The organism is Pseudomonas sp. Irchel 3A18 (assembly GCF_900187465.1).
GTDB lineage: Bacteria > Pseudomonadota > Gammaproteobacteria > Pseudomonadales > Pseudomonadaceae > Aquipseudomonas > Aquipseudomonas cichorii.
The window spans coordinates 343,465-438,340 of record NZ_FYDI01000002.1 but is presented as its reverse complement, the minus strand read 5'-3'; the positions used below and the strand labels follow the sequence as shown (position 1 = coordinate 438,340).

The following is a 94,876-nucleotide window of genomic DNA, read 5'->3' as shown; positions in this document are numbered from 1 at the left end:
TTGGCGACGGTCAATCACGGCCCCGTCTTTGCAGATTTTCAGAGCCCAGCGGACCCCGCACAACTGGCCAATTACACGCAGACCTACGATTACGATGCGGGTGGCAATCTGAAGCAGTTGACTCATGTCGGGTCGCAAAGTCATTCCAGAACGCTGGTTACAGCCAGGCTCAGCAACCGAAGTCTACCGGTGATCAACAACCAGCCACCCGACGAAGACACCATTGCTGCCGCCTTCGATGCCAATGGCAACTTGCTGCAACTTCAGGCTGGGCAAACCCTGATCTGGGACCTTCGTAACCAGTTGCAGGAGGTAAGGCCGGTTGCGCGCGAGTCCGGCGTCGACGACAGCGAGCGCTATATCTACGACGCCAGTGGCCAACGCCTACGCAAAGTGCGCACGACCCAGGCCAAGGCCGTCGCCCATATCGCAGAAGTGCGCTACCTGCCGGGTCTGGAAATCCGCACCGATACTGCGACCGGCGAAACCTTGCAGGTGATCACGGCTCAGGCCGGCCGCAACAATGTCCGGGTACTGCACTGGCAGGCCGGAAAACCGGCTGAATTAACCAACGATCAATATCGCTACAGCCTGGCCGATCATCTGGGTTCAAGCGCCCTTGAACTGGATGCTCAAGAACAGATCATCAGTCAGGAAAGCTATTACCCATTTGGTGGGACTTCATGGTGGGCTGGCCGCAATGCTATTGAAGCCAACTACAAGACGGTGCGTTATTCCGGCAAAGAACGGGATGCGACCGGGTTGTATTACTACGGCCTGCGGTATTACGCGCCGTGGTTGCAGCGTTGGATCAATCCGGACCCGGCGGGAACTGTGGATGGGTTGAATCTGTTCTGTTTTGTCAGGAATAACCCATGCAGTGGTTTTGATAGTGACGGCAGGGGGTATAAAGGTATTAACGATGAATTTGAGAAAGGAACAGAGCAACGTCGAAAGATTATATACCGGGGTTTGAAGGAGATGAAAAAAGCGGGCGAGAAGGGGTTGGTAGCGGATATTGATCTTGCTATCGAGAAAAGCGTGTTCCTGATGACTCGTGAAATGAATCGCTTGAAGAAAAATGATCCGTCCTCCCTTTTCGAATTCATTGGTATGCGACCTCCTGAGGACTTGAGTGCTTCAAAAGGCTATATAGGGCATGTGATTGCCAGTTACGAAAAACTCATCAAAGCTATGTCTCGCTATCAGAAAGGTGGGGACTTGCGTGAGCAGTTTGTTTTTGTGAAAGACGTCGAGAATGAGCGGCGCTTAGCGCATGTGGGCAAGGATGATCCACACAAACGTATATTTTTTACAGGAAACTTTCGGGTGCAAGATCCCGTGTCAAAAATCGGATCTCTCATACATGAGATATCGCATCTTGAGTTGCAGACCAGTGATGATTTTTATTACGACAAAGACGCGGTGTCTGTATCTATGAAGCCCGATACCGCGACCAACGCTTTGAAAAATACAATTAAGAATGCCATTGCGAAAAATATTCGCTTACGAGAAGAGTACAAACCCAAGGGGCCTGGCGCTCCATCATTCAGAGCATGGTTGACCACTGTCGCGGATTTCTGGGGTGTTTATACCATGGCGCAAATAACGCCTGAAGAAAGTGCGAAGTTTCACAGCTTATCCAAAGACCGCTTCGTTCAGGTCCGGAGTAGAAGCAGTGACCATCCTCCGCGTAGAGAGGTGTTGTGGCGGTGAGTCAAAAAAACCAACAACACCCTGCGGATGGGGATACGCAGGGTGTTGCCAGGGGGCTGACGCACTTTCTGGCTACAAGCTACTTGAGGCTTATAAATAAAAGCTGCAGCTTAGAGCCCCCAAGGACAAAACATGAATAGTCGATCTGCCGCATTATACCGGCATACGCCAGAACTACAGAGGATGGACCCTCGCGGCCTTCCTCTGGCCGCGGTTGCTTTTTGTCGTAGGGATGCAGCCGAGGAGCCTCAGGTTCGTGTCCATCGAAACTCTTTCAATGCTGCGGGGCGTGCCGCTCTTCAGTGGGACCCGAGGTTATGGGCCGACCAGGCGCCTGCCAATCTCGCGATGACTTACTCTTTGAGCGGTCGGATGCTGGCCTGTGACAGCGTCGATGCCGGCTGGCGCTTGGTGCTGCCGGGGGACGCAGGCCAGGCGGTTGAAAGTTGGGATGGGCGAGGAACCGTGAGTCGTATTGTTCACGATTTGTTGCTTCGGCCGATTGCCGTGTCTGAAGGTTCTCTGTGCGTGCAGCGGTTTTCCTATGGGGGGCCGGATTCGGCTGATCAGAATCTGTGCGGTCAATTGATTCGCCATGACGATCCGGCGGGCACGTGGCTGAATAGCGAGTTCGGTTTGAATGGTGCAGTCATTGAGCAGACGCAGCATTTTCTCAAGGACTTCACCGGTCCCGACTGGCCCGAATCACTGACAGAGCGCGACGCCTTGCTGGAGCCCGGTAGCGGTGCGACCACGGGCTGGTCATATAACCCGCTTGGCGAGGTCATTCGGCAAACCGATGCGCAGGGGAATGTTTATGCGTTGGCGCATTCTGTTGCTGGTCAGTTGAAAGAGAGCCGCTTACAACTCAAGGGCAAGTCGTCGCAGGTTATCGTCAGCGATATTCACTACGACGCTCAGGACCGGGTCGAATCTGAAGTGGCTGGCAATGGTGTGATCAGTACGGCGCAGTACCAGAACGAAGACGGCCGTCTGGTGCAACTCAGTTCCAGGCGCAGTAACGGGCAGGTCTTGCAGGAGCTGACTTACAACTACGACCCGGTCGGCAACGTGATTCATATCGAAGACCGTGCCCAACCTATCCGGTACTTCGCCAATCAGCGCATCGAGCCGGTTTCAACGTATCAATACGACACGCTGTATCAACTGACAGAAGCCACGGGTCGAGAGATGGCGACGGTCAATCACGGCCCCGTCTTTGCAGATTTTCAGAGCCCAGCGGACCCCGCACAACTGGCCAATTACACGCAGACCTACGATTACGATGCGGGTGGCAATCTGAAGCAGTTGACTCATGTCGGGTCGCAAAATCATTCCCGGACTCTGGTGACCGCTTTGCATAGCAATCGCAGCCTGCCAGTGATCAATAACCAACCGCCCAGCGAAGAAGACATCGCCGCAGCTTTTGATGACAACGGCAACCTGCTGGCATTGCAAGCGGGGCAAACCCTGAGCTGGGACCTTCGTAACCAGTTGCAGGAGGTAAAGCCGGTTGTGCGCGAGTCCGGCGTCGACGACAGCGAGCGCTATATCTACGACGCCAGCGGCCAACGCCTACGCAAAGTGCGCACGACCCAGGCCAAGGCCGTCACCCATATCGCAGAAGTGCGCTACCTGCCGGGTCTGGAAATCCGCACCGATACCGCCACCGGTGAAACCTTGCAGGTCATCACGGCTCAGGCCGGGCGCAACGGCGTGCGTGTTCTGCACTGGCAGGTCGGAAAACCGCCCGAACTGACCAATGATCAATACCGTTACAGACTGACCGATCATCTGGGGTCAAGCACCCTGGAGCTGGACAAGGATGCTCAGATCATCAGCCAGGAAAGTTATTACCCATTTGGTGGGACTTCATGGTGGGCTGGCCGCGATTCTATTGAAGCCAACTACAAGACGGTGCGTTATTCAGGCAAGGAGCGAGACGCAACCGGGTTGTATTACTACGGCCTGCGGTATTACGCGCCGTGGTTGCAGCGCTGGATCAATCCTGATCCGGCGGGAGTGGTGGATGGTTTGAATATGTTCCGCTTCGTTCGCAATTCACCTCTGCGGTATACCGATAGTGAAGGCGCTGATCCCCGCGATGTCATTGTTGCGACGGGGTTTTCCAATTTTACCCCCCTGCAGCAAGCCAAGCTGAAAGATGCTCTTGATGTGTCTGCCAAGCTATTGCGACGCACCATCGCTGAGCTGGGCAAAAGTCGCCCTGAGCATGGTGTTTCAAAAGCCTTTGCTGCAACCTATGGCCGGGATCTGCCTCCGGAGTTGAAGAAGTCTACTGTTGCTGGAGTACGAAAAGAGCTAATCGAACAGCAAAATTTTTTGTCATCCCTCCTTAAGCCGGAAATGGCTGAATCCCTTGAGCTTTTCGATACCGATACTGATGTATTGGCCAAAACGTATGTGAGTGATGAAATGCTCAGGGAGTTTGTCCGTATGCAAATATCCAGAACGTTTCTTGAGTCATATCATGCGCTGAACATTGCCCAAACATTGATTCATGAAGCGTCTCATGCGGTTAGTGCCACCGTGGATGCTTTTTACAATGGGAAGAGTTTTCTTCCAGCCAAAGTCAGCCCGGTAGTGGTTAAACAGTGGTCAAAAGAAATCAGAAAGACCCTGAAGTACATCGTGCTGAATGGACCGGAGGCACATGAGTTTGCTCCGTCCGCTTATCGAGATGCCATGCTGGCTCTCGATGATAATGCGGACATAAGGGCGCGTCGAACAGAAGCATTTGGTGATCCCAAAATCCGGGCTTCGTTATTAAGAATGAATGCCGACCATTACGCTGGACTTGTCATGGCTTCAAGACTGCCGGCAAGGCTGATGGCCAAGCGAGTGCGAAGAGAGAGACGTCGAGAGGCTAAACGTCAGAGAGTGGCATGACTGGCATCGGATTGAACCAATAAAAAACCCCCAGTAACACCCTGCGGATGGGGATACGCAGGGTGTTGCCGAGGGCCTGTTGCTCTGTAAGCGACAAGTTGCAAGCTACAAGCCTCAAGTTACTTGAAGCTTCCAGCTTGAAGCTTGCCGCTATCTTTTAACGTGCAATCGTCTGCGTTTTCACGCCCGCTTCCAGCGCACCGGAACGGCCATACACATCTTCGTAGCGTTCGATGTCGTCTTCGCCCAGGTAGCTGCCGGATTGGACTTCGATGATTTCCAACGGGATCTTGCCCGGGTTTTTCAGGCGATGGACCGACGCGATCGGGATGTAGGTGGACTGGTTTTCAGTCAGCAGGAACACGTTCTCGTCGCAGGTTACCTGAGCCGTACCGGATACCACGATCCAGTGTTCGGCGCGGTGGTGGTGCATTTGCAGCGAGAGGCTGGCGCCCGGTTTGACCGAGATGCGCTTGACCTGGAAGCGGCCGCCCATGTCCACCGAGTCGTAGGAGCCCCACGGACGATAGACTTCCAGGTGGTTCTGGGTTTCGCTGCGGCCCTGCTCGTTGAGGGTGTTGACCATCTGCTTGACGCCCTGGACCTTGTCCTTGTGGGCAATCATCATGGCGTCCTTGGTTTCGACAACTACGATGTTGTCCAGACCGATCACCGAAACCAGTTTGCCGTTGCCATGGATCATGCAGTTGCGGCTGTCCTGGATGACGACGTCGCCTTTGGTGACGTTGCCGTTGGTGTCTTTTTCATGCACTTCCCACAGCGACGACCAGCAGCCGACATCGCTCCAGCCAGCCGACAACGGCACGACGCAAGCGCGTTGGGTTTTTTCCATGACGGCGTAGTCGATGGAGTTGTCCGGGCAGCAGGCGAAGGTCGCGGCATCGATTTCTACTGCACCGGCGTCTTCCTGGCTGCGCTCGAGGGTCAGCAGGCAGGTGTCGTAGATGTCCGGATCGTGCTTTTTCAGCTCTTCCAGGAAGCGGCTGGCGCGGAACAGGAACATGCCGCTGTTCCAGTAGTAACCGCCTGCTTCGACGAATTCGGCAGCGCGTTTTTCGTCTGGCTTCTCAACGAAGTGCGATACGCGGCTCACGCCTTCAGGCAGCAGGGCATCGGCGGTGGACTTGATATAGCCGTAGCCGGTTTCAGGCTTGTTGGCCGGTACGCCGAACAGAACCATTTCGCCGCGCTCGGCTGCGACGGTGGCCAGGGCCAGTGCGCGCTGAAGGGCTTTCTGGTCTTCGATCACGTGATCGGCCGGCATGACCAGCATCAGTTCGTCGTTGCCTTCATTGACCAGCATCATCGCAGTCAGGGCCACGGCGGGTGCGGTATTGCGCCCGAACGGCTCCATCAGGATGGCCTGGGTGTTGAGGTCCAGTGCTGCCAACTGCTCGTTTACGATGAAACGATGCTCCTTGTTGCAGACCACGATGGGCTCTTGCATACCCTCGAACACCAGACGCTCCAGAGTTTGCTGGAACAGAGTATGTTCGCCTGTCAGTGCCAGGAATTGTTTAGGGAATTGTTTACGCGAAAGCGGCCAGAGTCGTGAACCGCTACCGCCTGACAAGATCACTGGAATCATTTTGTTTCTCCAATAGCATTCAATAAGTCAATAAGGGCTGTACGTGGTTTCTGTCGTTTCTGTCTTGTTCTTGTACTGCGTCGGCGGGTCCGTGGCTGACAGAGGCCATGAACCCGCCAACTTGATCTTTAGCGAGTCGCTACTGGTGGCTTGACCCACACTGGCGAGAGGTTGCTGCCGCTGCCGGTGATGTACAGCACGGCGGCTTCGCCACGCTCCAGGGCCACAGGCTTCACGTCAGTAACTTTCTTGTCGCCGTCGTACAGCGCCAGGCTGACTTTGACCGGGTTGATTTCACGCTCGCCGGTGCTTTTGGCTCCTACGGTCTTGACCACTTCGGTCTTGCCGTCGGCAGTCTTCAGGGTCAGCGACTTGTCGCTGAGGTTCTGTACGCGAACCAGGGACTTCTGCTTGTTCTTGAACGGAGCTTCTTCAACCAGTTGCGGCTTGCCGCTGGCGTTGTTGACGATGGTGTAATAGTGATCACCCGCCAGTTTCACCGGCAGGGTCTGGCTGCCCAGTTTGGCGGTGTAGTCGCCCTGTGGCATGAAGCTGAACGCGGTGCTGCCCAGTGGCGCGACTTCGTTCAGGTTGGTGTTGCCGACGCTGGCGCTGATCTCGGCGTTGCTGGCGTTGTAGACGCGCACGAAAGTCGAGCCTTTCGGTGCGGTCGGGCCGTAGAGGGCGGAGTCACCGGCAAAGGCTTGCAGGGACATCAGGCCCAGGGTTGCAGCCAGCGCGCAGGTTTTGAACAGGCTTTTCTTGGCCGAACGATTTGGAGTGTGCTGTAGGGTCATAATTGAGTCCTCTCAGTTTTGCGCCTGGTCAGGCGACTCGGATTGTTTGGTGTTAAGGGCCAGGTTCTCTTGGCTATCACGTGACTTCTTCAACTCGGCGATCCACTTTTGATCGAACTCGCCCAAGTCGTTATGAGCAGGCAGATAACGCTCCGGGAACTCCCAGATAACCACTTGTGGTGGAGTGGTCTTGAACGCATCGGTTTGCAGATATTTGAGCATCGGCAGAATCGGTCCGTGACCGTCTTCTGCATAGTTGACGACGTCGCTGCGTAGTGCCTGCTTCAGTGCGCCGACGAAGTTCCAGTTGGGGTTGGCGCTGTAACTGGTGCCAACCAGGCCAACAGGAATTTCGGTGTCTGCAAACAAGGCATCATCACCGGCAGCAGTTCCTTCGACAGGATTTGTGCTGCGTTGTTGCAAATCATCTGGCTTTGGAAGCAAATTACTGAACAACGGATCCAGTGGCAGGAAGTTGGTCAGGTCGCCTTTGTAGGGCGTTGCTTCCTTGGCCTGGGTAACGAATTGCTCGGGTTCGCCGTTCAACGGAGTCTTGCTGGAAATCGCGACACCCAGTTGCTGCGCGGCCACTTCTGCACCCATCGGGGTCCAGTGAGTGTCGGTGCGCAGGAACACCTGGCCTTTCTGCTTGGCGGCCTGCAACGGCGCCAGCAGATCAGGGGCGAAGATGCCGGCTTGCGCGACCTGCGCATGGAATTGCTGGTACAGGTCGGTGTGCAAGGTGGCCGGTTTTTTATCGCCCATGTGCTCGGGATACAGACGGGTCTTGGCTGGAACAATCGCCAGTACCAGCTCCGTACCCTGCTTTTTCAGCTCGTCGCGCACGCCCTGGATCAGTGCCAGGTTGTCCGCTTCGTTTTTCTCGCTATTGGCAATGGCATCGAACTCTTCGTCGGTGTAGAGCCACTGGTCCTTGCCGACCACGACGCCTGGACGGCCTTCGTTGAACAGCTTGAAGTCCAGGGCAGCCCAGAGGTTGGTGCCCAGGCGCTTGATCGGGAACTCATCGTCGTAATGAGTTTCCGCCGCCTTGGTCCACTTGCCGTCGAGCACTGTGGTTTCAGCCGAGGTCGAGAAGTTGCTGAAGCTGCGCAACGACCAGGCACCTAGAACCACCAGCAGGGTCATGAACAGTGTGACGTAGAGGATTCGTAATGAACGGGTCATGTCAGGCTCCTCAGAACTGGAAGTAAAGGAACGGCGAGAAGCTCTGCGCCGAAAGTTTGAGAATCGAAGCGATGAACAGCAGCAGGATCAGCGCACGCATGGCGTAGCGAGACCAGTCGGCAGTCCAGTAGGCCGGTTGCACTTGGGCGTTGGTACCGACGGTGTAGCCAGGCAGGTTGATGCTGCCAGGTGCGTCGCCAGGTACAGCCTTGATGGTGCCGGGCTCTGCGGTCGCCGGGCCGTCGGCCTTGGGCTTGTCGCTTTCCGAGCGGCCCTGGTAGAAGTCGCGCAGACCGAAGAACGCCAGAGTTGCGTAGGCCAGGATCAGCGTCGCCACTTGCAGGCCGGTCAGGCTTGCACGGTTGAGTTCCGACAGGTTCCAGTCGCCGAAGCTGAACATGGCGCTGTACATGCGGCCTGCAACGTGCAGGTTTTCAGCGCGGAAGATGACCCAGCCGATAACCACCAGCAGGAAGGTCAGCGCCCAGCGGATCGGGTTGAAGCTGTAAGGCTTGGTGTTGATGCCTACTGCTTTTTCGATCGCCAGCCACATGCCGTGCCACGCACCCCAGATCACGTAGGTGATGTTCGCGCCGTGCCACAGACCACCCAGCAGCATGGTCAGGAACAGGTTGCGATAGGTCGCGATTTTGCCGCCACGGTTGCCGCCCAGCGTGATGTACAGGTAGTCACGCAGCCAGGTGGAGAGGCTGATGTGCCAGCGACGCCAGAACTCGGTGATCGATTGGCTGATGTAAGGTTGTTTGAAGTTTTCCATGAAGCGGAAACCCATCATCAGACCCAGACCGATTGCCATGTCGCTGTAACCGGAGAAGTCGAAGTACAGCTGTGCGGTGTAGGCCAGCGCACCCAGCCAGGCATCGCCTGTGGTCGGGTTTTCCAGCGCGAAGCAATGGTCGGCGACAATGGCCAGGGTGTCGGCGATGAACACTTTCTTGATGAAGCCCTGCATGAAGCGCGTGCAGCCTTCGGAGAACTTGTCCAGCGTGTGCGTACGGTTGTTGAACTGGTCAGCCAGGTCACGGAAACGCAGTACGGGGCCTGCGATCAGGTGCGGGAAGATCGCGACGAATGCAGCGAAGTCGATCAGGTTGCGCGTGGCTGGTGTATCACCGCGGTAGACGTCGATGATGTAGCTGATGGACTCGAAGATGTAGAACGAGATACCGATCGGCAACAGCACGTGGGTCAGGATGAAAGGTTCCAGGCCCATCGAGGTCATGGCAGCGTTGATGCTGTCCACACCGAAGTTGGCGTACTTGAAGTAGCCCAGGATACACAGGTCTACGCCCACGCCGAGCAGCAGCCAGCGCTGCGCCGGTTTGGTCCTGACTCCGCTGGCCCCGATCTGCAGGCCGATCCAGTAGTTCCAGACAGTGACGGCGATAAACAGCGCCAGGAAGTCTATACGCCACCAGGCGTAGAAGATGTAGCTGGCGATCAGCAACAGCAGGTTGCGGTAGCGTTGCCCGCTTATGTAGTACAAGCCGAAGAAAATCGGCAAGAACAGAAACAGGAACACGTTGGATGAGAAAACCATCCTTATCTCTCCGTTTGTCCAACATTCAAGGGCTCAAAGCCCCCCCAAACCCCCCATGAAATTCGGGGGGGTAAAACACTAACGCTACCTATCCTGTAGGAGCGGATTCATCCGTGAAGAGGTCAGTATCTTCGCGAATGAATTCGCTCCTACGTGTTCGTCACGAACCGCCTTTGTCACCTTTTTCATGGGACGGGTCGTAGACTTTGGTCAGGTCGCCGCCCAGACGGAACGTCTTGAACGGTTGCATCTCATGCTTGTGTTCGATCACATCCGGGCTGCAGTTGTAGAGTGAGCAGAACGGCTCGAGCCAGGCGAATTTCGGATCTTTTTTCAGCTCGCTCATGTCCTGCTTCACGCCACCGCGGGAAGAGAAGTTGTCAGGGTTCTTGACGCCGGCGAGTACCAGGTCACCCAGACGTTTGAGCGCGCCGTTGTTTTCATTACGCAAATCGATGCCATTGGCCAGGGAGAAGCTTGCGATCATGGCCAGTGGTGGCAGGGCGTAGTTGTGATACGCGAGTGCGCGCTGACGACGCTTGACTTCGTTGGGCAGGAAACCGTCCTTGTCGATCTGGAAGGCAGCGATCTTGTATTCCTTGACGGCCCAGTCGAACAGGTCGCGGCGGTTGGTGGCGACAGCGGTCGCCATCACCGACCAGGCGGCCCAGTACGAGTGGTTGTTGATCTTCTCCATGGGCAGGTTGCTCCAGTCACTGACCACTTGGTCGGCCAGCTTGCTGAACCAGGCCTCGATGACTTGAGTCTGCTGCTGACGGTTGGCCAGAGGGCGCGACTCGGAGAACTTCAGGTGCAGATAGGACGAGGCCATGCTGCCCAGTGCCCATTTGCGCATGGACTTGCCGGTGTGGTTGAACTCACGGGACTCCAGCGCATCGGCCTGGGCCCAGGTGGTGAGCATGTTCAACGCACAGTCGAGTTGTTCCGGGCGGCCGTCACGCATGTACTGCATGACGACTTTGCTGATACCGCGCTCAAGTGTCGTGATGTCTTTGGTTGCATCGCGAAATGCTTCTTCGGACTCTTCATTGAGCGTGGCCCGAGCCTTGTCGGAGCCTTCGTACTTGCTGCGAAACACCAGCTTGTCGGTGTAAGGCTTTGGCACGACATCACACTGGAAATCGTGGCTGCCGGTTTTCATTTTCTCGATAGGCGCCAGGTAACCCTGGGGGGGAACCAGCGCTGTGTTGGCGGATGCGCCCGATACCCATGCCATCGATGACAGGATTGCCATCGACAGCAGGGTAGGGCGTATCAGTTTCGGAGTCTGCATAAGTCACCTCATAGTCCGGCTTGAGCGGTGTGTTGCGCGCTGCCAGGGAACGCATTGCGCTTGCATACTTTTGCTTCGACTTTCAGTGGTTCTGTTCCGGCTTCCGGGCCCTGGATTTCAAGAGCGAGCAATTGTTGGTTTGCCCAGTCTTCGTCCTCACGCAATTCAAAGGCGAAACGTCCGTCGGTATCGGCGGTGTCCGGCTTCTCGATTTTCAGGTCCTCGTGACGACCGTTCATGTACCAGAGTCTGGCCTGAAGGGTTTTCACCGAGGTGTCGTCGAACTTGATATCGATCTGGTTCTGACTGTTGCGGATGTCCTTGATGCCATTCTTGCCGTTGACCAACACTTCGTTGTTGCCCGGCTTGAGAGTGGTGCTGGCGCTCATCACCGCAGGCTTGCCTTCGCAGCCGTTATCCAGCAGTGCCATCATCTGGCGGTAGATGGTTTCCTGGTCCAGGCGATACAGCGGCGAGAATTCCCAGATCAGGATCTTCGGTGGACGCTGCTGGAAGTCTTCGCTGCCCAGGTACTGCAGCATTGCGCCTTCCAGACCGCCACCAGGGAACGCCACGTTCAGCACATCGGCACCGATGTATTCCTGGAGGAATCCACCGAAGTTGTAGTTCTTGCCGCTGTGACTGGTACCGACTAGGGTGATTTCCGGGTTACCGGAATCGCCGAACAGATCGCCGTCACCTGCTTCGCCCTTGGGCTCGGTGGTGAACTGATCCATGTACTGAATCGCGTAGCTGGTGCCGCACAATTGACCAGCCATGTTGTGCAGGGTTCCGGTCTTGCCCATGCGTCCGGACTTGTGACTCTCGAATTCACGCTTTGGAATGTCGGCGTAGCCCGGGACTTTCTTCACGGTTTCGGCAACGATTTTCGCGGTGCGTTGTGCGCCGTACGGTGTCCAGTGCTGGTCGCCGCGGAAGTAGAAATCATGGGCCTGTTGCTCGTTGGTTAACGGCGACAGGTCGGGCACCCAGTAGCCCATCTTGCTGAATCGACCGAGCATGGCCTGATAGTTTTTCAGGGCCTTGTCGTAGTCGAATTTGTCGCGATCGGCAGGAAACAATTTGTTGCGATCTACCAGGCCGCGAGTCGGTTGATAGACCATCACCAGCTCCACGCCTTTGCTCTTGAAAGCCTCGTGCAGTTCTTTCAGGCGACGATAGCCGGCGGGCGTCGTGTCGAATTCGGTACGCAGGTCTTCCTGGGTACGGAACAGCCAGTCGCCCTCGGCCTGGATCAGGGTGGTGAAGTTCTGCTGATAGCGCGTGGTGTAGTTCTTCGCGTCATGGGCAGCAGGGCACAGGCTGCAGCAAGGCTCGGCCGTAAAGGTCGGCGCTTGCGAGTCATCTGCGCGAGCCGCACCAGCGGCGGCCATCAAGGCGGCGGTCAGGCTGGAGAGGCTCAATAGCTTGATCAGTTTGGCGTGCATAAAAATACCTTTCCTCATTCCCGCAGTTCGGTCTGGCTTTCAACGGGGTCGATCAATACGGCTTTCTTCTGACGTATCAGCAGGTCAAGGATCTCGTCCTGACGTTCACCCAGGATGCCATTGAGGCTGATGCCTACTTGTTTGGTCGGGGCGAGCATCGATACGCGATAAAGCTCCACGCTCAGGGGCGAGTCGATGGACAGCGGGCCGGAGCCGTTGCTGGTCAGCTCGCCACCTACCAGGATCAGCGACACTTCGGCGTCGAAGGGGTCCAGGGCGATGTCGCGGTCGGTATTGGTCAGGTCCTTGATGTGTCCGTAGACGCCCATCAGGCCGTTGGCCATGGCAACGTTTTCATAGAGCTTGATGTTCACGCTGTTACGCACGCGGATACCGTGACGGCGGTTGGCGATGACGCGGTTGCCCCACAGCAGGTTGTTGCCGCTTTCGTACAGGGTGATGCCGTCGGTGTGGTTCTGGTAGATCTCGTTGTAGGCGACGATGTTGTTGACGCTGTTACGGTCCAGTACCACGCCTGAGAGTTTGTTGTTGTGGCTCTTGTTGCGGAAGATGAAGCTGTTGTCCACTTCCCGGGAAATGATGATCCCGTGCTTTTTGCGGGTCCCGTAGACTTCGTTCTCGGCAATGATCAGGTTGTGCGAGCGGTCATGGGGGTCAATGCCATAGACGATGTTGTCTTTGTAGGTATTGCCCTTGACCACGAAGTCGCGGGTCTCGTAGCAGTAGAAGCCGTACCACAGGTCAAAGAACTCCGAGTCGACAATCCAGCCGGTCGGCTCGGGGCGCTTGAGGATCTTCGCGGTGTTGGGTGTGTACTGGGAAATACTGATGCCGTAGGACTTGCTCTGGTCATAGCCCATGCTCGACATCTTGGTATTGGCGATCCAGGTTTCGGAACCGCCCCAGGTCAGCAGGAATGGCCGGAACTCGTCAGGCTTGCGATACAGCGCCAGACCGTTGCGCTCCTCACTCCAGGCGTCGACCCTGGTGTGAGTGATGAGCAACTTGCCTTCGCTGACCAGGAACGAACCTTTCTCCTGAGACAGGCGCAGTTCCCTGGTTCTCTTGTCGATCTCGAAGATGCCGGTTTCCTTGACCAGGATCGGCAGGCGAGCGATGTACACGCCTGGCGATACTTCGCTCAGAAACTGCTTCGGCACTTTCCTGGCCAGGTCCTGCAGGCTCACATAACCGTCGGAAATCATGATGGCCTGCGGGATGCCGCGTTGGCGCACAACCCATTCGGCCATCTTGTTATCGCCGCCGATGAACTCCTTCAGGCCCGTTTCTTCCATCATGCGCGCCACGGTGACTTTACCCGGCTTGCTACGATCGATCTTTTTCAGGGCCGCTTCAGCGGTGTAGCCGCTGATGTCCGGCAGTACAGGCTTTTCCATCGCCAGCGGCTCGATGGGCGCGCTGCTGACGGTGTAGCTCTTGGCCTGTTGCAGCTCCTTGACGATCGCCTGGGAGGCGACCGGCGCAGTGTTGGCCAGCGCAGCAGTGCTGGCCATCAGCAGCGCGCTGCTCAGCACTGCGCTTTCGAGCAGGGCGTGAGGCCAGGTGCGGTTACGCACATTGCTTGCTTGACTGTTCATCTCATCGCACTCCTTTGGCGGTTCGCATCAGAAGCGCCAGATGACGTCGACAATGGCGCGGTGCATGTATTCATCCACGCCGTTGTGGTAAGCGTCGCCGGGCTTGAAGACACCTGCACGCAAGCGCACCAGTGCCGAAGGTTCGTCGATCGACTGGCTGACCGACGCAGGCAGCAGGCCCTGTTTGAAATACTTGGTGACGACCAGATCCATTTCCTGACCCAGATCCTTGCGGCCGTCTTCCAGCGGCAGGGAACTGAAGGTGTTGGTCGGTATGCCGTTGGCATCGACGATTTCGCGATTCGGGTTGATGCCCGCGCCGCCGATACCCGAGTTGCCGTCCACGCGACGGAACTTGTGGTAGATCAGGGAAGCGTCGTATTCGTCGTTCATGCGCCACGATGCGAACAGCGAGCCGGTTTCCACGTTGGCCATTTCGCCCTGGAAGGCTTCACCGAAGCGGTGAATCCGCGAGCGGGTGCCTGTCCAGTTGGAGCGGTTACTTTCCAGACCGTTCTGGACGTAGTCCTTGCTGGCGCGCGAGTAGGCGGCACCGACTTGCCATTGCGGATCGAGACGCAAACGAATGCCCAGGTCCGTGGCCCAGCCGTTGAGGTCATTGCTGGTTTTCTGGCCGGCAAGGTACTGGTCGGTGGCCGGGTTGTAGATGGCACCGATTTCGTCGCGATTACCGGTCATCGCGGTCAGGCTGCCCCAGTAGTTGACGGTGTTGGTATTGCGATGGTTGTAGGCATCGCTGTCAGCCGTCAGACCCAGCCAGGTCAGGTCGCCATTGGACGTCTTGTCCAGGTCGTCCAGGACTTCGTTCTGGTTCTTGAGCTTGCCGTCGTCCTGGCTGTGGTGTGCACGGATACCCACCCATTGGCCAGGTGTCCACTGGTAGCTGGCCGAGCCGAACAGGTGCAGGCGGTCTTCATCGTCCGGAGCCAGTTCGGTCAGATCGGTGCGGTATTCGCTGAAGCGTTGTGCAGCGCCCAGTTCGGCACGCAGCAAGGTGGTGTCGAAGGTCCAGTTGATGGCTTCGATGTTGGTGTCGTGCCACTGACCATCATCGTTGCGCAGACGCTGGCGACCTACCTTGAGGATTTCGCCAGGGTAGGGCGTGAAGCCGCTGTAGCCGATCCAGAATTCACGCAGTGCCGCGTAGCTCTTTTCGACTTCGCGCTCGCTGGAGTTGCCACGGGAGCGCTGGGTGCCGGTTTCGCCATTGTTGGAAGTGGTGGTCTGTTCCAGCGGGTCAGTCTGGATGGTGTCGGTGGCGGTCACCACCTGGCCCATGGCGTAAGCGCTCCAGTTGCCGCTCTGGCCGTAGACCCATGGACGCAGGTCCAGGCCCAGGCCCTGTACGTCACCGCCGGAGCGGGTGCCCAGGTCGCGGTCGTCTTCGGACTGAGCGCTGACCTTTACTTCGATACCGAAATTCTGTTCTTCAGTCAGCGCAGCCAGTGTCGGGCAGGCCCACAGCAGAGTAAAACCTAGGCCCATGCCGGCGGCCATCAGGGCATTCAACTTCATAGCGCTTCCTCACCGTCTTTTTCTTCTGTCAGGGTCTGAACCAGTACGTTCTGTCTGGCTGTTACGCCCCGAACCTTTTGTTCGCGTTGCAGCAACCCTTGGGCGGCGGCGCGTTTTTCAGGCGGTAGTTGAGCATCCAGTACCTGGGCAAGCTCGGTGGCTTGCGGTGTGCCTTGAGCCAGTGCCAGCTGGCCGAAGACCCAGGCGTTGACCGGGTCGGGCTTGGTGCCCTTGCCTTGTGAGAACAGTTGCGCGATGGCGAAATCGGCGCTGTTCTGGCCGCCACGGGCGGCGGTCAACAATTCATCCAGAGCCTTCTGTGGGTAGACTTCACCCAGATAGCCGCGACGGTAGATCTGACCCAGGTAGTAGTGGGCGGAGAGTTCGGTCGCTGCGGCTTTCTGCAGGTGCTCTTCGGCTTTCTTGGCGTCGGCCGGAACCCACTTGCCTTCGTAGTAGAGACGGCCCAGCAGCAGTTCGGCGCGGGGTTGGTCCGCAGCACGACCGTTGTCCAGGTATTCCATCATCTTGTTCACGTCACCCAGTTCAGGGAAGTCGTAAAGCAGTTTGGCCAGGGTGACCCACGAAATCGGGTAGCCGGGTGCGATATCTTCCAGCAGTTGCTGGGCAGTCTTCTCGTCCGGAGTACCGATCTGGCTGTCACCCAGCACACGGGCTACGCCGTCCACTCGCTGAGCACCGACGCGACCCGAGGCATGTGCGCTCTTGAGTTGCTCGATCAGTGCTGCCTGCTGCTCGGTCTGGCCGCGTTTCTGGTAAACGGTGGCCAGTTCGACGTAGCAGATATCGGTGCTGTTGAGTGCCTGCTTGCAGATGCTTTCGACTTCATCCAGGTGCTGGTCATAAGTGCCCTGGGTGCGATACAGCAGCACCTGGGCCAGACCGGCTTCCGGATAACCCGTGGCGCGCCACTGGTTGATCTTCTGCTGGGCATTCACGTTCGGGAAGCTTTGCGGGTATTGCAGGTAAAGCATGGCCAGCGGCAGCAGGGTGCCCGACTCACCATTGGCAAATGCCTTGGTGAGCAGCGCTTCTGCTTCGTGGTGCTCGGCCACTGTGGCATCGGGCTTCACGGCCAGCAGACGCCCCAGACGCGATTGCGCCCGAGGAGACGTTTCGGCAGCGGCACGATAGGTGGCCTCTGCCTCTTTGAGCTGAGCCGGATCTCCGGTGCTGACCTGGATGTCGGCCAGGCCGACTTGTGCATCGCTGTAGCCCAGGTCCGCCAATTGCCGATAGTTCTGCTGCGCCAGTGCGGTGTCGCCGTTTTTAAGGGCTTCATTGGCGAGGCGTTGATCGGGCAGGCCGGCGCAGCCGCTCAGGCCGATCGCGACGGCGAGGCTCAATAGCGTGGGGGTCGACAGGCGTCGTAGTGGGCTGTTCATGATTACAGACCCGCAGCCATGGCTTTATCGATCAGCCAGTTAACGGACGGGCCACGGTCGCTGACGACTTCGACAGGACGGCCAGCCAGGCTGCTGCTCAGGCTTTCGTCAGGCTGGATCTGTACACGGATGTCAGTGGACAGGTCGGTGTTGCTCAGGTTGCTGCTGCTGATGATCTTGCCGGTACGCAGTTGATCTTCGCCAGCGATCTGGAAGCTCACAGGAGTACCAGGCTTGACGTCGTTGAACTGGCGATAGGTGAAGCGTGCTTCGACAGTGGCAGGTGCGTTACGTGGCACCAACTGGAAGATCACCTGGCCTTTGGAGGCGAACTGGCCATCGGCAACCAGTTGACGAACCACAACGCAATCGCAAGGGCTGGTCATGGTGCCGCTCATTTGCTTGCCATACAGCTCTTCGATCTTGGCCGGTTGCAGGTCTTCACCGGTCAGGCTGCCCTTCAGCATTTCCAGCATGCTGGTGTTGAAGGTTGCCAGCGGTGCGCCTTTGGCGGCATCGCCATTGACCTGAACCAGGCTTTGCACAGTACCTTCGCGAGGCATGGTCACGTCCATGCTCGGCACCGATACCAGACCGGCCGAAGCGTGGCTGACGAAGTACAGGCCGTAGACGGTCTTGAAGATGAAGCCGAAGGCCGCCAGACCGACGATGAAAATACCCAGGCTGAAGGTCACTGCACGCAGACGACCCAGGGCGCTCATGCCTGTGGTTTCTTTCTTGTTCTTGCGAGCCTTGGTGAAGTTGTCACGCTGCAGGGTAGCCAGTACTTCACCCATGCTGACGATGTCGCCGCTCAGGTGGGAAGTGATGATGTGGCGCAGTGTGGCGATGTCTTGTGCTTCAAGGTTCTGGAACTGGCAGCCGATGCGCCCGCTGGAGCTGATGGAGCGCACTTGCATTTCGACGTCCATGGCCAGGCCGAGGTTGTCGATGAGGAACTGCAGGCGACCCTTGATGACTTCGCCTTCGGTGATTTTGACGTTGCTTGGGGCAACGAAGCTGAGACCACCGGCCGACAGGTCTTCGACCCGGACCAGAGGAGCATTCTGCTCACCGTTGAGCAGGCGCAGCTTGGCTGGAACCTTGACCCGTGCGTGTTGGCGCTGGGCTTCGGATTCATGTACGACGTTCGCATTCACGGCTGTATTCATGGCTAATTTTCCTACTTGAGCAATTGATTCATTGGCCCGGTCACACCATCGTCAGCAGTACTGCGACGAAGATGGTGCCAGCTGAAAAAGTCATGGTTCGGGACGACCAGGTGTTGAACCAGCCCTGAAAGCTGGCCATGTCGCGGCTTAGTTTCGTGTCCTGACGGGTCCAGGACTGTCGATCCAGGCGGAAGAAAACGTAGATCTTCATCAGGGCGCCGACGATCTGGTTGTAATAGAGAATGATGGGGTAGGCAGGCCCTATCCTGTGTCCCGAGCAGGACAGCAGCAGTGTCAGGATCAGGCGGGTCATGCCGATCCACAGCAGGTACATCAGGATGAATGCGCCGCCATACTTGAAGCTGGCGATGATGGCGACGGTCAGGCCCAGGATGGATGTCCACATCGACACACGCTGGTCGAACAACACAACGCTGGTGAACAGACCCAGGCGACGAACGCCCAGACCCAGTGCGCGGGAGTTCTGACGCAGGTTGTTGCCGTACCAGCGGTACATCAATTTGCGACTGGCCTTGAGGAAGCTTTTCTCTGGCGGGTGTTCAACGGTGTTGATGGCGGCATCGGGTACGTAGAACGTGTCGTAGCCCAGACGCATCAGGCTGAACCAGCTCGACTTGTCGTCACCGGTCAGGAACTTGAAGGTCCCCAGACGCCAGTGATTGAGCGAGTCGCTCTCCACGTCGGCAATGAACTCCGGGTCGGTTACCACGGTGGCGCGGAATACCGACATGCGACCGGTCATGGTCAGGACGCGCTTGGACAGGGCCATGGAGCACATGTTGATGTGGCGCTGGGCGAAACGCAGCTTGTGCCATTCGCTCATGATGTAACCGCCACGAACTTCACAGAACTCGTTGGTGGTCAGGCCGCCGACGTTATCGAACAGGTGGAACCACGGAACGGTCTTGCTGACGACGCCTTCATTGAGCACGGTGTCGCCGTCGATCACTGCGACCACTGCACGATCATCGGGCAGGTGACGCGAGATGGCGCGGAAGCCATAAGCCAGGCCGTCGCGCTTGCCGGTGCCAGGGATACGCACGAAGTCCAGCTTCACGCGCTCAGGCGGGTTCATCTTTGTCCAGAGACTCTTGACCAGCAGCTCATCCGACATTTCCACCAGCGAGCAAACGATGGTGGTCGGCAGACCGCAGTTGATGGCTTCACGAATGACCGAGCTGTACACCTGGGCGGTGGTCAGGGCTTCGATACGAAAGCTGGTGACCATCAGAAACACATGGGATGGATCTGCAGCCTTGCCCAGCTTTTTCAGCTTGCGGCGCAAGTGTGGGTAGACCACATACAGAAACAGCATCCCCCGCACAAAGTGCGTGATGCCCATGGAGTAGCGCCAGATGCCGACGGCGCCAATCAGGAAAATAAAGTTCCTCGACTGTGAGTCGAAGATACTTGTAGGCAGTGCAGTTGCGATGCCCATTAATAAACTGAGGTAAAACAGCCAGCCCGCGGCCTCTAGTAGGCCGTGCTTTAGCCTGTCCATATCCATGATCTGTATCCCAAAGTCAGTTGCAAGCACCAAGCCCCAGGCTGCAAGCGGTAACGCTTGAGCTTGTGGCTTGGTGCCTGGCGCTTGCGGCTGATTTACCAGCAGATACCTTCAGCGCGACCGTCTTCGCTGGTCGGCTTGGACATGAAGCCCACCAGGTCTACAACGTGCTTGCCGTGTGGAGTCTGGTCGGCCAGGGCGCGGAAGCGCTCGTCACCGTTACCCAGGATGATCACGTCGGAGTTGTTGATGACCTCATCGAAGTCCGAGTTCAGCAGGGACGACACGTGAGGGATCTTCGACTCGATGTAGTCTTTGTTGGCGCCGTGTACGCGAGCGTATTCGACGTTGCTGTCGAAGATGCTCAGGTCGAAACCTTTACCGATCAGCATTTCGGCCAGTTCGACCAGCGGGCTTTCGCGCAGGTCGTCGGTGCCGGCCTTGAAGCTCAGACCCAGCAGGGCGACTTTGCGGGTGTCGTGGCTGGCCACGATGTCGAAAGCGTTCTGTACCTGGGAGACGTTGCTGCGCATCAGGGAGTTGAGCAGCGGTGCTTCCACGTCCAGGCTGCCTGCACGGTAGGTCAGGGCGCGAACGTCTTTCGGCAGGCAGGAACCGCCGAAGGCGAAGCCTGGGCGCATGTAGTACTGGGACAGGTTCAGTTGCTTGTCCTGGCAGACCACTTCCATCACTTCACGACCGTCGACGCCGACTGCCTTGGCGATGTTGCCGATTTCGTTTGCGAAAGTGACCTTGGTGGCGTGCCACACGTTGCAGGTGTACTTGATCATTTCGGCAACGGCGATGTCCTTGCGGATGATCGGTGCGTCGAGTTCTTCGTACAGCGATTGCAGAACGTCACCGGAAGCCTTGTCGAACTCGCCGATAACGGTCATTGGTGGGTGATCGTAGTCTTTGATCGCGGTGCTTTCGCGCAGGAACTCAGGGTTCACTGCAACGCCGAAGTCGACGCCGGCTTTCTTGCCGGAGCAGTCTTCCAGGATCGGGATCACAACGTTGGCGACGGTGCCCGGCAGTACGGTGCTGCGGACCACGATGGTGTGACGGGAGGTCTTGTCACGCAGGACATAACCGATTTCACGGCATACCGACTCGATGTAGTCGAGTTCCAGGTCGCCGTTCTTCTTGCTTGGCGTGCCTACACAGATCATCGACAGGTCGGTGGCGCGGATGGCTTCGGAGAAGTCCGTGGTGCCGCGCAGTTTGCCGTTGCGAATGCCCTGCGCCAGGAGGTCTTCCAGGCCTGGTTCGACGATAGGCGATTTGCCGCTGTTGATAAGGTCGATCTTGGTGTTGGAGATATCCACACCAACAACATCATGACCACGTGCAGAAAGGCAACCGGCACAGACTGCACCGACATAACCCAAACCAAAGATGCTGATACGCATCGTACTCTCCTCGATTTTTCACGCCATAAAGTTGGCTGGATATTAATTTTGGCCAGCAGATGTCACACGCGAGTCAGTAGGGCTTCTAAAAGCCACTGAACTAACGCAGGCATATTTAATTAATGAGTGCCAAACAAAGGTGGCAAACTCAATGGCACTAAGTGCAAGTGGCAGGTCCCCTGATCGGGCCGTGCTCTCTTGTGTGTGGCAAACCACTCCTTGTATAGCGATCCTCGGCAGGTCGATCTGCAAGCCTTGGCTTTGACGATCTGGAGCCCTGCTCTATACACCGTTCACGGTGTTCGCTTGTCTACCTGACTCAATTAGTGATGTGAGTTTAAGTTCAGAGTCTTAAGTAGTGATTCCGCAGAATTACACTGGATCTCTGGCAACTTCCTTTTGCTCTCGCTGCGCTGTAAGTGATCTCTTACAGGGTTGTCGAGAATTGTTACGGGATGTAGGAGCCTATGGATTCGGGATTAGTTCCGGGCCGCTCGTCCTGTTTTTGAGAATTTTTCCGATCTGCTTTTGGTAGTTCATACTTTCAAAATGATGGCACTCTTGTTGGAGGCCTTATCAATAAAGGGGTTCCCGAGCGGCGATATTTTTTTGCCATTACAGGGAGGAGGCGCAGTGCCACTGCTCAAAAAAGTTGTCTTTTTTTCGAGAAAGTTCGTTTTGAAAATGAACGCCGCGTGGAGTGATGTTTATCCGGCGTCACAAAAATGGCGTAAAAGGTTTGAAATAGAGCGGCTGGCTTGCGTAGCGCCCCTGGCACTACGCAACATTGACGCCATCACTGCTCTGGAGTGTCGCGCAGGAAGACCAGTTTGTCCGTGGTCGATTGTTCGGAGCTGTAGCGGTAACCCTGCACATCGAATTCCTTCAATGCTTCGGGTGTGTTGATCTGCTCGGTGATCACAAAACGGCTCATCATGCCGCGGGCTTTCTTGGCGTAGAAACTGATGATCTTGTACTGGCCGTTTTTCAGATCCTTGAATTCGGTATCGATGATGCGGGCTTTTAATGACGAGCGTTTGACTGCGGAAAAATATTCGTTGGATGCCAGGTTCAGCAGCAGGTCATCGCCCTGACCGGCCAGGGCCTGGTTCAGCCATTCGCTGATGCGCGTGCCCCAGAAGGCATAAAGATCCTTGCCACGGGCATTGGCCAGCTTCGTCCCCATTTCCAGGCGATAGGGTTGCATCAGGTCCAGAGGGCGCAGCAGTCCATAAAGGCCGGACAACATGCGCAGGTGATCCTGGGCGTAGGAAAGCTGGGCATCGCTCAGTGTTTCGGCCTGCAGCCCGGTATACACATCGCCCTTGAATGCCAGTATCGCCTGTTTGGCGTTGTCGGGCGTGAAGGCCGGCGTCCAGCTGCCGAAGCGTGCCGCGTTCAAGCCCGAGAGTTTGTCGGACAGGTGCATCAGCTCGCCGATCTGTGCGGGTGTCAGCTCGCGAAGCTGAGTGATCAATGCCTGGGAGTGATCCAGATATTGCGGCTGGGTGTAGCGTGCGGTGGTCGGCGGGGTCTCGTAGTCGAGGGTTTTCGCTGGGGAAATCACCATCAGCATGAAGTCGTCTCCTTTAATCGTCGGCCGATTCTATGGGGTGATGGCGGATGACTCCAGCTATGGTGGCGATAGATGTGTTCATGGGCCGTGGCTTTGTAACGCGCAGGACATAAGACACTGCCCCGGATCAGCTATAGTGCCGCGCGGGTGATGGCATTGATATTGGATCGAGAGGGCATTGGTTTTGCGTATCGTTTTAGCAGTTTGCGCGTGTCTGTTCTGGTTTGAAGCTCAGGCGGCGGTGCCTGAAGTTGCCACCATTGATCGCAGCGTATGGCCCGAGCGTCTGGAGACGCCGGCCTTGTTCGATGTTGCCTCCCGTGCCGAGATCCTGGCTTTCGCCCATGCCTTGTCCGTCAGTGAAAACCTGGGCGAAGAAGGGCTCAAGCAACGCCTTGGCCTTCGTTATATCAACGTGCCGTCGTTGAACGTGGTTCGCCACCGCCTGTGGCTGCGCCTGCTGGAGAACTATCAGGCGGCCCAGAAGAGCTGTGAGGAAGATGCGAACTTCTGCGTGCTGGTCGAGGACATGGAGCAACTGCGCCAGCGCGCCGAGGAATATCAGGTTTCACCCGATTCCTTCTATACCGCCTGGGCCAGACCCAGTGCGGTCTTCCACGAGCGGTACCTGAACGAATTGTTGTACATGGCCGCCCTGTTTCCGCAGACCAGTAGTGAAATCGAGCGCTACAACTCCGATGAAATGAGCGGCGATGAAATGCCGGATCGCACCTTTGTGCTCAATTTCGACAGTGGACCGAGCCCGGCAGATGGCAATACGGACTGGCTGGCCGACTTCATGCGTCAGCAAAAAATGACGGCGACCTTCTTCGTGCTGGGTAAAAGCCTGCAGGCGCGCCTGGAAAGCAGCTCGGCCGCCAGTCTGCAGGCGCTCTACCGGCAGCAGTGCGTGGGGATTCAAGGCTGGGAGTATCGCTCCCACAGTAACTGGGTCGACTGGCAGGATTCCGTGCAGCGCAGTGCCGCCCTGGTCCAACAGGTTCTTCCGGACAACTTCGTACCGCTGTTCCGACCGCCTTATGGCCATCGTCGTGCTGACAGCGGCGAATACTTCCGTTCGCAGCATTTGCGAGTGTCGCTGTGGAATATCGACTCCCAGGACGCCATGGGGCGTCTCTCGGCCCAGCAGGTGGGTGACCGGGTGCTGACCCTCATGCTGCTCTGGCGCAAGGGCACAGTGGTGTTCCATGACATGGGCAACAAGGCGCAGTCGGCGTTGCCGTTGCTGCTGGCCAATACCGCACAAAGCGAACTGATCTGGGATGACTGCCGGAATTTCTCTGAAACCCAGGAGGAATAAGGGGTTGAGGGTATAAAGCGGAGAGGGTGGGGCAGGTTTTTTCGGCCAATCCTGCCTGAGGTGACTTCCGACTGTAAACGTGCCGACGGCACTCGCCAAGCGCTATTCGTCATACTGTGAAATAAACTTCAAAAAACTGTCAAAGAGCTTTTTTCTGTCATCGGTTTTGCTGTATTACGAGAACAGACCGCCGAAACCTGCAACACAGGTGGCGTCCTCAACGACCCATCTTGAGCAACATTCTTCCCTGCCTCAAGGGAAGGAACCGGCGGCCTTTTCGTGGCGCAGCTTTGTAGTGGTTCTGCGCCACCTGGCTTCTATAAAGGTGAGCGAGTATGGATGATCACGGACGCAACCCTTCCACTAACCAGCCTATCCTTTACGTGCTCGATACCAACGTATTGATCCATGATCCAAACGCACTGCTGAATTTCGAAGAACACCGCGTAGCCATTCCGATGACGGTTCTGGAGGAACTGGACAAGCTCAAGGACGGCAAGCATTCAGTCGCTGCGGAGTGCCGGCAGGCGATCCGCCTGATCGACAAGACTCTGGGGGAAGCCTCACCGGAAGAAGTCGAAAAAGGTGTGCCTATCGACCGTGGCACGGGCGTATTCAAAGGCTTCCTGTCGATTCTGATGAGCCGACGCGAGGAACCCAACAGCCTTCTTCCCGAGCATTTGAACGACAACATCATCATCAACCAATTGGTCGACCTGCACGCCCGCGACAAGGACTTGCGTCTGGTGCTGGTGACCAAGGACATCAACATGCGCCTCAAGGCGCGAGCCTGTGGCATTGCCGCCGAGGATTACAGCACCGACCAGTTGGTGGATGACGTCTCGCTGCTGTCGCGTGGCTACCACGATATTCCGGGCTCGTTCTGGGACCGGGTCAGCAAGGTCGAAACCCGTCAGGATCATGGCCGCACCTGGCATCGCGTGCAGTTGAGCGAAAGCCTGCCCGCGGTTCACATGAACGAGTTCATCATCGACGAGCAAGGCTTCGTCGGCTGGATCAAGGGCGTGCGCAGCGACGAGCTGCTGATTCTCGACATGCATCAGGAACCCTTGCTGCATCAGGAAGCCTGGGGCCTGAAACCTCGTGATATCTACCAGGGGTTGGCGCTGTTCGCGTTGCTCGATCCGGATATCCATCTGGTCAACCTGTCCGGCGCGGCAGGTTCGGGCAAGACCATCCTGGCGCTGGCCGCTGCCATCGAGCAGACCATGGTCAGCAAACGCTATCGCCGCATCATCGCAACCCGCAGCGTGCAAGGCCTGGATCAGGAAATAGGCTTCCTGCCCGGCACCGAAGCGGAAAAAATGGAGCCATGGCTGGGGGCGATCACCGACAACCTCGAAGCCTTGCACATGGATGACGAAAACACCCATGGCAGCGTGGATTACATCCTCAGCAAAGTGCCGTTGCAGTTCAAATCCCTGAACTACATCCGGGGCCGCAGCTTCCAGCAAAGCCTGATCCTGATCGACGAGTGCCAGAACCTGACACCACACCAGATGAAAACCATCATCACCCGTGCCGGTGCCGGTTCCAAAGTGGTCTGCCTGGGTAACCTGGCGCAGATCGACACCCCTTACCTGTCGGCCACCAGCTCGGGGCTGACCTACCTGACGGAGCGCTTCAAGGATTTCCCGAACGGCGTGCACATCACCCTGCAAGGGGTTCCACGCTCGGTACTGGCTGAATATGCCGAGAGTCATCTGTAAAGCAGCGGTAAGCGGTAAGCGGTAAGTTGCAAGCTGCAAGCTGCAAGCTGCAAGCGAGAAGCCAGAACGTGGTTCGCTTGTAGCTTGCAGTTCTTGCCGCTTGTAGCTTGTGCCCTTGGCTAACTACAATCGCCTCTCCTGTTCAGGAGTAAGGTTGTGCTGACTCATCTCGATTCCCAAGGTCGCGCCAATATGGTCGACGTCACTGACAAAGCCGTGACGTCCCGTGAGGCTGTGGCTCAAGCGCTTGTGCGCATGTTGCCTGAAACCCTGAAAATGATTGTCAGCGGTGGTCATCCCAAAGGGGATGTGTTTGCCGTTGCACGTATTGCCGGTATTCAGGCAGCGAAGAAAACCAGTGATCTGATCCCGCTCTGCCATCCGCTGATGCTCACCAGCGTCAAGGTCGAGCTCAGTGCCCAGGGCGACGATGCGGTGCTGATCGTTGCGCGCTGCAAGCTGGCCGGGCAGACGGGTGTGGAAATGGAGGCCCTGACCGCTGCCAGTGTGGCTGCGTTGACTATCTATGACATGTGCAAGGCGGTTGATCGCGGCATGGTCATCGAGTCGGTGCGGCTGCTGGAAAAACTCGGCGGCAAGAGTGGTCACTTCATCGCCGAAGAGCCGGGAGCTGCGCAATGAGTGTGCAGGTTCAGTATTTCGCCCGTTACCGTGAAGCGCTGGGGCTGGACGGTGAGCGTGTCGAGGGCACTTTCTCCACCCTGGACGAACTGCGCCAGCACCTGCTGCTTCGTGGTGAGGCCTGGCAAGTGCTGGCCGAGCAGAACCTGATGTGCGCCCGCAATCAGGAGCTGTGCCAACTGGATGAGCCGCTGGTGGATGGCGACGAAGTAGCCTTCTTCCCTACGGTGACCGGAGGCTGAGCATGGTGATTCGCGTGCAAGCGGAGGCGTTCGACCCTGGTGCTGAAGTCAATGCGCTGCATGCGGCCAATGTCGGTATCGGTGCGGTGGTGAGTTTTGTCGGTTACGTGCGGGATTTCAACGAAGGGCGTGAAGTCTCGGGCATGTTTCTGGAGCACTACCCAGGCATGACCGAAAAGGCCTTGGCAAAAATCGTTGCAGAAGCCGAGCAGCGCTGGCCATTGCTCAGGCTGGAAGTGCTGCATCGGGTCGGCGCCCTGGAACCCGGCGAGCCTATCGTGTTTGTTGGCGTTGCCAGTGCCCATCGTCAGGCCGCGTTCGAGGCCTGCGATTTCGTCATGGACTACCTCAAGACTCGCGCACCGTTCTGGAAGCGTGAAAACACCGCCGAAGGCCCGCGCTGGGTCGAAGGGCGGCATAGCGATCAGGCAGCGGCGGATCGCTGGAAATGAGTGGGGGTGTTCGCGAATGAATTCGCTCCTACGAGGTGCGTAGGAGCGAAGAAGGTCAGGCCTTGTTGCGCACCACAGCCCGCAACAACTCGGTCGGTGGCATTTCGCAGCTGATCTTGTGACCCAGCTTCTCTTCGATGGCCGGGAGCTGATAGGAATCGTCTTCCCCGGCAAAGCTGATCGAAACGCCATCGGCGCCCGCACGGCCTGTACGACCGATCCGGTGTACGTAATCGTCCGGCACTTCCGGCAGGGTGAAGTTGATCACGTGGCTGATGCCATCGATGTGAATACCGCGGCCTGCGACGTCTGTCGCCACCAGAACCCGGATCTTGCCTTCGCGGAAACCTTCCAGGGTCTTGATCCGTTTGTGCTGAGGAACATCGCCTGACAGTTGCGCGGCGTTTACGCCGTCACGTACCAGACGCTCCTCGATGCGGCGCACTTCGTCCTTGCGGTTGGCAAAGACCATCACCCGTTCCCAGCCGTTGTCGGTGACCAGGTTGTACAGCAGCTTGTACTTGTCGGCTGCAGCCACCGCGTAGATATGCTGTTCGACGTTGCTGTTGGCGACGTTCTCGGCTTCGATTTCGACGATGGCCGGGTCGGTCGTCCATTGCTTGGCGAGGTTCATCACGTCATCGGTGAAGGTCGCGGAGAACAGCAGGGTCTGGCGCTCGCCCTTGTGCGGGGTCTGGCGAATGATCTGGCGGACCTGCGGGATGAAGCCCATGTCCAGCATGCGGTCGGCTTCGTCGAGGACCATCACTTCGACCATGTCCAGATGCACTTCACCGCGCTGGTTGAAGTCCAGCAGGCGTCCCGGTGTCGCAACCAGGATGTCGCAATGGCGTGCTTCGAGTTGCTTGAGCTGCTTGTCGAACTCCATGCCGCCCACGAACGTCATGACGTTGAGGTTGGTGTACTTGGTCAGCGCCGCGGCGTCCTTGGCGATCTGCACCACCAGTTCGCGGGTCGGGGCGATGATCAGGGCGCGGGGTTCGCCCATGTAACGCTCTTTGGGCGGCGGCGTCTGGGTCAACTGGGTGATGATCGAGATCAGGAACGCGGCGGTCTTGCCCGTACCGGTCTGGGCGCGACCGATAGCGTCCTTGCCCTTGAGGGTGTAACCCAATACGCCCGCCTGGATCGGCGTGCAGTACGGAAAGCCCAGGTCATGGATCGCGTGCATCAGTTCGGGGGCCAGGTCGAAGTCATGGAAGCGGCTTTTGCCTTCCTGGGGTTCGACGGCGAAATCTTCGAGCTTCCAGGCGACGACCGGCGGCTTGGGCGCGCGCTCTCGACGTGGACGTTCTGCCTTGGGCTTGTCGCTTCGGGCCTGCGCGGGAGCAGCGGGCTCCTTTGCCAGAGCTGGAGACTGGGCTGCACGATTCTGTGATTCGCCTTCAGGGCGAGTCGGGGATACGGGGCTGGATGCTGCGTGGTTGGGCGCGAGCTGCTCAGCCTCGCTTTTACCGAACATCTTTTTAAGTGCTTTGAGCACGGTCATCTCGTCAATTGATTAAGGAATGTACGCCGAGCAGTGTAATGCAAGAATCGGGCGCGGCGTAGTGTCATCCTTGGTTCGCTACAAAGGTGTCCGATCAGGGCGGTTCAAAGCTCTATTAAAGAAGACGTTACCGAAGTTTCTCGGCCAGCCAGATCTGGATGTCGGAAATTTCCTGGGGTAACACTTGATGACCCATTGGGTACTCTTTCCATTGTGCGGTTACACCCAGAGTCTTCAGGTACTCGTAAGCGGTTCGACCCATGGCGTTGTGGACCACTTCATCGTGAAAACCATGCAGGCACAAGGCCGGGATGCGTTGCTGACTGGCTGACAGCGTCATCTGGTCATTGAAGGTCGGCGCGTAAGTGGAGAGCGCCAGCACGCCGCCCAGCGGACCCTGCCAGCGTTTGTAGGCCGTGTGCAGCACCACGGCGCCGCCCTGGGAGAAACCGGCCAGGAAGATTCTTGCAGGGTCGATGCCGCTGTCGCGTTGTTGTTCGATCAGGCTCAGAACCTGTTGGGCCGAGGCTTCCATCTCATCGTGATCGATGGAGCGGGCTTCGGAGGTCATGCTCTTGATGTCATACCAGCTCGGCATTTCATAGCCACCGTTGACGGTGACAGCGCGTTTCGGGGCCTGGGGCAGGATGAAGCGCGTAGTACTCAGTGTTTCCTGCAGGGCCTCGGCGACGGGCAGGAAGTCATAGCGGTCGGCTCCAAGGCCGTGCAGCCAGATGACGCAGGCATCGGGTTCGGCGGTGGGTTGCAGGATCAAGGACTCGCTCATGAGTGCTCCAATAGTGTGCGTTGGTTGTTTTTCTGCGCATTAATTAGGTGCGTGCGCAGTTTAAAAGTGAAAGAAGATGTCGCAAGGTTACAAGTTTTCGACTTGACCTGTCGCTAATTCGACATCGCCAGCATGATGGTACGGCCTTTGCTATGAAACGTGTGGAGTCAAAGCGCTCACATCGATCGGTAACACTATTAGGCTACTACTTGTGACGATCGAAGGCAGCACGGGAGTCCATGCGTCAGGACTCTTGCCATGATTGATCCTGTACCGCTCTGGTCCGGGGAAAATACGGGGCTTTGGTAGAAGGGCTATAAATGAAGGGTGAATGTGAGTGATGAGAGGTTCTCATACTCGATTCATGTTTAACGCCCAGCGTCGCATGACCCAAAAAAAAGCCAGCACGGGTCATTAATGCCTCACAAGGGTGCGGCGTGACTGAAGACCCACACAATAAAGAGCACACTGGAGGTTTGAATGAAGATGTTGAAATCCACACTGGCGGTCGTGACAGCTGTAGCAGCACTCGGCGTGACCGGTGCAGCTAACGCCGGTGCCACACTTGACGCTGTCCAGAAGAAAGGTTTTGTTCAGTGCGGTGTCAGCGATGGCCTGCCAGGGTTCTCCGTTCCAGATGCTACAGGCAAGATTACCGGTATCGACGCAGACGTGTGCCGTGCCGTAGCTGCTGCCGTTTTCGGTGATGCGACCAAGGTAAAATTCAGCCAGTTGAACGCCAAAGAGCGTTTCACCGCGCTGCAATCGGGCGAAATCGACATTCTGTCGCGTAACACCACCTGGACCAGCTCCCGTGATTCGGGCATGGGCCTGGTATTCGCCGGCGTGACTTACTACGACGGTATCGGCTTCCTGGTAAACAACAAGCTGGGCGTCAAGAGCGCCAAGGAACTGGACGGTGCAACCGTTTGTATCCAGGCTGGTACTACCACTGAGCTGAACGTCTCCGACTACTTCCGCTCCAACGGCCTGAAATACACCCCGATCACTTTCGACACCTCCGACGAAAGCGCCAAGTCGCTGGAAGGCGGCCGTTGCGACGTGCTGACCTCCGACCAGTCGCAGCTCTACGCACAGCGCAGCAAGCTGGCCAAGCCTGACGACTACGTCGTTCTGCCAGAAGTCATCTCCAAGGAGCCTCTGGGCCCGGTCGTGCGTAAAGGCGACGAAGAGTGGTTCTCCATCGTTCGCTGGACCCTGTTCGCTCAGTTGAACGCTGAAGAAGCAGGCATCACTTCCAAGAACGTCGAAGCTGAAGCCAAGGCCACCAAGAACCCTGACGTTGCCCGTATGCTCGGCGCTGATGGTGAGTACGGTAAAGACCTGAAGCTGCGCAAGGACTGGGTTGTTCAGATCGTCAAGCAAGTAGGTAACTACGGCGAGATGTTCGAGCGCAACCTGGGCGAAGCGACCCCGCTGAAAATCAAGCGTGGCCAGAATGCTCTGTGGAACAAAGGTGGCATTCAGTACGCTCCACCAATTCGCTGATTGACCCGGCGCCCGACAGGCTTTCAAGCCTGTCGGGCGTTGTTCTGTTCGATTTTTCCTGGGGCATTTCATGGAAAAGCAAATCGTCGCACCAAAGCAAAAGCTCTCTTTGAGCGACCCAAAAGTGCGCGCGTGGTTATTTCAGATCATCACCGTAGTGGCGGTGGTCTCGTTGGGCTGGTTCATGTTCGACAACACCCAGACCAACCTGCAGCATCGTGGTATCACATCGGGTTTCTCGTTTCTTGAGCGCAGTGCCGGTTTCGGTATTGCCCAGCATCTGATCGATTACACCGAAGCGGACAGCTATGCCCGCGTTTTCGTCATCGGCTTGCTCAACACCTTGTTGGTATCGGTCATCGGTATCTTTCTGGCAACCATCCTGGGCTTCATCATCGGTGTCGCTCGTCTGTCCCAGAACTGGATGATCAACAAGCTGGCGACCGTGTATGTCGAAGTCTTCCGCAACATTCCGCCGTTGCTGCAGATCCTGTTCTGGTACACCGCCGTCTTCCTGACCCTGCCCGGACCACGTCAGGCTCACGGCTACCTGGATATGTTCTTTGTCAGCAGCCGTGGGTTGAACATGCCCAAGGCCATTCCTGCCGAAGGTGCATGGGCGTTCCTGATCAGCATCGTCATTGCCATCCTGGCGGTGGTCGCGATGGTGCGTTGGGCCAACAAGCGTTTTGAAGCCACCGGCGAGCCGTTCCACAAGTTCTGGGCGGGCCTGGGCCTGTTGCTGGTCATTCCCGGCCTGAGCATGCTGATCTTCGGCAGCCCGGTACACTGGGAACTGCCTCAGCTCAAAGGCTTCAACTTCACCGGCGGCTGGGTACTGATCCCTGAACTGATCTCCCTGACCCTGGCGTTGACCATCTACACCGCGGCGTTCATCGCCGAAATCGTGCGTTCGGGTATCAAGTCGGTCAGTCACGGCCAGACCGAAGCCGCTCGTTCCCTGGGCCTGCGCCCCGGGCCAACGCTGCGCAAGGTCATCATTCCGCAGGCTCTGCGAGTGATCATCCCGCCGTTGACCAGCCAGTTCCTGAACCTGGCGAAGAACTCTTCGCTGGCTGCAGCCATTGGTTATCCGGAAATGGTTTCGCTGTTCGCCGGTACGGTACTCAACCAGACCGGTCAGGCCATTGAAGTCATTGCCATCACCATGAGTGTGTACCTGGCTATCAGTATCAGCATTTCCATGCTGATGAACTGGTACAACAAGCGCATTGCGCTGATCGAGCGGTGAGGAAACGCGCATGACGACTCATACTTTCAAACCTGACATGCCACCACCGGGCAAAGTATTCGGCCCGGTTGCGTGGATGCGGCAGAACCTGTTCTCCAGCTGGATCAACACGCTGCTGACCTTGTTCTCGTTCTACCTGATCTATCTGATCGTCCCGCCGATGATCAGTTGGTCCCTGCTGGACGCCAACTGGATCGGCACCACCAAGGAAGACTGCACCAAGGCAGGTGCATGCTGGGTATTCGTCCAGCAGCGTTTTGGCCAGTTCATGTATGGCTACTTCCCGACCGAACTGCGCTGGAGGGTTGATCTGACTGCAATCCTGGCGATTGTCGGTGCAGCGCCTCTGTTCATCTCGAAGTTCCCGCGCAAGGCGTTCTACGCCATCGGCTTCCTGGTGCTTTACCCGGTCATCGCGTTCTACCTGCTGCATGGTGGCGCGTTTGGTCTGAGCATTGTGGCAACCAGTCAGTGGGGCGGCCTGATGCTGACCCTGGTGATCGCGACCGTCGGTATCGCCGGTGCGCTGCCGCTGGGTATTCTGCTGGCACTGGGGCGTCGTTCCAACATGCCGGCCGTGCGCGTGGTGTGCGTGACCTTCATCGAGTTCTGGCGCGGTGTACCATTGATCACGGTGCTGTTCATGTCGTCGGTAATGCTGCCGCTGTTCATGCCTGAAGGGATGAACTTCGACAAGCTGCTGCGCGCCCTGATCGGCGTCATCCTGTTCCAGTCGGCGTACATCGCCGAAGTGGTGCGCGGTGGCATGCAGGCAATCCCTAAAGGCCAGTACGAAGCGGCCGCAGCGATGGGCCTTGGCTACTGGCGCAGCATGGGGCTGGTGATCCTGCCGCAGGCGTTGAAGATGGTTATCCCCGGCATCGTCAACACCTTCATTGCCCTGTTCAAGGATACAAGCCTGGTGATCATCATCGGCCTGTTTGACTTGCTCAACAGCGTCAAGCAAGCCACCGCCGACCCGTCATGGCTGGGTATGGCCACCGAAGGCTACGTCTTCGCGGCCCTGGTGTTCTGGATCTTCTGTTTCGGTATGTCCCGCTATTCCATGCATTTGGAACGTAAGCTGGACACAGGCCACAAGCGTTAGGAGTTTTGTGATGAGTGAAGTTATCAGTAAGCCTCTGGGCGCTGAAGGCATGATCCGGATGGAAGGCGTACACAAGTGGTACGGCCAGTTCCATGTATTGAAAGACATCAACCTGAACGTGCGTCAGGGCGAACGTATCGTATTGTGCGGCCCGTCGGGTTCGGGCAAGTCGACCACCATTCGTTGCCTGAACCGTCTGGAAGAGCACCAGCAGGGTCGCATCATCGTCGATGGCACCGAACTGACTTCTGACCTGAAGCAGATCGAAACCATCCGCCGTGAAGTCGGCATGGTGTTCCAGCACTTCAACCTGTTCCCGCACCTGACCATCCTGCAGAACTGCACGCTGGCACCGATGTGGGTTCGCAACATGCCGAAGAAAAAGGCCGAAGAAATCGCCATGCACTACCTGGAGCGCGTACGCATTCCAGAGCAGGCTCACAAGTATCCGGGTCAGCTTTCCGGTGGTCAGCAACAGCGTGTGGCGATTGCCCGTGCCCTGTGCATGAAGCCGAAAATCATGCTGTTCGACGAGCCGACCTCGGCACTCGACCCGGAAATGGTCAAGGAAGTACTCGACACCATGGTCACCCTGGCTGAAGAGGGCATGACCATGCTCTGCGTAACCCACGAAATGGGCTTTGCCCGCACCGTGGCCAACCGCGTGATCTTCATGGACAAGGGCGAGATCGTCGAACAAGCCGCACCTAACGACTTCTTCGACAACCCGCAAAGCGACCGTACCAAACTGTTCCTCAGCCAGATCATTCACTGAGTCGCAGACGCTGCATGAAAAACCCGGACCTTGTGTCCGGGTTTTTTATGCGCTGCGATTTTTATCGCAGGCAAAAGGAGGAGCGGACTAGAGGTAACCGCGTTTTTTTCTTTCAGCGTGCAGCCCGTATAAAAATATACCGAACAGGATAATCCAAAGCGTTCCGAAGATGATCTTTCGATAGAAAATATCGACGTCAATAAATTCTATGAGTGCCAGACAAATAAGCCCGGAATAAAATGTTGCACAACAAATGCTCGGTATCAAGAGGCTAAATAAGGGTGATAAGAAGTCTGTGATAGGGCTTTTTAGTGTGTAGCTATATTGCGGATTAAAAGAAATGGGTAATGAAGCCTTTCTTGAAAACCAGCGTTTAGGCAGGGATTCTCTGGGGAGTGAAATAATGTGTGCCACTGCCATGAAAATAGAGAACCATTGCAGCAAAGGGCTCGCTGGTGTCCCTGAAAAAGGTACCTCAGTCGTTTGTACCAACTGCCAATGGAGAGCTGAAAAAATAAAATTATAGATAAATGCGATCAAGAATCTATCGCCGGAGTAACCATCACCACTCCATCTGGATTTGGCCCATAGAGAGGGAAGGAAGAACAGGATGCAGAGTGAAATGATGATGGATTGATAGGCGAGATCATTCATTTTCTTTATTCCAGTCATTCCACATGCTGCTCATTGTTACTGCATCTGATGCAGCATCAATCACTAATGATGTTGCGGAAGCTTGTTTGTAGGCCCTCTCCTTGTCGGATCTCAAGTATCTGAATAGTCTCCATGCGTCTGGTTTTGGAATAAGTCTAGATGCCCCGTAGAGTGATAAAGCTATATCCGCACCGCCATACGCCATATTGCCCTCAAATTCACTGCCTCCAAAAAACTTGGAAATACCTTGATAGGTCTTTCTGACGTAACCCTGCGTATCTGATCTGCCTTCCCATAAATTACGCCCGTTTTCATAGACATTGTTCGCGCCATGAGTAGCCATCAGGACACCCAATCCGCAGCCCAGCCCGAATGTCCCCCCACACATGGCTGCGCCACCTGTAATCTGTAATCCTCCTGCAACAAGTCCAATGCTTTGTTGTGCAATCGTGAGTGATTGCTTGCTTAGGCTGATTTGCTCTTCCTTGAGCGCTTTCAGTCCTTCATCGGCACTTTTGCGACCTTGGTCAACATCCCTGACAATCTCTCTTGCGTAGTAAGCAACCTCCCTGTTGAATTGAATACGCAGTGTGCCGTCTCTTATGTGTCTAGCACTGATTGTGCAAGCGTGGCCAGCCAGATAAGAGGCAGCTTGGCTGACTTCCTGGAATTTATTGCTTCTATTGATTGTTTTATCGCCACGGCCTTGCTCCCTCATTCCTTTTCTATCCATGAAGCGTAGCCAATGGTACCGGCCTTATGGTGTGTCCAGATGATATCGCGATAACGAATGGCGATATGTTCCAAGGGGACGCTGTCGTTCTGCCGGATTGAGTGGGGAATATCTACGCTCAGGTCTGCGACCATGCCTGCTATTAATTCGACGGTGTAAAATTTTTCCAGTTTTCCCTGAGCGGAGTTGCGGAAGAAATCGATTTTGCAGTTGAGCTCTTCTCTATTAGCTAGCGCCTGAGCTAATAGAGGAGAAGATTTATCAATGTTCTTCGTGATGACAACAGGATGATGCGTGGCGTGTCGGATGCCTCCGATATTGTTCATGTTGTGGCTGAACGAAAGCACCATGATTTCATCCGCATGCCCATCCTGGCATTTATTACCGATGGATTCCTGCGTAGAGCAACCTGCCGAGATGAAGCCTTGATTTTTACCAGTGATTGTCATGTAACCGTGATGTGCCATACATAATCGTCCTGAAGGTAGGCAATCATCTTATTAATATGGCATCAAACAGGCTGTAGGGCGTTTCTGAAAATTACGACGCTTTGTGGTCAGTGGGGCCGCGCATTTTTGTGGATATTCAGAGCGAACTTGTATTCGGCAAGGTTCTCCAACAGGATGCACACCCTTTGCGCAATGCGCTGTAACACATCCTGCCCACGAGAGACTCATGACGACCAAGGCGCCTCAGGCGAGCACGACCCCAATCCAGCACACTCCCACCCTCAAACGCCCATGGCTGTTATTGCTTGGCCTGGTACTGGTTGCCCTGAACCTGAGGCCTGCGCTCTCCAGCGTTGCGCCATTGCTCAATGCGATTTCCGACAGCCTTGGGTTGTCGGCGGCCAGGGCCGGGCTTTTGACGACTTTGCCAGTGTTGTGCCTGGGCTTGTTCGCGCCACTGGCACCACGACTCGCAAGACGTTTCGGCAGCGAGCGGGTGGTGTTGGGGATTCTGCTGCTATTGGCGGCGGGCATCCTGCTGCGTAGCCATTTCGGTGAGATCGGGTTGTTCGCCGGGAGCCTGCTGGCCGGTGCAAGCATCGGTATCATTGGTGTGTTGCTGCCGGGTATCGTCAAGCGCGACTTCCCCAGGCAGGCCGGTGCGATGACCGGCGTCTATACCATGGCGCTGTGCCTTGGTGCGGCGATTGCTGCCGGCTTGACGGTGCCATTGACCCAGTATTTCGATAATCGCTGGAGTGTCGGCCTGGGGTTCTGGATGATCCCGGCGGTACTGGCCGCACTGGTCTGGTTGCCCCAGGCTCGCGAGCTGCATGCTCATCATCAGGGGGTGTATCGCGTGCGCGGTCTGCTGCACGATCCGCTGGCCTGGCAGGTCACGCTGTATATGGGGCTGCAATCCTCTCTGGCCTATATCGTCTTCGGCTGGTTGCCTTCGGTGCTGATCGACCGCGGCATGACACCGACCCAGGCGGGTCTGTTGTTGTCCGGCTCAATCATCGTGCAACTGATCAGCGCTTTGAGTGCGCCTTGGCTGGCAACGCGGGGCAAGGATCAGCGTCTGTCCATTGTGTTCGTCATGCTGATGACTCTGGGGGGATTGTTCGGTTGCCTGTATGCGCCGCTGGAAGGGCTGTGGGGCTGGGCCATTCTGCTGGGGCTGGGGCAGGGCGGTACGTTCAGTCTGGCGCTGGCGCTGATCGTGCTGCGCTCGCGTGACTCCCATGTGGCCTCCAATCTGTCGGGCATGGCTCAAGGGATTGGTTACACCATTGCTTCCATAGGCCCGCTGGCGGTGGGCGTGGTGCATGATGTGACGGGAAGCTGGGATTCGATCGGCTGGATCTTTGCTGCGTTGGGTCTGGGTGCCATTGTTGCTGGCCTGGGTGCCGGGCGAGCGTTATATGTGAATGCCGTCAGCGAGAAGGTTTGAACCGGTGTGCGGGAGCGATTCATTCGCGAACAACATTTATCCTGCGAATGATGATGGCAAAGTGTCGATTTGCCGCTTATCGTGCATCATCTTTTGCTTCCAAACGGACCTGCATGCATGAGCAACGAACAAATAAGCCAAGCCAATAGCGCATTGATTACCCGCTTCTACGAGGCTTTTGCCCGTCTGGATGCCGAAGGAATGGCGGCCTGTTACAGCGATGATGTGCTCTTCAGCGACCCGGTTTTCGGCGAACTGCGTGGCAAGCAGGCCGGTGACATGTGGCGGATGCTGACCTCCCGCGCCCAGGATTTCTCGGTGGTTTTCGATAACGTCCGCGCCGATGAGCGCAGCGGCGGCGCGCATTGGGTGGCCACTTACCTGTTCAGCCAGACCGGCCGCACCGTGGTCAATAACATCCAGGCCCGTTTCGTCTTCCATGATGGCAAGATCACTGAGCATCATGACAACTTTGATCTGTGGAAGTGGTCGCGTCAGGCGCTGGGCACCAAGGGCCTGCTGCTGGGATGGACACCGCTGGTGCAGAACGCGATTCGTGCCCAGGCTCAGAAAGGGCTCAAAGTGTTTACAGAAAAACGCCATGCCTGACGTTGTGAATGCCGTTACCTATGTCGCAGCACCTGTGGGCAAACCCTGGTTTGTCTATCTGGTGCGTGCGGCCAATGGTTCGTTGTATTGCGGTATCAGCGATAACCCGCAGCGGCGGTTTGCTGCACATCAGCGTGGCAAGGGTGCGAGCTATTTCAATTCCAGCCCGGCGGTGGCTCTGGTGTACGTGGAAGCCTGGCCGAGTAAGGGCGAGGCTTTGCGTCATGAGCGGTTGATCAAGAAGTTGCGCAAGAGTGCCAAGGAGGCCTTGGTAGCCAGCAATGGCGCTGAAGTGCCAGGGCTCAATAGCAACCTTGGCACTGACGTCTCAGCCATCAGAATTTAACGGGTCTGTACCTGAAGCCAGCGTAGAGGATCGGGTCCTCCCAAAGGCTGTAGGGGTTTTGCTTGAGCACTTTATGTTGAATCTGTTGCGAAAAGGTCGTTGAGAGTGCCGCAGTTCCAGCGGTCCCTGATTCGGCTGCCGCAGCGAAGACTTTGGCCATGGAAGTAGAGCCCCGAGTCATAGTGACCGGGCCAATGAACCCCTTGGTCGGCCTGTTGACGAGACTCCTGAATTGCGCGGCAAATGAACTGCTCCCACCGTTACCCGAAAAACAGACGAGCAGACGAATATTGTCATAGAGCGTCGGGTCAACGCCTTTGTCATTGAGCATCCTCAACACATCGGCAGCGGAGTGCTCTGCGTTATTGAGGATCACGCTTGAGCTGCTGTTGAGCAGTTTCTCTTCAATGATATTCAGGTCTTTGCCATGCACGGCAATATTCAGACGGTCCTTGGCTTTGTAGGTATCAACGAAGGTATAAAGCTCTCCGTCGATTTGCGTGAGCGATCGCATGGTGCCGCTCATTGTGACGAACTTCTCGGTCGTGTCAGAGGTTTTATTCAGGGCTGCAACGGCACGGCGCTCGGCATTGATCGCAATGCCTGACAGCGAGCCTGTGGCATAGCGCCCGACCTTGATCATGTCGGCAACATCAAAAACGTTACCGATTGTCGATGTGCCAAACGAGACCCAGTCCAGTATGTTGGCGGTGTGAGGGTCGCGTTCTGCCAGAGCTGCTGCCGCGACGCCAAAACTTCCGGAAACGATTTCAAGCCCCAGCGTGGCAATTCCAAAAGCTGTGGATGTACCTCCTGTAGCTACTGCCAGTGTGGCCCCTAAAGCCAGGTCCATCGAGGCCCTGACAATCGGGTCCTCAACGAAGGCGCCATGAGAGACTTCGCTGTACTGCCTGACAATCTCGGCATGGCCATCCGGATCAGTGAAGTTAACCGGGTCATTGCTGCAATACGCATAGCCATTAAGCCCACCTCTCCCGAAGGGGCTGAAGCTGTCCGGCGTCTGGAAGGTCTGTATCGCGCTGTTATAGACACGCACGCCATTGCCCAGATGGTACGTGCCAGTAGGCCGGTCGATGGGCTCGCCGTTGAAACCCAGCCAGCTGCGTTGGCTCCAGTCATCGGGGCGATAACCGAATGGCGTATAACTGAAGAGCGTCTGGGCCTTGGTCGCTATGTCGTAACTGGCAATGACGGAACCCATGGCGTTCTTGAGTTCAAAGCTGTTGCTGAGATTACTGCTGCTGGCGGTTTCTTCTGACTTCAAGGTCTGCTGCAACAGATGACAGGCGTTACTCTGGTTGGTCATACGGGACAGGCGCGAGTAGTAGATGCCCTTGATCTGGATAACACCATCTCGCGCATATTGCCGACCATCACGGTAATAGTAGCGTTCGTAATAGTAAGTCCCGAAGCAGGCCCCGACCTTGCCTTGTTCGTCATAGAGATAGCTGTATTCACGGAAGTCCGAACCGGAGCGAAGGAGTTGCCCAAGTTGCCCGGCATCGTTGTATGCCATTGAGTAACCACTTTCGTTGTTGCTCAGGCGTCCAGACGTGTCGTAGTCAAGCGTAACGGCACCGATGCCAGTGGCTGAGTGGGTGATCGAACGAAGTTGAGTCTTGTCTTTCGCATCGTAATTGAAGGTGGCAGTGTCCTGGCCGCCGTCGAAGACGCTGATGCACTGTTGAATGCTACCCAGCGGGTTATAGGAGAACGTTTGCTTGCTGAGTTTCTTGCCGCTGGCATCCAGTGGTCTTTGTGATCCGCTGCTTTCATAGACAGCCAACTGACCGCCAGACGTGTAGGAAAAGCGTTCCAGAGACAGTTCAGTCTTGTCACGAAGCAGTGTGATATTCGCCAGTCGGTTATTGCCATCGAAGCTTTGTCTGAGGGTCAGGTCCGGGTACCCGGAAGCACTGAAAACGCGCTCGATTTCACGGTTTCTAGCATCGTATTTATAGGTGATGGTCATGCAGGTCTTGCTGGCCAGTTCTGTGACACTCTCTTTGACAAGGCGCTCATCACTGTCATAACTCAGTGTGGTGCTGACATCCTTGCCGGAGGTACCGGTCAAGCGTCCCAAGAGGTCATAGGTGTATGTCGTCTGGTTGCCGAAATCGTCCGTGTATTTAAGCAAAACGCCTCGCAGCGAATAAGTGGAAGTGGCCTTTGTTGTCTGGGTGGGATAGCCGGTCGTCGTTTGGGTCAATGTGGATGTCGATGAGTCATACGCGAATTGAGTACTCACCTTTTGAGAGGCTGTGATCGAGGGAGGAGGCGTGCTGCTCAATGTGCCCCATGTGTTGCTGCCTGTATAACTGAAGGTTTTCTTTCTGCCGCCGGTCTGCACTTCGACAACACGGTCAAGGCCGTCGATCTTGCGGCTTCCCCACTCATGGACGTATTTATCCGACGGCTTATTGAGTGTCAGGCGTGATGCCAGAGGGGAGGTCGTGTGAGTGGGATACTCACACGTATGTTCAACCGCGTCTCCGAAAGACTTCACCAGCCGATCAAAGTCGTCCCACCCAAACGTCTGTTCAAGGCCGTTAATCCCTTTCTGTTTATTGATCCGGCCAGCCGCATCGTATTCATACTGGATCGATTGGTACTCGCTGCCGCTCGCGTCTATCAGGGATTCCTTTTCAATGCCGCCCAGTGAATTGTATTGCGTGGTTTGCTTGCAGCACGCCGTGGAGAGATACTGCTGTTTCACCGTTTTTACCTGGGTGACAGGGTCGTACTCGTTATATTGAGCAATACCGCCTTGCACCTGGACTTTTGAAGGCTGGCCCCAGTTATCGTAAACACACTCCAGTTGCCGTTTACCGATAGGCGATGTTTCAGAGGCCGCGGGTGCATAGTCATATTCAACGGTGATTTTTTCTCGACCCAAACCATCGTAGGACGTACTCGACAGCTGTCGCCATGCGAGCCTGGTATCGCTCGATGCACGGGTTTCGGTACTGGCGATGCGGCCAAAGGCGTCATAACATTCCCGGTATTGTTGCCCCCCTGGAAATGTCGTGATCACGGTAGGGCAACCCTGAGTCAGCGAATATTCAAAACTGGTTTTGTGTTGGGGACCTTTTTCCTGGGCCTGTTCGGATTTGCTCAGCATTCGATCATAGTTATCGTAGCTGTAACTCACGCTATTACCGTGTGGATCCTGCGAGTACAACAACTGCGAAGACCTCAGGGAATGTGCAACTTGAGTCACATCCTGAGTGTTTTCAGAAGACTGGAAGGTGGTGGTCGTTGTGAGCGTATCGCCCTGTAACTGGTAAACATAGGCAGTCTTCTGAAACGACAGGGGAATCGCCTTGCCGGACGGATCAAGCAGTCGTTGGGTCAGTGATTTGATACGGCCGAAAGAAATGGCACCAGGGTCCGTATAATAGTCGGTTTCCTGCACGACCATACGACTAGTGAGCCAGTCTTTCAGTTTGAATTTATCATCGGACTGCGGATTATAAATAAGCTTGGTTTTACGGCGGGGCCAGAGACGTTCTGACCCTTTATCGGCAAGCTGCCATAGCCATAAAACGTCCAGCGCAGATCGATCCGTTTGCCGTTGACGGTACGGTAGCGTTTTTCGGATTCGACATAGGTACGGAAGTAATTAGGATCGCCAGGGCACTCGATCTTGACGGGGAGGTTATAAGACTGGGCTCCGGTATTGGTCAGGTACGGGCTGTTGACGACGTTTCGATTTTCTATGGTTCCCCACGTCATCCCTTGTTTGCCAAACAATAAAAAACCCCAGCCAATAGGGTTCATGTAATCGAGCATCCATCCGAGTTTCCCATGCAGGCCCGAGGTGTCTGTATAGGTGCTCGTATTGACTACCATCTCCTCTTCCTTGGCCTGGCCTCGGTAGTAAGTGAACTCGGTCGTCACGTCATTTGCGGTACGTTTGATGAGGTTGCCCAATACGTCAAAGTTTGAATACTCGGTTTCGGTTCTTTGTGATTGCTTGTTTTTGTAGGTGGTCAGGGTGGAGAGTGATAATTGGCTGGTTTTGGAGTCGAAGTCTCGTTTGAACTCAGTGGTCCGTACGCAATCGCCTTGTGTGATGATTTTTTTTGACAAAAGATCGTCGGTATCAAACAGTAATTCTGTTGTGATCGATGCGGTGTCGAAGGTAGTCACCTGTTTGGCAGATGATGCGGTAAAGGTATAGTCTTCTACCCGGTTGGAGGAAGCATTGTTACCCGTCAAGGTGTAGCGAGCGATACGGTTGTCTGTCGAGTAAGTGATCAGCTCTTTTACAGGACGAGAATGCTGGATAGCCGTGAGGTACTGACCGGTGTAGGTGAACTCCTGAGTATCGGCAGCCAGGCCATTGTTTTTTTCGTATTTGATCAGCTTGGAATCTTGCAGGTAAAGCGTGCACAGCGTCGTAGGTGACTGATCCGGGCTCCTGATGAATTCAATGGCATCAAGGCTGATCGTCTGGTTGGCCAGCAGTGTTTTCTTTGTCAGGGTGTTTGTTTTCAGCAGCACCTGAGTATCGTCTGAAATTTTGCTGAGCAGGAGACTTTTATTAAACGTGCCTGCCCATTCAAAATAAAGAGAGCAGCCTGTGCTGTTGATGATTTGTATGGGTACAAGGCATCTGTCGGGGGGAGTGGATAGTGAATCGGAGTTGGAGATATTGCTGTCGATGGGTCTTTTAAATATATCCTCCAGAATTTCCACAGTGCCGTCTTTGTGGATGACTTTCATCCAAGAGAAGGCGAACTCTTTAATAGTGATTCCAGGCTGTGGAGAGTAAGGTATCAGCGCTTTGAAAAGGGTAAGTGTTTGCCCTGTGTGCAAGTGAAGCTTAATCGTGTTGTCATAAATCGTAACATAGCTGAAGCGGGGAGCCCACCCTCCAGGCGTAAACTGTATTCCCGCTGAATAGTAATAGTTCAGTGCCAATGAAGGGCCTGTACCGCCATTTCCGACAAGCGTTGCAATGGGTAGGTAAGCATTGAATTCGCCTGTTTGTAGATTCCCATTGTTACGTTCTGATGTGCCCGTATTTAAATAGGACGGTGGGTCTAGGGCTAATGAGTATGACTGTTCATAAAGGGTGTAATCAATGCGCACAACGTCGTCAGTGTTGAGTGTCTTGTTAGCGCTGTAAACCGTGTTGTAGAGAGTCAGGGTCTTCTGGGTTAGATCAACGGAGATCAGGTTACCTTTCTCCATATCGCCTGAGTTAGATCCAAATCGTCCGTAAACCCGGAGTGGCGTATTTTTTGGAAGTTGGTTGAGTTGCTTGAGAAGTGCCTTTTCCATGGTAATGGTCCAGGATCAGGTTGGGCTCCTGATCGAGCGTTCTGGGGTTGAAAAGATAAAATCTCTGTTTATTTTAAATTTTACGGCGCTCTTGTCTGCTGATAAAAATGTCAGTGCTTAGTTTTTTTGTGAGACGTTCATTATGTTTTTTCGATTTTTTATAAGAGGGGGATAAGACGGGCGGTAAGCGAGCCTCACAGAAAATACAGGTGTGCAGGTATGGGATGTGATGAACAACGACGGGCTTATTGATGTCGACACCTGAGTAGCCTGTGCCACGCCATGGTCCATGCTGTGCTTCAGCCCCTTGAGCGGCTACGCTGAGGACGACCGATCACAACAAGAGAGTTCACATGTCAGAGCTGATCCTTCATCACTACCCTGCATCGCTGTTCGCCGAAAAGGCCCGCCTGATGCTCGGCTTCAAGGGGCTTTCATGGCGCTCGGTGATCATCCCGCGAATCATGCCCAAACCTGACCTGACGGCCCTGACTGGCGGTTATCGCAAGACGCCGGTTCTGCAGGTCGGTGCGGATATCTACTGCGACACCGCATTGATCGCGCACCGTCTGGAGCAGGAAAAAGCCTCCCCGACCTTTTATCCCGAGGGCCATGAATTCACGGTAACCGGCCTTGCCGCCTGGGGCGATTCGGTGTTGTTCATGCATGCGGTCAGCCTGGTCTTCCAGCCTGCCTCCCTGGCCGTGCGTTTCGCCAGCGTGCCTCCAGAAGCGGTAAAGGCCTTCGTTGCAGACCGCTCGACGCTGTTCGATGGCGGAAACGCTTCGCGCCTGCCGCTGGAGCAGGCACAGCATCAATGGCCGACCCTGATGGCGCGTCTGGAGCAACAACTGGAGCGCAATGGCGACTTCCTGTTTGGCGAACCTTCCATTGCTGACTTCTCTGTGGCGCACACTCTGTGGTTCCTCAAACAGAGCCCCGTGACTGCGCCGCTGGTGGATGACTACCCCGCAGTATTGGCCTGGTTCGAGCGTGTGCTGGGCTTCGGGCATGGCGCGCATAACGAGCTCGCTGCTGCCGACGCCATACAGATCGCCGCGGATGCGACCCCGGTAGCATTGCCTGATGAAGTCTTTGTCGACCCCAATGGCTTCAAGGCCGGTGACCGGGTGGCGATTTCAGCTGTGGATTACGGTGTGGATGCGGTGGAGGGGGAGTTGGTGTTCAGCGGTCTTGAAGAGCTGATCCTGCGCCGTGAAGACCCGCGTGCAGGCCTGGTGCATGTGCATTTCCCACGCCTGGGGTTCCGGATCGAAAAGCGGTCGTGAATTAAATGCTCAGGTAGGAGCGGATTTATCCGCGAAGATCATTTTCGCGAATAAGAGGAGCGCCGCCCGATTGCTCCTACTTCAGCGCCGCCAATATGGCGTCTGGTGAAAAGCCGCGAATCAGCGTCCCGTTGACGTCCAGCAACGGGATGCCACGCCCGCCAAGAGCTTCATAGGCCTTGCGGCCTTCTGCCGACTTCTCGATGTCGTATTCGGTGAAGGCGATGCCCTTGCTGTCCAGAAAGCGCCGGGTCTGCTTGCAGTAGCCGCACCACTCGGTCGCATACATCACGACCCTGGCCTGGCTGTAGCTCTGCGCAACGCTGGCAGGTTGCGGGCTGAACAGGTTCTCGATCTTTCCCCAGTTCTGATAGACCACGACCACCAGCATGATCAGCGCGAACTTCTTGAGGGTACGCAGCAGCATGACGATCAGCGCCGTTTCAGCTGGTCGGTGAGCTGGGTTGGCAGGCCCTTGATGATCAGGGTGCCGGCTTGCTCGTCATATTCGATCTTGTCGCCCAGCAGGTGTGCCTCGAAGCTGATCGAAAGGCCTTCTGCACGGCCTGTGAAGCGCCGGAACTGGTTCAGGGTGCGTTTGTCCGCCGGGATTTCCGGAGACAGGCCGTAGTCCTTGTTGCGGATGTGATCGTAGAACGCGCGCGGGCGGTCCTCATCGATCAGTTCGGACAGCTCTTCCAGGCCCATGGGCTCGCCCATTTTGCTCTGGCTGCTGGCGTAATCCACCAGGGTCTTGGTTTTCTCGCGAGCGGACTCTTCCGGCAGGTCTTCGCTTTCCACGAAGTCGCTGAACGCCTTGAGCAGGGTGCGGGTTTCGCCGGGGCCGTCCACGCCTTCCTGGCAGCCGATGAAGTCGCGGAAGTACTCCGAGACTTTCTTGCCGTTCTTGCCCTTGATGAAAGAGATGTATTGCTTGGATTGCTTGTTGTTCTGCCATTCCGAAATGTTGATCCGTGCAGCCAGGTGCAACTGGCCCAGATCCAGGTGCCGGGACGGGGTTACGTCCAGTTCGTCATTCACCGCCACGCCTTCGCTGTGGTGCAGCAGGGCGATGGCCAGGTAATCAGTCATGCCTTGCTGGTAATGCGCAAACAGCACATGACCGCCCACCGACAGGTTGGATTCTTCCATCAGCTTCTGCAGATGCTCCACCGACACGCGGGAGAACGCCGTGAAGTCGTTTGCGCCGTCCAGGTATTCCTTCAACCAGCCGCTGAACGGGTGTGCACCGGATTCGGCGTGGAACAACCCCCAGGCCTTGCCCTGTTTGGCGTTGTAGCTCTCGTTGAGGTCCGCGAGCATGTTCTCGATGGCCTGGGACTCGGCGAGTTCGGTATCGCGAGCGTGGAGAACAGCGGGCGTACCATCGGGTTTCTTGTCGATCAGGTGGACGATGCAATGACGGATCGGCATGGATATCTCGGCTGGTAATGATGAAGAGCGGACAGCTCGTGCAAGGCCGTCAGTGTAACGCAGGCCTGCGGAAAATGGCCTTGCAGAGCCCGGTTTTCCATTCGACAGGATGTTTTATGATCAATTTTTGAGCGATTACCGCTTAAACCTGACCAAAAGGATAGGTAAGGGCGGATATTTGCCCGGCTCTGTGCTAGTTTTGCCCGGTCTTGCGCACTCAAGCGCGCCAAGCATGCAGATCGTCTACGTGTGGGCCGAACCAAATCCCGGTTTAAGTATCTACATTTCGCGATTTATCGTGGCTGCCAGCGGAGTCTGGTTCATTGCCCGGCCTTTGGCCGACGTTACGTTCTGCAATCCAAATGAATTTGATAGGGAAGGAACACCACCATGGCTCTTACCAAAGACCAATTGATCGCCGATATCGCTGAAGCTATCGACGCGCCAAAAACCACCGCGCGTAATGCTCTTGAGCAGTTGGGCCAAATCGTTGCCGACCAACTGGAAAACGGCGTTGAAATCACCTTGCCAGGTATCGGCAAGCTGAAAGTTGCTGAGCGTCCAGCTCGCACCGGCCGCAACCCTTCGACTGGCGCTGCCATCGAAATCGCTGCCAAGAAAGTCATCAAGTTCGTACCGGCCAAAGTGCTGAACGACTCGATCAACAAGTAAGCTCACGCTTGCTGTGAAAAAGCCGTGCGCCGGATAACCGGGCACGGCTTTTTTGATGCTGTAGCGAATTTATTCGCGAATGAATTCACTCCTGCATGAAGGTCCAGGCTACGAAACGGCTTTGCTTCTGGCCCTGGCCCATTTCTACGACCCGGCTTTGCAGCACGCCGGCTCGTGTCAGCGCAGCCTGAATGGCAGGCAGGTTCGAGGCCTTGGACACCAGGGTGCTGAACCAGCGCACCTGTGTCGGTATCTGGGCGCTTTCGTGGATCAACTGGGTCACGAAACCGATCTCGCCACCTTCGCACCATAATTCCTGGGATTGCCCGCCGAAATTGAGCACCGGCAGCTTGCGCTTGGGGTCAGCCTTGCCCAGTGCGCGCCATTTACGCTGGCTGCCGCGCTGTGCTTCCTCCAGCGAGGAATGGAAGGGCGGGTTGCACAGGCTCACCTCGAAGCGCTCACTGCTGTCGAGCAGGCCCAGCAGAATGTGCTTGCGATTGGTCTGCTGACGCACGCTGATGGCCTTGCTCAAGCCGTTTGCCTTGATGATGGTCGTGGCCGCCGCGATGGCAGTGCTGTCGATATCCGAGCCCACGAAATGCCAGCCATAGTCACTGTGACCCAGCAGCGGATAGATGCAGTTGGCACCGGTGCCGATGTCCAGCGCCTTGATCGAGGCGCCGCGTGGAATCTCGCCATTGTTCTCGCTGGCCAGCAGGTCGGCGAGAAAATGCAGGTAATCGGCACGCCCCGGAATTGGCGGGCACAGGTAGTCAGCCGGAATATCCCAATGGGCGATGCCATACAGCGCCTTGAGCAACGCCCGGTTGAAGACCCGCACGGCCACAGGGTTGGCGAAGTCGATGCTTTCCTTCCCATAGGGGTTGAGGATCACGAACTCGGCCAGTTCCGGGCTGCTTTTGATCAGCTTGGGAAAGTCGTAGCGACCCTGATGGCGGTTGCGCGAGTGCAGCGTGGCCTTCTCGCGAGGCTCTGTTGGCTTGGCAGGACGCTGGGGCTTTTTGCGGGGAGGTTTGGGTTTGTCTGGCGTGGTCATGGGGAGTCGTTCTGAAGATGCGAATGCTGCGCCCCGTAGGAGCGCGCTTGCCCGCGACCTCGTACTCACAACGGATATTGATTCCGACTGAAGGTACGCTGTCGCGGGCAAGCGCGCTCCTACCAGCACATAGGGCTACAAACTGGCGATACGTGCGTGTTGCTCGGCCAGCTTGCTCAGGGCCTGTTCGGCTTCTGTCAGCTTGGCGCGTTCCTTGGCGATGACTTCAGGCGGTGCCTTGTCGACGAACGCCGCGTTGGACAGCTTGCCGCCCACGCGCTGGACTTCGCCTTGCAGGCGCTGGATTTCTTTGTCCAGACGCGCCAGTTCGGCACCCTTGTCGATCAGGCCGGCCATTGGCACCAGCACTTCCATTTCGCCCACCAGACCGGTCGCGGACAGCGGTGCTTCTGCACCTTCAGCCAGTACGGTGATGGATTCGAGCTTGGCCAGTTTCTTGAGCAGGTAGTCGTTCTCGCTCAGGCGACGCTGGTCTTCGGCGTTGACGTTCTTGAGGAACAGTTGCAGCGGCTTGCCCGGACCGATGTTCATTTCACCACGGATGTTACGCACCGCCAGCATCAGGCCCTTGAGCCATTCGATGTCGCCTTCGGCAGCCGCATCGATGCGTGCTTCATTGGCCACCGGCCAGGCTTGCAGCATGATGGTCTTGCCGTCGATGCCGGCCAGCGGCGCGAGGCGCTGCCAGATTTCTTCGGTGATGAACGGCATGAACGGATGCGCCAGACGCAATGCGACTTCCAGTACGCGAACCAGTGTGCGACGGGTGCCGCGCTGACGTTCGATCGGTGCGTTTTCGTCCCAGAGCACAGGCTTGGACAGCTCCAGATACCAGTCGCAATACTGGTTCCAGATGAACTCGTACAAGGCTTGTGCCGCGAGGTCGAAGCGGAACTGATCCAGTTGGCGGGTCACTTCAGCTTCAGTGCGTTGCAGTTGCGAGATGATCCAGCGGTCAGCCAGGGACAGTTCGACTTCTTCGCCGTTCTGGCCGCAGTCTTCGCCCTTGTCCAGCACGTAGCGCGCCGCGTTCCAGATCTTGTTGCAGAAGTTGCGATAGCCTTCCACGCGGCCCATGTCGAACTTGATGTCGCGACCGGTGGACGCCAACGAGCAGAAGGTGAAGCGCAGCGCATCGGTGCCGTAGCTGGCGATGCCGTCGGCGAATTCCTGACGGGTCTGCTTTTCGATCTTCCTGGCCAGTTGTGGCTGCATCAGGCCGCTGGTGCGCTTCTGTACCAGGGTTTCCAGGTCGATACCGTCGACGATATCCAGCGGGTCCAGGACGTTGCCCTTGGACTTGGACATCTTCTGGCCCTGGCCATCGCGCACCAGACCATGCACATAAACCGTCTTGAACGGTACTTGCGGCGTGCCATCCTCGTTTTTCACCAGATGCATGGTGAGCATGATCATCCGGGCGACCCAGAAGAAAATGATGTCGAAACCGGTGACCAGCACGTCAGTGGAGTGGAAGGTTTCCAGTGCCTTGGTCTTTTCCGGCCAGCCGAGGGTGGAGAAGGTCCACAGGCCCGAACTGAACCAGGTGTCGAGTACGTCGTTGTCCTGTTGCAGCGCAACGTTCGGCCCCAGGTTGTGCTTGGCGCGCACTTCGGCTTCGTCGCGACCGACGTAGACCTTGCCGGACTCGTCGTACCAGGCCGGAATGCGGTGGCCCCACCAGAGCTGACGGCTGATGCACCAGTCCTGGATGTCGCGCATCCACGAGAAGTACATGTTTTCGTACTGCTTGGGCACGAAGGCGATGCGGCCGTCTTCCACTGCGGCAATGGCAGGTTCGGCCAATGGTTTGGTGGAAACGTACCACTGGTCGGTCAGCCACGGCTCGATGATGGTGCCGGAGCGGTCGCCTTTCGGGACTTTCAGGGCGTGGTCATCGACGCTGACCAGCAGGCCGGCGGCATCGAATGCGGCGACGATCTGCTTGCGCGCCTCGAAACGGTCCAGGCCGGCGTATTCGGCAGGCAGGCGGCCGTCGATGGACTCGTTAAGCGTGCCGTCGAGGTTGAACACCTGAGCGGCAGGCAGCACCGAAGCGTTCTTGTCGAAGATGTTCAGCAGCGGCAGGTTGTGGCGCTTGCCGACTTCATAGTCGTTGAAATCGTGGGCCGGGGTGATTTTCACGCAGCCGGTGCCGAATTCAGGGTCGCAGTAATCGTCTGCAATGATCGGGATGCGACGGCCAACCAGTGGCAGCTCGACGAACTTGCCGATCAGCGCCTTGTAGCGTTCGTCTTCAGGGTTCACCGCAACGGCCGCGTCACCGAGCATGGTTTCAGGGCGCGTGGTGGCAACGATCAGGTAATCCAGGCCTTCAGCGGTTTTCGCGCCGTCGGCCAGCGGGTAGCGCAGGTTCCACAGGTGACCTTTCTCGTCGTGGTTTTCCACTTCCAGATCGGAAATCGCGGTGTGCAGCTTGGTGTCCCAGTTGACCAGACGCTTGCCACGGTAGATCAGGCCGTCTTCATGCAAACGAACGAAGGCTTCCTGTACGGCGGCGGACATGCCGTCGTCCATGGTGAAGCGCTCGCGGCTCCAGTCCACGGACGAGCCCAGGCGACGGATCTGACGGCTGATGTTGCCACCGGACTCATCCTTCCATTCCCAGATTTTTTCCAGAAACTTCTCGCGGCCCAGGTCGTGACGACTCTGGCCCTGAGCTTCGATACGGCGCTCGACCAGCATCTGCGTGGCGATACCCGCATGGTCGGTGCCCGGTTGCCACAGGGTATTGCGGCCCTGCATGCGACGAAAACGGATCAGGGCATCCATGATCGCGTTGTTGAAACCATGACCCATGTGCAGGCTGCCGGTCACGTTCGGCGGCGGGATCATGATGGTGTAGGAGTCCCCTGCGCCCTGGGGAGCGAAATAGTTTTCGGACTCCCAGGTCTGGTACCAGGAAGTTTCGATGGCGTGCGGCTGGTAAGTCTTGTCCATGCGCGGCGGGACCCTGTGGCATTGATTCAGAAAAGCCGACAAGTATAGACGCAGGGGAAGCTGCAAGCGACAAGCTTTGAGCGGCAAGTTGAAAGCTACAAGCCTCAAGCGTTTGATCCAGCTTGCCGTTTGAAGCTTGAAACTCCTGCTCTTAGAGCTTGCCGCTTGTCGCTGTTGCGTTTGCGACAAGCCTCTCCAGCCTCGCCTCAAGCCGGCGCTTTATCTCCGTCTCGATATGCGGGGCAAAGTCGTCGATCACGTCTTGCATGATCAGTTGCGCCGCGGCCCGCAGTTCTCTGTCCAGATGCAGCAGGGCATCGGGGTTCGGGCTGGATTGCGGTTCCGGTTCGGGAGCGGGCTGGGGGGCTGTTGCTTGCACGGGGGAGTCAGGCAGCAGCGTCGGAATGTCCGGATTGTCGTAATCCGCTTCCTGTGTTCTGTCGGGTTTGTTGCCGACGACGTCGAACAGCAACGGGATCTGGACTTCGCGGTGGATCGTGTCCGTCAGCAGGGGCGGTTGCAGGTTGTCATCGCCGAGCAGTTGGCGGATCGATTCGAGGTCGTCCAGCAGAAGCGCAGGTTCAGCTTTTTTTGAAGTATCCATCGTGTACTCAAAGACGCTGTAGTCGGTGATCTTGCGGAGGATAACCCTGTTCGCGGTACGAGCGGAAACTCTCTCGTGCCGCCAGACGTATTGCCGGTTCTTCCACGACGACTTCCGCCACCCGGGCGAAACGCTTGAAGAAGGTCGGGATGCGCAGGTCAAGATTGACCAGCAGGTCCTGATGTTGCCCGGGATCGTCCCCAAGGCCCAGTACAACCGGAGCCTCGTGATCGCTTTCGGCTTCGCCATGGGGCAGGAAAACTTCGCCTTTGAATCGCCACAGCCGGGCGTCGAGGTCTTCGCGCTGGGCGGCGTCGCTGCAATGCAGGTAGACCTTGTGACCCAGGCGCCAGGCTTTTTCCGTCAGCTTGCAGGCGAAATCCAGGCGTGCTGCAGGGGCGGCGCTGGGGAGAATATAAAAGTCGACTTGAGTCATGTCTGTTCCAGAGCAGGCGGCGTATCGACCGACAAGGCCGATACGCCGCCAGGCATCTTATGCGCCAGCGCGGTCGAGCAGGTATTGGGTCAGCAGCGGAACCGGACGACCGGTTGCGCCTTTTTCCTTGCCGCCGCTCAGCCATGCAGTACCGGCGATGTCGAGGTGTGCCCAGTCATACGCCTTGGTGAAGCGCGACAGGAAGCAGGCTGCGGTGATGGTGCCGCCTTTCGGGCCGCCGATGTTGGCGATGTCGGCGAACGGGCTGTCCAGTTGCTCCTGATACTCGTCGAACAGCGGCAGTTGCCAGGCACGGTCGTCGGCCAGCTTGCCGGCGTCCAGCAGTTGATTGATCAGCACGTCGTTGTTGCCCAGCAGGCCGGACGTGTGGCCGCCCAGTGCAACCACGCAGGCGCCGGTCAGGGTCGCGATGTCGATGACTGCCTGCGGCTTGAAGCGCTCGGCGTAGGTCAGTGCATCGCACAGCACCAGACGGCCTTCGGCGTCGGTGTTGAGGATTTCGACGGTCTGGCCGCTCATGGTCTTGACGATATCGCCCGGACGGGTCGCGGTGCCGCTCGGCATGTTCTCGGCGCAGGCCAGGATGCAGACCAGGTTGATCGGCAGTTGCAGCTCAAGCACGGAGCGCAGGGTGCCGAACACGCTGGCTGCACCGCACATGTCGAACTTCATTTCGTCCATGCCCGCAGCCGGCTTGATGCTGATGCCGCCGGTGTCGAACGTGATGCCCTTGCCGACCAGCACGAAAGGTTTTTCGCTTTTCTTGCCGCCCTGGTAGTTCATGACGATCAGGCGCGGTGGCTGGGCGCTGCCCTGAGCCACTGCCAGGAACGAGCCCATGCCCAGTTCGGCCAGTTTCTTCTCGTCGTGTACTTCGACCTTGAGATTCTTGTGGGCCTTGCCCAACGCCTTGGCCTCTTCGCCCAGGTAGGTCGGGTGGCAGATGTTTGGCGGCAGGTTACCCAGGTCGCGGGTAAAGGCCATGCCCTTGGCGATGGCCTGGGCGTGGGTGGCTGCGCGCTCTACATCGGCGACGCTGGCCTTGGCGGTCAGCAGGGTGATTTTCTTCAGGGCGCGAGGTTCGGCTTTCTGGCTCTTGAAGCGGTCGAACACGTATTCGCCGTCAGCCAGGGTTTCGACCAGCAGGCGAGCCTTGCCGTAAGTGTCGCGATTTTTTACCGCGACCTGATCCAGAGCGATGGCTGCATCGCTGCCGCCCAGGCCCTTGAGGGTAGAGAGTACGCCGCTGATGACTTTCTTGAATTGACGGTCCGACAGCTCGGTTTCCTTGCCGATACCCACCAGCAGGACGCGCTCGGCCTTGAGGTTGGGCAGGCTGTGCAGCAGCAGGCTCTGGCCAACCTTGCCAGCCAGGTCGCCGCGCTTGAGAACGGCGGCAATGGCGCCTCCGCTGAGCGTGTCCACGCTTTGAGCCGCGGTGCCCAGAACGCGATTTTCGCCCACTGCAACCACCAGGGTGGCGGTCTTCAAGGTTTCTGGGCTTACGCTTTTAACAACCAATTCCATGTCGGGTCCCCGAATAGACTGCGAGCTTTCGCAAAATGAATGATGTGAGCGGCAAGTCGAGGCCTTGTGCAGCCGACGCCAGCGTCAAGCCTTGCAGTTTGACCCTGCTTTGCAGCCGCTGACAACCCCGAACAACCGCTCTTACGGTCCGTGTAGGAAGTTGTTGTGAGAACTATCCAGACCGCGCAGTGACAGGAACACTCAATCACAGGATAATGCCGCATATTTTTTGGCGGCTCGCACCTTTGCCGGGTGTGAATGTCTGGTTGCCGTGGCTCATTTTCCCTTGTTCGGCTGCCTGAGCCTGACAACTCTGGAGTGTCTGGTTTGATTGTCTTCCGTTATCTGTCCCGAGAAGTGCTGGTCACCTTGAGCGCGGTAAGCGCTGTATTGCTGGTGATCATCATGAGCGGGCGCTTCATCAAGTATCTGGCCCAGGCTGCTTCGGGTGCGCTCGATCCGGGCGTACTGTTCCTGATCATGGGCTTCCGTCTGCCGGGCTTCCTGCAGTTGATCCTGCCGTTGGGGCTGTTCCTCGGCATTCTGCTGGCGTATGGCCGTCTGTATCTGGAAAGCGAAATGACTGTGCTCTCCGCTACCGGCATGAGCCAGCAGCGTCTGCTCGCTATCACCATGGCACCGGCTGGCGTCGTGGCGCTGCTGGTTGCCTGGCTGAGCTTCAGCCTCGCGCCGCAAGGTGCAACCCAGTTCTCGCTGCTGATCAACAAGCAGGATGCGATGACCGAGTTCGACACCCTGGTGCCGGGGCGTTTTCAGGCGTTGCGCGACGGTTCACGGATTACCTACACCCAGGAACTGTCCGAGGACCGCACCAACCTGAGTGGTGTGTTCATTTCCGAGCGGCGCATTTCCACCGACAAGACCAAAGAGCCGAGCATTACCGTGCTGGTGGCCGACAAGGGTCACCAGGAAGTGCGTGCTGACGGCAGCCGTTTCCTGATCCTTGAAAACGGCTACCGCTACGACGGTAATCCAGGCCAGGCCGATTATCGTGCGATCAAGTACGACACCTATGGTGCGATGCTGCCCAAGCCTGAAATCAGCGAGGACGTCACCGACCGTGAAGCCATTCCCACCAGCGAGCTGATCGGCAACGACACGCCACGCTACCGGGCCGAGTTGCAATGGCGTATCTCGCTGCCGATCCTGGTCTTCATCGTGACCCTGATGGCCGTGCCGCTGGCACGGGTCAATCCTCGCCAAGGGCGCTATCTGAAGCTGCTGCCGGCAATTCTGCTTTACATGTCCTACCTGACCATCCTGATTGCCGTGCGCGGCGCCCTGGAGAAAGGCAAGCTGCCGATCGGCCTGGGCATGTGGTGGGTCCACGGGATTTTCCTGTTGATAGGCATGGCGTTGATTTACTGGGAGCCATTGCGGCTGAAAATGGCGAGTCGCCGTAGCGTAGCGGAGGTGGCTCGTGGTTAAGCTCGATCGATACATTGGTAAAAGCGTATTCCTGGCGATCATGGCGGTGCTGGGGATCATTCTGGGGCTGGCATCGCTGTTCGCCTTCATCGACGAGATGGGCGATATCAGTGACAGCTACACCCTGATGGATGCTGGCAGCTTCGTCCTCATGACCGCCCCGCGGCGGGTCTACGACATGCTGCCGATGGCCGCCCTGATCGGTTGCCTGATCGGTCTGGGTACCCTGGCCAGCAGCAGCGAACTGACCATCATGCGGGCCGCCGGTGTGTCCATTGCACGCATCGTCTGGGCCGTCATGAAGCCCATGCTGTTCCTTATGGCTGCCGGTGTGCTGGTGGGTGAGTATGTTGCGCCCTACGCTGAAAACCAGGCTCAGGCCGCTCGTTCGCTGGCTCAGGGCAGCGGCGACTCCCAGAGTGCCAAGCATGGCTTGTGGCACCGTCAGGGCGATGAGTTCATCCACATCAACACGGTTCAACCCAACGGGCTGATGTATGGCGTGACGCGCTATCGTTTCGATGAGCAGCACCACATGCTGACGTCGAGCTTCGCCAGACAGGCCAACTACATGACCGATTACTGGGAGCTGAAAGACGTCAGCACCACGTATTTCCGTGATGGCAGCACCGAAGTCATCAAGACGCCGGTGGAGCGTTGGGAAGTCTCCCTCAGCCCGCAACTGCTGAGCACGGTCATCATGCCGCCCGAGTCGTTGTCGATTTCCGGTCTGTGGAGCTATGCCCACTATCTGGCGGATCAGGGCCTGAGCAATGGCCGTTACTGGCTGGCGTTCTGGACCAAGGTCCTGCAGCCGCTGGTGACGGTGGCGCTGGTGCTGATGGCAATCTCGTTCATCTTCGGCCCGCTGCGTTCCGTGACCCTGGGGCAGCGTGTCTTCACGGGTGTGCTGGTAGGCTTTACCTTCCGTATTATTCAGGACCTGCTGGGCCCGTCGAGCCTGGTGTTCGGCTTCTCGCCGCTGTTCGCGGTGCTGGTGCCGGCAGCCGCCTGTGCCCTGGCGGGTGTGCTGTTGCTTCGCCGCGCAGGATGATCATCCAGTGAGTTGAAAAAGCCGACCTCGAGTCGGCTTTTTCATGGGCGCTATTTCTGTTTGGGGACCTTTACCAGCAGGGTGCCGGAGTACATGTCATGCCAGGTACGCTGCTGCTTGTCGAACAGGCACCAGACAAAGCCCAGCCCCAGGCACAGCCACGAAGCGATGGACACGATAAAACGCAGCAGCGCCTGCATCAGGCTGATGGCGGTGCCGTCGGCGTTCTGTACGCGAATGCCCCATACCTGCATGCCCAGCGTCTGGCCGCCATGGGTCCAGAACTTGGCGAAGAAACCGAAGGTGACCAGCAGGAGAATAGAGGAGAGCAGAGGGTCGCCATCCAGCGAGCCGGATTCGGACAGAACGCGCAGTCTGGCCTCTCCGATGAAAGCCATCAGCACCAGCTTGTAGACGAAGGCGGTAACCAGTTGCAGAGCGAAGCAGAGGAAGGCGTCGTAACAGATGGCTGCCAGACGTCGAGCAAGGCCAGCGGGGGCGAAATCGCCTTGCGGTCGAAGCAGGTGTTTGGACATCGCGAAGCTCTCGATTACGGTCAAGACCGCATCTTACGAAATCGCGTCCATAAAAAAGCCCCTGAGATCAATAAAATCAGGGGCTTTTCGGGCTTTGGTTATTAACCTTCGGCCTGTACTTCATCAGCCTGCATGCCTTTTTGGCCCTGCACGGCGACGAAGGTCACTTTCTGGCCTTCTTTCAGGCTCTTGAAGCCGTTACCTTGAATTGCGCGGAAATGTACGAACAGATCCGGACCGCTTTCTGGAGTGATAAAACCAAAACCTTTTTCGTCGTTGAACCACTTGACGGTGCCGCTCTGACGTTGGGACATTTTCTTATTTCCTTGACGCTTGAATTGGTGACAGCCTCTTTCACACGAAAGAGTACTGGGGCTGGTTGCAAGAAGTAAGAAACGTAGAACGGGATGTAGCAACGCTTTGAGCTACTGCCCAGGTCCAGATTCAGCGACCTATGCAAACACAGTCAGGAAACTCTACGCCAACTCTCGTTACAAAAACAAGCCCCGCTTTGCCCCTTGTTTTCATGCTCGTCAGAGAGCTGCAGGGATCTTTCAGTCAGGGTTTAAAACTGCCCGTTTATGGACCGTTTGTGCACTTTGTCGGGGCATTTTTTCGACGACAAAACCCCTGTTGCGCGGCTCTGTGAAAGAACCATGCAACAGGGCAATTGTGCCGTGAATAATTGCTGTTTTTTTGACGCTGTTTTCAGCCGCGGAAGTAACGTTGCGCAACAAAAGGCATTTTGCTTACCAGCATCGGGACTTTCTTGCCGCGTACCACTGCCCAGACTGGCGTATCCAGCGCAGTGAAGTGGCTGTCCAGATAGCCCATCGCCAAGGGGCCGCCCAGTGTCGGACCAAAACCGCCACTGCAAACGCTGCCGATTGTCTGGCCTTCCGCATCGACGATTTCGGTGCCTTCACGCACCGGCGTACGTTCCTGCGGCAACAGGCCGACACGTTTTTTTTCTACGCCGGCTTGCTGCTGGACGAATATTTTTTCGGCACCGGGGAATCCGCCGGCACGAATACCTTCGGCGCGCCGTGCCTTGGAAACGGCCCACAACAGGCTGGCTTCGACGGGGGATGTCTCGACATTCATGTCGTGGCCGTACAGGCACAGACCGGCTTCCAGGCGTAGCGAGTCACGCGCCCCCAGGCCGATTGGAGCCACTTCCGGCTCGTCCAGCAGGCGACGCGCCAAGGCTTCGGCCTGTGCGGCCGGAACCGAAATTTCATAACCGTCTTCGCCGGTGTAGCCCGAGCGGCTGACATAGCACTCGCTGCCCTGCAGCGTGACACGGGTGAACTGCATGAACGTCATGCTTGCCACTTGCGGAGCCAGGCGTGCGAGCACGGTAGCCGCTTGCGGACCTTGCAGGGCGAGCAGGGCGCGTTCTTCAAACAGGGGTTCTATGGCGCAGTGCGAAGCCAGATGCTTGCGCAGGTGCGCCAGGTCTTCGTTCTTGCAGGCGGCATTGACCACCAGCATCAGTTGATCGTTGCCCAGGTTGGCAACCATCAGGTCATCGAGGATGCCGCCGTTTTCGTTGGTGAACATTGCATAGCGCTGCATGCCGACCGGCAGGTCGATGATGTCCACCGGGACCAGGGTTTCCAGTGCCTGCGCGGCGCCTGCACCGGTCAGAAGAATCTGGCCCATGTGCGAGACATCGAACAGACCGGCTTTTTCACGGGTATGCAGGTGTTCTTTCATGACGCCGGCCGGGTATTGCACGGGCATGTCATAACCGGCGAAGGGCACCATTTTGGCGCCGAGTTCGCGGTGCAGGGCGTGTAGCGGTGTGGTCAGCAATTGTTCTGTCGGCATGATGGGTTCCGTATACAAGAGAAGGCCTTCGCGAATGAGTTCGCCTCTACAGCAAGAGCGTTCTTCGCGAAGGCTGGGCGATCACGCCTCTTGGTAGCTTTCGATGGACGGGCAGGCGCAGACCAGATTGCGGTCGCCGAACACGTTGTCGACACGGCCCACAGGTGGCCAGTATTTGCCTTCGATCAGCGACTCGACCGGGTACACGGCCTGCTCGCGGCTGTACGGATGGCTCCATTGACCGGCGATTTCCGCAGCAGTGTGCGGCGCGTTTTTCAGCGGGTTGTCATCCTTGTCCAGGGTGCCGTTTTCGACAGCGTGGATTTCCTCGCGGATCTTGATCATGGCCTCGCAGAAACGATCCAGTTCTTCCTTGGATTCGCTCTCGGTCGGCTCGATCATCAGGGTGCCGGCCACCGGGAACGACATGGTCGGTGCGTGGAAGCCGAAGTCGATCAGGCGCTTGGCGACGTCATCGACGCTGATGCCACTGGTTTCCTTGAGCGGGCGCAGGTCCAGGATGCATTCGTGGGCCACCAGACCGTTGCTGCCGGTGTAGAGCACCGGGTAATGATCTTCCAGGCGACGGGAGATGTAGTTGGCGTTGAGGATCGCCAGTTGCGAAGCGCGCTTGAGGCCTTCGCCGCCCATCATGCGAATGTACATCCAGGTGATGGGCAGAATGCTCGCGCTGCCGAACGGTGCTGCGCAGACTGCGCCTTCCTTGCGCTCCATCTGGCCGTGGCCGGGCAGGAACGGTGTCAGGTGCGACTTCACGCCAATCGGGCCGACGCCCGGGCCGCCACCGCCATGGGGAATGCAGAAGGTCTTGTGCAGGTTCAGGTGCGAAACGTCGCCGCCGAACTTGCCTGGTGCGCAGAGGCCGACCATGGCATTCATGTTGGCGCCGTCGATGTAAACCTGGCCGCCGTTGTCATGGATGATGCCGCAGATTTCACGGATGCCTTCTTCAAACACGCCATGGGTCGACGGGTAGGTGATCATCAGGGCCGCGAGTTGATCGCGATGCTCGACGGCCTTGGCGCGCAGGTCTTCGATATCGACGTTGCCGCGTGCGTCGCAGGCGGTCACTACCACGCGCATGCCGGCCATGTGGGCGGTGGCCGGGTTGGTGCCGTGGGCGGACGACGGAATCAGGCAGATGTCGCGGGCTTCATCGCCACGGCTCTGGTGGTAGGCACGGATCGCCAGCAGGCCGGCGTATTCACCCTGAGAGCCCGCGTTGGGTTGCAGGGAAATGGCATCGTAGCCGGTGGCGGCGCAGAGCATCGTTTCCAGTTCGCTGGTCAGTTGCTGGTAACCGGCGCTTTGCTCGGCTGGCGCGAACGGGTGCAGGTTGCCGAACTCGGCCCAGGTGACCGGGATCATTTCGCTGGCAGCATTGAGCTTCATGGTGCAGGAGCCCAGCGGAATCATGGTGCGGTCCAGCGCCAGGTCCTTGTCGGCCAGCTTGCGCAGGTAACGCATCAGCTCGGTTTCGGAGTGATAGCGATTGAAGACCGGATGGCTGAGGATCGCCGATTGACGCGCCAGGGCCTTGGGCAGATACGACTTGGCACTGGAAGCCAGGGTTGCTAAGTCCGGTAGGGTCTGACCGTCGGCAGCAAAGATCGTCCACAGGGTTTCGACCGCCGACTGCGAGGTGGTTTCGTCGAAGGACAGGCCCAGGTATTCGGCGTTGATTTCACGCAGGTTGATATGGTGTGCGCGTGCCTTGGTGTGCAGCGAGGCGGTCTTGGCGCCTGTGTTTATGGTCAGACTGTCGAAGAAGAATTCCTGCTCGATTTTCAGACCCAGTTGGCTCAGGCCTTCTGCGAAGATCGCAGTCATGCGATGCACGCGGTTGGCGATTTGTGTCAGGCCGGCAGGCCCGTGGTAGACGGCATACATGCTGGCGATGTTGGCCAGCAGCACTTGTGCGGTGCAGATGTTGCTGGTGGCTTTCTCGCGACGGATATGTTGCTCGCGGGTCTGCATGGCCAGACGCAGTGCCTGCTTGCCATGGCGATCCACCGAGACACCGACCAGACGGCCCGGCATGTCACGCTTGAACGCATCGCGGGTGGAGAAGTACGCCGCATGCGGGCCACCGAAGCCCAGCGGCACGCCGAAACGCTGGGCGCTGCCGATGGCTACGTCTGCGCCGAATTCGCCCGGTGGCGTCAGCAGGGTCAGGGCCAGCAGGTCGGCGGCCACCGCCACCAGCGCGTTGGCGCTGTGGAAGCGTTCGATCAGTTCGCGGTAATCGAACACATCGCCATTGCTGGCCGGGTATTGCAGCAGCGCACCGAAGTAGTCGCTGACATCGCCCAGTTCTGCTTCATCGGCCACCACGACGGTAATGCCCAATGGCTCGGCGCGGGTGCGCAGCACGTCCAGGGTTTGTGGATGGCAGTGGGCCGAAGCGAAGAAGTGCTGGCTGCTTTTGTTCTTGCTCAGGCGCTTGCAGAAGGTCATGGCCTCCGCAGCGGCGGTGGCTTCATCCAGCAGCGAGGCGTTGGCAATCGGCAGGCCGGTGAGGTCGCTGATCAGGGTCTGGAAGTTGAGCAGCGATTCCAGGCGGCCCTGGGAAATCTCTGGCTGATACGGCGTGTAAGCGGTGTACCAGGCCGGGTTTTCCAGCAGGTTGCGCAGGATCGGAGCCGGGGTGTGAGTGTTGTAGTAACCCTGGCCGATGTAGGTCTTGAACAACTGGTTCTTGCTGGCGATGGCCTTGATCGATGCCAGGGCATCGGCTTCGCTCTGGCCGGCGGGCAGGTTCAGGACGCTGGTGCCCTTGATGCTCTGCGGGATCACGCTTTCGCTCAGTGCCTCGATAGAGTCGAAGCCCAGGGTTTGCAGCATGGCCTGTTCGTCACTGGCGCGAGGGCCGATGTGGCGGGCAATGAATTCGTTGGCGGTATTCAGGTCAGTCATGGCTCGCTCCTCAGGCTTCGGCGTTGGCTTTGATCAGTCGGTCGTAGGCGTCCTGATCCAGCAGGCCGTTAATGGCATTGGCGTCTTGCGGGATGAAGCGAAAGAACCAGCCTGCGCCAAGCGCATCTTCGTTGACCAGTTCGGGGGTGCTGTCGAGTTCGGCGTTGACGGCGACCACCTCGCCATCCAGCGGCATATTGATGCTGCTGGCGGCTTTCACCGATTCCACGACCGAGACTTCGGCGTGTTGAGTGTAGGTCTGTAATTCCGGAAGTTGCACGTAAACCACGTCACCGAGGGATTCCTGTGCATAAGGCGTGATGCCTACCGTGACACTGCCATCGGCTTCGGCCCGCAGCCATTCGTGCTCAACGGTGAATCGCAACTCGCTCATAACAACTCCTCAAGGGTAAAAGCCAGCGGCGTGCGCTGGTGCTATGAGAAGCTGTTTTGCAAGTTTGCGGCCAATATAGAATTTGTCTTTTAAATCAATAGCTTAAATTATTTATGGAAAGAGGTTTTTTTCAGGGCTGTAGCGAAATCGATACAGTAGCGGAGGGCTGCAAAATCCTCATGGGATCAAAGCCTTGCTGGTGGGGGACTGGAAGGGTTTGGAATGAATTCGTTACGGTGTAGTGATTTTGTTACGGTTGTTCGTGAATGAATTCGCTCCCACAAGCAAATTCATTCGCGAAAAGGCCAGCCATTACTTCCCTATCCCATACTTGCGCAACCGGTGCGCAATCGCGGTATGGGAGGTGTTCAGCCGTGCCGCCAGTTGCCGGGTCGAGGGGTGATCGGCATAAAGCTTCTGCAATAGTTCGCGCTCGAAATCCTCTACGGCCTGTTCAAGGCTGCCGACTTCGCCATCGTTCTGGCGAGCGACAGCGGTACCTGCTATATCCAGATCGCCGATGTCCACCACTGTGCTTTCACTGATGGCCGCGGCGCGGAATATCACGTTCTGCAACTGACGCACATTGCCCGGCCAGCGGTTGCCCAGCAGGGCCGGATAGGTGCCGGTCGCCAGGCGGCATACCGGGCGCTGGATCTGGGTGCAGGCCTGTTCCATGAAGTAACGGGCCAGCAGCAGAATGTCCTGACCGCGCTCGCGAAGCGGCGGGACTTCCAGGTTCAGCACGTTCAGGCGATAGAACAGGTCTTCGCGAAAGGCGCCTTCGCTGACCATCTTTTCCAGGTCGCGGTGGGTGGCGCTGAGGATGCGCACGTTGACCCTGACTTCCCGATCCCCGCCAACCCGTCTGAAGCTGCCGTCGTTGAGAAAACGCAGCAGCTTGGCTTGCAGGTAAGGCGACATTTCGCCGATTTCATCCAGAAATACGGTGCCTTGGTTGGCCAGTTCCATCAGCCCTGGTTTGCCGCCACGCTGGGCGCCAGTGAACGCGCCGGGCGCATAACCGAACAATTCGCTTTCAGCCAGGTTTTCCGGGAGCGCCGCACAATTGAGCGCCAGAAAGGGCTCACCATGGCGAGCGCTGCTGGCGTGACAGGCTCGGGCGACCAGTTCCTTGCCGGTGCCGGTTTCGCCCTGAATCAGCAACGGCGCATCCAGCGCTGCGACTCGCTGGGCGCGGGTCTTGAGTATGCGAATGGCGGGAGATTCACCCAGCAGCGCATCGAAGCCTTCTGCATGGTCATGATGCAATGCCGACAGGCGCTCACCGATCCGGCTGGGCAGGTACAACGTCAGCAGGGCACCGGCTTCGGTGATGGGCGTGGCGTCCAGCAGCAAGGCTTCGCCATTGAGGGTGACTTCGCGCATGGGCAGGCGAAAACCGTTTTCCAGCAGCGTGGCCTGCAGGCTCGGGTCGGCGAACAGTTCACCGATGGGCTCGCCTTCAGGTTCGCGGCCTATCAACGCTATCAGCGCCGGGTTGGCCAACAGCACATGTCCGGCACTGTCCAGCGCCAGCACCGGGTCGGTCATGGCGGCGAGCAGGGCATCGAGTTGCAGGTGGCGGCGCTGGCCGGGGAGGATATCGACCACGGTGATCGCTTCGACGCCACGCACCCGGAACAACGCATCCTTGAGCTCTTCGAGCATCTGATGGCTCAGGGTCGGCGCATCGATGTAAACGTTGGGAGGCACCATCTCCACGGCATCGAGATTCAGATTGCGTCCACCCAGGATGGCCAGCACTTCCTGGGTGATACCGACGCGGTCGATGAAGCAGACATGGATACGCATGGGACGTTATGGCTTCTGGAGGGCGAAGAGGCGCAAGTATGCCTTGTGGGCCAAGGTTTTTCGCGAATGAATTCGCGAAGAAGGTTACTCCAGATGTTCCGGCTTGACCGGTTCACCCGGCCGGGCATTCAGCTTTTCGCGCACGTCCTTGAACATCCTGTCGTAGTCCTTGTGCAGGTCGATGGGCATTGCGGCGAGGTTGGGCAGGCCGTGTTTCATGCCGATGCGTCCCGCGTGATGGGCGAAGTTGAAGGCCAGATCCCTGGGTAACTGAAACTCTTCAGAGAAGGTCTTGCCGTTGATCTCGCCCTGCATGGTGAAGTGCATGCAGGTTCCTTCCTCGGGATCTTCACGCACTTCGTAATGGACATGAATGTCGTAGCTGAACCCTGAGCGTTGCAGGGCGGCGTGGGTGAGGTGCAGATGACCTGGCTCAAACATTGAGGTCGCTCCGTCAGAAATTGAAAGTGTACGGGTAGACCCCGGCATGTGTTCCGGGGTTCAGCACCATGAACAAGCACCTGACAGGATAGCCGGGTTGTTCTTTTGGGTTACTGATTCAGATCACGGGCAGGCTCGGGTCTGGACCACAGCCACATATTGCCCATCGCCATGCCCGCGATAGCGAGGTAGAGCCACCAGACATGGTTGAGCAGGCTCAGCATCACGATGGCGCACACCAGCATGCTGATGGTTGCGCTGATCTTGGCGCTGCGCGTGACCAGTCGGCCATTGCGCCAGTTGCGCAGGAGCGGGCCGAACACGCGATGGTTTTCCAGCCAGGCATTGAGGCGCGGCGAGCTGCGGGTCGCGGCCCAGGCGGCCAGCAGAATGAACTCGGTTGTCGGCAGGCCGGGGATGAATATGGCGGCAATGCCTATCCCCAGGCTGACGTAAGCGAGGATGCCAAACAGAAAGCGCGAAAGTCTGGAGCCGGGCGGTTTATAGGTCATGTTCACTACAGGCAGGTTCACAAAGCCCGGCCAGCTTAACAGCACCGGGCGTTTTTTCATGCCTGAACCTGTTCGCCCTGTGGCGCATGCGCGTAAGCGTGTTGCAACAGCACTGCGAAGCGCTCGAACGCCGCAATGGCGCCCCGATCCAGCTGTGCTTCTTCTTCGGCACTGAATGTCAGGCCGTCCAGAGTCCGGATAAAGGTTTTCCAGCCTTCGGCACGGCCACCGGCCGGTTCACCCAGATGCCGTGCACCAAAGCTTTCGCTAAGGTTCAGGGCGGCGGCACGCTTGATCAGGAAGGCCGCGCCCAGCTTCGAGCCTTCGGAGACGAACAGCCAGCCCAGGGCTTCGGCCTTGCCCGGATTCTGCACCGCGCCTGCGACGGATTGAGGGATGTCGGTGTTGAGGTCCGCGAGGTCGGCCCTGGCCTGTTCTGCACGGCAGCGGGCGGGCAGGTCGGCGACGATATGGATCAGCTCGGGGTCGTTGTAGAGGTTTTGCAGTTCCGCCTGGAAAAGGTACTGGGCAACGACAAAACGCTTGTAGCTGTCCAGGGTTTCAAAAGGCGCATTGGCCTTGACTGCCTTGTCGAGCCGCTCGTGGGGCGCATGGGTAATCTGGTTGAGACGCTGGGAACGCAGGGCAGGACGAGTCTGCTCGGTTGTCATCAGGTTCTTCCTTGCAAAATGAGAGGGCGTTGTTGAATAGACGAATGGCCAGCCCCCAAAGCGTAAAAAAACACGCCGCCGATCAGGCTCGATGGCGTGTTTTTCACAAGGCTGGTGGTGGCTGGAATCAGATGTCCCAGACCAGATTGACGCTGAAGTTGCGGCCCGGCTGTGTCAGGCGATCCAGGTTGGCCGGCGCGGTAGCACCTGCTTCACCCACGCCGTCGTAGCCGCGAACGTCATCCCAGAGCCAGTATTTCTTGTCGGTCAGGTTGTAGAGGCCGGCATTGACGGTGACGTCGTTCGTGACCTTGTAATAGCCGCTCAGATCCAGAATGCCGAAGCCCGGTGTGCGGAACTGTGAGGTCGAACCGTCCGGCTCATGGAATTCGCTGTCATCCACACGGTTCTTGCGTTTGACCAGTGTCCAGTTCAGCAGGCCTCCGTAGTTGCCCTGCTCGTAGCCCAGGCCGAAAACGCCGGTCAGTGGGTTGACGCTGTTGAGCGGTTCGCCCGTGTCGTTGTTGCGGCCCTGGGCGTAGGCAATCGAGCCCTGGGTGTAGAGGCCTTGCGGCGCGCCGAAGCTGTCCAGATTCAGGCGGCCCTTGATCTCGGCACCTTTGATGGTGGCGTGCTTGATGTTGTAGGACTGGAAGGTAAGTTCATCGTAACCGGCAGCCAGACCGTCTTCGTTGATGAAGTCGCGGTACTTGTTATAGAACACGGCGACATCGAACGAACCGGACTCGAAGCGGCCACGCAGTCCGGTTTCATAGCTCTTGCTCTTTTCCGGCTCCAGGTTCGGGTTGGGCTCGACCACATAACCGGTCGTGGTGTTTTCAAAGCTGCCGTACAAGGCCTTGGCCGACGGTGTGCGGAAACCTTCGGCGTACTGGCCGTACCAGGTGTATTCGTCGCTCAGGGCATAGGTCACGCCGAATTTGGGCGATACCCGGTCCCAGGTCCGGTCCTTGTTATTGCCGCCGCTTGGATCGTCCAGGCCTTCGGAATTGAGGAATTCCTCGGTCATCTTCGGCTTCAGGCGGGTGTAGTCGTAACGCAGGCCAGGCATGAAGGTCCAGTCGTTCCAGCTGATCTGGTCCTGGGCGAACAGCGCATAGCTGGTGATGGTCGGGTCCGGGAAGTCACTGGTCGGCACCGGGTTGTCGCTGGCCACGGGGCTGGTGGCTCCGGCCACGGTACAGGCACCGAGCACCCGCGCACAGATGGCACTGCCGGTCCGCAGACCGCTGACTTTCTGTTGCTTGAGCGTGGTGCCGTAAGTCAGTTCATGATGGGTATCGGCAATCGCGAAGGCCTTGTCGAACTGAGCATCGAAGATCCACTGTTTTTCCTGATAGAGCGTGTCGCGAGTGCGCAACAGGTCGCGGCTGAACGGGAAGTAGCGTTCCTCGGTGTTCTGCTCGGTCTTGGCGTTCTGGTAGTTCAGACTCCATTTGGCTTGGTCGGCCAGCAGGCTGTCGAGGGCGAAAGTGTGTTCGATGCCAAAGCGCTCGCGGGTGATGGTGTCGTTGGTGGAGCGACCGCGGTACATGCCAACCCCGACGCCGTTGCCGAACGGCCCGCCGACCGCGCTGAGCTGGTTGGTGTCGCGATCATCCTTGTACTTTTCGTAGGTCAGCGCCAGGCGCGAGTCGTCGGCGTAGTTCCAGCCTAGCTTGGCCAGCACATTCTTTGCGCGCTGGTCTTCCGGGTTGGCTTCGGTACGGGTCAGGCCGGTGCCGCTGGTACTGCCGTAGGATTCGGTTTCATGACCTTCGCGCTGGCTCAGGTGCAGCAGCGCGTCGAAATCACCCTGGCGACCGGCGACGGTGCCCGAGGTCAGCCAGCTTTCATCTGCCGAGCTGTAGCCGGTTTTCAGGCGCGCCCCGACGTCTTTGCCGGGTTTGATGATGTCTTCCGGGTCCAGGGTGTAGTAACTGACCACACCACCGATGGCGCTGCTGCCGTACAGCGCCGAGGCTGGGCCGCGCAGGATTTCGACGCGCTTGACGATTTCCGGGTCCACATAATTGCGGCGGGTCTGGGCGAAGGGACCGGTGAAGAAACTGTCCGGCACCTCGACGCCATCGACCTGGGTCAGCACCCGGTTTCCGTCGATGCCTCGAATGTTGTAGCCGGTGGTGCCGCCACGCTGGCCTGCGCCGCCCACCGAAACACCCGGTTCGTTGCGTACCAGGTCGCGAATGTCATTGACGTTCTGGCGGTCCAGTTCGGCGCGGGTGTGCACGCTGACGGTGTTGGGAACCGAGGCGATGTCCTGCTCCTGACGTGTGGCGCTGACGGTGGTCTGTTCAAGAGCGATGACACCGGAGACGCGCTTTTCCAGCACGATGTTGTTGTCACCCAGATTGCGATAGCTCAGTTGACTACCCGACAGCAGGCGCTCCAGTGCCTGAGCGGGCTGCAGGTTGCCATTGGCGCCAGGGGAGACGACATTTTGCGCCAGGTCCGACGACATGCCGACCTGCCAGCCGGTGACGCGGCTGAACTCATTGAGCGCAGAAACCAGCGGTTGTCGGGTAATCGAGAACGTGTAAGTACCGGCAGCTCGTGCCTGTGGAGCGTTTTCGGTCGCGGCAATGGCGGGCATCGCCTGCATGCCGGCGCTGAAAACCGCCACGGTCAGCAGCGAAAGTGCGAATCGCTTGCGCGTGTGAGTGAACGAGGATGACATCTGTGGCGCTCCCTGACGTACTGCTGGTTATAGTGTTGTGCTTCTGATTGTTAATACGAATCAGTTGCATCGGCTATGACTAGACGAACGAGGGAGGACGAGCGCGTAAAAAAAGTTTTGTCGATCAGTTGATGAGTACAACGGCGGGCAATTCACGCACGTTGGCCGAGGTGATGTGCGCCAGTGAACGCACCACGTTCAGGGGATTATCCAGCTTGTAGTTGCCGGTCACGGTGATGCGATCCAGTGCCGGATTGGTGTTGATGATCCAGCCGGGGTAGTAGCGCCGCAGTTCTGCAAGCACTTCACCGAGCGGGCTGTTATCGAAGATCAGTCGACCCTGGACCCAGGCCAGGTCCTTGGCCGGGTCGAGCCTTTCCCGATGGCCAAAGCCCGATGGGCCGACACGCACGCTGTCGCCCGCACCGAGACTGACTCTGGAGTCGCCGCGTATGGCGCTGACGTCCACTGCGCCACGCTGGACCTGAACCCGTGCCTCGCCATCGAGGTAACGCACCGAAAACTCGGTGCTGTTGGCGCTCATGCGGATCGGGCCGGCTTCGATTTCCATCGGCACGTTCGGGTCGAGGGCCACGTTGAAATAGGCTTCTCCTCGATAAAGGTGTGCCACACGCTGGCCGTCGTCCAGGTGGCTGGAAAAGGCCGAATCGGTGTTGAGCAGGACTTTCGAGCCATCGGCCAGTTCTAGGCGCTGGCGTTCGCCAACCACGGTCAGGTGATCGGCCTGGATGCGCAGCGGCAGGTTGCTGAAGTTGAGCAGCCCCAACAGCAGAACGGCGGCCATCGCCACAGGCTTCCAGTGTGGCCGGACCCGCTGCCATGCCGAAGGCTTGCGCGGTGACTGTAAGGTCGCTGCCGCGTGTTGCACCGTTTGCGAGTTCCAGATGGCCTGTGCTTTCTCGAAGGCTTTGGCATGGGCTGGGTCGGCCAGCAGCCAGGCCTCGAAACGCTCCTGCTGCCCAGGGTCTGCGCCTTCCAGTTCGATCAGCCAGGTCAGGGCTTGATCCATTGCGCTGTCACTCAGTACATCCTGGGCAAGCGACTGCGGGCGTTCTGTTTTCACGGTGTTCCTCGGCTACTTCGGTTCGATCTGTTTGCATCAGTGCGGGGTAGCAGACTGCGGCAGCGTCCAGGCCCGGTCAAGCCAGGTCGAGTCTTGCCACGACTCCCACACAGATCGCCATGATCAGTTTCAGTTCTTTTTGTACGGTGCTTGCAGAGATGTCCAGTTGTTCGGCGATCTCCAGATAGCTGCATCCGTTAAGGCGGCTCAACGTGAATATTTTCTGTTGGCGCGGGCTGAGTTTACCCACAGTGGCACTGAGGCTTTCAAGCAGGCGCTTGGCGTGAGTAGCATCTTCGGGCGTGCTGAGTTGCGCGATGACACTTTCGACCTGCTCGGCGGGGGCATCTTCGACCAGAGTGCGGCCATGAATGCGACGCGAGCGCAAATGGTCCAGCGCCAGGTTGCGGGCGGTCTGGTAGACGAAGGGTTCCAGGTGATCTATCGGGCGTTCGGTCAGGGCGCGGGTGACCCGCAGCCAGGTTTCCTGCAGCAGGTCTTCGGCGGTGCTGTGATTGCCCACCATGCCTTGCAAGGTTCGCAACAGCACCTCGCGTTGAGCGACAAACACGTCATTGAAGTGCGATTGCGACACAGAAATACCTGACCGGGAAAATCAGTGGATGATAATGCTTATCATCCACATATTCGGTCAAGTCGGCTTTCTGTATTTTTCTTAATACTCGGCTGTTACTGCGCGTTGTGCAGCGCCAGGCAGTTGTCGAGCATGCGGTTGGAGAACGCCCACTCGTTGTCGTACCAGGCCAGTACCTTGAGCAGCTTGCCGCTGACCTTGGTGTGGTTGGCGTCGAAGATCGACGACAGCGGGTTATGGTTGAAGTCGTGAGAAACCAGCGGCAGGGTGTTGTAGCCCAGAATCCTGGAGTGCTGGCTGGCTTCCTTTAGCAGTGCGTTGACTTCGTCGGCGGTGGTTTCACGTTTGATATTGACGGTCAGGTCCACCAGGGAAACGTTGATCACCGGTACCCGCACGGCCATGCCGGTGAGCTTGCCCGCCAGTTCCGGCAGCACCAGACCCACCGCCTCGGCTGCGCCGGTCTTGCTCGGGATCATCGATTGAGTGGCCGAACGGGCGCGGTACGGATCGGTGTGATACACATCGATCAGGTTCTGGTCATTGGTGTAGGCGTGAATGGTGGTCATCAGGCCGCTTTCGATGCCCAGCTCGCGATGCAGCACCTGAGCGACCGGTGCCAGGCAGTTGGTGGTGCACGAAGCGCTGGAGATAATCTGATGCGATTGACGCAGGGTATCGTGGTTGACGCCGTATACGATGGTGGCGTCCGCGCCTTTGGCAGGAGCCGAAATAATCACTTTCCTGGCCCCGGCGGTGATGTGCGCGGCGGCTTTTTCGCGGTCGGTGAACAGACCGGTGCATTCAAAGACGACATCGATGTTCTGGGCTTTCCATGGCAACTCGGCAGGGTTGCGGATGGCGCTGACAGCGATACGGTCACCATTGACTGTCAGGCTTTCGCTGTCGCATTCGACGGTGCCGGCGAACGGGCCGTGAACTGTGTCGAAACGCAGCAGATGAGCGTTCATCTCGCTATTGCCCAGATCGTTGATAGCGACGACCTGCAGGTCTTGCCGGTAACCTTGGGTATAGAGTGCGCGTAGGACGTTACGGCCGATCCGGCCAAAACCGTTGATTGCAATGCGAATAGTCATACAGTCGTCCTTCAAGAATTGTTGTTGGAATTACAAGATTATTCTCATAAAAATAGAAAACAAGCATTTTTAGTGGCAATATTTTGTTTTATCTACAACTACAAGCCTGAAAGGCTGCTTCAGTTGATCGAGATCAGGTTTTTTGCGCCTTGGCGCAGCATCCCGATAGCTGGCATGGTCTTTACGGGTGACCATAGACGTTAGCCTGGAGTTCATCACATGCATCCCCGCATTCTTGAGGTAACCGAGCGTCTCATCGCTCGCAGTCGCGAAACCCGTCAGCGCTACCTTCAACTGATTCGCGGTGCAGCGAGCGACGGCCCGATGCGCGGCAAGCTGCAGTGCGCCAACTTTGCCCACGGTGTGGCCGGGTGCGGCACCGAGGACAAGCAGAACCTGCGCATGATGAACGCCGCCAACGTCGCAATTGTTTCTTCATATAACGACATGCTCTCGGCGCATCAACCGTACGAAGTCTTTCCTGCCCAGATCAAGCAGGCGTTGCGTGACATTGGTTCGGTCGGTCAGTTCGCGGGCGGCGTGCCAGCCATGTGCGATGGCGTGACCCAGGGCGAGCCGGGCATGGAACTGGCCATCGCCAGCCGTGAAGTGATCGCCATGTCCACAGCTGTGGCGCTGTCCCACAACATGTTCGATGCGGCATTGATGCTGGGCATCTGCGACAAGATCGTGCCGGGCCTGATGATGGGGGCGCTGCGTTTTGGCCATTTGCCGACCATCTTCGTACCCGGCGGGCCGATGGTTTCCGGTATTTCCAACAAGGAAAAGGCCGATGTGCGCCAGCGCTACGCCGAAGGCAAGGCGACCCGCGAACAACTGCTGGACTCGGAAATGAAGTCCTACCACGGCCCCGGCACCTGCACGTTCTACGGCACCGCCAATACCAACCAGTTGCTGATGGAAGTCATGGGCCTGCACCTGCCGGGCGCGTCGTTCGTCAACCCGGGCACTCCGCTGCGCGATGCGCTGACCGTCGAAGCCGCCCGGCAGGTCACCCGCCTGACCAAACAGAGTGGCGAGTTCATGCCTATCGGCGAAATCGTCGATGAGCGGGTGCTGGTCAACTCCATCGTGGCCCTGCACGCCACGGGTGGTTCCACCAACCACACCCTGCACATGCCGGCCATTGCACAGGCTGCCGGTATCCAGTTGACCTGGCAGGACATGGCCGACCTGTCGGAAGTCGTGCCGACCCTGAGCCACGTCTACCCCAACGGCAAGGCTGACATCAACCACTTCCAGGCTGCGGGCGGCATGTCGTTCCTGATTCGCGAATTGCTGGCGGCCGGTCTGCTCCATGAAGACGTCAACACCGTGGCAGGCCGTGGCCTGAGCCGCTACACCCAGGAGCCTTTCCTTGAGGATGGCAAGCTGGTCTGGCGCGAAGGTCCACTGCAGAGCCTGGACGAAAGCATTCTGCGCCCTGTGGCGCGTCCGTTTTCCCCTGAAGGCGGTCTGCGGGTCATGGAAGGCAATCTGGGACGCGGCGTGATGAAAGTCTCCGCCGTGGCGCCCGAGCATCAGATTGTCGAAGCTCCGGCCAGGGTTTTCCAGGATCAGCAGGATCTGGCCGACGCCTTCAAGGCCGGCGAACTGGAGCGGGATTTCGTGGCGGTGATGCGCTTCCAGGGGCCGCGCTCCAACGGCATGCCTGAGCTGCACAAGATGACGCCGTTCCTGGGCGTGCTTCAGGATCGCGGTTTCAAGGTTGCCCTGGTGACTGACGGTCGCATGTCCGGCGCCTCGGGCAAGATCCCGGCGGCAATTCATGTCTGCCCGGAAGCCTTTGATGGTGGCCCTTTGGCTCTTGTGCAGGATGGTGATGTGATTCGCGTCGATGGCGTAAAAGGCACGTTGCAAGTTCTGGTCGAAGCGTCAGAATTGGGAGCCAGACAACCGGCAGTCGGTCAGCTCGATAATGGTGTCGGCTGTGGCCGTGAACTGTTCGGCTTCATGCGCATGGCCTTCAGCTCGGCGGAGCAGGGTGCCAGCGCCTTTACTTCAAATCTGGAGACGCTCAAGTGAAATTGGCTCTGGTCGGTGATATTGGCGGCACCAATGCACGTTTTGCCATTTGGGAAGACGACAAGCTGCATTCGATCCGGGTATTCCCCACTGCCGATTATGCCGGGCCGGAACAAGCCATCGAGATCTATCTGCAGGACCTCGATCTGCAACGCGGTGATATCGGCTTCGTCTGTCTGGCCGTAGCCGGTCCGGTGGACGGCGATGAGTTCTATTTCACCAACAGCAACTGGCAACTGAGCCGCTCGACGTTCTGCGCCAACCTGAAGGTCGATGAGCTGTTGCTGATCAACGACTTCACGGCCATGGCCCTGGGCATGACCCGCCTGCGTGACGATGAATACCTGACCATCTGTCACGGCATCGGCAAGCCGGATCGCCCGCGCGTGGTGGTCGGGCCGGGAACCGGGCTTGGAGTCGGGACTCTGATCAGCACCGGCGAAGGCCGCTGGATGGCCTTGCCCGGCGAGGGCGGTCATGTGGATCTGCCGATCGGTACGGCCCGTGAAGCCCTGTTGTGGACGCGGCTGATGGCCGAGCACGAGCATGTCAGTGCCGAGACGGTACTGAGCGGCGCAGGCCTGTTGCAGTTGTATCAGGTCAGTTGTGCGCTGGACGATATCGAGCCGGTACACAAGTCGCCTGCGGCCATTACCTCGGCGGCGCTGTCGGGTGATCCGGTGGCGGCCGGGGTTCTGGATCAGTTCTGTGTGTTTCTGGGCCGGGTGGTGGGCAATAACGTCCTCACGCTGGGTGGCCTGGGTGGGGTATATATCGTGGGTGGCGTGGTGCCACGCTTCGTCGACTTCTTCAGCAACAGCGGCTTCAAGCGCGCACTCGCTGAAAAAGGCGTGATGAGCGATTACTTCAAGGGCCTGCCGGTCTGGCTGGTCACTGCCGAATACCCGGGTTTGATGGGGGCAGGTGTCGCATTGCAACAGGCGTTTGGAAAGGATCTCTGATCCGCTTTTCCGCGCTGTATGTCACGGATGGCAACTCAATAAAAACAACGTCACTGTCAACAAGGACGATTCAATTTGAGCTCAGTCAGTAAATCGATTCTGTTGGTCGATGATGACCAGGAAATCCGTGAATTGCTGGATACCTACCTCAGCCGCGCCGGTTTTCAGGTGCGTACGGTGGGAGACGGCGCGGATTTTCGTCAGGCGTTCAACGAGGCTCCCAGCGACCTGCTGATCCTCGACGTCATGCTGCCCGATGAAGACGGCTTCAGCCTGTGCCGCTGGGTGCGTCAGCATCCGCGCCAGCCTCATGTACCTATCATCATGCTCACCGCCAGTTCCGACGAGGCCGACCGTATCATCGGTCTGGAGCTGGGGGCTGACGATTACCTGGGTAAACCTTTCAGCCCTCGTGAGTTGCAGGCCCGCATCAAGGCCTTGCTGCGTCGTGCGCAGTTCGGCCATGAGCGTTCCGGCAACGACGTGATGGTGTTCGATGAGTGGCGTCTGGATATGGTCAGCCATCGGCTGTTCCATAACGATGGCGAGGAAGTGATCCTCTCCGGTGCGGACTTCGCGTTGCTCAAGCTGTTCCTCGATAATCCCCAACAGATCCTGGACCGCGACACCATCGGCAACGCCACGCGCGGACGTGAGCTGATGCCGCTGGAGCGTATTGTCGACATGGCCGTCAGCCGTCTTCGTCAGCGTCTGCGCGATACCGGCAAGGCGCCGCGTCTGATACGCACCGTGCGCGGCAGTGGTTACCTTCTGGCGACGAATGTCAGTGTGCACGCCAGCAATGGCTACTGAAACGACCCTCTTGAAGTTGCGACGCCCAAGGCTGCCGCGTTCACTGCTGGGGCGGATGCTGTTGCTGACGTTGCTGGCGGTCTTGATGGCTCAGGCCTTGTCCAGCGTCATCTGGCTTTCCCAGTTGCGTGCCACGCAAATGGTCGGCCTGGTGACCAGCGCCCGCAGCCTGGCGTATTCCATGGCCGCCAGTGTCAGTTACTTTCGCTCGTTGCCTCTGGCCTATCGCCCGCTGGTGCTGGATCAACTGCGCAGCATGGGCGGTACGCGGTTTGTCGTGTCGCTCAACGATCGCCCGCTGGACATGCAGATACTGCCGCCGACACCGCGCAAGCAGGCGGTCCTGCAGGTTGTCGATGAAGTCTTGCGTGAACACCTGGGCAACGATCCCGACATCGCCGTGTGGTTCGTGCGCCCCGATGACCTGCGGATTTTCAACAGCGGCCTGAAGCTCGATGAACTGCCACGCTCATGGGCGCATTACGCGTTGACCCTGGAACCGCTGGACCCACCCGTGTTGGTGACCCAGATTGAACTGGCTCCCGGCGAGTGGCTGTATATCGCCTCGCTGCTGCCTGAACCCTATACCTCGCTGGAAGAACAGGAACTGCCCTTGCAGCAGGTCTGGTTCATTGCCCTGACCAGTATTTTCCTGCTGGTCTTCATCGGTCTGCTGGTGCATTGGCAAAGCCGTCCCCTCAAGCGTCTGGCGCGTGCGGCGCGGGACATGTCCCTGGGCGCGGATGTCGAGCCGGTGGTCGAAGGCGGTGGCAGTGAAGTGGTGGAAGTCAGCCGGGCCTTCAACGCCATGCGCAACCGGATCAGCCGTTACCTGACCGAGCGCGGCCAGTTGTTCAGTGCCATTTCCCATGACCTGCGCACGCCCATCACCCGCTTGCGGTTACGGGTCGAACTGCTGGAAGACGAGAAGTTGCAGACCAAGTTCAGCCGCGATCTTGATGAGCTTGAGCTGCTGGTCAAGGGTGCCTTGCAATGCGTGAAGGACACCGACATTCACGAGAATATCGAGCAGGTGGATCTCAACCACTTGCTCGAATGCCTGATCGAGCCCTACCTGCGTGACGGGCGTGTCACACAGAAGGGCGTGGCAGAGGCTGCTTACCCCGGCAAGCCGTTGGCGCTCAAGCGCTGTATCGGCAACCTGATCGACAACGCCATCAAGTACGGGCACCGGGCGCACCTGAAAGTCGAAGACAACGAACAGGCTTTTGTCCTGCATGTGGACGATGAAGGGCCGGGCGTCCCGGAAAAGCGGCTCGAACATGTCTTCGAGCCGCATTTTCGTCTGGCCGGCAGCCAGCAACAGGGCTACGGTCTCGGCCTGGGCATCGCCCGCAATATCGCCCACAGCCACGGCGGCGAAGTCAGCCTGCAGAACCTGCGTGACGGCGGATTGCGGGTGACACTGTTTTTGCCTCGGTCAGTGGATTGAGGCAGATTTTCAACGGCATGCCTGTTTTCAACTGACGAATCGATAAATGAGATGGGATGACAAAAACGGTGTGATACTGGCGCAGTAGGCGCCGCTGTCCGGATCTTCGATTATGTAATTCAAGCTATCGACCACCTCTTCGTAATAAATCACCCCGTCTGCTCCCACTCGGGTGTCTGGCTGCCCGTCTTCGAGCAGGCGGGCCATGAAGCCTTTCATTTCGGCCACCGAGTTTATGTGCCGACCGCCCAGAACAATCCGCCCGGAACTGTCGACAATGGCCGTGAAGTTGACGGGGACGGCATTGTCGGGTTCTCTTGACTCGATCAGTACGGTTGCTCCCTGATTGAACTCGGGAATACGTTGACCATTCATGTCGATCTTGCAAATGGCCAGAACACCTCTGCCGCGAGCGATGTTTATACTGCCTCTGTTTCCGGCGCAGACAATATTGCCGTCAGCGTCCGGTATCAGCGTATTCCAGCGCGAATAAGCGTAATTGCCAAAGTCTGTAAAATATCCATCTGAGGCGAATGTGGTATCGAGGGCCCCGTTTTCATGAAACCTGGCAATAAAGGGAACACCTGGATGTTCGCCGCCGATGACAATCATGCCATTGTCTTGCACGACTAAACGATAAGGCTTGAACCACATATAACTTTCAGGCTCCATCAGGCCATCGGTATTGAATGTCGGGTCCAGTTCTCCGTCCGGGGTGAGCCTCAGGACATAAGTGCGATGAACATATTCAACCATGTCTCTTACTGTGGTGAGGACGAGCAGTTTTCCATCGCTCAATACCTTGAGGTCACCGTATTGTTCATCGGGGAATCGCAGGGACTTTGTCTGGGGAATGCGGCTGGCAAGTGCGCGCAATGGCGCCGGCCATTGCCCTGTGTTGCCGGGGAGTGGATACAGGCGCAGCCCATTGTTGCCAAAGGCCGGATCTTTCTGGCCATCCGCTGTAAAACAGGCCAGTACCAGGCTACTGACTCGCTGGCCCTTGATCGTTATTGTGGTATCCAGCCGGGTCAGGTACCGGCCATCTGGCAATAGATCCACATTCAGCAGATAACCGTCGTTCTCGGCCAGAGGGGCGCTGCGTACATTAACAAAGGCATAGCCATTCTGACCGAAGGTTGTATCCAGGCTGTTATCAGGTTTTATTCTGACCAGGCAGGGAGGCTGGCTATAAACTTCATCCTGGCAGCCGGCAATAAAAGAACCATCGGCCAGCCTGAGCAAGGTATCGACAGAAAAATTTCTCTGGCCTTCTATCGGGTTGGGAATGAAGATGGGTTGAAAGCCCGGATCAATTTCACCGGACCTGGGCGAAACAGGGGTGTTGTTCATTGTCGTATTCCTTATAAATGAAAATACACGTCCCTTCCTGTTTTTAAGAAGAACGGAAGTGGGGCGTGCTGAAAGGCGTCCTGCCTTTTTAATTCTAGGTAATCAAAGGCGCTGCAATAGGTTCACGTTATATTCATTTGCACTATGAAGTAGAGAGTTTCACGTAATCTGAGTGAGGGTATAAAGTCAATGATGTCGTTGTGGTTGAGTTTTCGGTGATGACCGGTTTTTGAATAATGTACTAACCTGCCTTGAGTCGGGCATGACTGTCCTGCAGGGAGGGAGTAAATGTAACCATCTTGTGACTTTTGCGCGTCCCTTCGTTACCGTGCTCGAAAAACCCTTGGTTAAACTGCTTTGAGCGCAAGCACAGACTTGCTCATGCATAACAACAAGAAAGGTCAAATCGATGAATTCACTCTCACGTCTCGCTGTTGTCATTTCCCTCGCCTCGTTGTTCCCTCTGAGCGTTACTGCTGCCGATTCCAAAGGCACTATCGAAGTCGTGCACTGGTGGACGTCCGGTGGCGAAAAGGCCGCTGTCGATGTTCTGAAAGCGCAGGTTGAGAAAGACGGTTTTACCTGGAAGGACGGCGCAATTGCCGGCGGTGGTGGCGCGACAGCCATGACCGTACTCAAGAGCCGTGCAGTTGCGGGTAACCCGCCTGGCGTTGCTCAGATCAAAGGCCCGGACATCCAGGAATGGGGTGCCACCGGCCTGCTCGATACCGATGCGTTGAAGGACGTTGCCAAGGAAGAGAAGTGGGATTCTCTTCTGGACAAGAAAATCTCCGACACCGTGAAATTCGAGAACGAATACGTTGCCGTGCCGGTGAACATCCATCGCGTCAACTGGCTGTGGATCAACCCGCAAGTCTTCAAGAAAGTCGGTATCGACAAGGCACCGACCACTCTTGAAGAGTTCTACGCAGCAGGTGACAAGCTCAAGGCAGCCGGTTTCATTGCGCTGGCCCACGGTGGTCAGCCATGGCAGGACAGCACCGTATTCGAGGCTGTAGTCCTCTCGGTCATGGGCGCAGAAGGCTATCAGAAGGCCCTCGTCGATCTTGACCAGAAAGCCCTGACCGGCCCGGAAATGGCCAAGTCATTCGCCGAACTCAAGAAAGTCGCCACTTACATGGATGCCAACCGTGCCGGTCGTGACTGGAATATCGCGGCGGCTGATGTCATCAACGGCAAGGCCGGCATGCAAATCATGGGCGACTGGGCCAAGAGCGAGTGGACCGCCGCCAAGAAAATCGCAGGCAAGGATTACGAGTGCGTAGCCTTCCCTGGCACTGCCAAGGCGTTCACCTACAACATCGACTCGCTGGCCGTGTTCAAGCAGAAAGACAAGGGCACCACCGCTGCTCAACAGGATCTGGCCAAGGTCGCGCTGGGTGAAAACTTCCAGCAGGTCTTCAGTATCAACAAAGGCTCCATCCCGGTTCGTAACGACATGCTGGCCAATATGGAAAAGCACGGTTTCGACTCCTGCGCCCAGGCTGCTGCAAAAGATTTCCTGGCTGACTCGAAAACCGGCGGTCTGCAGCCAAGCATGGCCCACAACATGGCGACTACGCTGGCGGTACAAGGTGCATTCTTCGATGTCGTGACCAACTACATCAACGATAAAGATGCCGACCCTGCGGCTACTGCCAAAAAGCTGGGCGCTGCAATCATGTCCGCCCAGTAATGATCGTTACCTGAACCCCAGCCGCAGTTCGTGCTGATGAAACCGTACCCCGGTTTCACACACGCCTGCGGCCTGGATTCGATATTCCGGATTGGATATTCCCGATGAGCTCTGTCGCTGTGTTCAGCAAAGCCTCGCCTCTGGATGCGCTGCAACGCTGGTTGCCCAAGTTGGTACTGGCACCCAGCATGTTCATCGTGCTGGTTGGTTTTTACGGTTACATCCTGTGGACCTTTGTGCTCTCGTTCACCAACTCGACGTTCCTGCCGACCTACAAATGGGTCGGGCTGGCGCAATACATGCGCCTGATGGACAACGACCGCTGGTGGGTGGCAAGCAAGAACCTGCTGGTGTTCGGTGGCATGTTCATCGCTATCAGTCTGGTGGTCGGTGTGGTGCTGGCGGTGTTGCTGGACCAGCGCATTCGTCGTGAAGGGGCGATTCGCACCATTTATCTCTACCCGATGGCGCTGTCGATGATCGTCACCGGTACGGCCTGGAAATGGCTGCTCAACCCGGGCCTTGGCCTGGACAAGATGCTGCGCGACTGGGGCTGGGAAGGCTTTCGCCTGGACTGGCTGGTCGATCCGGACCGCGTTGTGTATTGCCTGGTCATCGCGGCGGTCTGGCAGTCTTCCGGGTTTGTGATGGCGCTGTTTCTGGCGGGCCTGCGGGGTGTCGATCAATCGATCATCCGCGCCGCACAGATGGATGGCGCGAGCCTGCCGCTCATCTACTGGCGCGTGATATTGCCCAGCCTGCGTCCGGTGTTCTTCAGTGCCGTGATGATTCTGGCGCACATCGCCATCAAGAGTTTCGACCTGGTGGCGGCGATGACGGCCGGCGGTCCCGGTTATTCGTCCGACCTGCCAGCGATGTTCATGTACTCCTTTACCTTCAGTCGTGGCCAGATGGGCATGGGCTCGGCCAGTGCGATTCTGATGCTCGGCGCGATCCTGGCGATTCTGGTGCCGTACCTGTATTCCGAGCTGAGGACAAAACGCCATGACTAGTCATATTGGCAAACCTTCCATCAGCTTCAGTCGGATTCTGATTCATGCCGTGCTGCTGCTGGCATGTCTTCTGTATCTGGTGCCCTTGGTGGTCATGCTCCTGACCAGCTTCAAGGCACCTGAAGATATCGGCAGCGGTAACCTGCTGAGCTGGCCAAGCGTGGTCACGGCTATCGGCTGGATCAAGGCCTGGGATATCGTCGATGGCTACTTCTGGAACTCGATCAAGATCACCATCCCGGCAGTGATCATCTCCACAGCTATTGGTGCGTTGAACGGCTATGTGCTGTCGATGTGGCGCTTTCGCGGTTCGCAACTGTTCTTCGGCCTGTTGCTGTTCGGCTGCTTCCTGCCGTTCCAGACGGTCCTGCTGCCAGCGTCCTTCACCCTCGGCAAAATGGGGCTGGCCAGCACCACTACAGGCCTGGTGTTCGTGCATGTGGTCTACGGGCTGGCATTCACCACGCTGTTCTTTCGCAACTACTACGTCAGTATTCCGGATGCGCTGGTCAGGGCGGCACGTCTTGACGGTGCGGGCTTCTTCACGATTTTCTGGCGGATCATCCTGCCGATGTCCACGCCCATCATCATGGTCTGCCTGATCTGGCAGTTCACCCAGATCTGGAATGACTTCCTGTTTGGCGTGGTGTTTTCCAGTGGCGAATCCCAGCCCGTTACCGTGGCGCTGAACAATCTGGTCAACACCAGCACCGGGGCCAAGGAATACAACGTTGACATGGCGGCGGCGATGATTGCCGGGCTGCCGACACTGCTGGTCTACGTACTGGCTGGCAAGTATTTCCTGCGCGGGCTTACGGCCGGCGCGGTCAAGGGGTAATCATGGCGACTCTCGAACTACGTAACGTAAACAAGACCTACGGCGCCAACCTGCCGGACACGCTCAAGAACATCGAGCTGAAGATCAATGATGGCGAGTTCCTGATCCTGGTCGGCCCGTCCGGCTGCGGCAAGTCGACGCTGATGAACTGCATTGCGGGCCTTGAGAGCATCAGTGGCGGCGCGATCCTGATCGACGACGAAGACGTCAGCGGCACCAGCCCGAAGGATCGTGACATCGCGATGGTGTTCCAGTCCTACGCGCTCTATCCGACCATGAACGTGCGGGAGAACATCGAGTTCGGTCTGAAAATCCGCAAGATGCCCCAGGCTGCCATCGACGAAGAGGTGAGCCGGGTTGCCAAGCTGTTGCAGATCGAACACCTGCTCAATCGCAAGCCGGGCCAGTTGTCCGGTGGTCAGCAGCAACGGGTCGCCATGGGACGTGCTCTGGCGCGGCGTCCGAAGATCTACCTGTTCGATGAACCGCTCTCCAACCTCGACGCCAAGCTGCGGGTCGAGATGCGCACCGAAATGAAACTGATGCACCAGCGTCTGAAAACCACCACTGTCTATGTCACCCACGACCAGATCGAGGCCATGACCCTGGGCGACAAGGTGGCGGTCATGAAGGACGGGATCGTGCAGCAGTTCGGTACGCCCAAGCAGATCTACAACGATCCGGCCAACCTGTTCGTCGCCAGCTTTATCGGGTCGCCGCCGATGAACTTCATTCCGTTGCGTCTGCAACGCAAGGAAGGCCGTCTGCTGGCCGTGCTCGACAGCGGTCAGGCCCGTTGCGAGCTGCCGCTGGGCTTGAGCGATGCCGGGCTGGAAGATCGCGAAGTGATCCTTGGGATTCGTCCGGAGCAGATCACGCTTGCATCGGGCGAGCCCAACGGTCTGCCGACCATTCGCGCCGAGGTGCAGGTCACCGAGCCGACTGGTCCGGATACCCTGGTTTTCGTCACGCTCAATCAGAGCAAGGTCTGCTGCCGTCTGGCGCCAGACGTCGCGCCTCAGGTGAGTGAAAGCCTGACCCTGCAATTCGACCCGGCCAAGGTCCTGCTTTTCAATGCACAGAGCGGCGAGCGCCTGGGTGTCCTGGGAAAGCAGCAAACGGCTGAGCGCGTGGGCAATGTCACGCAAATGATCCGTTAAGCGTTACCGAGCACAGCTGTCGGGTCGAGCGCTGCCATACCGCATGACCCGCCAGTGAACACGAAGCAGTAAGTAAAACGTGCACCAAAGCTAATAACAATAAAACGAGGATTGATGGGATGAAGAAGATCAAGGCTAAATCGCTTTCCCGGTTCCAATTGGTACGCAAACTGTCAGTTGTGGGTGCGATGAGTCTGGCGGGCAGCGTACATGCTGCCGATGCGTTCGACGCCAACTCACCGTGGATGACGGGCGACTGGGGTGGCACACGCACCGAGTTGCTCGACAAGGGGTATGACTTCTCTCTGGAATACGTTTCCGAGATGGCCAGTAACCTCAAGGGTGGCTTTAACGACGACACCACCGGTCGTTACAGTGACCAGTTCGCTTTCGGCTTGAAAGTCGACCTGCAGAAAGCCTTTGGCTGGCAGGATGCAGAATTCAAGCTGGCCATTACCGAGCGTAGTGGTCGCAACATCTCCAATGACCGGATCGGCGATCCTCGTGCGGGCACGCTCAGTTCCTCTCAGGAAGTCTGGGGCCGTGGCCAGACCTGGCGTCTGACGCAAATGTGGATCAAACAGAAGTATTTCGATGGCGCCCTGGACGTCAAGGCTGGCCGGTTCGGACCAGGCGAAGACTTCAACTCCTTCCCGTGCGACTTCCAGAACCTGTCGTTCTGCGGCTCGCAGGTGGGTAACTACGTCAACACCTGGTACAACTGGCCAATCAGCCAGTGGGCCTTGCGCATCAAATACAACATCACGCCTGAGGTCTATGCTCAGGTCGGTGTGTACGAGCAGAACCCGTCCAACCTCGAAACCGGCAACGGATTCAAGCTTAGCGGTAGCGGCACCAAGGGCATGATCCTGCCGGTCGAACTGGTCTGGACCCCGACCGTCAACTCGCTGCCCGGCGAATACCGTGTCGGTTTCTACAAGAGCACGCCAAGTGCCGACGACGTTTATGAAGGTGCCGACGGTCAGGCTCAGCCGATCTCTGGCGGTGCGTTCAAGTCTCACAGCAGCAAGCATGGCTGGTGGATCGTGGCTCAGCAGCAGTTGACGGCTCACAACGGCGATTCGTCTCGTGGTCTGAGCATCTTTGCCAACGCCACTGTGCATGACAAGGAAACCAACTTCGTCGACAACTACCAGCAGATCGGCCTGACCTACAAAGGTCCGTTCGATTCGCGTCCAAAGGATGACATCGGTATCGGTATCGCCCGTATCCATGTCAACGACGATGTACAGGACCGTGTCCGTCTGCAAAACCAGCTTAACGGCATCAACGACTACGACAATCCGGGCTACCTGCCGGTACAGGACACCGAGTACAACTCGGAAATCTACTACGGCTTCCATGTCACCAACTGGCTGACCGTGCGTCCTAACCTGCAATACATCAAGCATCCTGGCGGCGTTAGCCAGGTTGACGATGCCATTGTTGCGGGCCTGAAAATTCAGTCTAAGTTCTGATTTCACAAACCGCTCAAGGTCGTGTGTGCTTTACGGGCAGCCTGGCTGCCCGTTTTTTTATGGTCATGAATACCTTTATTTTCAGAGGTGCGGTTGGCGATGTCCCTCACTAACGCGCAGATGCACGAGCACCCTTTACAACGCTTTTTCACCTCCCGACGCGTCAGGCCGACCTTCGAGTGGGATCGCTACCAGTTGCGGGATGTGCTGGTGATCGATCATCCCCAGTGCCAGGCCGTGTTCAGTCGTCAGGGCGGGCAGTTATTGCATTTCCAGCCTCGGGGTCAGAAACCCTGGCTCTGGTGTGCTGCGCAATGGCCGCAGGTCGGCGCCATTCGTGGTGGCGTGCCGGTCTGCTGGCCTTGGTATGGCCGTCATCCCAGTGAAAGCGGCTGGCCTGCCCATGGCTGGGCGCGTCTTCTGAACTGGAAGCTGATCGACAGCGCTGAGAGCGAGGCAGGCGTGACCCTGCACTGGCAGTTGCAGCTCTGGGACTGGCAGGTGGATCTGCATGCCGAACTGGGGCAGGGCATGGAACTGCGCCTGAGCACCCGGCACGAAGACAGCGAGCCCTGCCATTTCAGTCATGGGCTGCATGCTTATTGGCGTATCAGCGATGTGGCGGGCGTCGCGCTGGAGGGGCTGGATGGCGCGCAGGGCTACGACAAGCTCAGTCGGCAGGTCTGCCAGCAGGAAGGCGAGCTGCGGGTTGCTGGAGGCTGCCAGCGGGTCTTCGAGCATACCGGCGCCTTGCAGCTTCAGGACAGCGCCTGGAAACGGCGTTTGCACATCGACACCAGCGACAGCCCGAGCACGGTGGTCTGGCATCCCGGCAGCAGGCCGCTATTGGGTGTCTGTGGCAGCGAAGCCAGCGGCTTTGTCCGTGTTGAAGCGACTTCATGTGAGAGTGAACACGGAAGCCTGGAGCCGGGCGAGCAGGCGCAGATCAGGTTGCAGGCCTGTCTGGCATAGGATCGAATTCGTTCCTTGCGCGCAGGAGCGGATTTATCCGCGAGACGTCATTGAAGGCGATACAGTTTCTTCGGATGCATGGGCCTCTCGCGAATAAATTCGCCCCTGCCGGTTGGGGGGCGATCAGCCCTGATCTTCCGCCGGATACCGGCTGTCATTCAGGCTTTCCTTGATCTTGCGCAGGTGTGGCTGGAAGTCCACGCCGCGGCGCAATGTCATGCCCGTGGCCAGTACGTCGAGGACGGTCAGCTGGATGATCCGGGACGTCATCGGCATGTAGATGTCGGTGTCTTCAGGCAGCGGAATATTCAGGCTCACGGTGCTGGCCTTGGCCAGGGGAGAGCCCGCAGCAGTGAGACCCAGTACCGAGGCACCGTTGGCCCGTGCAATGCGTGCCACTTCCACCAGCTCACGGGTGCGTCCGGTGTAGGAAATGATCACGAACAACTCACCGGTATGCGCCACCGAGGCGATCATGCGCTGCATCAGCACGTCCGCATGGGCGGTAACTGCCAGGTTGAAGCGGAAGAACTTGTGCTGGGCATCCAGCGCCACGGGTGCCGATGCACCCAGGCCGAAGAAGTGGATCTGGCGGGCCTGGATGAGCATGTCCACCGACTTGCTGATCAGGGTCGGGTCCAGTTGCTGGCAGGCGCTGTCCAGTGACGCGATGGCGCTGCCGAAAATCTTCTGGGTGTAGGCCTCGGGATTGTCGTCGGCTTCCACTGCCCGGCTGACATAGGCCGCACCGCTGGCCAGGCTTTGTGCCAGTTGCAGTTTCAGCTCGGGGTAACCGCTGACGTTGAACGAACGGCAAAAGCGATTGACCGTCGGCTCGCTGACTTTCGCCGCCTGGGCGAGGGCCGCGATGCTGAGCCGCGTGGCCATCTGCGGGTTGAGCAGGATCACCTCGGCGACCTTGCGTTCAGCCTTGTTCAGCTCTTCGAGCCGGACCTGGATCTGCTCCAGGAGATTTTTTGCGCGGTCCATTTCAAGTCCTTGTCGCGGCTGATTACCAACGGTTTTGTATTAGCTCTTTAGCCTGTAGCAAAGGTGGCCTATCGTACTGGTGGCCTGTGTCGATCACCACTGGAATATGGTTTTAGACAAAATGTTGTGGTTATTACTACATATGGCCTTGAGTAACGCCTTTAAAAAAGGTATTTGTAGCCTAACTTGATAAAAGAACCAACATTATGCCCTCGATTACGGTTGAACCGTGCACTTTTGCCTTGTTTGGCGCCTTGGGCGACCTGGCGGTGCGCAAGCTGTTCCCGGCTCTTTACCAACTCGACCGCGCCGGATTGCTGCATGACGACACCCGGATTCTTGCCCTGGCGCGCGAGCCTGGCACCGAGCAGTCGCATCTGGCGTACATCGAAAAATCCATGCGTCGCTTCATTCCCGAAGCTGAACTGGAAGCGGACAACGTTGAACGTTTCAAGGCACGCCTGAGCTATCTGCACGTGGACTTCCTCAAGGCAGAGGATTATGTGGCCCTTGCCGAGCGTGTCGGCGATGCCGAAACGCTGATCGCCTACTTCGCCACACCTGCGTCGGTCTATGGCGCCATCTGCGAGAACCTGGCATCGGCCGGTCTGGCCGATCGCACCCGCGCGGTGCTGGAAAAGCCCATTGGCCATGACCTGGCGTCCTCGCGACGGGTCAATGACGCCGTGGCGCAGTTCTTCCCGGAAAACCGCGTCTACCGGATCGACCACTATCTGGGCAAGGACACGGTGCAGAACCTCATTGCCCTGCGCTTCGCCAACAGCCTGTTCGAGACCCAGTGGAACCAGAATCACATTTCCCACGTGGAAATCACCGTGGCCGAGAAGGTGGGCATCGAAGGCCGCTGGGGCTATTTCGATCAGGCCGGCCAACTGCGTGACATGATTCAGAACCATTTGCTGCAACTGCTCTGCCTGATCGCCATGGACCCGCCCAGCGACCTGTCGGCCGACAGTATTCGTGACGAGAAGGTCAAGGTGCTCAAGGCACTGGCGCCTTTCACTCCCGAGCGTCTGGCGACCCAGGTGGTGCGTGGCCAGTACACCGCCGGTTACAGCGAAGGCAAGTCGGTGCCCGGCTATTTGGAGGAAGAAAACTCCAATACCCAGAGCGACACCGAAACCTTCGTGGCCCTGCGCGCCGACATCCGCAACTGGCGCTGGTCGGGCACGCCGTTCTATCTGCGTACCGGCAAGCGTATGCCGCAGAAGCTGTCGCAGATCGTGATCCACTTCAAAGAGCCGCCGCACTACATCTTCGCACCTGAACAGCGTTTGCAGATCAGCAACCGCCTGATTATCCGCTTGCAGCCCGACGAAGGCATTTCCCTGCAAGTGATGACCAAGGATCAGGGGCTGGATAAAGGCATGCAGTTGCGCAGCGGCCCGTTGCAATTGAATTTTTCCGACACCTACCGCAGCGCCCGGGTCCCGGATGCCTATGAGCGGTTGTTGCTGGAAGTGATGCGCGGCAATCAGAACCTGTTTGTTCGCAAAGATGAAATCGAGTACGCGTGGCAGTGGTGCGATCAGTTGATCGCCGGCTGGAAGAAGGCAGGCGATGCGCCCAAGCCTTACGCCGCCGGTTCCTGGGGCCCCATGAGCTCCATTGCTCTGATTACTCGTGACGGGAGGTCGTGGTATGGCGATATGTGATCTTGAGCTGCCAGCAGGGCTGGTGGCACGCGAATTCGATAACCCGCAGCAGCTGGCCGGTGCGCTGGCTGGCAATGTGGCCGAGCGCCTGAACGCTGCCATCGCCGCCAATGGCGTGGCGACCCTGGTGGTGTCTGGTGGGCGCAGCCCGGTGGCGTTTTTCCAGAGCCTGGCTGAGCAGCCTGTGGACTGGTCCCAAGTGGTCATCAGCCTGGCTGACGAGCGCTGGGTTCCTGTCGAGCATGCCGACAGCAATGCTGGCCTGTTGCAGCGCCACTTGCTGCAAGGCCCGGTGGCCGAGGCGAAGTTCATTGGCCTGTACACCCCGGCCGCGAGCCTGGAAGAAGCGGCTCTGGCAGCCGATGAGATTCTGGCGCAACTGCCTGCCATCGATGTGCTGATCCTCGGGATGGGCGACGACGGGCACACCGCGTCCCTGTTCCCCGGCAGCCCGAATCTTGCCCAGGCGCTGGACCTGAATGACGAGCGCCGCTGCCTGCCGATGCTGGCCCCCAGCGTGCCTCATCAGCGCCTGACCCTGACTCGCCGTCTGCTGGCTTCGGCGCGTCATCCGATTCTTTCCGTGTCCGGCCAGGCAAAGCTCGACACATTGCGCACGGCGCTGGCGGGCGACGATATCGCTCAACTGCCGGTCCGTGCCTTCCTCAACTCAACACTTGAGATTTACTGGTGCCCATAAGCAAAGGATCCGTCGCCATGACAACGAACGAAAATAATCAGCCGCGAAACAGCATGGCGAACAAGATTGCCCAGATCGACGAACTCTGCGCCAAGGCCAGAATCCTGCCGGTCATTACCATTGCCCGCGACGAGGATGTCCTGCCGCTGGCAGACGCCCTGGCGGCCGGTGGCCTGACGGCTCTGGAAATCACCTTGCGTTCGGCGTTCGGCCTGAGCGCGATCCGTATCCTGCGCGAGCAGCGTCCCGAATTGTGCGTGGGCGCGGGCACCGTGCTGGATCGCAAGATGCTGGCCGATGCCGAAGCGGCCGGCTCGCAATTCATCGTGACCCCCGGCAGCACTCACGATCTGCTGCAAGCGGCGGTCGATAGTCCGCTGCCGATGCTGCCCGGCATCAGCAGCGCTTCGGAAATCATGATCGGTTATGCCCTGGGGTATCGTCGCTTCAAGCTGTTCCCGGCTGAGATCAGCGGCGGCGTGGCGGCAATCAAGGCCTTGGGCGGCCCGTTCAACGAAGTGCGTTTCTGCCCGACTGGCGGTGTGAATGCCGATAACCTCAAGAGCTATATCGCGCAGCCTAACGTGATGTGCGTAGGCGGCACCTGGATGATCGACAACGCCTGGGTCAAGAATGGCGACTGGGGTCGCATTCAGGAAGCCACGGCAGAGGCGCTTGCGTTGTTTGACTGAACACTTGGCCTCGGGCATCCGGCGCGAGGCCTTCAAAGAAGTTGTTGTGGGTTTGTATGGTTTTGCGGTGCCCCCTGGTCCGGGGCGCCGCTTTTTTTTGCCTGCATTATCGGAGCCCATTCGCTACAGCGTCCGGGTAGGAAACTTCAGTCGCGAAGAGATTGGCGAGGTCTTGTGCGCAGCGGGTCCAGCAGCGCGCTCAGGCCGTTATGGTCGATTTCCTGCATCAGGGCCAGCAGCCCACCCAGCTCGCCCTGGGGGAAACCTTCGCGAGCGAACCAGTTCAGGTAATGGCCGGGCAGGTCGGCAATCAGTCGGCCCTTGTATTTGCCGAAAGGCATTTCACGAGTGACCAGCAGTTTGAGTTTTTCAGGGTTCATGTGTAAGCCATCAGTAACGTAATGCCAATGAGAACTTGCCTGCATTCTGCATGCAGGCAAAAAGACAGTTCATGCAGAAAGAGCGGGTGGTGTATTGGCTGTTTTTTCTAAGTCATTGAAAAATATCTATAAAAAATAATAAAAGAAGCTGGCATGGGCTCTGCAATCACTAAGGTCAGCAACATTACTTTCTTCACACTGCCCAGTAAGGATATTGAAATGACCGACGTCAATAAAGAATCCATTGACCTGCTCAACGATCTGATCGAAACCAGCAAAGACGGTCAGAAAGGCTTTGAAACCAGCGCCGAAGACCTGAAGAACCCTGTTCTCAAGAGCTTCTTCACCACCCGTGCCAGTGAGTGCAGCGTTGCCGTCAGCGAGTTACAGGCTGAAGTCCGGGCGCTCGGTGGCAAGCCGGAAACCAGTTCCAGCGCTGCTGGCTCTCTGCATCGCGTGTGGGTAGACCTGAAGTCTGCGCTGACCGGCAAGAGCGATGAAGCCATTCTCAATGAAGTCGAGCGTGGCGAGGACCATGCTCTGGAAGCCTACAAGAAAGCCCTGCAAAAGGCTCAGGAGAAATCCTTGCCTACCAACGTGGTTGCCCTTGTGCGCAAGCAGCTTGATGGCACCCAGCGCAATCACGATAAGGTCAAGGCCTTGCGTGATCAGGTGCGTCGCGCTTCCTGATAGCGGTTTGCCGTAAGCTTGAAGAAAAACGCCAGCCAGTCTGGCGTTTTTTGCGTTCAGCTCCGGGCGAACAGCCTCTGCTCCACTCGATTGCGTCCATTGTTCTTGGCCTGATACAGCGCCTTGTCTGCCAGCCCGAACAGGGCTTCGAGCTTACTGTTCTGCTGGACGATCTGTGAGGCGACACCAATGCTGACCGTGATCGACTGGGTGTCGTCGGTAAACGGAGGAATGGCTTCGACCGCCAGTCGGATCGACTCAGCCAACACCATCGCGCCCTGCAGATCGGTTTCAGGCAGCACCACGACAAACTCCTCGCCACCATAGCGGGCGGCTATATCGCCAGGGCGACGGATATTGCGTGAAAGGGTGTAGGCGACCTTGCGCAGTGCCTCATCTCCGCCTTGATGGCCATGGCGTTCATTGAAGGCCTTGAAATGGTCCACGTCGATCATCAGCAGCGACAGTGGCTTGCCGGAACGCAGCGCTCGCGCCCATTCGATGTCCAGCGCATCATCGAGCTGACGCCGGTTTGCCAGCCCGGTCAGGCCATCGGTCGCGGCGAGGCTGGCCAGTTTGTCTTCAGCCATGTGGCGGCGGCGCAGCTCACGGCACAGCAGCAAGGTCAGCCAGACAATCCCGATGCACAGCACACCAGTGGCGCTGCCCACCAGCCAGGCATTGCGTCTCCAGACCGCATACACCTCTTCCTCGGCCTGACCGATCACAACAATCAGTTGCAAATCGCCGACACGGGAAAAGGTATAGAAGCGCATGGCATTGAGCTGGGATGACATGGCGGTGAAGCTGCCGGTGCCTTCCTGCACGATACGCTTGAAGTTTTCCGAGGCGCTGTAATCCTTCCCCGTCAGGTCCTGGCCTTCGATATCGGGGTAGCGGACCAGCATGGTGCCCTGTGCCGTGATCAGGCTGATGCTGCTGCCTTTTTCCAGCACCTGGCTCTTGAACAGTTGCTTGAAGTAAATCAGCCGTATGACGCCACTGGCGACGCCTTCAAATTCGCCATTGGGGCCAGACAGGCGACGGCTGAGGCTGATGCACCAATCAGGATTGCCCGAGCGTGTCTTGAACGGGCCGCTTACGTGCAGACCCAGGGACGGGTTTTTCAGGTGGTTCTGGAAATAGGCGCGATCTGAAAAGTTATCGTTGCGCGGGGTGACCGACAAAGAGTCAGCAATAATCTTTCCGGTGTTATCCAACAGCACCATGTCGCCCTTGAACGGCGCTATTGTGGAGCGATCAAACAGGACAAGTTGCCGCAGTTCTGCCGAAATACCCATCAGGTCTGGACGCTTCCACGACTTGAGAATGCCTTGCAATGAAGTGTCATACAGCTCGGCATTGCGCAGGACATCGGCATTGATCAGTTGAACGATATTAGAGGCTGTGCGGGCCGCCGACGATGTGGCATCGGCACGCTCGCGAGCCAGCAGAAACGCGACAATGATCAGAATGGCAAGCATCGACAACGAGCTGCCGCCGATCAGCACTTTCTCGGAGCGTGTCCACGTGTAGTTTGCAGATTGCAGAGGTGCAGGAGAATTCATCGCAGCCGTTGTACGTCCAAAACAGGGCGGTCAAGGCCGGGATATATATCACGCTCTTTATGAAAATATATAAATTAATTCAAGTAAGGACGGGTTTTTCGGGGGCAGTACAGTGAATAAGAATATTTCATTAGTGTGCTGTTTGTTGACGTTGTTTTTATGACGCTGGCGTTAGAGCGGTAGATGGATTCCGAACGTATTGAAACCCTGCTCGCTTCTCACAAAGACCGTACCGCCGTGCATCAGCGCAATGGCTTTGACGATTGCCAGACCCAGGCCATGATTGGCGCCGCTGTTGCTGCGTGATGCATCTACCCGATAGAACCGCTCGAACAGCCGGGGCAAATGTTCTCGCGGTATTGGTGGGCCGGGGTTGGCGACGCCGATGCTGACATGTTCGCTGGCTGACTGAATGTCCACGCGAATCACTTCGCCCGGCTCGGTATGTTGCACCGCATTGTGCAGCAGATTGATCAGCGCGCGACGCAGGTGGGCTTTCTCGATGGGAACGCTGGCATCACCTTGCACTTGGACTTTGACCTGAGCGTCTTCGAGGATGAAGTCCAGATAATCGAGAGTAGTGGCGACTTCCTGGGCGAGGGAGGCACAGGTCAGTTCGGTGGCTTTGCTGCCCTGGTCGGCGCTGGCCAGGAACAGCATGTCGTTGATGATCGAGCGCAGCCGCTCCAGCTCTTCAAGGTTCGATTGCAGCACCTCGAAGTAATGCTCTGCCGAGCGGCCACGGGTCAGTGCCACCTGGGTCTGGCCAATGAGGTTGGTCAGCGGCGATCGCAGCTCATGGGCCACATCGGCGTTGAACGATTCAAGCCGTGAATAGGCCTGTTCGACACGCTCCAGCGTCGAGTTGAAAGAGGTGACGAACTGTTCCAGCTCCGGCGGTAGCGGCGACATGCGCAGGCGACCGGACAAATGCGGCGGCGACAGTTTCTGGGCCTCCCACGAAAGACTGGCCAGCGGTCGCAGACCAATGCGCGCCACCCAGTAACCCAGCACCGAAGCCAGCACGACGCCGACCACTGCCAGGCTGATAAGGGCAATCAGCAGCGAGTGCTGGGTATGCCAGAACGTCTCTGTGTCGATGGCGGTCATGAAGCGCAACGTAGGGCGCTGGTCCTTGGCCGGGAACTCGCTGACCAGCACTTTGAAAGGATATGGATGATCGGCCAGCCTGAAGTCGTGCATGCCTAATGGGCCTTGGGCCAGACGGCGGATCTCGGCGTTCGGGTTGCCGTATTCATAGAGCGGATCGTCGCTGACCACCCAGAAGCGGATGCGCTTGTCTTCCTCGCTCAACAGGCTGAGCTTGTTCTTGATCTTGCCCCAGTGCTCGGGGTTGCCGAAGCGACTGACCGCCGACTCCAGCACACTGTAGCGCGCATCCACCTCGGCCTTGGGCAGCAGGTCCAGGCCCTTGTCGACTTGCAGGTACAAGACCCAGCCGATCAGCAGAAATACCCCGAAGGCAACCAGCGCGAACAGGCCGCTCAGGCGCAAGGCGATGGAATCAGTCCGCACCGCGGTTCTCCAGCACATAGCCCATACCACGGATGGTGTGCAGCAGCTTCTGTTCGTGAGGACCATCCAGCTTGGCACGCAGGCGCTTGATCGCGACTTCGACGACGTTGGCGTCGCTGTCGAAATTGATATCCCAGACCATCTCGGCAATGGATGTCTTGGAGAGGATTTCCCCCTGACGCCGGGCCAGTACACTGAGCAGCGAAAACTCCTTGGCGGTCAGCTCCAGGCGCACCCCGGCGCGAGTGGCCTTGCGGCTGATCAGGTCGATCCACAGGTCGGCGATGCTGATCTGTACCGGTTCATGACCGCCGCTGCGCCGGGTCAGGGCTTGCAGGCGGGCAACCAGCTCCAGAAAGGAAAAGGGCTTGCCCAGATAGTCGTCGGCCCCTTCGCGCAGGCCGCGAATCCGGTCATCGACCTGCTCGCGTGCGGTCAGCATGATCACCGGCGTCTGCTTTTTCGCCCGCAGGGCGCGCAGCACACCAAAGCCATCGAGGCCCGGCAGCATCACGTCGAGAATGATGACGGCGTATTCGTTTTCCAGGGCCAGGTGCAGCCCTTCGATACCGTCCCGGGCCAGGTCCACGGTATAGCCTTGTTCGGTCAGGCCACGATGCAGGTAATCCGCTGTTTTCTCTTCGTCTTCGATAATCAGCACGCGCATGGGACGACTCTCACTTGTGGATGGCCAGCGCTGGCGCAGGCTCTGGCTGGCGGCGATGGAACAGCCGCTCCAGTTGCAGATAGATGACCGGTGTGGTGAACAACGTCAGCATCTGGCTGACCAGCAGGCCGCCGACCACTGCAATCCCCAGGGGCTGGCGCAGTTCGGCACCGACCCCGAAGCCGAGCATCAGCGGCAAGGCGCCGAGCAGGGCAGCGAGGGTGGTCATGATAATCGGACGAAAGCGCGTCAGGCAGGCTTCGTAGATTGCCTCTTGTGGCGTCATGCCTTGTTCGCGCTGGGCTTCGAGGGCGAAGTCCACCAGCAGGATGCCGTTTTTCTTGACGATGCCGATCAGTAGCACCACGCCGATCAGCGCCATGATCGAGAAGTCCTGGCCCATCAACCACAGCAGCAACAGCGCGCCGATGCCTGCCGAGGGCAGGGTGGAAATGATGGTCAGCGGGTGGACGAAACTCTCGTAAAGCACACCCAGAATGATGTACACCGCCACCAGCGCCGCCAGAATCAGCCAGGGCTGGTTGGCCAGTGAACTCTGGAATGCCTGGGCGGCGCCCTGGAAGTTGCCGATGATCGCTGCCGGCATGGCGATTTCTTTCTTGGCCTCATCCAGCATGCGTACTGCATCGCCCAACGCCACGCCCGAGGCCAGGTTGAATGACAGGTTGGCGGCCGGGAACATGCCGTCATGACTGATGGACAGCGGCCCCATGGTCGGAGCGCTGACCTTGGCCAGTGCCGACAGCGGCACCATCTCGTTGGTCAGCGGCGAGCGCAGATAGAAGTAGTTCAGGCTTTCGGCCTTGCCGCGCTGTTGCGCGTCCAGTTCCAGTACGACCTTGTATTGGTTGACCTCGGTCTGGAATTCGCTGATCTGCCGCTGGCCGAAGGCGTCGTAGAGCGCTTGATCGACGTCTGCGGTGGTCAGCCCGAAACGTGAGGCGGCGCTGCGGTCGATGTCGATATGGGTCACGCTGCCGCCCAGTTGCAGGTCGTTGGACAGGTCGCGGAATGCCGGGTTGCTGCGCAGTTTTTCGGTCAGGCGCTGTGTCCAGGTGTTGAGCAGGTCGCCATCGTTGCTCTTGAGCACGTACTGATACTGGCTGCGGCTGGGGCCGGAGCTGAGGTTGATGTCCTGCCCGGCGCGCAGGTAAAGCACGATGCCGGGGACCTTGGCCAGTTTCGGACGCAGGCGGTCGATGAACTCATTGACCGACACGTCGCGCTGGGCCCGTGGCTTGAGGGAAATCCAGAAGCGGCCGTTGGCGATGGTCTGGTTGCTGCCGCTGACGCCCACCGAATGCGAGAACGCCAGCACCGCCGGATCGGCGCCGACGATCTTTGCCAGCTCCAGGTGTTTTTTCACCATGTCGGGGT

Annotated in this window: 79 protein-coding genes (1 of these 79 cut by a window edge); 32 read left to right on the top strand and 47 right to left on the bottom strand. The window is 57.8% G+C overall.

Annotated elements, in window-relative coordinates:
* A partial coding sequence (locus CKW23_RS26875; RefSeq protein ID WP_305885228.1) for an RHS repeat-associated core domain-containing protein occupies positions 1–1,716 on the top strand: 1,716 nt, incomplete at its 5' end.
* A gap of 132 nt (positions 1,717–1,848) precedes the next feature.
* Positions 1,849–4,626: an RHS repeat domain-containing protein gene (locus tag CKW23_RS04965; RefSeq protein ID WP_095067143.1), complete on the top strand. Its 2,778-nt coding sequence runs from the start codon at positions 1,849–1,851 to the stop codon at positions 4,624–4,626.
* Between the two features lie 157 nt (positions 4,627–4,783).
* Here the strand turns inward: CKW23_RS04965 and CKW23_RS04960 are convergent, their stop codons facing one another.
* The 13 genes from CKW23_RS04960 to yaaA all read right to left on the bottom strand — a co-directional run bounded on the left by CKW23_RS04960 (position 4,784) and on the right by yaaA (position 22,772).
* Positions 4,784–6,235 (bottom strand): mannose-1-phosphate guanylyltransferase/mannose-6-phosphate isomerase, encoded by a 1,452-nt coding sequence (locus tag CKW23_RS04960; RefSeq protein WP_025258712.1) that lies wholly within the window; start codon positions 6,233–6,235, stop codon positions 4,784–4,786.
* Positions 6,236–6,363: 128 nt separating this feature from the next.
* Positions 6,364–7,032 carry an alginate O-acetyltransferase AlgF gene (locus tag CKW23_RS04955; protein WP_025258713.1) on the bottom strand — a complete coding sequence of 223 codons (669 nt, stop codon included), beginning with the start codon at positions 7,030–7,032 and terminating at the stop codon, positions 6,364–6,366.
* A gap of 12 nt (positions 7,033–7,044) precedes the next feature.
* The gene (locus CKW23_RS04950; RefSeq protein WP_095067142.1) at positions 7,045–8,220 is read right to left on the bottom strand and encodes an alginate O-acetyltransferase; all 1,176 of its coding nucleotides are present in this window, start codon (positions 8,218–8,220) and stop codon (positions 7,045–7,047) included.
* Positions 8,221–8,230: 10 nt separating this feature from the next.
* Positions 8,231–9,781, bottom strand: coding sequence for an MBOAT family protein (locus CKW23_RS04945; RefSeq protein ID WP_095067141.1), 1,551 nt, complete (start codon positions 9,779–9,781; stop codon positions 8,231–8,233).
* A gap of 160 nt (positions 9,782–9,941) precedes the next feature.
* On the bottom strand, positions 9,942–11,075 hold the full coding sequence (locus CKW23_RS04940) for a mannuronate-specific alginate lyase (protein WP_095067140.1): 1,134 nt from the start codon (positions 11,073–11,075) through the stop codon (positions 9,942–9,944).
* An 8-nt stretch (positions 11,076–11,083) separates the two neighbouring features.
* Positions 11,084–12,523, bottom strand: coding sequence for an alginate biosynthesis protein AlgX (locus tag CKW23_RS04935; RefSeq protein WP_025258717.1), 1,440 nt, complete (start codon positions 12,521–12,523; stop codon positions 11,084–11,086).
* A 14-nt stretch (positions 12,524–12,537) separates the two neighbouring features.
* Positions 12,538–14,142, bottom strand: a complete 1,605-nt coding sequence (gene algG / locus CKW23_RS04930) for a mannuronan 5-epimerase AlgG (protein ID WP_025258718.1) — start codon at positions 14,140–14,142, stop codon at positions 12,538–12,540.
* 27 nt (positions 14,143–14,169) lie between these two features.
* Positions 14,170–15,678, bottom strand: coding sequence for an alginate export family protein (locus CKW23_RS04925; RefSeq protein ID WP_095067139.1), 1,509 nt, complete (start codon positions 15,676–15,678; stop codon positions 14,170–14,172).
* On the bottom strand, positions 15,675–17,084 hold the full coding sequence (gene algK, locus CKW23_RS04920; protein WP_025258720.1) for an alginate biosynthesis TPR repeat lipoprotein AlgK: 1,410 nt from the start codon (positions 17,082–17,084) through the stop codon (positions 15,675–15,677). Before algK ends, CKW23_RS04925 begins: the two co-directional genes overlap by 4 nt.
* Before the next feature lie 2 nt (positions 17,085–17,086).
* On the bottom strand, positions 17,087–18,256 hold the full coding sequence (locus CKW23_RS04915; protein ID WP_095067138.1) for an alginate biosynthesis protein Alg44: 1,170 nt from the start codon (positions 18,254–18,256) through the stop codon (positions 17,087–17,089).
* A 40-nt stretch (positions 18,257–18,296) separates the two neighbouring features.
* Complete coding sequence (alg8, locus tag CKW23_RS04910) at positions 18,297–19,778, bottom strand: mannuronan synthase (protein ID WP_095067137.1); 1,482 nt, start codon at positions 19,776–19,778, stop codon at positions 18,297–18,299.
* Positions 19,779–19,879: 101 nt separating this feature from the next.
* A complete protein-coding gene (locus CKW23_RS04905; RefSeq protein WP_025258723.1) occupies positions 19,880–21,196 on the bottom strand; it encodes a nucleotide sugar dehydrogenase in 1,317 nt (438 codons plus the stop codon).
* A gap of 796 nt (positions 21,197–21,992) precedes the next feature.
* Positions 21,993–22,772, bottom strand: a complete 780-nt coding sequence (gene yaaA, locus CKW23_RS04900; RefSeq protein ID WP_025258724.1) for a peroxide stress protein YaaA — start codon at positions 22,770–22,772, stop codon at positions 21,993–21,995.
* 184 nt (positions 22,773–22,956) lie between these two features.
* Between yaaA and CKW23_RS04895 the strand changes: the two genes are divergently transcribed.
* The 5 genes from CKW23_RS04895 to moaE all read left to right on the top strand — a co-directional run bounded on the left by CKW23_RS04895 (position 22,957) and on the right by moaE (position 27,159).
* A complete protein-coding gene (locus tag CKW23_RS04895) occupies positions 22,957–24,093 on the top strand; it encodes a polysaccharide deacetylase family protein (protein ID WP_038400205.1) in 1,137 nt (378 codons plus the stop codon).
* Positions 24,094–24,428: 335 nt separating this feature from the next.
* Positions 24,429–25,823, top strand: a complete 1,395-nt coding sequence (locus CKW23_RS04890; RefSeq protein ID WP_025258726.1) for a PhoH family protein — start codon at positions 24,429–24,431, stop codon at positions 25,821–25,823.
* Between the two features lie 156 nt (positions 25,824–25,979).
* Positions 25,980–26,465 (top strand): cyclic pyranopterin monophosphate synthase MoaC, encoded by a 486-nt coding sequence (moaC, locus tag CKW23_RS04885; RefSeq protein WP_025258727.1) that lies wholly within the window; start codon positions 25,980–25,982, stop codon positions 26,463–26,465.
* Positions 26,462–26,707, top strand: a complete 246-nt coding sequence (locus tag CKW23_RS04880) for a MoaD/ThiS family protein (RefSeq protein ID WP_025258728.1) — start codon at positions 26,462–26,464, stop codon at positions 26,705–26,707. Before moaC ends, CKW23_RS04880 begins: the two co-directional genes overlap by 4 nt.
* A gap of 2 nt (positions 26,708–26,709) precedes the next feature.
* Entirely contained in the window at positions 26,710–27,159 is a 450-nt protein-coding gene (gene moaE, locus CKW23_RS04875; protein ID WP_025258729.1) for a molybdopterin synthase catalytic subunit MoaE, read from the top strand.
* A 55-nt stretch (positions 27,160–27,214) separates the two neighbouring features.
* Here the strand turns inward: moaE and rhlB are convergent, their stop codons facing one another.
* The gene (rhlB, locus tag CKW23_RS04870; RefSeq protein ID WP_025258730.1) at positions 27,215–28,669 is read right to left on the bottom strand and encodes an ATP-dependent RNA helicase RhlB; all 1,455 of its coding nucleotides are present in this window, start codon (positions 28,667–28,669) and stop codon (positions 27,215–27,217) included.
* Positions 28,670–28,796: 127 nt separating this feature from the next.
* Positions 28,797–29,456, bottom strand: coding sequence for an alpha/beta hydrolase (locus tag CKW23_RS04865; protein WP_025258731.1), 660 nt, complete (start codon positions 29,454–29,456; stop codon positions 28,797–28,799).
* Positions 29,457–29,936: 480 nt separating this feature from the next.
* Here CKW23_RS04865 and CKW23_RS04860 point away from each other — a divergent pair, with 480 nt between their 5' ends.
* The 4 genes from CKW23_RS04860 (at position 29,937) to CKW23_RS04845 (ending at position 34,100) form a co-directional block, all read left to right on the top strand.
* Entirely contained in the window at positions 29,937–30,965 is a 1,029-nt protein-coding gene (locus CKW23_RS04860) for an amino acid ABC transporter substrate-binding protein (protein WP_025258732.1), read from the top strand.
* Between the two features lie 70 nt (positions 30,966–31,035).
* A complete protein-coding gene (locus tag CKW23_RS04855) occupies positions 31,036–32,217 on the top strand; it encodes an amino acid ABC transporter permease (protein ID WP_025258733.1) in 1,182 nt (393 codons plus the stop codon).
* A 10-nt stretch (positions 32,218–32,227) separates the two neighbouring features.
* On the top strand, positions 32,228–33,325 hold the full coding sequence (locus CKW23_RS04850) for an amino acid ABC transporter permease (RefSeq protein WP_025258734.1): 1,098 nt from the start codon (positions 32,228–32,230) through the stop codon (positions 33,323–33,325).
* A 10-nt stretch (positions 33,326–33,335) separates the two neighbouring features.
* Positions 33,336–34,100 (top strand): amino acid ABC transporter ATP-binding protein, encoded by a 765-nt coding sequence (locus tag CKW23_RS04845; protein WP_025258735.1) that lies wholly within the window; start codon positions 33,336–33,338, stop codon positions 34,098–34,100.
* A gap of 87 nt (positions 34,101–34,187) precedes the next feature.
* Here CKW23_RS04845 and CKW23_RS04840 read toward each other — a convergent pair whose 3' ends face one another.
* Genes CKW23_RS04840 through CKW23_RS04830 form a run of 3 tightly spaced genes read right to left on the bottom strand, consistent with a single transcriptional unit; the run spans position 34,188 to position 35,954 of the window.
* Positions 34,188–34,754 (bottom strand): hypothetical protein, encoded by a 567-nt coding sequence (locus CKW23_RS04840; RefSeq protein ID WP_095067136.1) that lies wholly within the window; start codon positions 34,752–34,754, stop codon positions 34,188–34,190.
* Positions 34,747–35,487, bottom strand: a complete 741-nt coding sequence (locus CKW23_RS04835) for a DUF4225 domain-containing protein (RefSeq protein ID WP_256590405.1) — start codon at positions 35,485–35,487, stop codon at positions 34,747–34,749. The genes CKW23_RS04840 and CKW23_RS04835 overlap by 8 nt, the downstream gene beginning before the upstream one ends.
* Positions 35,469–35,954, bottom strand: a complete 486-nt coding sequence (locus tag CKW23_RS04830; protein WP_095067134.1) for an Hcp family type VI secretion system effector — start codon at positions 35,952–35,954, stop codon at positions 35,469–35,471. Before CKW23_RS04830 ends, CKW23_RS04835 begins: the two co-directional genes overlap by 19 nt.
* A 208-nt stretch (positions 35,955–36,162) precedes the next feature.
* Between CKW23_RS04830 and CKW23_RS04825 the strand changes: the two genes are divergently transcribed.
* From CKW23_RS04825 to CKW23_RS04815, 3 genes are all read left to right on the top strand, one after another.
* Positions 36,163–37,389 carry an MFS transporter gene (locus CKW23_RS04825; protein ID WP_025258736.1) on the top strand — a complete coding sequence of 409 codons (1,227 nt, stop codon included), beginning with the start codon at positions 36,163–36,165 and terminating at the stop codon, positions 37,387–37,389.
* Positions 37,390–37,506: 117 nt separating this feature from the next.
* Positions 37,507–37,998, top strand: a complete 492-nt coding sequence (locus CKW23_RS04820) for a nuclear transport factor 2 family protein (protein WP_025258737.1) — start codon at positions 37,507–37,509, stop codon at positions 37,996–37,998.
* On the top strand, positions 37,991–38,344 hold the full coding sequence (locus tag CKW23_RS04815; protein WP_025258738.1) for a GIY-YIG nuclease family protein: 354 nt from the start codon (positions 37,991–37,993) through the stop codon (positions 38,342–38,344). The genes CKW23_RS04820 and CKW23_RS04815 overlap by 8 nt, the downstream gene beginning before the upstream one ends.
* Here the strand turns inward: CKW23_RS04815 and CKW23_RS04810 are convergent.
* Positions 38,334–41,786, bottom strand: coding sequence for an RHS repeat-associated core domain-containing protein (locus CKW23_RS04810; RefSeq protein ID WP_095067133.1), 3,453 nt, complete (start codon positions 41,784–41,786; stop codon positions 38,334–38,336). The two genes, CKW23_RS04815 and CKW23_RS04810, sit on opposite strands and share 11 nt — an antisense overlap.
* 20 nt (positions 41,787–41,806) lie before the next feature.
* Complete coding sequence (locus CKW23_RS04805) at positions 41,807–43,654, bottom strand: hypothetical protein (RefSeq protein WP_095067132.1); 1,848 nt, start codon at positions 43,652–43,654, stop codon at positions 41,807–41,809.
* 353 nt (positions 43,655–44,007) lie between these two features.
* Here CKW23_RS04805 and CKW23_RS04800 point away from each other — a divergent pair, with 353 nt between their 5' ends.
* Positions 44,008–44,943 (top strand): glutathione S-transferase family protein, encoded by a 936-nt coding sequence (locus CKW23_RS04800; RefSeq protein ID WP_095067131.1) that lies wholly within the window; start codon positions 44,008–44,010, stop codon positions 44,941–44,943.
* A 76-nt stretch (positions 44,944–45,019) separates the two neighbouring features.
* Here CKW23_RS04800 and CKW23_RS04795 read toward each other — a convergent pair whose 3' ends face one another.
* Positions 45,020–45,370: a glutaredoxin family protein gene (locus CKW23_RS04795; protein WP_095067130.1), complete on the bottom strand. Its 351-nt coding sequence runs from the start codon at positions 45,368–45,370 to the stop codon at positions 45,020–45,022.
* A 5-nt stretch (positions 45,371–45,375) separates the two neighbouring features.
* The gene (yejK, locus tag CKW23_RS04790) at positions 45,376–46,377 is read right to left on the bottom strand and encodes a nucleoid-associated protein YejK (RefSeq protein WP_025258743.1); all 1,002 of its coding nucleotides are present in this window, start codon (positions 46,375–46,377) and stop codon (positions 45,376–45,378) included.
* A 390-nt stretch (positions 46,378–46,767) separates the two neighbouring features.
* Here yejK and CKW23_RS04785 point away from each other — a divergent pair, with 390 nt between their 5' ends.
* Positions 46,768–47,049 (top strand): HU family DNA-binding protein, encoded by a 282-nt coding sequence (locus tag CKW23_RS04785; protein WP_020304671.1) that lies wholly within the window; start codon positions 46,768–46,770, stop codon positions 47,047–47,049.
* Between the two features lie 85 nt (positions 47,050–47,134).
* Here CKW23_RS04785 and rlmF read toward each other — a convergent pair whose 3' ends face one another.
* From rlmF to CKW23_RS04760, 5 genes are all read right to left on the bottom strand, one after another.
* Positions 47,135–48,109 carry a 23S rRNA (adenine(1618)-N(6))-methyltransferase RlmF gene (rlmF, locus tag CKW23_RS04780; RefSeq protein WP_095067129.1) on the bottom strand — a complete coding sequence of 325 codons (975 nt, stop codon included), beginning with the start codon at positions 48,107–48,109 and terminating at the stop codon, positions 47,135–47,137.
* 135 nt (positions 48,110–48,244) lie between these two features.
* Entirely contained in the window at positions 48,245–51,091 is a 2,847-nt protein-coding gene (locus CKW23_RS04775) for a valine--tRNA ligase (RefSeq protein WP_025258744.1), read from the bottom strand.
* A 151-nt stretch (positions 51,092–51,242) separates the two neighbouring features.
* On the bottom strand, positions 51,243–51,695 hold the full coding sequence (locus CKW23_RS04770) for a hypothetical protein (protein WP_025258745.1): 453 nt from the start codon (positions 51,693–51,695) through the stop codon (positions 51,243–51,245).
* A gap of 7 nt (positions 51,696–51,702) precedes the next feature.
* A complete protein-coding gene (locus tag CKW23_RS04765; protein WP_025258746.1) occupies positions 51,703–52,131 on the bottom strand; it encodes a DNA polymerase III subunit chi in 429 nt (142 codons plus the stop codon).
* A gap of 57 nt (positions 52,132–52,188) precedes the next feature.
* Positions 52,189–53,679, bottom strand: coding sequence for a leucyl aminopeptidase (locus CKW23_RS04760; RefSeq protein WP_025258747.1), 1,491 nt, complete (start codon positions 53,677–53,679; stop codon positions 52,189–52,191).
* Positions 53,680–54,006: 327 nt separating this feature from the next.
* Here CKW23_RS04760 and lptF point away from each other — a divergent pair, with 327 nt between their 5' ends.
* Complete coding sequence (gene lptF / locus CKW23_RS04755; RefSeq protein WP_025258748.1) at positions 54,007–55,128, top strand: LPS export ABC transporter permease LptF; 1,122 nt, start codon at positions 54,007–54,009, stop codon at positions 55,126–55,128.
* Positions 55,121–56,182: an LPS export ABC transporter permease LptG gene (gene lptG / locus CKW23_RS04750; protein WP_025258749.1), complete on the top strand. Its 1,062-nt coding sequence runs from the start codon at positions 55,121–55,123 to the stop codon at positions 56,180–56,182. Before lptF ends, lptG begins: the two co-directional genes overlap by 8 nt.
* Before the next feature lie 50 nt (positions 56,183–56,232).
* Here lptG and CKW23_RS04745 read toward each other — a convergent pair whose 3' ends face one another.
* From CKW23_RS04745 to gap, 13 genes are all read right to left on the bottom strand, one after another.
* A complete protein-coding gene (locus CKW23_RS04745) occupies positions 56,233–56,718 on the bottom strand; it encodes an RDD family protein (protein WP_025258750.1) in 486 nt (161 codons plus the stop codon).
* 101 nt (positions 56,719–56,819) lie between these two features.
* Complete coding sequence (locus tag CKW23_RS04740; RefSeq protein WP_007934683.1) at positions 56,820–57,032, bottom strand: cold-shock protein; 213 nt, start codon at positions 57,030–57,032, stop codon at positions 56,820–56,822.
* 394 nt (positions 57,033–57,426) lie between these two features.
* The gene (gene gcvT / locus CKW23_RS04735) at positions 57,427–58,551 is read right to left on the bottom strand and encodes a glycine cleavage system aminomethyltransferase GcvT (RefSeq protein WP_025258751.1); all 1,125 of its coding nucleotides are present in this window, start codon (positions 58,549–58,551) and stop codon (positions 57,427–57,429) included.
* Positions 58,552–58,632: 81 nt separating this feature from the next.
* Complete coding sequence (gene gcvP / locus CKW23_RS04730) at positions 58,633–61,488, bottom strand: aminomethyl-transferring glycine dehydrogenase (RefSeq protein WP_095067128.1); 2,856 nt, start codon at positions 61,486–61,488, stop codon at positions 58,633–58,635.
* A gap of 10 nt (positions 61,489–61,498) precedes the next feature.
* The gene (gene gcvH, locus CKW23_RS04725; RefSeq protein WP_025258753.1) at positions 61,499–61,882 is read right to left on the bottom strand and encodes a glycine cleavage system protein GcvH; all 384 of its coding nucleotides are present in this window, start codon (positions 61,880–61,882) and stop codon (positions 61,499–61,501) included.
* Between the two features lie 312 nt (positions 61,883–62,194).
* Positions 62,195–63,697 carry a sigma-54-dependent transcriptional regulator gene (locus CKW23_RS04720; protein WP_025258754.1) on the bottom strand — a complete coding sequence of 501 codons (1,503 nt, stop codon included), beginning with the start codon at positions 63,695–63,697 and terminating at the stop codon, positions 62,195–62,197.
* An 84-nt stretch (positions 63,698–63,781) separates the two neighbouring features.
* Entirely contained in the window at positions 63,782–64,138 is a 357-nt protein-coding gene (locus CKW23_RS04715) for a DUF5064 family protein (RefSeq protein ID WP_025258755.1), read from the bottom strand.
* A gap of 110 nt (positions 64,139–64,248) precedes the next feature.
* On the bottom strand, positions 64,249–64,710 hold the full coding sequence (locus CKW23_RS04710) for a YbaN family protein (protein WP_025258756.1): 462 nt from the start codon (positions 64,708–64,710) through the stop codon (positions 64,249–64,251).
* A complete protein-coding gene (locus CKW23_RS04705; protein ID WP_025258757.1) occupies positions 64,707–65,321 on the bottom strand; it encodes a biliverdin-producing heme oxygenase in 615 nt (204 codons plus the stop codon). The genes CKW23_RS04710 and CKW23_RS04705 overlap by 4 nt, the downstream gene beginning before the upstream one ends.
* Positions 65,322–65,448: 127 nt before the next feature.
* On the bottom strand, positions 65,449–68,019 hold the full coding sequence (locus CKW23_RS04700) for a TonB-dependent receptor (protein ID WP_095067127.1): 2,571 nt from the start codon (positions 68,017–68,019) through the stop codon (positions 65,449–65,451).
* A 124-nt stretch (positions 68,020–68,143) separates the two neighbouring features.
* Positions 68,144–69,049, bottom strand: coding sequence for a FecR domain-containing protein (locus tag CKW23_RS04695; protein ID WP_025258759.1), 906 nt, complete (start codon positions 69,047–69,049; stop codon positions 68,144–68,146).
* 130 nt (positions 69,050–69,179) lie between these two features.
* A complete protein-coding gene (locus CKW23_RS04690) occupies positions 69,180–69,698 on the bottom strand; it encodes an RNA polymerase sigma factor (protein WP_025258760.1) in 519 nt (172 codons plus the stop codon).
* 95 nt (positions 69,699–69,793) lie between these two features.
* Positions 69,794–70,795: a type I glyceraldehyde-3-phosphate dehydrogenase gene (gene gap / locus CKW23_RS04685; RefSeq protein ID WP_025258761.1), complete on the bottom strand. Its 1,002-nt coding sequence runs from the start codon at positions 70,793–70,795 to the stop codon at positions 69,794–69,796.
* 219 nt (positions 70,796–71,014) lie between these two features.
* Here gap and edd point away from each other — a divergent pair, with 219 nt between their 5' ends.
* The 4 genes from edd (at position 71,015) to CKW23_RS04665 (ending at position 76,069) form a co-directional block, all read left to right on the top strand.
* Positions 71,015–72,841, top strand: coding sequence for a phosphogluconate dehydratase (edd, locus tag CKW23_RS04680; RefSeq protein ID WP_025258762.1), 1,827 nt, complete (start codon positions 71,015–71,017; stop codon positions 72,839–72,841).
* Positions 72,838–73,803: a glucokinase gene (locus CKW23_RS04675; RefSeq protein ID WP_025258763.1), complete on the top strand. Its 966-nt coding sequence runs from the start codon at positions 72,838–72,840 to the stop codon at positions 73,801–73,803. Before edd ends, CKW23_RS04675 begins: the two co-directional genes overlap by 4 nt.
* 75 nt (positions 73,804–73,878) lie before the next feature.
* A complete protein-coding gene (locus tag CKW23_RS04670; RefSeq protein WP_025258764.1) occupies positions 73,879–74,616 on the top strand; it encodes a response regulator in 738 nt (245 codons plus the stop codon).
* Positions 74,606–76,069: an ATP-binding protein gene (locus CKW23_RS04665; RefSeq protein WP_143498890.1), complete on the top strand. Its 1,464-nt coding sequence runs from the start codon at positions 74,606–74,608 to the stop codon at positions 76,067–76,069. Before CKW23_RS04670 ends, CKW23_RS04665 begins: the two co-directional genes overlap by 11 nt.
* 27 nt (positions 76,070–76,096) lie before the next feature.
* On the opposite strand, the gene CKW23_RS04660 is transcribed toward CKW23_RS04665, so the two are convergent.
* Positions 76,097–77,422: a delta-60 repeat domain-containing protein gene (locus tag CKW23_RS04660; RefSeq protein ID WP_095067125.1), complete on the bottom strand. Its 1,326-nt coding sequence runs from the start codon at positions 77,420–77,422 to the stop codon at positions 76,097–76,099.
* Between the two features lie 409 nt (positions 77,423–77,831).
* On the opposite strand from CKW23_RS04660, the gene CKW23_RS04655 reads away from it, so the two are divergent.
* The 6 genes from CKW23_RS04655 to CKW23_RS04630 all read left to right on the top strand — a co-directional run bounded on the left by CKW23_RS04655 (position 77,832) and on the right by CKW23_RS04630 (position 84,579).
* Positions 77,832–79,118: an ABC transporter substrate-binding protein gene (locus tag CKW23_RS04655; protein WP_095067124.1), complete on the top strand. Its 1,287-nt coding sequence runs from the start codon at positions 77,832–77,834 to the stop codon at positions 79,116–79,118.
* Between the two features lie 104 nt (positions 79,119–79,222).
* Positions 79,223–80,131 (top strand): carbohydrate ABC transporter permease, encoded by a 909-nt coding sequence (locus tag CKW23_RS04650; RefSeq protein WP_025258768.1) that lies wholly within the window; start codon positions 79,223–79,225, stop codon positions 80,129–80,131.
* A complete protein-coding gene (locus tag CKW23_RS04645) occupies positions 80,124–80,969 on the top strand; it encodes a carbohydrate ABC transporter permease (protein WP_025258769.1) in 846 nt (281 codons plus the stop codon). The genes CKW23_RS04650 and CKW23_RS04645 overlap by 8 nt, the downstream gene beginning before the upstream one ends.
* Before the next feature lie 2 nt (positions 80,970–80,971).
* The gene (locus tag CKW23_RS04640) at positions 80,972–82,129 is read left to right on the top strand and encodes an ABC transporter ATP-binding protein (protein WP_095067123.1); all 1,158 of its coding nucleotides are present in this window, start codon (positions 80,972–80,974) and stop codon (positions 82,127–82,129) included.
* 119 nt (positions 82,130–82,248) lie between these two features.
* Positions 82,249–83,607, top strand: a complete 1,359-nt coding sequence (locus CKW23_RS04635; protein ID WP_025258771.1) for a carbohydrate porin — start codon at positions 82,249–82,251, stop codon at positions 83,605–83,607.
* Between the two features lie 120 nt (positions 83,608–83,727).
* Positions 83,728–84,579, top strand: a complete 852-nt coding sequence (locus tag CKW23_RS04630; RefSeq protein WP_038400209.1) for a D-hexose-6-phosphate mutarotase — start codon at positions 83,728–83,730, stop codon at positions 84,577–84,579.
* Between the two features lie 123 nt (positions 84,580–84,702).
* Here CKW23_RS04630 and CKW23_RS04625 read toward each other — a convergent pair whose 3' ends face one another.
* Complete coding sequence (locus tag CKW23_RS04625) at positions 84,703–85,569, bottom strand: MurR/RpiR family transcriptional regulator (protein WP_025258773.1); 867 nt, start codon at positions 85,567–85,569, stop codon at positions 84,703–84,705.
* A 206-nt stretch (positions 85,570–85,775) separates the two neighbouring features.
* Between CKW23_RS04625 and zwf the strand changes: the two genes are divergently transcribed.
* The 3 genes from zwf to CKW23_RS04610 are packed head-to-tail and all read left to right on the top strand — an operon-like array spanning position 85,776 to position 88,637.
* Positions 85,776–87,245 (top strand): glucose-6-phosphate dehydrogenase, encoded by a 1,470-nt coding sequence (gene zwf, locus CKW23_RS04620; protein WP_025258774.1) that lies wholly within the window; start codon positions 85,776–85,778, stop codon positions 87,243–87,245.
* Complete coding sequence (gene pgl, locus CKW23_RS04615; RefSeq protein ID WP_025258775.1) at positions 87,232–87,945, top strand: 6-phosphogluconolactonase; 714 nt, start codon at positions 87,232–87,234, stop codon at positions 87,943–87,945. The genes zwf and pgl overlap by 14 nt, the downstream gene beginning before the upstream one ends.
* A gap of 17 nt (positions 87,946–87,962) precedes the next feature.
* Complete coding sequence (locus CKW23_RS04610) at positions 87,963–88,637, top strand: bifunctional 4-hydroxy-2-oxoglutarate aldolase/2-dehydro-3-deoxy-phosphogluconate aldolase (RefSeq protein ID WP_025258776.1); 675 nt, start codon at positions 87,963–87,965, stop codon at positions 88,635–88,637.
* Between the two features lie 146 nt (positions 88,638–88,783).
* Here the strand turns inward: CKW23_RS04610 and CKW23_RS04605 are convergent, their stop codons facing one another.
* Positions 88,784–89,017, bottom strand: a complete 234-nt coding sequence (locus tag CKW23_RS04605) for a DUF3820 family protein (protein WP_025258777.1) — start codon at positions 89,015–89,017, stop codon at positions 88,784–88,786.
* Positions 89,018–89,236: 219 nt separating this feature from the next.
* Between CKW23_RS04605 and CKW23_RS04600 the strand changes: the two genes are divergently transcribed.
* Positions 89,237–89,707, top strand: a complete 471-nt coding sequence (locus tag CKW23_RS04600; protein ID WP_025258778.1) for a PA2169 family four-helix-bundle protein — start codon at positions 89,237–89,239, stop codon at positions 89,705–89,707.
* 56 nt (positions 89,708–89,763) lie between these two features.
* Here the strand turns inward: CKW23_RS04600 and CKW23_RS04595 are convergent, their stop codons facing one another.
* The 4 genes from CKW23_RS04595 to CKW23_RS04580 form a co-directional block, all read right to left on the bottom strand.
* Positions 89,764–91,275, bottom strand: coding sequence for a sensor domain-containing diguanylate cyclase (locus tag CKW23_RS04595; protein WP_095067122.1), 1,512 nt, complete (start codon positions 91,273–91,275; stop codon positions 89,764–89,766).
* A gap of 171 nt (positions 91,276–91,446) precedes the next feature.
* Positions 91,447–92,811, bottom strand: a complete 1,365-nt coding sequence (locus tag CKW23_RS04590; RefSeq protein ID WP_095067121.1) for a heavy metal sensor histidine kinase — start codon at positions 92,809–92,811, stop codon at positions 91,447–91,449.
* Positions 92,801–93,478: a heavy metal response regulator transcription factor gene (locus CKW23_RS04585; RefSeq protein WP_025258781.1), complete on the bottom strand. Its 678-nt coding sequence runs from the start codon at positions 93,476–93,478 to the stop codon at positions 92,801–92,803. Before CKW23_RS04585 ends, CKW23_RS04590 begins: the two co-directional genes overlap by 11 nt.
* Before the next feature lie 10 nt (positions 93,479–93,488).
* Positions 93,489–94,876 carry the 3' end of a multidrug efflux RND transporter permease subunit gene (locus CKW23_RS04580; protein ID WP_025258782.1) on the bottom strand. The gene runs 1,714 nt beyond the window's last position, so 1,388 of the gene's 3,102 nt are visible here — the last part of the coding sequence; the start codon falls outside the window, past its right edge — the gene reads right to left on this strand; the stop codon is at positions 93,489–93,491.

Excerpts from the sequence above, each read along its gene's own strand:
- CKW23_RS04965 (WP_095067143.1), top strand. The coding sequence starts at position 1,849 with ATGAATAGTCGATCTGCCGCATTATACCGGCATACGCCAGAACTACAG.
- CKW23_RS04960 (WP_025258712.1), bottom strand. The coding sequence starts at position 6,235 with ATGATTCCAGTGATCTTGTCAGGCGGTAGCGGTTCACGACTCTGGCCG.
- CKW23_RS04955 (WP_025258713.1), bottom strand. The coding sequence starts at position 7,032 with ATGACCCTACAGCACACTCCAAATCGTTCGGCCAAGAAAAGCCTGTTC.
- CKW23_RS04950 (WP_095067142.1), bottom strand. The coding sequence starts at position 8,220 with ATGACCCGTTCATTACGAATCCTCTACGTCACACTGTTCATGACCCTG.
- CKW23_RS04945 (WP_095067141.1), bottom strand. The coding sequence starts at position 9,781 with ATGGTTTTCTCATCCAACGTGTTCCTGTTTCTGTTCTTGCCGATTTTC.
- CKW23_RS04940 (WP_095067140.1), bottom strand. The coding sequence starts at position 11,075 with ATGCAGACTCCGAAACTGATACGCCCTACCCTGCTGTCGATGGCAATC.
- CKW23_RS04935 (WP_025258717.1), bottom strand. The coding sequence starts at position 12,523 with ATGCACGCCAAACTGATCAAGCTATTGAGCCTCTCCAGCCTGACCGCC.
- algG (WP_025258718.1), bottom strand. The coding sequence starts at position 14,142 with ATGAACAGTCAAGCAAGCAATGTGCGTAACCGCACCTGGCCTCACGCC.
- CKW23_RS04925 (WP_095067139.1), bottom strand. The coding sequence starts at position 15,678 with ATGAAGTTGAATGCCCTGATGGCCGCCGGCATGGGCCTAGGTTTTACT.
- algK (WP_025258720.1), bottom strand. The coding sequence starts at position 17,084 with ATGAACAGCCCACTACGACGCCTGTCGACCCCCACGCTATTGAGCCTC.
- CKW23_RS04915 (WP_095067138.1), bottom strand. The coding sequence starts at position 18,256 with ATGAATACAGCCGTGAATGCGAACGTCGTACATGAATCCGAAGCCCAG.
- alg8 (WP_095067137.1), bottom strand. The coding sequence starts at position 19,778 with ATGGACAGGCTAAAGCACGGCCTACTAGAGGCCGCGGGCTGGCTGTTT.
- CKW23_RS04905 (WP_025258723.1), bottom strand. The coding sequence starts at position 21,196 with ATGCGTATCAGCATCTTTGGTTTGGGTTATGTCGGTGCAGTCTGTGCC.
- yaaA (WP_025258724.1), bottom strand. The coding sequence starts at position 22,772 with ATGCTGATGGTGATTTCCCCAGCGAAAACCCTCGACTACGAGACCCCG.
- CKW23_RS04890 (WP_025258726.1), top strand. The coding sequence starts at position 24,429 with ATGGATGATCACGGACGCAACCCTTCCACTAACCAGCCTATCCTTTAC.
- CKW23_RS04880 (WP_025258728.1), top strand. The coding sequence starts at position 26,462 with ATGAGTGTGCAGGTTCAGTATTTCGCCCGTTACCGTGAAGCGCTGGGG.
- moaE (WP_025258729.1), top strand. The coding sequence starts at position 26,710 with ATGGTGATTCGCGTGCAAGCGGAGGCGTTCGACCCTGGTGCTGAAGTC.
- rhlB (WP_025258730.1), bottom strand. The coding sequence starts at position 28,669 with ATGACCGTGCTCAAAGCACTTAAAAAGATGTTCGGTAAAAGCGAGGCT.
- CKW23_RS04865 (WP_025258731.1), bottom strand. The coding sequence starts at position 29,456 with ATGAGCGAGTCCTTGATCCTGCAACCCACCGCCGAACCCGATGCCTGC.
- CKW23_RS04860 (WP_025258732.1), top strand. The coding sequence starts at position 29,937 with ATGAAGATGTTGAAATCCACACTGGCGGTCGTGACAGCTGTAGCAGCA.
- CKW23_RS04855 (WP_025258733.1), top strand. The coding sequence starts at position 31,036 with ATGGAAAAGCAAATCGTCGCACCAAAGCAAAAGCTCTCTTTGAGCGAC.
- CKW23_RS04850 (WP_025258734.1), top strand. The coding sequence starts at position 32,228 with ATGACGACTCATACTTTCAAACCTGACATGCCACCACCGGGCAAAGTA.
- CKW23_RS04845 (WP_025258735.1), top strand. The coding sequence starts at position 33,336 with ATGAGTGAAGTTATCAGTAAGCCTCTGGGCGCTGAAGGCATGATCCGG.
- CKW23_RS04840 (WP_095067136.1), bottom strand. The coding sequence starts at position 34,754 with ATGAATGATCTCGCCTATCAATCCATCATCATTTCACTCTGCATCCTG.
- CKW23_RS04835 (WP_256590405.1), bottom strand. The coding sequence starts at position 35,487 with ATGGATAGAAAAGGAATGAGGGAGCAAGGCCGTGGCGATAAAACAATC.
- CKW23_RS04830 (WP_095067134.1), bottom strand. The coding sequence starts at position 35,954 with ATGGCACATCACGGTTACATGACAATCACTGGTAAAAATCAAGGCTTC.
- CKW23_RS04825 (WP_025258736.1), top strand. The coding sequence starts at position 36,163 with ATGACGACCAAGGCGCCTCAGGCGAGCACGACCCCAATCCAGCACACT.
- CKW23_RS04820 (WP_025258737.1), top strand. The coding sequence starts at position 37,507 with ATGAGCAACGAACAAATAAGCCAAGCCAATAGCGCATTGATTACCCGC.
- CKW23_RS04815 (WP_025258738.1), top strand. The coding sequence starts at position 37,991 with ATGCCTGACGTTGTGAATGCCGTTACCTATGTCGCAGCACCTGTGGGC.
- CKW23_RS04810 (WP_095067133.1), bottom strand. The coding sequence starts at position 41,786 with ATGGTCGTGCAGGAAACCGACTATTATACGGACCCTGGTGCCATTTCT.
- CKW23_RS04805 (WP_095067132.1), bottom strand. The coding sequence starts at position 43,654 with ATGGAAAAGGCACTTCTCAAGCAACTCAACCAACTTCCAAAAAATACG.
- CKW23_RS04800 (WP_095067131.1), top strand. The coding sequence starts at position 44,008 with ATGTCAGAGCTGATCCTTCATCACTACCCTGCATCGCTGTTCGCCGAA.
- CKW23_RS04795 (WP_095067130.1), bottom strand. The coding sequence starts at position 45,370 with ATGCTGCTGCGTACCCTCAAGAAGTTCGCGCTGATCATGCTGGTGGTC.
- yejK (WP_025258743.1), bottom strand. The coding sequence starts at position 46,377 with ATGCCGATCCGTCATTGCATCGTCCACCTGATCGACAAGAAACCCGAT.
- CKW23_RS04785 (WP_020304671.1), top strand. The coding sequence starts at position 46,768 with ATGGCTCTTACCAAAGACCAATTGATCGCCGATATCGCTGAAGCTATC.
- rlmF (WP_095067129.1), bottom strand. The coding sequence starts at position 48,109 with ATGACCACGCCAGACAAACCCAAACCTCCCCGCAAAAAGCCCCAGCGT.
- CKW23_RS04775 (WP_025258744.1), bottom strand. The coding sequence starts at position 51,091 with ATGGACAAGACTTACCAGCCGCACGCCATCGAAACTTCCTGGTACCAG.
- CKW23_RS04770 (WP_025258745.1), bottom strand. The coding sequence starts at position 51,695 with ATGGATACTTCAAAAAAAGCTGAACCTGCGCTTCTGCTGGACGACCTC.
- CKW23_RS04765 (WP_025258746.1), bottom strand. The coding sequence starts at position 52,131 with ATGACTCAAGTCGACTTTTATATTCTCCCCAGCGCCGCCCCTGCAGCA.
- CKW23_RS04760 (WP_025258747.1), bottom strand. The coding sequence starts at position 53,679 with ATGGAATTGGTTGTTAAAAGCGTAAGCCCAGAAACCTTGAAGACCGCC.
- CKW23_RS04745 (WP_025258750.1), bottom strand. The coding sequence starts at position 56,718 with ATGTCCAAACACCTGCTTCGACCGCAAGGCGATTTCGCCCCCGCTGGC.
- CKW23_RS04740 (WP_007934683.1), bottom strand. The coding sequence starts at position 57,032 with ATGTCCCAACGTCAGAGCGGCACCGTCAAGTGGTTCAACGACGAAAAA.
- gcvT (WP_025258751.1), bottom strand. The coding sequence starts at position 58,551 with ATGCCGACAGAACAATTGCTGACCACACCGCTACACGCCCTGCACCGC.
- gcvP (WP_095067128.1), bottom strand. The coding sequence starts at position 61,488 with ATGACTGACCTGAATACCGCCAACGAATTCATTGCCCGCCACATCGGC.
- gcvH (WP_025258753.1), bottom strand. The coding sequence starts at position 61,882 with ATGAGCGAGTTGCGATTCACCGTTGAGCACGAATGGCTGCGGGCCGAA.
- CKW23_RS04720 (WP_025258754.1), bottom strand. The coding sequence starts at position 63,697 with ATGCGTATCCATGTCTGCTTCATCGACCGCGTCGGTATCACCCAGGAA.
- CKW23_RS04715 (WP_025258755.1), bottom strand. The coding sequence starts at position 64,138 with ATGTTTGAGCCAGGTCATCTGCACCTCACCCACGCCGCCCTGCAACGC.
- CKW23_RS04710 (WP_025258756.1), bottom strand. The coding sequence starts at position 64,710 with ATGAAAAAACGCCCGGTGCTGTTAAGCTGGCCGGGCTTTGTGAACCTG.
- CKW23_RS04705 (WP_025258757.1), bottom strand. The coding sequence starts at position 65,321 with ATGACAACCGAGCAGACTCGTCCTGCCCTGCGTTCCCAGCGTCTCAAC.
- CKW23_RS04700 (WP_095067127.1), bottom strand. The coding sequence starts at position 68,019 with ATGTCATCCTCGTTCACTCACACGCGCAAGCGATTCGCACTTTCGCTG.
- CKW23_RS04695 (WP_025258759.1), bottom strand. The coding sequence starts at position 69,049 with ATGGATCAAGCCCTGACCTGGCTGATCGAACTGGAAGGCGCAGACCCT.
- gap (WP_025258761.1), bottom strand. The coding sequence starts at position 70,795 with ATGACTATTCGCATTGCAATCAACGGTTTTGGCCGGATCGGCCGTAAC.
- edd (WP_025258762.1), top strand. The coding sequence starts at position 71,015 with ATGCATCCCCGCATTCTTGAGGTAACCGAGCGTCTCATCGCTCGCAGT.
- CKW23_RS04665 (WP_143498890.1), top strand. The coding sequence starts at position 74,606 with ATGGCTACTGAAACGACCCTCTTGAAGTTGCGACGCCCAAGGCTGCCG.
- CKW23_RS04660 (WP_095067125.1), bottom strand. The coding sequence starts at position 77,422 with ATGAACAACACCCCTGTTTCGCCCAGGTCCGGTGAAATTGATCCGGGC.
- CKW23_RS04655 (WP_095067124.1), top strand. The coding sequence starts at position 77,832 with ATGAATTCACTCTCACGTCTCGCTGTTGTCATTTCCCTCGCCTCGTTG.
- CKW23_RS04650 (WP_025258768.1), top strand. The coding sequence starts at position 79,223 with ATGAGCTCTGTCGCTGTGTTCAGCAAAGCCTCGCCTCTGGATGCGCTG.
- CKW23_RS04645 (WP_025258769.1), top strand. The coding sequence starts at position 80,124 with ATGACTAGTCATATTGGCAAACCTTCCATCAGCTTCAGTCGGATTCTG.
- CKW23_RS04640 (WP_095067123.1), top strand. The coding sequence starts at position 80,972 with ATGGCGACTCTCGAACTACGTAACGTAAACAAGACCTACGGCGCCAAC.
- CKW23_RS04635 (WP_025258771.1), top strand. The coding sequence starts at position 82,249 with ATGAAGAAGATCAAGGCTAAATCGCTTTCCCGGTTCCAATTGGTACGC.
- CKW23_RS04630 (WP_038400209.1), top strand. The coding sequence starts at position 83,728 with ATGCACGAGCACCCTTTACAACGCTTTTTCACCTCCCGACGCGTCAGG.
- CKW23_RS04625 (WP_025258773.1), bottom strand. The coding sequence starts at position 85,569 with ATGGACCGCGCAAAAAATCTCCTGGAGCAGATCCAGGTCCGGCTCGAA.
- zwf (WP_025258774.1), top strand. The coding sequence starts at position 85,776 with ATGCCCTCGATTACGGTTGAACCGTGCACTTTTGCCTTGTTTGGCGCC.
- pgl (WP_025258775.1), top strand. The coding sequence starts at position 87,232 with ATGGCGATATGTGATCTTGAGCTGCCAGCAGGGCTGGTGGCACGCGAA.
- CKW23_RS04610 (WP_025258776.1), top strand. The coding sequence starts at position 87,963 with ATGACAACGAACGAAAATAATCAGCCGCGAAACAGCATGGCGAACAAG.
- CKW23_RS04605 (WP_025258777.1), bottom strand. The coding sequence starts at position 89,017 with ATGAACCCTGAAAAACTCAAACTGCTGGTCACTCGTGAAATGCCTTTC.
- CKW23_RS04600 (WP_025258778.1), top strand. The coding sequence starts at position 89,237 with ATGACCGACGTCAATAAAGAATCCATTGACCTGCTCAACGATCTGATC.
- CKW23_RS04595 (WP_095067122.1), bottom strand. The coding sequence starts at position 91,275 with ATGAATTCTCCTGCACCTCTGCAATCTGCAAACTACACGTGGACACGC.
- CKW23_RS04585 (WP_025258781.1), bottom strand. The coding sequence starts at position 93,478 with ATGCGCGTGCTGATTATCGAAGACGAAGAGAAAACAGCGGATTACCTG.